The following is a 114,453-nucleotide window of genomic DNA, read 5'->3' as shown; positions in this document are numbered from 1 at the left end:
TGCCCCACGACCGGCATGAAGTTCGTGTCGCCGCCCCAGCGGGGCACGATGTGCTGGTGCAGGTGCGCCGCGATGCCGGCGCCCGCCACCGAGCCCTGGTTCATGCCGATGTTGAAGCCCTGCGCGCCGGACGCGGTGCGCAGCGCGGTCATCGCCTGCTTGGTCAGCTCGCCGAGCTCGGCGGTCTCCGGCCCGGTCAGGTCGGTGTAGTCGGCGACGTGCCGGTAGGGGACGGTCATGAGGTGGCCGCCGTTGTACGGGTACAGGTTCAGCACCGCGTACACGTGCTCACCGCGCCGGACGATCAGCCCGTCCTCGTCGGATTTCGCCGGGATCGAGCAGAAGGGGCAGCCGTCGTCGGCCCCCGGGCCGGTCGGCTTGTTCTCGCCCTGGATGTAGGCCATCCGGTGGGGCGTCCACAGGCGCTGGAACGCGTCCTGCGTCCCCACTCCGATCTGCTGCTCCGGCTCACTCGTCATGCAAGGCAGCATATGGCGTCGCCCGTTCGCGACGTGTCGCCGGGGCTGGGCGAGAAGCCCCACCGGTCAAGCTGGCCCGATGGACGACGTCAGCCGTCAGGCCCGCTGGGAGCAGCGCACCGAGGTCCCCCTCGCCTTCGTCTCCCTGGTGTTCCTCGCCATGTACGCGGTCCTGGTCCTCGCCCAGGGCCTGCCGGACGCCTGGCGGGACCTGTGCACGGCGGTGATGTGCCTCGCCTGGTCGATGTTCGTGGTCGACTACGGGGTGCGCTGGCGGCTCAGCGGACTGCGGCTGCGGTTCGTCCCCGCGCACAAGCTGGACACCGTGGTCCTCGTCCTGCCCCTGATGCGCCCCCTGCGGATGGTCAAGCTGTACGAGGCCGTCCAGCGCCGGCACGGTGAACCCCGGCTGTCCCTGTACGCGCGTGTGATCACCTATGCCGGGGTGACGACGGTCCTGCTCGGCTTCGCGTGCTCGCTCGCCGTCTACGACCAGGAACGGGGGGCGCCGGGCACCCAGATGCACAGCTTCGGGGACGCGCTGTGGTGGGCGTGCGCGACACTGACCACGGTCGGCTACGGCGATGTCGTCCCGGTCACGGCAGGTGGCCGGGCGATCGCGGTGGGCCTCATGGCGTGCGGGCTGGCGCTGCTGGGCGCGGTCACCGGCTCGTTCTCCTCCTGGCTGCTCCAGGTGTTCTCCCGCGAGGGCGACGAGGAGCCCCCGGGGAGATGACCTCCCCGGGGGCTCACGGACGCCGTGGGCGTCGGCCTGTCGGACTTGGGCCCGTCAGACCTGGGCCCGTCAGACCTGGGCCCGCTCCTCGACGACCTTCGCGATCTTGGCGATGGCCTCGTCGAACGGGATGCCGTTCTCCTGCGAGCCGTCGCGGTAGCGGAAGGACACCGAGCCGTTCGACATGTCCTCGTCGCCCGCGATGACCATGAAGGGCACCTTCTGCTTCTGGGCGTTGCGGATCTTCTTCTGCATGCGGTCGGAGGATGAGTCGACCTCGACGCGCAGCCCCTGCTTCTTCGCGGCGGCGGCGAACTTCTCCAGGTACTCCACGTGCCCGTCGCCGATCGGGATGCCGATCGCCTGGACCGGCGCCAGCCACGCCGGGAAGGCGCCCGCGTAGTGCTCCAGGAGCACCGCGAAGAACCGCTCGATCGAGCCGAAGAGGGCACGGTGGATCATCACCGGGCGCTGCTTGACGCCGTCGGGGCCGGTGTACTCCAGGTCGAAGCGCTCCGGCAGGTTGAAGTCGAGCTGGATGGTCGACATCTGCCAGGTGCGGCCGATGGCGTCCTTGGTCTGGACGGAGATCTTCGGGCCGTAGAAGGCGGCGCCGCCCGGGTCGGGCACGAGCGGCAGGCCCTGCTTCTCGGCGACCTGGCGCAGGGTCTCGGTCGCCTCCTCCCAGACCTCGTCGGAGCCGACGAACTTCTCCGGGTCCTTGGTCGACAGCTCCAGGTAGAAGTCGGTCAGACCGTAGTCGCGCAGCAGGCCGAGGACGAAGGTGAGCGTCTTGTCGAGCTCCTCCGACATCTGCTCGCGGGTGCAGTAGATGTGCGCGTCGTCCTGCGTGAAGCCGCGGGCACGGGTCAGACCGTGCACGACGCCCGACTTCTCGTACCGGTACACGGTCCCGAACTCGAAGAGGCGCAGCGGGAGTTCACGGTAGGAGCGGCCGCGCGCATCGAAGATCAGGTTGTGCATCGGGCAGTTCATGGGCTTGAGGTAGTAGTCCACGCCCTCGTCGAGCTGCATGGGCGGGTACATGCCGTCGGCGTACCAGTCCAGGTGGCCCGAGGTCTCGAAGAGCTTCCCCTTCGTCGCGTGCGGGGTGTAGACGAACTCGTAGCCCTCCTCCTCGTGGCGGCGCCGCGAGTAGTCCTCCATGACCCGCCGGACGATGCCGCCCTTGGGGTGGAAGACCGCGAGACCGGAACCGATCTGCTCCGGGATGGAGAACAGGTCGAGCTCGCTGCCCAGCTTGCGGTGGTCGCGCTTCTCGGCCTCGGCGAGGAAGTCCAGGTACGCCTTCAGCTCGTCCTTGGACGGCCAGGCGGTGCCGTAGATGCGCTGGAGCATCGGGTTCTTCTCGCTGCCGCGCCAGTAGGCGGCCGCGTTGCGCATCAGCTTGAACGCCGGGATGAGCCGGGTGGAGGGCAGGTGGGGACCGCGGCAGAGGTCCTTCCAGCACAGTTCGCCGGTCTTGGCGTCCAGGTTGTCGTAGATCGTCAGCTCGCCGGCGCCGACCTCGACGTCCGCGCCGTCGTCGGAGGACGCGGAGCCCTTGAGGCCGATCAGCTCCAGCTTGTACGGCTCGGCGGCCAGCTCCTCGCGGGCCTCCTCGTCCGTCACCACGCGGCGGGCGAACTTCTGCCCGCGCTTCTGGATCTCCTGCATCTTCTTCTCGATGGCCTTGAGGTCATCGGGGTGGAAGGGCTTCTCCACGTCGAAGTCGTAGTAGAAGCCGTCCTTGACGGGCGGGCCGATGCCCAGCTTGGCCTCGGGGAAGAGCTCCTGCACGGCCTGGGCCATGACGTGCGCGGTGGAGTGGCGCAGGATGTTGAGGCCGTCCTCGGAGGAGATCTCGACACCCTCCACGGTCTCGCCGTCCCGGAGCTCGTGGGCGAGGTCCCTGAGCTCACCGCCCACGCGCGCGGCGACGATCGAGCGCTCGCCGGCGAAGAGGTCGGCGGCCGTAGTGCCCGTCGTCACCACGCGCTCTTCCCGCTCGGAATCGCGTTGGATGATCACACGGACGTCTGACACCGGTCTCTCCTGACTGCAGGTGGGGTGCGGCGCCATACCGGGAGCGCGCGCAATAGGGGATCGTACCGACCCGCACCCGCCGACCGCGAAATCAGTCCCCTCCGCAGGCATCCTCGAAGCAGTCCAGATTCTCGTACAGCGACTTCATCAGCCGGTCCCGCTCGGACTCGTCCACCTCCACGGGGACCACTCCGCGCGCGGCCGTCAGCCTGCGGAACCCGCCCCGGCTCTCCAGCCGCCCCCGCACCCGCACCGGCAGTCCGACCAGGTGGGCCTGGACCGCGATGCGGTAGTCGTCCTCGGCGAGGGTGAGCCGGACGTGCGGCACCTCGGCCCCGGCGAGCACCCGCAGCCGTACGCTGCCCTCGCCACGCGGCCCCGACCGGCGCAGCCGGACCACCGCTCCGGTGACGCTCACGGGCACCGAGGGCTCCTCGCGCAGGTAGCGGGCGCCGGCCGCGCGCAGGGCGGTCAGGTCCCCGGGCGAGAACTCCACGGGCTCGGCGGTGGCGGCGCAGCCCTCGGGCACTCCCGCGGCGGGCGCCCAGGCGACGGCGATCCGGGCGCCCTCGGTGCCCCGGACGAGGGCGATCAGCGCCTCGGTGAGCTCCCGGCTGGCGCCCGCCTCGACGGCCCCGTCGAAGGCGTCCATGCCGCCGGTGGCGCGCTGGTAGTCGATGGCCTCGCGGACGGCGTACAGCGCCTGGTGGAGGCGTACGGCGAGGGGGCGGGCACCGGCCACCGGCGTGAACGCGGTCAGCCGGCGGCCGCCGGCCGCGGAGCCGACGAGGACGCTCTCCAGCACCGCGGCGGCCGTGCGCCGGTGCCGGGCGCCGTGGTAACCGGCCCGTGCGCGGGTGGCGAGCGCCGCGGCGAGGAGCAGCTGCCGGGCGGCGCCGCGCAGCTGCTCCTCGACGGCCCAGGAGGCGGCGCCGACGGCCGCCGCGGGCCCGGCCGGGACGTCCCGCCACCAGTGGACCTCGTCGCTGGGGACGGCGAGGGCGACCAGCACCTCCCGCGCGGCGGGCGCCTGGCTGCGCGCCAGCGCCTGGAGCGCCTCCCCGAGCAGGTCGTCGCTGTCGGGGAAGGCGCGGCTCTCGGGCACCAGCAGGCTGGTGGCGGCGCCGCCCGGTCCGGGCGGGGTCCAGCGGCCGTAGCGTCCGGCGGCGCCGCCGCGGCGCTGCCAGCCGTGCCGATGGAGCAGGGCGCCGAGGACGGCCGGGTCGACGTCGGCGGGCTCGGGGGGACGGTGCCAGGCGGGCTCGGCGGGATGGGGCCGTACCGGCCGCGGGGGTTCGCCGGAGGGGCGGTGCGTCATGGTCTGCCTCCCGTCCCGACCCGCGTCATGATCTCGCACAGGGCCCGGTCGTCGAAGACGCGTGAGGTGGGGATCCGCACGGTGGTCCGGGTCCGGCCGGTGACCGGGTGGCCGGCGAGGTTGACCCAGTAGCAGCAGTGCCTGAGGTCGAGCCGGTCGTGGCCGGCCCGCAGCCACTGGTCCCGGGACCGGGGGACGATCATCACGACGAGGATCTTGTGCACCGACACCGGGGTGCGGGCGAGCTTCCTCAGGTGGTCGTTGTCGAGCGTGAAGGAGAAGGACCGGCCGGGCGGGTTCGGCGGGATCTGGTACGTCGCCTTCAGCTGCACCTTGATGGTCACCTCGTCGTCGACGGTGTGGCCGGGCGCGCTGTGGCTGACGTGCCAGTCGATGCCGTTGTCCGGAAAGGGCTGGGACAGTGAGCAGCCGGCCGCCGCCGCGACCGCGTGGAGGTAGCCCACCTGCAGCGTCTCCATGCAGGCGGTGGTGGCGAGTGTGCCGCGCTGGGGTTCCGTCCGTTCGGGCAGCAGCCCGCCCCGCTCGGGCTGCGCTATCACCATGGCCAACAGCCTTCCAGGCAGACCCGATCCCGTGCCGGGGGTCGAGTGGGTTCCGCATCGAGCCCCTGAACTGCGGGGACCCGTACTCCTGTTGTGTCCTCCCGGCGTACGGCGCAAACAGCCCGGGTATCACCAAACAGGCAGAAGACGGGACGTCAGCTGCCGTGGCGGAACGAGGGGTTGTGCAGGTATGACGAACTGGTACGAGGGCCCTCTGGCGGCGTTCGACACGGAGACGACAGGGGTGGACGTCGAGACCGACCGGATCGTGTCGGCCGCGCTCGTCGTCCAGGACGGGCCGGGCCTCCGGCCCCGGGTGACCCGCTGGCTGGTGAACCCGGGCGTGCCGGTGCCCGCCGAGGCGACGGCGGTGCACGGGCTGACGGAGGACCATCTGCACCGCAACGGCCGCTGGCCGTCGCCGGTGATGTACGAGATAGCCGAACTGCTCGCCGAACAGGCGGCGGCGACACGGCCGTTGGTGGTGATGAACGCGCCGTTCGACCTGACGCTGCTCGACCGCGAGCTGCGCCGGCACCGCGCCTCGTCGCTGGATCACTGGCTGGAGCCGGCACCGCTTCGGGTGCTGGACCCGAGGGTGCTGGACAAGCACCTGGACCGCTACCGCAAGGGCCGCCGCACGCTCACCGACCTGTGCGAGCACTACGGCGTGGCGCTGGCCGACGCGCACGACGCCGCGGCGGACGCGGTGGCCGCGCTGGAGGTGGTGCGGGCGCTGGGCCGGCGCTTCGCGGCCCGGCTGGAGCGCCTGTCGCCCGGCGAACTGCACGCGTTGCAGACGTCCTGGCACGCGGCGCAGGCGCGCGGCCTGCAGGCGTGGTTCGCGCGCAGCGGCTCACCGGAGACGGTCGACACGTCGTGGCCGCTGCGCCCGGTGCTGCCGGCGGCGGCGTAGGAGCCGCCTGCTCCGTCCCCCCGCGGCTGCGGACTGCGACTGCGGGCAGGTCACCGGCAGGTCACCACGACCCTCCGCCACCGCCACCGCCTCCTGCCGGAGGACGGAGCCGTGCCGGAGCCCACGGCAGCGGCGACCAGGCCGACGGTCCGGCCCCGCAGCACACACGGAAGAGCCGGTCCGCTCGATGCGGACCGGCTCTTTCCCGGTGGGCGATACTGGGTTCGAACCAGTGACCTCTTCGGTGTGAACGAAGCGCTCTCCCACTGAGCTAATCGCCCGGGAACGGAGTGAACAATACAGGTCCCCGCGGGCTTCGTTCAAACCGCTTGCAGGTAGGCCGCGAGTCCGCGCCGGCCGGCGCGCATCATCAGGCGGTGGTTGGCGCGGAAGACCGGCCGCCCGGGCACGGCGAACCGCCTGAGCAACGGTTTGTCGACGTCGACGACCTGGTCGTAGCGGGCGAGCGCGCCGGCTCCCGCCGCGGTGACCGTCCAGCGTGCCCAGCCCTCGATGTCCCCGGACAGCGCGACCTCCAGCACCCCGGCCCCGGGATCGTGCCGGACCTCGCGCGCGGTGAAGGTCATGGCGTACGGCAGGAGCGAGCGGACCGTGATGACGCCGGTGGTGTCGTCGAGCCGGGTCACCTCGCGGACCTGCGGCCACCAGCGGGGGTAGTCCTCGGGGCGTTCCAGGGCGGCGTAGACGGCGGCGGGCGGCGCGGGCAGGCGCCACAGGCTGCGGAAGCGGTAGTGCGTCCAGTCCATGGGTCGAGTGTGCCCGCCGCCGGCCCCGGATCTGAGTACGCCCTGAGTAGCCGCGCCCATGCCGTCGGGCGTGACGCGGACCACACTCCGTTCCATGACGCATTTTCCGCCCCCGGCCGAGGAGCTGTGGCTCATCGACGCCGAACTGCGGCAACTGGACGCCCGTCGGGCCTGGTTGCTGACGCGCCGCGGCCAGGTGGTCGCCGCTCTGCGGCACGGCCGGCCGCCGGCGGGACCGCCGCCCCGGCCCGCGGCGCGTCCCGAGGCGAGCGCCCCGCGCGTCCAGAACGTCCTGCTGCTGCTCGGCGGGACCCTGCTGACGATCGCGGCGATCGCGTTCACCCTGGTGAGCTGGGGGCATCTGGGGATCGCCGGGCGGGCCCTGGTGCTGGGCACGGTCACGGTGGCCGTGCTCGCCGCGCCGGTGTTCCTGCTGCGGCGCGGGCTGCGCTCGACCGCGGAGTCGGTGGCGGGCCTCGGCCTGGCGCTCACGGCGCTGGACGCCTACGCGCTGCGCGAGGCGGTGCTCACCGGCACCGACGGCACCGGGTACGCGGCGGTCGCGGCGGCCGTACTGGCGGCGCTCTGGGCGGCGTACGGCCGCGCGCTGCCCGCCCTGCGGCTGCCGTCGCCCTCGGCGCTGGCCGCCGCCCAACTCCCGCTGCTGCTCGCCACGTTCGCGGTGGGCGCCGACCTGGACGCCGTCGCGGCGGCGCTGCTGGTGACGGCCGGCCTCGACACGGCCGTCGCGCTCCGGGTGACCGTCCGGTCCGCGCGGGTCACCGCCGCCGCCGGCGCCTGCGGGCTGGGCGGTGGGGGCGTCCTGGCGGCCGGATGGCTGTCGTGGACGGCCGCCGGTCCGGGCGCCGCCGCCCGTGCGGCGGCGCTCCTCGTCCTCGCGGCGGCCGTCGCGCTGGCCGCCGCCCCGCGGCTGCCGGGTCCGGGCCCGGCGGGTGCCGCGGCGGTCGCGGGCGGTCTGCTGCTGGTGGCGGCGGGCGGCGGGGCGCTGCGGGTGGCGCTGCCCGCCGGCTGGACGGTCCCCGCCCACCTGGCCGGCGGCCTCGCCCTGTTCGTGGCGGTACCGGACCGGCTCGCCGAGCCGGTGCGGGTCGGCCTCATCCGGGCCGGTGCCGCGGTTCAGGCCCTCGCGCTGCTGTGGGCCCTGCCCCTGGTCCTGGTGGTGCTGCTGGGCCCGCTCGGCCTGCTGGAGCACCCCTGGTCGGGCGCGCCCGCGAACGCCCGCGACGCGGTCACCGTCCACACCCCGTGGCCGCCGCACCCGGTGCAGGCGCTGCTCGTCCTCGCGGCCGTCGCGGGCAGCCTCGCCCTGGCCGTCCGGCACGAGACCTGGCGTCCCCGGGCCCGTACCGGGGCGCTGTTCCTGGCGTGGGCGGCGTGCACGGCCCTCCCGGCGGTCTGCGGACTGCCCTACGTCGCCACGCTGCTGGCGCTCGGCGTCATCACCGCGGCAGCGGCCTTCCTGCCCACCCCGTGGACCGCCGCGGCCCTCTCCCTGGCCACCTCGGTCACCGTCGCCCTGCTGTCCCTGGCGACGCAGAGCGCGACCCTGACCGTGCTGCCGGCGCTGACGGCGCTGTTCGTGACGGTGTCGGCGCGGCCTCGGCTCACCCCGGTCACGGCCCCGGCCGCGCTCGGGTACGCCACCGCGCTGGCCTGCGCGGCGGGCACGGCGGCGGACTGGCCGGCGGCGCACACCGCACTGCCGGTCCTCGCGGTCGCCGCGGCCGCGGCCCTGTTCGCCGCCCGGCTCGGAGGGTCCCCGGCGACCGTGCCGGTCGAGGTGACGGGCGCGGCCGCCGCGGTGCTCGCGGTGGGTCTCGCGGTGACCGATCCGCCGATGCTGGCACTGGTGCTGTCCCTGTGCGGTGTGATCACGGGCGCCTCGGCGGTCCGCGCCGGCCGCCGGCCCGCCGGCTTCGCGGCCGGTGTCCTCTTCCTGCTGGCCGCCTGGGTCCGCCTGGCCGCCTGGGACGTCTCCACGCCGGAGGCGTACACGCTGCCCGTGACCGTCTCGGCCCTGGCCGTGGGTGCCTGGCGCCGGCGCCGCGTGCCGGAGACCTCGTCCTGGACGGCGTACGGCCCAGGCCTCGCCGCCACGTTCCTGCCGAGCCTCGCCGCGGCCTGGGGCGACCCGCAGTGGACGCGTCCGCTGCTGCTGGGGGCCGCGGCGCTGCTGGTCACGCTGCTGGGCGCCCGGCACCGGCTCCAGGCACCCCTGGCGCTGGGCGCCTCGGTGCTGGCCCTGGACGCGCTGCACGAGCTGGCTCCGTACCTCGCCCAGGTCGTCGGTCTCGTCCCGAGGTGGGTGCCTCCCGCACTCGCCGGTCTGCTGCTGCTCGCGGTGGGTGCCACCTACGAGCAGCGGTTGCGCGACGCGCGGCGGGTGCGGGAGGTGCTGGGGAGGATGGACTAGCGGCCCTGTCGTCCGCGGCGTGATCCGCTCGACAGGCCCGGGAGGTGATCCGGCCGACGCGGATCACCCCCTTCGCCCCCGGCCGGCTACGACGGCATCTTGTCCCCGAGCAGCGCCAGGTTCTCGATGGCGGCGAGGCCGTACAGCGCGGTGTCGTTGGTGGACACCCAGGCCGCCTCGCTGCCCGGCACCAGGGTGACGGGACCGCTCAGCTCCTCCGTCTTCCAGGGCGCGGACTCCAGGTAGCCGTCGGAGTTGTAGAACTTCTGCCAGGCACGCGTGGCGAGCTTCTCGTCCCCGGTCTGCACGGCCGCGTACGCGTCGAGGCGCGAGTGACCCTGGAACAGCAGCAGGGTGCCGAAGTTGGAGCCGTAGCGTGCCGCCTGTTCGGTCTTGCTGGCGTTGAAGTAGCGGCAGTAGTCGTAGTAGGCCTCGTTGAACTTCGGTATGTCGACGAGGTGGATGAGTTCGGCGCACAGCTCGTTGAGGCCGAAGACGGCGGAGAGGTGGGAGACGCCGACGACCGGCGTCGTGGCGACGGCGAACTGGCCGGTGTCGAGGTCGTACAGGCCGCTGCCCTGCACGAAGCCGTTCGGCTGGGCGGCGATGCCCTCCATCGTCGACAGCACGCGCGCCTTGGCCTTCTCCCACTTCGGGCCCTTGCGCTCCCATTCCGTCAGCCAGGCCGACACCAGACCGCTCCAGTCGGTGCCGAAGCCGATCGACAGGGCGTGCCGGTCGGGCGTGTAGGTGTCGGTGCGCACCTTGCGCTGCGGGTCGAGGACGAGGAAGGTCTCGTCGGAGTCGACGTTGGCGTGCATGAGGTCGCCGACGCGTTCGTCGGCGGTGAGGAAGTAGTAGTAGCGGCGGTAGGTGGTGTTGGCGATGCGCTGCTGCTTGGCGCTGTCGGCGTAGTGCTGGACGCCGTGCCGGGTGCCCAGGCCCGCCCACTGGCCGATGTGGTAGACGTCGACCTCGCCGGTGTGCCGGGTCATCGCCTCGGCGAAGCGGAAGATGTCCGCGCGGCCGGAGCGCAGGTAGGCGAACCAGAGCCAGAGGTCCGGCGACAGCTCGGAGTTGTCCCAGGCGTAGCCGCCGATGTCGTACCGCCACTGGTGCCGGACGGTGTCGTAGGTGTGCATGATGTCGCCGTAGTCCCAGAAGCCGTACCAGCGGCGCTGCTCCACCTGGTCCTTGTAGTAGGTGAAGAGGAAGTCGAGGTGGTCCTCGATCTTGGCCTTGGCGGGGGTGGAGCGGTCGGGCTCGGAGTAGAGGCCGGGGCCGAAGACCTTGGCCTTGATGAGCTGCCCCGGCGGGGCGGCGAGCTGGGGCAGGACCCGGACGGCCTCGACCTGCTCGGCGAGCTTCTCCGGGGTCGGGGTGGCCTCGTTGGCCCAGAAGAGGAGTTCGGAGGTCCGGGCGATGCCGTAGGGGGTGCCGAAGCCGGGCTCGTAGTCCTCGTAGGTGATGTTGAGGCCTTCGAGCTGCTCGGCGTAGGTGTCCTGCTCCATGCCGTCGTGGTAGAAGCGCAGGTCCATGGGCTGCGCCTCGGGCGACCAGAGCCAGAGGGTGACCTCGGCCTCGTCGGTGTGGGCATCGCGGATGTCGAGCTGGGCGGGGAACTTCTCCCAGAAGTCCCTGAGGCCGAAGGAGAGGCCGCCGCTCACGCCGCCGACGTACCCGAACCCGGAGGCCCGCTTGCCGCCGCCGGCGCCGATCCAGCCGTAGCCCTTCTTGGTGCGCTTGCGCAGGGTGAAGCCGTCGGCGGAGAGCTGGGAGAGGGTGTAGTCGCCCCACTCGGGGATGTACTGGAGGCGGGTGGTGACCCGCTGGTCCCAGGTGGAGGGGTCGGGCAGCTTCTCGCCCGCGTACTGGGCCGCCTGGACGGCCGCGCCCGGGTCGCGGCGCAGGCCGGTGATGCCCTTGACGGCCTCGCGGAGCAGGCCGGTGCCCTCGCCGCCGATGCGGATGTGACGGTCGTAGGACTCGTCGCGCATCGGGACGGTGAAGCGGACACCGAGGCCGCGGATGAAGTCCCCGCTGGCCTTCCCGGGCTCCTGGGTGCCGTCGAAGGTGATGGTGTGCACCATGCGGAAGGAGTCGGCGCCGGCGTAGAAGTACAGGCGGATGGAGAACGGCAGCCAGCTGCGGCTGCCTTTGCGGTGCGTGCCGTCGATGCGGACGACCGCGCGGACCGGGCCCTCCTGCTCGACGGTGACGTCGGAGATGGCGCCGTCGAAGCGCTCGGTCTTGACGCTGCCCTGGTCCTCGTCCTCGATCTCGGGCTGGCGGATCAGGACCAGGCGGCCGTTCTTGGCGATCTCGGTGGAGCCGCGCTTGACCGACTTGATGAGGGTGGCGCCGTCCTTGCCGATCTTCGCGGTGATGACGCCCGTGGAGACGTCGATGGTGCCGCCGCTCTTGTCGACGGTGACCTTCTGCTCGGGGGCGGCCGGGGTGCCGGCGGCGAGGGTGAGCTTGCCGGTTCCGGAGCTGACGGCGTGGGCGGTCCACTTCAGGGACCCGTCCGGCCAATAGGCGATCGGCCAGGACTGTACGGGCACGTCCTTGCCGTCGGCGTCCGTCAGCGCGAAGGCCTGGTCCTCCTGGTAGGTGCCCATCGGCCAGGGCACGCCGAGGGTGGAGCCGGGGGCGGCGCCGAGGCCGCCGTCCTCCAGCCAGTCCAGGGTCACCGGGTCGTTGTCGGCGGCCGCGGCTGCGGGGGCGGCCTGCGCTTCCTTCGACCCGAGCGCCCAGCTGAACTGGGCGGCGGCGCCGGCGACGGCTGCCGCCTTGAGGAGGGACCTACGGGGGATGGGAGACATGGGATGCAGCCTTTCCTTCCGTGCGGGATGCAGGGGGTGGTCAGGGGCATGACAGGGTGAGGTACGGCGCCCAGGGCGCCGGACCGAGAAGGGGGCACCGCCCGTCAGCGGCGCCGGTGGCGTTCCTCGACGGCGACGGCCGCCGCCGCGACGGCCCCCAGGACGGGGACCGCCAGCGGCGCTATGAACATGCCGGACAGGGCGGCCACGGCGAGCCCGGCGGTGAGCAGAAAGGATCCGGCAGGGTCGAGCACGGTACGGCGGCCGGCCTGGGCGAGCAGCGGGCGCCAGGAATCCCCCGGCGTCCACACCGCGGCCGCGCGCATCCCGGCGACCACGAACCCGATCAGGGCGAACAGGCCCACGGCTCCGACGAGCGGTCCGCCGGGGAGCCCGGCGCGCGCGGCCTGTAAGTCGATCCAGACCGCGGCCGCCGCCACCCAGCCGGTGAGCCCGACGACCCACCCCGCGCGCACGGCCGCCCGGAAGTCCGCGACGAAGTCCCGCCAGCCGCCGCCCTCATGACGGGCCCGTCGCCGCAGATGCCGCGCGCCGGCGGCGAAGGCCGCGGGGTAGGTGACGACCCCGAGACAGGCCACGGCGATCCACACGCCGGTGAGCAGGGACTCGGCGAAGAGCGCGAAGCGCTCGCCGAACACGGACTCCTTGCGTGCCTTCACGCGTGTCTGCGCCATGGTGACCGTCTCAGCCCTTCAGTCCGGACGTCGCCATACCGTCGATGAGGTAGCGCTGGAAGGCCATGAAGAAGGCGATGACCGGCACCAGCGCCACCAGCGACATCGCGATCATGCTGCCGTAGTTGGAGATGCCCTCCTGGTCGCGGAACATCATCAGGCCGAGCGAGACGGTGTACTTGTCGGGGCTGTTGAGGTAGATCAACGGCCCCATGAAGTCGTTCCACGCGTTGATGAAGGTGAAGATGGCGCTGGTGATGATGGCGGGGCGGCACAGCGGCAGCACGATCGACCAGTAGGTCCTCAGGTGCCCGCAGCCGTCGAGCTTGGCGGCCTCGTCCAGCTCGCGCGGCAGCCCGCGCATGAACTGCACCATGAGGAAGACGAAGAACGCCTCCGTGGCCAGGAACTTGCCCGCGACGAGCGGCACCAGCGTGTCGACGAGTTCCAGGTTGCGGAACATCACGTACTGCGGGATGAGCAGCACGTGGTACGGCAGCAGCAGCGTGCCGATCATCAGCGTGAACAGCAGGTTCCGTCCGGCGAACCGGATCTTGGCGAAGGCGTACGCGGTCAGCGAGCTGGACACCACGACACCGACGACGGCGAGGACGGCGTACATCAGCGAGTTCACGAAGAAGCTGCTGATGGAGATGCCGGAGATACCGTCGGCGAGCCCGGAGAAGTTCGCCCAGACCGGCTCGGTGGGCAGCAGGTCGAGGCTGGCGATGATGTCCTTGCTCGGCTTGAACGAGGCACCGACCACCCAGACGACCGGGTACAGGACGACCGCGAGGACGAGGAGCGCGCCCACGTGCCAGGCGATCGATCCGGTGCGCCGCCGCTCGTTCGCGGTGCGCACCACAGGGCTGGTGGCAGTGGTCACTTGGCGGCCTCCTCGTAGTGCACCCACTTCTTCTGCGACCAGAACAGGACCGCCGTGACGAGCGCCACCGCGACCACCAGCGTCCAGGCCATCGCCGAGGCGAAGCCCATCTGGGCCTCCTTGAAGCCCTTCTGGTAGAGGTAGCAGGTGTAGACGAGCGTGGCGTCGGCGGGCCCGCACCGGGTGTCGGAGACGACGTACGCGGAGCCGAACACCTGGAACGCGTGGATGGACTCCAGCAGCACGTTGAAGAACAGCACCGGGGAGATCATCGGCAGCGTGACGTTCCAGAACCTGCGGAAGGGTCCGGCACCGTCCATCTCGGCGGCCTCGTACAGCTCCCGCGGGACCTGCTTGAGGCCGGCCAGGAAGATGACCATCGGCGCGCCGAACTGCCAGATGCTCAGTGCCACCAGGGCGTAGATGACGTAGTCCGGGTTGCCGATCCAGCCACCCACGTCGAGACCGAAGATCTTCTGCGTACGGTCCACGACCGCGTCGTCCGAGAACAGCGCCCGCCACACGAAACCCACGGAGACGCTGGCGCCGATGAGCGAGGGCATGTAGAACGCGGCCCGGTACAGGCCCTGCCCTCGCCGCTTCTGCGCGAGCAGCAGCGCGACGCCGAGCGCGAGGAGGAGCTTCAGCGGAGTGGCCACGACGACGTACTTCAGCGTGACCTGCACCGACTTCTGCCAGCGTGGGTCCTGGAACATCGTCGTGAAGTTGTCCAGCCCCACCCACTGGGGCGGCGTGAACAGGTTGTAGCTGGTGAACGCGTAGTACAGCGACGCGATCATCGGCCCCGCCGTGAGCAGCAGGAACCCCGCGATCCACGGCGACATGAAGAGATAACCGGCGAGGTTCTCGCGGCGCCGCCCGCGGCGCCCGGCGACGGGAGCGGCGGACCGCTTCCCGGCCGAGCGCGCGGGCGCTTCCTTGACGAGCGTCATGGTGGTACGTCCCCTCAGCCCGCGAACGCGGCCTTGGCCTCGTTGAACAGCGTCTTGGCGGCGTCGGCGGGCTTGGTCTTGCCCTGGGCGACCTCACCGCCGATGCGCAGGAAGGCCGCCTCGATGACATCGGCGCCGGACGGGTGCGGGGTGATCTTCCCGAGGACGCCGGCCGCGGCGACCTCCTCCTCGTACGCCTTGACTCCCTTGTTGTTGTCGTCGGTGGGGGTGAACGCGTCGTACTGCTCGGTCGTGGCGAGGATGCCTCGGTCGTAGCCCATGATCTTGCCGACCTCGGGGTCGTGCACCATGAAGTCGATGAACTGCGCGACCTCCTTGGGGTGCTTGGTCCCGGAGAAGGCGCTGAGCATCAGCGAGCCGAGGTACTGGCCGGTGTTCTTGCCGTCCGTGGTGGGGATCGGCGCGAGCCCGTAGTCCGACTCGCCCTCGCCCTCGTAGCGGATGGAGAAGTTGTCCCAGGTGAACTCGGACGCGGCGAGGCCTGCCGACAGACCGGACTTGGGCTTGGCCTGCTCGATCTTCTTCGGGTCGGCGACGAGCCCGGACTTCACGCGCTTGTAGCCGTCCTCCCACCACTGCGTCAGGTCGTCCTCGGTGAAGCCGAGGTCGGAGTCGGTGAAGAAGGCCTTGCCGTTCTGACGCAGGTACAGGTCGTACAGGTACATGATGCTGAAGTAGCCGGTGTCGCCGGCGATCTTGGCCTTGTCCTGAATGGTCTGGAGCGCGTCGAAGTACTCGTCCCAGGTCCAGCCGAACTTCGCCTCGACGCCCGCCTTCTTGAAGGCGTTGAGGTCGATGACGAGCGACATGGTGTTGGCGCCGACGGGGATGCCGATCTGCTTGCCGTCGACCTGACCGTTGGCCAGAACTCCGTTGCGGAAGTTCTCCAGGTCCAGATTCCCCGCGTCCGCCTGCGTCTTGAGGTCCAGCAGAACACCACGCTTGTCGTACTTGCGCAGGAATCCGACCGCGTTCTGGAAAACGTCCGGCGGATTCCCACCGGAGGCCTGGGTCTGGAACTTCTCCCAGAACGCCTCGTAGTCGGTGAATTCGGGCTTGATCTTGATCTTCGGGTACTTCTTCTCGAAGAGTGCGATCGTCTTCTTGATGGCGATGGCGCGCGGCTCACCACCCCACCATGCGTAACGGAGCGTCACCGTCCCGTCCCCGGAACCGCTGTCGCCTCCGCATCCCGTGGTAGCGGCCAGCCCCAGGGTGGCCGCCGATGCCCCGGCCACCTTCAGGATCGTTCGCCTGTCAACATTCCTGCTGGCTCCCACAGCCGGCCTCCCCGCAGCGTCGTTGCCGCTTGCATGAATCGTTTCAAGAAAGCGCTTGCTGGCACAAGGTACGAGGGGGTCGCAGGAGCGTCAATGATTCGGACAGGAATTTCTTGACGGGCGGGCGCGGGTCGGCGGCGGGGCCGACGACTGACATCCCGTCAGTGACGGAAGGAAAGCGCAGGTGAGAGGCGGACGTTCGGCTGCTCGGACAGCGGGCGGGGGGTTGGCGGGGGTGTGGGGGCGGCCGGAATTCGCCGACGGCGGGGCAGGGAGGAGAGCAGGGTGCCGGGGCGGCTGGGCGGCGGGCCGGTGCGAGCCGAGGGCGAGGGTGGCGCCCGCGTCGCGCAGGTCGCGCAGGTGCGGTGCAGGAGGCGCAGGAGGCGCAGGAGGCGCACGAGGTGCACGAGGTGCACGAGCACGAGGTGCACGAGCACGAGGTGCACGAGGTGCACGAGGAAAGGCGCACGGGAGAGGTTCCGGCAGAGCAGGAGGAGGCGGGGTCACATCGGGGCGGGCACCCCGGGCCGCGGACGCATCCAGTCAGCCGGACTCCCCCTGCCGTCACCGCACGTCCATCGACCGGGGCTCCCGCTGCGCCCAGTGCGCGTCCCGGCACCCGGGCACCCGCTACCGCCAGCGCGCGTCCAACCACCCGGGCACCCGCTGCCGCCAGTGCGCGTCCCGGCACCCCGGCCTCTTCCGCCGTCACCGCGCGTGCAGCCACCCGGTGTCCCTTCGTCTCCACCGCGCGTCCAGCCACCCGCCCCTCCCCTGCCGCCACCGCACGTATGGCCCTTCCGGCCATCGGCGACCCCCGCACAGGGCGGTGCGCCGACCGACCGTGCCGGGCAGCACCCCGTGCCGAGATGACGGCCTGCGCCAAGGTGACGGTATGTGCTTGAGCGGCAAGGATGGACCACGACGGCTCAGCCCGCCACCCTGGCAGGAGAGGAACCGGCCGGTCGACGGAGGCCGTACGGCGAGGCGGCGCGAGCCCCGAGCCGTCGGCCGGTACCCCGGTCCCACCCCGTGGCCCCGCACGGGCAGCCAGCGCTCCTCACGGCGCCGAGGAGCCGACGCCGGGGTTCCCTCCGCGCGTCGCCTCATCCGCGCTTCACCGCTCTGGCAGCCCCCTGCGCCCTCTCGGGCCCCTGCGCCCTCACGGGCCCCTGCGTCCTCTCGGGCCTCCCGACAGCCGGTTTCAGCGGCGTCCGGCCGGAGGCGCCATGCCAGGTGGAGGCGCCATACCAGGCCCGGAGGTCCGGCAGCCCGGAGGCCCGGAGGCCGGGCAGCCGGGCCTCCGGGTGGGCGGGCCTCCGGGTGGGCGGGCGGCTCGGCGGCCGGGCGAGCGGGTGGGCGGCCGGGCGAGCGGGTGGGCGGGCGGGCGAGCGGGTGGGCGGGCGGGCGGCCTGGAGGTCCGGCGCGAGTCCTCGGGTGGTTCCCGCGCCACTGACGGCACACGGCGTCGGGCCCGACGGCACGCCGGAGGAGGCGCGCGACGGGCATACGACGGCGGCCCGTCTGCTCTGTCGCAGACGGGCCGCCGTGCCGGGTGGGCGATACTGGGTTCGAACCAGTGACCTCTTCGGTGTGAACGAAGCGCTCTCCCACTGAGCTAATCGCCCGGGCGCAGGAAGAACATTACCCCATGTCAGGGGGTGCCTGTGACCGGCCCACCGGTCCGTGCGCCGCTGCCGCGGATCACTGGTCCTCGATGTTCCAGGGCATCTCGAAGCCGAACTTCCACAGGTAGATACCGACGATCACCGCGATGATCAGGAGACCGATCGAGGTCAGGATGATGTTGCGCCGCCGCACCTTCGGGTCGAGCGCGCGCTGGGCCGCCTCGGTGACCTTGCGCTTGGTCCAGCGCAGGACCAACTGTGCCCAGACGAACTCGGTCGCCCAGATCGCCATGCCGCCGAAGATCACGATCCAGCCGGGTCCGGGCAGCGGCAGCATGATGATGCCGGCCACCACGACCGCCAGGCCGACGACAAAGATCCCGACCTGCCAGCTCAGGTGCAGGACGCGGCGGGCCTTGACGAATTCCGGCGCCCGGGAGCCGAGTGCCTGCTCCTGCTCCTGCGCCGCCCCGTCGGTCCCCGCGTCCTCCGCCGCCATGGCTACCTCGCCCGGCTCGTCACTCCCCGTATTCATACAGGCCAACCCTACCCGAGAGATTCCGGTCACCGTAATGGTGGTACTCCCCGAACGATCTCTCGGCCGGAAGGGTTACATAAACGCACGCAAAACACTCAGAGGGGTTTACAACGGCACCGTAGGTGGCATGTCGATTTCGCCGACGTGCGAATCCCCGAGCGCACACTGAGCGAAAGGCCCTGGCGCTTATGAACACCACGGTCAGCTGCGAGCTGCACCTGCGCCTCGTTGTGTCGAGCGAGTCCTCCCTGCCTGTCCCCGCAGGCCTGCGGTACGACACGGCCGACCCCTACGCCGTGCACGCCACCTTCCACACCGGAGCCGAGGAGACCGTCGAGTGGGTGTTCGCCCGCGACCTCCTCGCGGAGGGCCTGCACCGGCCCACGGGCACCGGCGACGTCCGTGTCTGGCCGTCGCGCAGCCACGGTCAGGGCGTCGTGTGCATCGCCCTGAGCTCTCCGGAGGGCGAGGCTCTGCTCGAGGCCCCGGCGCGGGCCCTGGAATCCTTCCTGAAGCGAACGGACGCGGCTGTGCCCCCGGGCACGGAGCACCGCCACTTCGACCTCGATCAGGAGCTCTCGCACATCCTGGCGGAAAGCTAGGGCGAAGCTCCCACTGAGCCGCCCGGCGCCGTCCACTCGGGGAGACGGCTCGGGCCAGGACAACCGCATAGGGCATGCGCCGGCGCCGCGCCACGGGTCACCGTGGCGCGGCGCCGGCGTGTCCGGTGCGTGTCCACGGGCGTCGACGTGCCGTGGTTCGACGGCCCGGTGCGGCTACCATCGGCCAGCATCGGCGGGCGTCCGCCCGACCCCCAGGCCAGGGAGCGAAACGTGCTGATCACCCACGACACCCGGTGTGCACTCGATGCCGTGGTGGATCTGGTCAACACCGCACCGGAGGACGACACCGCGCAGGACGGGTTGCCGGACGTCGCCGCCCTCGCGGACTTCGTACGAAAGCACGAGATCAGTGACGTCGGTGTGCTATCCGACTTCGACCTCTCCGCGGTGCGCAAGATCCGAGCACGGTTCGCGAACATCTTCGCGGCGTCCGACGCCCGCGCCGCCGCCGCACTGATCAACGAGCTGGTGGCCGCCGCCGGCACCACGCCCCGGCTCACCGATCACGACGGCTACGACTGGCATGTGCACTACTTCGCGCCGGGTGCGTCGATCGCCGATCACCTGGCGGCCGACTGCGGGATGGCGCTTGCCTTCTTCGTGGTGGCCGGCGAGCAGGAACGGCTTCGGCGCTGCGAGGCCCCGGACTGCCGGCGTGCCTTCGTCGACCTCTCCCGCAACCGCTCCCGCCGGTACTGCGACAGCCGCACCTGCGGCAACCGCCTGCACGTGGCGGCGTACCGCGCACGCCGGAAGGAGGCCGCGGGCTGAGCAGCCGCTGGACCACTCCCCCGGTACGGAACCGTCGATCGCCGTCTCCCCTCTGGTCAGCCGATCCGGTCGCCGGGTCCGTCGGGCGCCGGTGCCGGGGTCTCCGATGCCGACGCGGCCCCGGCGGGTGGCGCCGGGTACCGCGGGTACGGCTCACAGCAGCAGCAGGTCGTGCAGCGCAGCCATGAGCAGCAGACTCCCGATCACCGCAAGGAAGATCATCAGCGGTGGCTGGGAAAGGGCGAAGAGGCACCCGCGCGGCTCGTCCTGAGGCGGCGCGGCATCGCTCTGTGTCGTGTCCAGCATCTCGCGGGCGATGATGACGCAGGCGGCACCGGCTATGCGATCAACACGCCCGGATTGAGCGGGTGTTCGCCGATTTAGTAAGGTCGACTTCCGGCCGTGATCATTTTCGCGCGGGTGCGGCTCGACTGTGTCGCTTCAGGTGCGGATGCTGTGCCGACCTGCGCCGGACCGCATCCCGCACACCGGGCCGGGCAGGTCCGGTGTGCCGCGCGGGGTGCCGATGCCCGGCGGCGTACGCAGCCGGTGTGGTCGGCACAGCCGGTGCTGGCGATGCTGCCGGTGCGGCACCACTTCACCCGGTGCGCCGCCGCTTCATATGCCGTGCTTCTTCAGGATGGCCTCGATGTCACTGAAGTCGTCCGCGGCGGTCTCCCTGGGCGTGGCCGCGGGACGGGACGCCGGGCGGGAGCCCTGCCCCAGGGAGGGAGCGGAGACGCCGGGGGCCACGGCGTCGGGCTGCGCGGTCCGCGCCGCCGCCTTGCGCTCCTTGCGGGTACCGCCTCGGCGGCGGCGCTCCACCGCCCGGGTGGTCGCCAAGAGCCCCCAGGCCACGCCGAGCACACCGAAGCCGGCCCAGGCAACGGGACTGAAGGCGGTGTCCGCGACCCACTCGACGGCACCGGTCATCACGAGGCCGAGCGGGACGAGTGCGTAGGCCGCGATCCGGGCAGCCGCCAGGAAGCGCTTGCGGTAGGCCGTGATCGCGGCGATGCCCAGGCCGGCCGCGGCCACGGCGGAACAGACGGTCTCGGCAATCATCCGGTCCTCCAGGCAACGGTGACGTGACGCACTCGGGCAGGGACGGCTCGGCACCGCGGCACGGCAGCGCTTCGCCCCTCCATCCTGCACCTGCGGGGTGCCCCCGGGCCATGGGTCCGAGCGGACATCAGGGACATCTCGGGGTCGACTCCTCCGCGGGTCCCGGTCGGCGTCGCGCAGTGTGCGGGCCGGCGCTCCGGTCAGGGAGAGCGGTGCGGATCGGCCCGCCCCCGGCCTCAGACGCGGCGCAGGGCGAGGGCCCGGTCCGGATGGGGGTGGGGTGGCGCAGGCGAGAGCCCGGCCCGGATGGGGGTGGGGTGGCGCGGGCGAGAGCCCGGCCCGGATGGGGGTGGGGTGGCGCGGGCGAGAGCCCGGCCCGGGTCGGGGCGGCGCAGGCGGGAGCCCCGTCCGGACAGGGGCGCCGCAGTGGGGAAACCCGTCCGGACCAGGGCGCCGCAGTGGGGAACCCCGTCCGGATCGGGGGGCACAGGCGGGAGCCCGGTCCGGATTGGGCTGGCGCAGGCGGGAGCCCCGTCCGGACAGGGGCGCCGCAGTGGGGAAACCCGTCCGGACCGGGGCGGCACAGGCGGGAGCCCGGTCCGGATCGGGGGGCACAGGCGGGAGCCCCGTCCGGATTGGGGGGCACAGGCGGGAGCCCCGTCCGGATTGGGGTGGCGTGGCGTGGGCTGGGAGACTGGTGCCATGAGTGACTCCTCCCCCGCCTCCGCCCCGGCGCCCGCGGCCGCCGGTCCCTCCGCGGTCGTCCTCGACGTCTGGTGCGAACTGCAGTGCCCGGACTGCCACCGCGCCCTCGACGACCTCCACGCTCTGCGCGAGCGCTACGGGGACCGCTTGGAGGTGCGGCTGCGGCATTTCCCGCTGGAGAAGCACCAGCACGCCTTCGCCGCCGCGCAGGCCGCCGAGGAAGCCACGGAGCAGGGCAAGGGCTGGGCGTACGTCGAGGCGGTACTGGGCCGGGTCGAGGAGCTGACCCGTGGGGGAGAACCCTTCCTGGTCGAGGTCGCCCGGGAACTGGGGCTGGACGCCGAGGAGTTCGACACCGCGCTCATCGACGGTCGGCACATCCTGATCGTGGACGCGGACCAGGCCGAGGGCAAGGCGATCGGAGTCACCGGCACCCCGACGTATGTCATCGGCGGTGAGCGCCTCGACGGCGGCAAGAGCCAGGAGGGGCTGCGCGCGAGGGTCGAGGAGATCGCCGACCGGCTGCTGACCGGACAGGGCTGACCCCCCGGGCGGGACCGGGCCCGGCAGGCCTGGCCCCTCGGGCGGGACCGGGCCCGACAGGCCTGGCCCCTCGGGCGGGACCGGGCCCGGCAAGGGTGACGCGCCGGGCGGGACCGGGGCGGTCTCAGAGCAGCTGCTTGTACAGCGAGTAGCTCACCGGGACGTAGCCGAGTGAGGCGTAGAGCCGCTCGGCGGGGGTGTTGCCGACGAAGACGTTGAGGCCGATCACGCGTTTGCCGGCGGCGGCTGCCTGTGCCTCCGCCAGCAGCATCAGGGACCGGCCGTGGCCACGGCCCCGGAAGGGCTCGGCGGTCTCGACGTCGAAGACGAAGGCCTTGTCCTCGCGGAACGACACCCACAGGCTGCCGACCGGCGTGTGTTCGTGCTCCAGGACGCTGAACAGCGTGTCCTCCGTCGCCAGGCGCCGCGGCAACAGCACCTCGTGGTCCCGTAGCGACTTGGCGAACGCCTCGTCCTCGGGCACGCCCTGGTCGAGCCAGACCCGGGCGTAGCCGGGGACGGCCCGTTCGTACCACCGCTCGAACTCGGGCTCCGTCATGGGCCTGGCCCGGCTGCCGGCGGGCAGCTCGGGCACGGACGTGCCGAGGGGCTTCTCCATGCCCCGGTTGCGCTGGACGTAGCCGAGCGCGGCCGCCAGCCGCAGTGCGGCCTCGGCGTGGGCGGGCACCCTGGTCTCGATCCGGGCGCATCCCCAGCTCCGGGCCACCTCCTCCGCGGCGAGCGCGGCCACCGTGGCCCGGCCGCGCCCGCGGTCCGGCTCCTCGATGTGCAGATCCGCGATCTGGGCGACACGGGGACCGAAGGATTCGGACGTCGAGAGGTGGATCGCTCCGACGGGACGGCTGTTCACGCACACCTGGTAGTGGCGGAACAGCGCCCCGTCCGCACCGTGCTGGAGCGGCTCGGTCGGCCGCAGGGTCGTCGTCATCACGGGTGTTCTACCCACTGTCGCGCTCCGGCTCAGCCGAATGTACGCGCACGCGGTGGACGCACACACAGCATGGGCGGACGCCTCCGCGCGAACGCCGAGGACGGCGCCCCCGTGCAACGGCCCGGCACGGACGGCACCGTGCAGCGGTCGGGCGCGAACGGCCCCGTGCAACGGCCGGGCACGGACAGCCCCGTACAACCGCCGGGCACGGACGCCTCCGTGGAACCACCGGCCGCGGACGCGTCCCGATGGCCGCCCGGCCCCGCCCGTCACGGATCGAGGTCGTCGCCCGCCCGCTCCTCGAAGACGCGCATCGCCTTGGCGGTCACCGGTCCCGCCGCGCCCGGCAGTTCGCGGCCGTCGACGCGGTGCACTGCCTGGACGTCCCGCAGGGTGGAGGTGAGGAAGACCTCCTCGGCCCGCTGGAGCACCTCCAGGGGCAGATCGGTCTCCTTGGCGCCGGTCCACTCGACGGTGAGCGCCCGGGTGATGCCCGCGAGGCAGCCGGAGGCGAGCGGCGGGGTGTGGATCTCGCCGTCCAGGACGACGAAGACGTTCGATCCGGTGCCCTCGCAGAGCCGGCCGGCCGTGTTGGCGAACAGGGCCTCGGAGGCGCCCTCTTGGTGCGCCCGGGCCAGCGCGACGACGTTCTCGGCGTACGAGGTGGTCTTCAGGCCGGTGAGCGCGCCGCGTTCGTTGCGGGTCCAGGGGACGGTGATCACGGCCGTGGAGTCGGGCCGGCGGGTGGTCTCGCCGAGGGCGACGACCAGGGTCGGGCCGTGCTCGCCCCGGTCGGAGCCGAGCGGGCCGTGGCCGCCGGTGTAGGTGATGCGCAGCCGTCCCAGCGGCATGGGGTTGGCCTCGAGGACTGCGGCGCAGGCGCGGCGGACCTCGTCGTGGTCGGGGTCGGGCAGCCCGAGGCCGCGCGCGGAGCGGGTCAGCCGGTCGAGGTGGCGGGTCAGCGCGAACGGCCGGCCGGCCACCGCCTTCACGGTCTCGAAGATGCCGTCGCCCACGGTCAGGCCGTGGTCGAAGACGGAGACGCGCGCGGACTCGCTGTCCCGCAGCCCGCCGTCGAGCCATATCTTCACGTCAGGGTCCTTCCATCCACCTCGTACGCTCCCGACGCTACCGCGAGCAGCCGGGCCGCCTTCAGCTCGGTCTCCCGCCATTCCGCCTCGGGGTCGGACCCCCAGGTGATGCCGGCGCCGGTACCGAAGCGCAGGACTCCTTCCGCGCGGTCGATCCAGAAGGTGCGGATGCCCACCGCCAGCTCGGCGGTGGCGCGGTCGGCGTCGACCCAGCCGATGCCGCCGCAGTACGGGCCGCGGGGCGCGGTCTCGAGCGCGTCGATGATCCGCAGGGCGCTGGACTTGGGGGCGCCGGTGACGGAGCCGGGCGGGAACGCGGCGTCCAGCAGCTCCGGCCAGCCCGCGCCGTCGCGCAGCTCGCCGCGGACGGTCGACACGAGGTGGACGAGACCGGGGTGCTTCTCGACCGCGCACAGGTCGGGGACGGTGACGCTGCCGGTGAGGCTGACACGGCCGAGGTCGTTGCGGACCAGGTCCACGATCATCACGTTCTCGGCGTGGTCCTTGTCGAGGAGGTCCGCCTCGGTCCGCCCGGTGCCCTTGATCGGCCCGGACTCCACGGCCCGCCCGTCCCGGCGCAGGAACAGCTCGGGCGACGCGGTGGCGATCTCGACGCCGTGCCCGGGCAGGCGGATCGTTCCCGCGTACGGCGCCGGATTGCCGCGGGACAGCAGGGCGGTCAGCGCGTCCACGTCGGCGTCGGGTGCCACCGACGCGGAGAGGACCCGGCAGAGGTTGGCCTGGTAGACGTGGCCGGCCGCGATGTGCTGCCGTATGCGGCGCACGCCGGCCGTGTACGCGGCGCGGTCCAGGGACGACGTCCAGTCGTCCGGCGCGGGTCCCCGCCACTCCCCCGGTGCGGGCGCGGGCACCGGCTCGACCCGCACGTCCGCGAAGCGCGCGCAGACCAGACGGCCCTCGAAGTCCGCGCAGACGGCCCAGAAGCCCTCGGAGTCGAGGGCCGCGGGATCGTCGGTGACGTCGAGGAGCCCGGTGGCGACGCGGTCGCCGAAGCGGGCCAGAGGAGGGAGGTCGAGCACGCTGTCGAGTCTAGGGCGGGCGTCCCGGCGACGGCCCGGGCACGTCCCGAGGGGGGCCTGAGCAGGCACTGTGGCCGGTACCCGGGGAGACGCAGCGCAGCACGCTGCACAAACGCGTTTTTGTACTGGCCGAGGAATCCGCTAGAGTTCAACACGTCGCCGGGACGCGCAAGCGGACCGAAACGACAGGCGGACGTAGCTCAGTTGGTAGAGCGCAACCTTGCCAAGGTTGAGGTCGCGAGTTCGAGCCTCGTCGTCCGCTCGAAGGAACGAGGGGATCTTCCCGAACCCCTGCACTCCTGGTGGAGTGGCCGAGAGGCGAGGCAACGGCCTGCAAAGCCGTCTACACGGGTTCAAATCCCGTCTCCACCTCCAAGGACGATTAGCTCAGCGGGAGAGCGCTTCCCTGACACGGAAGAGGTCACTGGTTCAATCCCAGTATCGTCCACTGGATCTTCGGATCCCCGCGCGATTAGCTCAGCGGGAGAGCGCTTCCCTGACACGGAAGAGGTCACTGGTTCAATCCCAGTATCGCGCACGCAGCACTCACGGCCCGCGGGTCGTGGTCCCGAGGACGATTAGCTCAGCGGGAGAGCGCTTCCCTGACACGGAAGAGGTCACTGGTTCAATCCCAGTATCGTCCACACACCGGAGCCCCCGGCCGTTCCCACGGCCGGGGGCTTCTCCGTATGCAAGTGCTACAAGAGCCACGAGAGCTGCAAGTGCTGCGGAGGTGGCGGGCCGGGTGGCCCGCCGGGCTCAGCTGGAGAAGAGCATGTGGCCGAAGCTCTTGTGGCGGTGGTGACCGTAGTGCCCGCCGTGGCCGCCGTGGCCGCCGTGCGGCGTGCCCCAGGCCGGGGCGGGCGGGGCGGCCGGCGGGTAGGCCTGCGGGGCGGCCTGGGGCGGCGGGGCCGGCTGCGACCACTGGGACTCCAGACGGGTCAGCGCCTCCAGTTCGCCGTAGTCCAGGAAGATCCCGCGGCAGTTGCTGCACTGCTCGATCTGGACGCCGTTGCGGTTGTAGGTGTGCATCGGAGCGTGACACTTCGGACACTGCATGGTTCGGCTCAACTCCTCGCCGGTCGGTCCTGCTTCGCCTATCGCCGGGACAGACTCTGTCCGGCAGCGGTCGGTTGCACCCTACTTGGCGGAGTTCGGCGCCAACTGCGGAGGGAGGGACCCCATTCGGACACAGGCGTCGACGAGACTCCGCTCGACCTCGTCCAACGACCGTCCGCCCCGCGCGAGCACCTTGGTGAGGGCACGGGCCGCGCTCTGGACGGTGAGGGCGCGGGCCGGGACGTCGAGGTCGGGCCAGGGGTCGCCGTCGGCGGGGACGGCAGGGCCGTGCGCCTGCCGGTAGGCGGTCAGGAAACGGGTCCACTCCTCGGGCGGCAGCAGACCGCAGGCGTACCAGGCGGCGGGCCGGGCGAGGTCCCAGGCCGGGACGCCGACACCGAGGTCGTCGACGTCGATGAGGCGCCAGGGGCCGTCGGGGGCCGGATGACGGACGAGCTGGCCGAGGTGGAGGTCGCCGTGGCAGACGGTGGTGCCGTCCGGCATGGGTGCCTCGGCGCGGGCCCAGGCGGGCAGGGTGTCCCAGGCGCGCAGGACGTCGGCCACAGCCGGGTGGGGGCCGGCGGCACGCAGGCGGGCCACGGCGTGGGCGGCCTTGGCGGGACCCCGCATCGGCGGCAGCGGGGTGGGCGCGGCCGAGCGGTGCAGACGGGCGAGGAGGGTCCCCGCGGCCTCCCAGGGCGCGGCGTCCGGGTCGTCCGCGTCCACCGGGGTGCCGTACGGCCAGAAGGTGACCAGGCGGCCGTGGAGAGCAGCGGGCGTCGGGGTGAGCGGCGGGAGGAGGACGTCGGGCAGGTGCGCGGCGGTGACGAGGCGGGGGGCGAGTGCGCCGGCGGCCGTGTCCGGGGCGTGGGCCTTGGCGACGGTGCCGGCGTGGCGGACGACGGTGGCGTCGGCGCGGTCGGCGAGCGTGGCGGTGCCGCAGGCGCACTCGTCGACGGACGCATGGGCGGAGCTGCGCGCGCGGGCGGCGAGCGCCGGGAGCAGGGGGACGGCTGGCATGGAACTCCCTCGGCGGCACCTGACGTCGGTTCGCTGGTGAGGGTACGTGCCCGGAGGAGGGAGTACGCCGAGGGGCGGGGACCAGGGGCGGAGGCGAGAGCCCCGACGGACGGGGAGCGGCCGGGTACCGGGAACGCCACGCCACGCGAGGGGCGCGAGGGGCGGGACACAGGCAGCGCACGGGCGGCAACCGTGCCGGAAAAGGGCAATGCCGGCGCAGCTCCCCAGCTGCGCCGGCATTTGTGCCGTCCGCCGCACCCCCGTCCCCACGGGGTTTCATGGGTGGATGTCCCCGCCCGGACCGCTCTTCCGGGCCTGGGGTCGCCGCTCAGCGCCCCAGCATCACGCCCACGGACGACGCCTGTGTGGTCACTGTCTCCCAGCCGTCGAAGACGACGAGGAGCAGGACCGCCAGAGGAAGGGCCATCAGCGTCGCCACCAAGGGGTGGCGACGGCCCTGGCCGCGGGCGCGGAGCGCGGTGCGCTCCTGGCTGCGGACGATCGTCCGCGGTGCCGTGTGGGCCATGGTCCCTCTCCTGACCGTATCGGTTGTCGTCGGCAGCGGCGGGTGTCTGACCTCGGGGGACGAGTGCTGCACCCGCCGCTTGACCTCCAATCTAGGCGCGTGGCGGAGGGCGGGCGTCATGCCCTCGTACCGATTGGCGGGCCTCCCGGAGGATGAGCCGTGACCTGGGGCGTACTCCCCTGGGTGGAGACGGTGGCCCAGGTCTCGGGGTCTTCCCGGAGGGGCCGTCCGGTACCGGGCTGCTTTCCCGAGTTGTCCTCGCGGGGGACCCCCCAGGGTGACTTCACTCACTTCCACCACCCCTCGGCGCACCGCCGTCTCCACCCGGCGGCCCGCCCTGCTCACCACCACCTCGTACGTCCGGGTCGTGTCGCCGGCGTCGACGACGATCTCCACCCGGTCACCCTTCATGGGTCCAATCCCCTTTCTGTGAGCCACCGTTGAGGCGCCGGAGGCAGCAAGGCACCAGTGGACGCGAGCCCTCTGACCGCTCTTCAAGTGGCCCACCGGGCACTGACAATCCGCCGGGCCGAGAGGGCGCGGCCTCTGCGCGCGGACGGCCGTGGAAACGTAAGCTGTGCCACGTCACACGGACCGGGCAGCGGGGATGAACATGGCGATGATGCGCCTGAGGCGCGAGGACCCGCGCGTCGTCGGCTCGTTCAAGCTCCACCGACGGCTCGGCGCGGGCGGGATGGGCGTCGTCTATCTGGGTTCCGACAAGAAGGGGCAGCGGGTCGCGCTGAAGGTGATCCGGCCCGATCTGGCGGAGGACCAGGAGTTCCGGTCGCGGTTCGCGCGGGAGGTCTCGGCGGCGCGGCGGATCAGGGGCGGGTGCACCGCACGGCTGGTCGCGGCGGACCTGGACGCCGACCGCCCGTGGTTCGCCACGCAGTACGTGCCCGGCCCCTCCCTCCACGACAAGGTCAACGACGACGGTCCCCTGGGGGCCGCCGAGCTCGCGGCGATCGGGGCCGCGCTGTCCGAGGGGCTCGTCGCCGTCCACGAGGCCGGGGTCGTGCACCGGGACCTGAAGCCGTCGAACATCCTGCTCTCCCCCAAGGGACCGCGGATCATCGACTTCGGCATCGCGTGGGCGACGGGGGCCTCGACACTGACCCACGTCGGTACGGCGGTCGGCTCGCCCGGTTTCCTGGCGCCCGAGCAGGTGCGCGGCGCGGCGGTCACCCCGGCGACCGACGTCTTCTCGCTCGGTGCCACGCTCGCGTACGCCTCGATGGCCGACTCCCCCTTCGGGCAGGGCAGTTCCGAGGTCATGCTGTACCGGGTGGTGCACGAGGAGCCCCAGCTGCACGGCGTACCGGATGCCCTGGCCCCCCTGATCCGGGCCTGTCTGGCGAAGGACCCCGAGGAGCGGCCCAGCACCCTGGAGCTGTCGCTCAGGCTGAAGGAGATCGCGGCCCGCGAGGCCCACGGGATGACCGAGGTCCGGCCGCCCGTGCCGCGGGCCAGTGAGGCGGACCGGCCGACCGGGCGGCTGACCGATCCCGGTTTTCCGCAGCCCACGCTGCGTCGGCCCGGCACTCCGGTGCCACGGGGCGGGGTGCCGTCCTCGCGCGGGGCGGTGCCGCCTCGGGGAGGCGCGCCCTCGCGGGGCGGTGGCGCCGCGCCGGGCGGGAGCGCCTCGAGGGGCGGAAGTGGCGCGCGGCGCGGCGATGTGCCGCCGTCGTCGCGGTCCGGGGCCCGCCCCACTCCGACCGGCCGCCCCGCGCGCGCCGCACGCGGCACCCGGTCCGGCAGCGGCAGCCGGCCGGCGCCCCGCGGCGCCTCGGGCCGTACGGCGCCGCGGTCCACGGGGACCGGGCTGCGGCCGGCCAATCCGCGGCTGCTGCGGCAGCGGTTGTTCGTCTTCGTCGTCGTGACGCTGCTCGTCGCGCTCGGCATCGCCGTCGTCCAGGGCTGCCAGGGTCCCGCCCGGGGACTGGGGGGCGGCGACGGCATCGTGAAGGATCAACGGCAGGGGCAGGGGCAGGGTCAGGCAGTGGATCAGGGGCAGAGGCAGGACCCGTCTCGACCGGGGGCCGGCGGGGGGTCGGCCGGGTAGGTACCGGGCCGGGGCGAGCGGCCGGCGTGTGGTCCGGGGGCCCGGGCCCCGGGTCCCGGTTCCTCGCCTCGTCGGACGCGCCTAGGCCCGCGGGCGGCCGGTCGCCACCGCGTAGAAGGCGACCGCCGCGGCCGCGCCCACGTTGAGCGAGTCGACGCCGTGGGACATGGGGATGCGGACCCATTCGTCGGCGGCGACCAGGGCCTGGGTGGACAGGCCGTCACCCTCCGCGCCCAGCATGAGGGCGACCCGGTCCATGGTGTGCGGCGCGGCCTCGTCCAGGCTGCGGGCCTTCTCGTCCGGGGTGAGGGCGAGGAGCGTGAACCCGGCCTCGCGGACCGAGTCCAGGCCCTTGGGCCAGCTGTCCAGGCGGGCGTACGGCACGGAGAAGACCGCGCCCATGGAGACCTTCACACTGCGCCGGTAGAGGGGGTCGGCGCAGTCCGGTGAGAGCAGGACGGCGTCCATGCCGAGGGCGGCGGCCGAGCGGAAGATGGCGCCGATGTTGGTGTGGTCGTTGACCGATTCCATGATCACCAGACGGCGGGCGGTGCGCAGGAGGTCGGCGGCCGTCGGGAGCGGCTTGCGCTGCATGGAGGCGAGGGCGCCGCGGTGGACGTGGTAGCCGGTGACCCGTTCGGCGAGCTCCGGGCTGACGGTGTACACCGGGGCCCGGAGCTCGTCGATGACGTCCCGCATGACGTCGACCCACTTCGCGGAGAGCAGCATCGAGCGCATCGCGTAGCCGGCCTCCCCGGCGCGCCGGATGACCTTCTCGCCCTCGGCGATGAACAGGCCCTCGGCGGGCTCGCGCCGACGGCGCAGCTCGACGTCGGTCAGGCCGGTGTAGTCGCGCAGACGCGGGTCGCCGGGGTCCTCGATGGTGATGAGATCGGCCACGGGGGGTGTTACCGCCTTCTCCTGGGTGCGGTGCGGACGGCTCGGAACGGGGCTGTCGCCCGCGGTCAGGCCGGCGTGTGCGGTGGTGCCGGGGTACGCGGGCCGACGGTGACGACCTCGCCGACGACGATGACCGCCGGGGGTTTGACCTCCTGCCTACGGACCGTCTCGGCGACCGTCGCCAGGGTGGCGTCGACGCGGCGCTGGGCGGACGTCGTGCCCTCCTGGACGAGCGCCACGGCGGTGTCGGCAGGCTTGCCGTGCGCCACCAGCGTCTCGGCGATCCGGCCGATCTTGTCGACGCCCATGAGGATCACGAGGGTGCCGGTGAGCTTCGCCAGCGACGCCCAGTCGACCAGGGAGCGCTCGTCGTCGGGGGCGACGTGGCCGCTGACCACGGTGAACTCGTGGGCGACGCCGCGGTGGGTGACCGGGATGCCGGCCGCGCCCGGCACCGAGATCGAACTGGAGATGCCGGGGACGACCGTGCAGGTGATGCCCGCGTCGGCGAGCGCCTGGAGTTCCTCCATGCCGCGGCCGAAGACGTACGGGTCGCCGCCCTTGAGCCGGACGACGGACTTGCCCTGCTTGGCGTGCTCGATCAGCGCGTTGTTGATCGCCTCCTGGGCCATGTAGCGCCCGTAGGGGATCTTCGCCGCGTCGATGACCTCGACGTGCGGCGGGAGTTCGGCGAGGAGGTCGCGCGGGCCGAGGCGGTCGGCGATGACGACGTCGGCCTCGGCGAGGAGCCGGCGGCCGCGGACCGTGATCAGGTCCGGGTCGCCGGGGCCGCCGCCGACCAGGGCCACGCCGGGGGTGCGGGTGCGGTGGTGCGGTGCCACCAGGGTGCCGTCGCGCAGGCCCTCGACCACCGCGTCGCGGATGGCGGCGGTGTGGCGGGGGTCGCGGCCGCGGGCGTTCGTGGTGAGGACGGCGACCGTGACACCCTCGCTGGTGCCGGTGGCCGGGGTCCAGGCGGTCGCCGCGTCGGCGTCGTCGGAGCGGACGCACCAGACGCGGTGCGCCTCCGCCTCGGCCGAGGCACGGGCGTTCGCCTCCGGGTCGCTCGTGGCGATCAGGGCGTACCAGGCGTCCGCGAGGTCGCCCTCGGCGTAGGGGCGCCGCGTCCAGGCGATCTCGCCCGCGTCCGCGATGGCCTCGACGGACGGGGTGGCCGTGGGGGACACGAGGACGATGTCCGCGCCCGCCGCGATGAGTGCCGGGAGGCGGCGCTGGGCGACCTGGCCGCCGCCGAGGACGACGACCCGGCGGCCGGTGAGGCGGAGGCCTACGGGGTAGGCGGGGTGTTCGGCCATGAGGTGCGGCTCCTCTTGCGGCGGTGCGATAGCCCTGACGTGCGGATTTTAAGCTGCGAGCGTTTCTGGCGGATCAGGTGTCCGGTGGCTGGGCACGGTGGCCGGGCCGGGCGCCCGGACGGGCACGCGCCCAGCCGGTGCGTCCGGCCCGTGCGGCCGGGGGTGCGGACGGGCGCCCAGCCTGTGTGCCCAGCCGGTGCGGACGGGCGCCCAGCCTGTGTGCCCAGCCGGTGCGCCCGAGGGTGCGGGCGGGCCCTGACGGTCCCGGAGCAGGGACGACGGCGGGCGCGACGCCCACCGTCCCCGGTCACCTACTGCCCGGTCACCCACTGCCCCGCAACCGCTACTTCTCGGTCACCCCGGCCGAGTCGAACGTCGCCACCTCGTGCATCGCCCGGGCTGTGCTCTGGACCATGGGGAGGGCCAGCAGGGCGCCGGTGCCCTCGCCGAGTCGGAGGTCGAGGTCGACCAGGGGGCGCAGGCCCAGCTTGTTCAGGGCGGCCACGTGACCCGGCTCCGCGCTGCGGTGGCCCGCGATGCAGGCCGCGAGGACCTCGGGAGCGATGGCGCGGGCGACCAGGGCGGCGGCGCCGGCGCTGACGCCGTCCAGGATCACGGGCGTACGGAGGGATGCGCCGCCCAGGAGGAGGCCCACCATCGCGGCGTGCTCGAAGCCGCCGATCGCGGCCAGGACTCCGATGGGGTCGGCGGGGTCCGGCTGGTGGAGTTCGAGGGCGCGGCGGACGACCTCGGTCTTGCGGGCGAGGGTCTCGTCGTTGATGCCGGTGCCGCGGCCGGTGACCTCGGCGGGGTCGGCGCCCGTGAAGACGGAGATGAGGGCGGCGGACGCCGTGGTGTTCGCGATGCCCATCTCGCCGGTGAGCAGCGCCTTGTTGCCGGCCGCGACCAGGTCGCGGGCCGTCTCGATGCCCACCTCGATGGCCTGTTTGGCTTCCTCGCGGGTCATGGCGGGGCCGGTGGTCATGTCGGACGTGCCCGCGCGGACCTTGCGGGGCAGCAGGCCGGGGGTGGCGGGGAGGTCGGCCGCCACGCCGACGTCCACCACGCAGACCTCGGCGCCCACCTGGGTCGCGAAGGCGTTGCAGACCGCTCCGCCGCCCAGGAAGTTGGCGACCATCTGGGCCGTGACCTCCTGCGGCCAGGGGGTGACGCCCTGGGCGTGCACCCCGTGGTCGCCCGCGAAGACCGCCACGGCCGCGGGCTCCGGGATCGGCGGCGGGCACTGGCGGGAGAGACCGGACAGCTGGGCGGAGATGATCTCGAGCATGCCGAGCGCCCCGGCCGGCTTGGTCATGCGCTTCTGCCGTTCCCAGGCCTCGCCGAGCGCCTTGGCGTCCAGCGGGCGGATGCCGGCGACGGTCTCCGCGAGCAGGTCGTGCGGGTCCTCGCCGGGGAGCGCGCGACGGCCGTACGTCTCCTCGTGGACGACCCACGACAGGGGGCGGCGCTTGGCCCAGCCGGCCTGCATCAGCTCGGGCTCGTCCGGGAACTCGTCGACGTAGCCGACGCAGAGGTAGGCGACCACTTCGAGGTGGTCGGGCAGACCCAGGGCGCGGACCATCTCGCGCTCGTCGAAGAAGCTGACCCAGCCGACGCCGAGGCCCTCGGCGCGGGCGGCGAGCCAGAGGTTCTCGACCGCGAGCGCGGAGGAGTACGGGGCCATCTGCGGCTGGGTGTGGCGGCCCAGTGTGTGGCGGCCGCCGCGGGTGGGGTCGGCGGTGACGACGATGTTCACCGGGGTGTCGAGGATCGCCTCGATCTTCAGTTCCTTGAACTGCTTCGCCCGTCCCTTGGGCAGCGACTTCGCGTAGGCGTCGCGCTGCCGCATCGCCAGTTCGTGCATCGCGCGCCGGGTGTCGGCGGAGCGGATGACGACGAAGTCCCAGGGCTGCGAGTGCCCGACGGAGGGCGCGGTGTGGGCGGCCTCCAGGACGCGCAGCAGCACCTCGTGCGGGATGGGGTCGCTGCGGAAGCCGTTGCGGATGTCGCGGCGTTCACGCATGACCTTCAGGACGGCCTCGCGCTCGGCGTCGTCGTACGCGGGCGCGGCGGGGCCGGTGGGCTGTGGTGCTTCTTCCACCGGGGCCGTGCTCTCCTCCTGGTCGGCGGCCCTGGTGTCCAGGTCCTCCGGGTTCTGCGCGACGTTCGGGTCGGGCTCGGGCCGCGGCTCGGCTCCCGGCTCCGTGCCGGGGGCGGCGGCCGCCGTGATCGGGGCGTCGGCTCCGCGGGGGGCGGGGACCGTGGCGAGGGGGGTCCCGGCCGCCTGGGCGGCAGCGGTCCCGGGCGCCGGGGCCACGAGCGTCTCCGCGCCCGGCTCGGCCGCCTGCGGGCCGTCCGGCAGCATGATGACGTGCGGTGCGGGTGCGGCCGGGGCGAGGTCAGGAGCGGTGGACACGGTGCCGTCCACCGGGACGGACTCGCCTGCGGGCGCCTCCGCCCCGGACTGCGCGGCGGCAGCGGCAGCGGGGTCGGCCTCGGCCGCCACCGGGGCGGCGCCGGTGTCCGGGGTCCGGGACGCCGGGTCCGCTCCGTGGTCGGGCGCCGGGGTCTCGGCCAGGGCCGGCTCCGCCGGCCGTTCGGGCTGCTGCTCCGCCTGCGGCTCGGGCTGCTGCACCGGCTCCTGTTCCGCCTGCGGTGCGGGCTGCTGCACCGGCTCCTGTTCCGCCTGCGGTGCGGGCTGCGGTGCGGACTCGTGCTCCGGCTGCGGTTCCGGGGCGGGGTGGTGCTCGGGTGCGGGCTCCACGAGGGCTTCGGCCGCGGGCTCCTGCTGGGGGGCCTGCCCGGCCTCGGCGGGCTGCTGCTGGGGCGCCGGCTCGGCGGGGGTGCCCTCGGCAAAGGCGCCCTCGGCGGGGACCGCGGAGGCGTCCGCGAGCTGGGCGCCGGGCGCGGCGGGTACGGCGACGGGTGCGGCCGGCACCTCGACGGCGGGCTCGGCGGCTGCGGGGGCGGCGGCTGCGGGAGTGGGCGCATCGGGTGCGGGGGCGGCGGCTGCGGCTGCTGCGGCGGCCGGGGAAGCCGGGGCGTCCGGCTGCTCGGCCGCAGCGGCTTGCTCCACGGGAACGGCCTGCACCACGGGAACGGCCTGCTCAGCGGGAACGGCCTGCTCCACGGGAGGGGCCTGCTCCACGGGAGGGGCGACCGGTTCCGGGACCTGCGGGGTCGCCGGGGCCGCCGCCTCGGGCGTTCCGGTGGCCTCCTGGACCGGGGCCGCGGCATCCATGGCGGGAGCTTCGGCGGCTGCGCCGGGGGCGGGCGGGGCGTCGGAAGCGACGGCCTCGGGGGCCGGTCCGGGTACGGGCACCTCGACGGCGTCGGCCTGCGCGTCGGCTGGAGCCTCCGCGTCCGCGGGGGGCGCCTCGGCCGGGGCGGGGGCGGCTGCGTCGGCTGCCGGCACCGGGGTCTCGGCGGCCGGCGCCGTCGCGTCGGCGGGTGCCTCCGCGACCGGGGCAGGAGGGGCGGGCGGGGATACCGCCGGGCCCTCGGCCGCCTGGACCGCGGGGGCCGCGTCGGCGGGCGTCTCGGCGGCGGGCGTCTCGGCAGCGGGCGTCTCGGCGACGGCCGCCTGAGGACCGTCGACCGGATCGATGGGCAGACCCGCGCCCTGATCGGCGGGCAGACCCGCGCCCGGAGTCTCCGCCCCGGGAACCAGGACGGGCCCGGACGGGACCGGCCCCGGCTCCGCCTGCGCTGCCTCCGCCGGCACGACCTCGGACGGCACCGGTCCGGACGGCACCGACTCGGCGCCCGTCCGCTCCGGCGCCTGCACACCCTCGGGGGCACCGGCGGCGGACTCCTGGGCGTACCCGCCCTGGTGGACCTGCTCGGCCTGCGGCACCTGGGGCCCGTCCACGGGCCCTCCCACGGCCGGCGCCGGGACACCGGCGGCGGCCCCGGGCACCTGTCCGGTTCCCGGCACCGGGGCGGGTACGGGCTCCGCCCCCGGCGTGTGCGGCGCGGCCCCGGCGGACACCGCGCCGGCGGTCACGGCCTGCGCGCCGGCGACGGTGCCGGGCTGCGCGGCCCCGCCGGGGTGAACGGCCTCCACGGGCTGCGGCGTCGCGGCGGCGTGCCCGTGCTCGTGCTCATGCTCCTGCTCGTGCTGCGGAACACCGGTGGCCGCGACGGCCTGCGTGGCCACGCGGGCCACGACCGCCTCGGCCGCGCCCACCGGCTCGGGCTGCTGCGGGGCCGCCGGGACAACCGTTTCGGCGGGGGCCGCCCCCGGGACGGCCGGCGCCTGGGGCGCGGCCTGGGCTCCCCAGGGAACGGCGCCCTGCGGGGCCGTCTCGCGCAGCGGCTGGGCGTCGAGGTACTCGGGGCCGGAGACGGGCGGGCCGGGGTGGCGTACCGGCGCTCCGGCGGGGCCGCGGTCGGCGAGGGAGCGCACCGGGCTGGCGGACGTGTCGGGCAGGGGCGGGCCCAGGTGCAGCGGGCGGCGGGGGGTGATCGGCGGGATCGGCGTGGTGGGGGCCGTGGGCACCGGGGGTGCCGTGGGGCCGGGCAGGCGGACGGCGCTGAGGTCGACCGATCCGCTGTCGCGGCCGGCCGTCTCGTGTGGGCCCGGTTCGTGCAGGGCCTCGACCACCGGCTCCGGTGCCGGCGGCGCCACCTCGTTGCCCCAGGCGCTCTGGGCGCCCGGCAGCAGCAACAGGTCCTCGTCCTCGGCTGTGGTCTCGGAGAGGTAGGTGTACGCGCCGGGTGCGGAGGCGCCCGGCTGATCCACCATGCCTGCGTTCTCCGGCAGTCCCTCGCCCGGAACCTGGCCGGTGTCGGTCATGCGTACCCCTCGCCCATCGGTTAGTGCTCCTACGACCAGCTCACCCGGAACGGCGCACCGACCGCCCCGTAGTGAAGAACGAGCGTCCGCGCCCAGCGGCACGAACGACCCGCCCGCAAAAGACGACAAAGCCATTCAGTGGCATTGTCCCGGCCCTCGTCGCGCCACGACAGGTTGATCCGCGACGCTCCGTTGTGGACTGCGCCACGTTGCGCGCCCTCCGGTTTCGCCCTACCACACACATCCCAAAACGGATGCGTTTTCCGGACATTGACCGACGAAGCGCCGGGCGAACGGATGCGGTACGACGATCGGCCAGCCTACCGCGCGCGGTACGACAACAGGATCACGGGGAGGGGGAGACCGGGTCAGGCGGAACGGTCGGGGAGCACCCCGCTGAGCAGGAACGCGACGCTCCGCTCCGTCTCCGTCCAGTCCCGCGTGTCGAGTTCGACGGACTGGAGGAGGGCGCACTCGACGCGGTAGCCGTGCTGGGTCAGCTCGCGGCCGACGAGTTCGGCGGCGTCCCGGGTGAGGGCGTGGGTGACGATGCGCTGCGGACGCCGGTCGGCGACCGCGGAGACCACCGCCGCTCCCCCGCCGCCGACGCGGACGACGTCCGGTTCGGGCAGGTTCTCCAGGACGTGCGGGGCGGTGCCGCGGACGATCTGGAGGTGGACGCCGTGGCGGCGCCCGGAGGCGTCGGTGCGGGCGCAGGCCTCCAGGTCGCGGTCGACGGCCAGGACGGCCGCGCCCGCCCGTGCGGCGTCGGTCGCGAAGGCGCCGCTGCCGCAGCCGATGTCCCAGACGAGGTCGCCCACGCGCGGGCCGAGACGGGCGAGTTGCGCCGCGCGGAGCAGTTCCGACTCGCCCTCGCCGAGGGCGCCGCCGTGGGCTTCGGCGGGCAGGGCCCAGCCGCGCGGGCCGGTGCCCGGGTCGCGGCCGGCGATCCAGCCGCCCTCGGCGCCGGCCGCCGGGGCGGTGGGCCCTCCGATGACGATGACGACGTTGGGGTCGCGCCAGGTGTGGTCGGCGGCCTTGTCGGAGGTGACGACGGCGACCCGTTCGCGGTCGGTGCCGAGTTCCTCGCAGACGACGAAGGTGCGGTGGACGCCCTCCAGGAGCAGGCCCAGTTCGGCGGGGCCGGCGCCGGGTGAGGTGAGGACGGCGACCTTGGGGTGGGCGCGGCACACGTTCACCGCGCGGCGCAGGGTGCGCCGGTGGGCGACGACCACCTGGGCGTCGTCCCAGGGCATGCCGGCGCGGGCGAAGGCGGCGGCGACAGAGGAGACGGCCGGGACGACCTCGACCTCCAGGCCGAACTCGGGGGCGCGCAGGGTGCGGACGACACCGAAGAAGCCGGGGTCGCCGTCGGCGAGGACGACCGCGGTGCCGCGGTGGGCGGCGATGCGGCGGGCGGCGAGGGCGACGCTGCCGAGGCGGATGCGTTCGGCGGCGGGCGGCACTTCGGGCAGCGCCAGGTGGTGGGCGGCGCCGGCCACGAGCGTGGCGGCACCCAGCGCGGAGTTGGCCGCGGCGGTCAGCGGCGAGCCGTCCCAGCCGATCACCGTGACGCGGTCGGCCATCGTCGTCAGTCTCCCGGAAGTCTACGCAGGCGGCGGGCTCCGTGAGAGTACCTGGTCGGGTGGGCCCGGGCGGCGGCGGTGGGGTGGCGGGAGGTCAGTTCCAGTCGGCGTAGGACGTGAAGCCGCCGTCGTCCGCGAGCCGCTCCCCGGCGCCGTCCAGGTCCTCGGGGAGCAGGCTCCAGACGATGAAGTCGGTGCGCACCTCGGTCCAGGTACCGTCCTCGGCGCGGGCGCGCGCTATGCAGGCGTTGCGCAGGACGCCCTCGCTGATGCAGCCGATCTTCTGCGCGACCTGCTGGGAGGCGGTGTTGTCGGCGGCCGTGCGCAGTTCGATGCGCTCGAACTTCTGGTCGGTGAACAGCCATTGCGCGGTGGCGAGCGCCGCCTCGGAGGCGTAGCCCTCGCCGCGCGCCCAGGGGGCGATGATGTAGGACAGTTCGGTGGAGCGGACGTGCCAGTTCGTTTTTCCGAGCTGGATGACGCCGACGAGCCGCTGGGTGAGGAACTCGGTGACGGCGAGGTCGAGGCCGCGTCCGGCGGTGCGTTCGGCGGGGGCGTACTCGGTGATCCAGGTGCGGGCTCCGGCCTCGGTGAAGGGCTGGGGAACCGCGGTCCAGGCCGTGACCTGTTCGTCGTTCATCATCTCGGCCAGGGCGGGCACGTCGTCCTCGTCGAGGGGACGCAGCACCAACCGCTCCGTGCTGATGGAGATGGTGGGGAAGGTGCTCGTCATGCGCCGCTCCGTAACCTTCGAAACCGTCGGGGCCCGGCCTGTCCGACCGTCAGGCCTGCTGAACTGCCCAGCATGCAGCATGAAAGCACCGGGACGCACCACGGGGTCCACTCCCTGTGAAGGGGCGGACCCCGTGAGTGCGCGCGGACGCCGTGAGCGCGCAGGGGGAGCCGGCCGGAAGCGGCCGGGTGTGGCCTCGCGGCGGTGACGGTTCCTCAGAAGGAGGCGATGACGGAGCCGGCGTACTTGTCCTCGATGAACTTCTTGACCTCGTCGGAGGTCAGGAGCTTGGCGAGCTTCTTGACGCGCGGGTCGTCCTCGTTGCCCTCCTTGACGGCGAGGAAGTTGCCGTAGGGGTTGTCCTTGGCGGACTCCAGGACGAGGGCGTCCTCGGCGGGCTTGAGGTCGGCCTCGATGGCGTAGTTGCCGTTGATGACGGCGGCGTCCACGTCGTCCAGGGAGCGCGGGGTCTGGGCCGCCTCCAGCTCCTTGAACTTCAGGCTCTTGGGGTTCTTGGTGATGTCCGCGGGAGTGGCCGAGGTGCCCGCGCCGTCCTTGAGGGTGATGATCCCGTTCGCGGCGAGCAGCTTCAGCGCGCGTGCCTCGTTGACGGTGTCGTTGGGGACGGCGACGGTCGCACCGCTCTTCAGGTCGTCGACGCTCTTGACCGTGCTGGAGTAGAGGCCGAGCGGCTCCAGGTGGACCGTGACGACGGGCACGATGTGGGTGCCGTTCTTCTTGTTGAAGTCGTCGAGGTACGGCTGGTTCTGGAAGTAGTTCGCGCCCACGGAGCCGTCCTCGGTCGCCGTGTTCGGCGTGACGTAGTCGGTGAACTCCTTGACCTCCAGGTCGAGGCCGGCCTTCTCGGCCAGGTTCTCCTTGACGTAGTCGAGGATCTCGGCGTGCGGGACCGGGCTCGCGGCGACGATCAGCGGGCCGCTGGTGTCGGAGGCGGAGTCCTTGTCCGAGCCGCAGGCGGTGAGTCCGAGGGTGAGGGCTCCGGCGGCGAGGACGGCGGTGGTGATCTTGGCGGTGTTACGCACGAAAAGTGCCTTTCCTGAGGGTGATGCGACCCCGCTGCGGGTGTGCGGGGAATCCTGGTGGACGGGTCAGGCGGCGTTGCCGATGTCGGCGGCCGCCGGCTCCTTGACCTTGAGGAGCCGCAGCTTGGGGGCGGGGCCCGAGCGGCCGCCGCGGCGGTGCAGGGAGCGGGCCGCGTAGTCGCCGGCGAACTGGATGAGCGAGATGACGACGGCGAGGATCGCGACGGTGATCCACATCAGTTCGGTCTCGAAGCGCTGGTAGCCGTAGCGGATGGCGATGTCGCCGAGGCCGCCGGCGCCGACCGTGCCGGCCATCGCGGAGTAGCCGATGAGGGCGACGATCGTGGTGGTGGTGCTGGCGATCAGCGAGGGCAGGGCCTCCGGTACGAGGACCTTGCGCACGATCGTCCAGGTGTTGCCGCCCATCGACTGCACGGCCTCGACGAGGCCGCCGTCCACCTCGCGCACGGCCGTCTCGACCAGCCGGGCGAAGAACGGGATGGCGCCGATGGCGAGCGGCACGATGGCGGCCTCGCGGCCGATGGTGGTGCCGGTGATCGAGCGGGTGAAGCCCATCAGGGCGACCATCAGGATGATGAACGGCATGGAGCGGGCGATGTTCACGACCTGCCCGATCACCTTGTTGGCGACGACGTTCTGCAACAGGCCGCCGCGGTCGGTGAGGACGAGGAGGACGCCGAGCGGGAGGCCGCCGACGACGGCGATGAGGGTGGACCAGCCCACCATGTAGAGGGTGTCCCAACACGCCTGTGCGAGCAGGGGCTGCATCTCGGACCAGGTCACTTGGCACCGTCCTTCACCAGCGGGGACTTCTCGTGCGAAGCGCCCAGTACGTCGATCTGGAGTCCCTGTTCGCGCAGGAAGCCGACCGGTACGACGTTGTCCTCGTAGCGGCCCGGCAGTTCGATGCGCATCCGGCCGACCTGGAGGCCGCCGACGGTGTCGATGGCGGCACCCAGGATCGAGATGTCGATGTTGTAGGTGCGCGCGAGCTGGGAGATGACCGGCTGGGTCGCGGACTCGCCGTGGAAGGTGACGTCGATGACGGTGCGGCCCTCGCCGGCGGCCTCGCCGCTCACCGGGAAGAGCGCGGCGGCGAGCTCCGAGCCCGGCGTCGCGAGCAGCTCGCTGACCGTGCCGGACTCCACCACGCGGCCCTGTTCCATGAGCGCGGCCGAGTCGCAGATGCTCTTGACCACGTCCATCTCGTGCGTGATGAGCAGGACGGTCAGGCCCAGCTGCCGGTTCAGGTCGCGCAGCAGCGTCAGGATCGAGCGGGTGGTCTCCGGGTCGAGGGCGCTGGTGGCCTCGTCGGAGAGGAGGACCTTGGGGTCGCCGGCCAGGGCGCGGGCGATGCCGACGCGCTGCTTCTGGCCGCCGGAGAGCTGGGCGGGGTAGGCCTTGGCCTTGTCGGCGAGGCCGACCAGGTCGAGCAGTTCGAGGGCCTTGCGGGAGCGCTCCCGGCCCGACCTGCCGAGGATCTCCAGGGGCAGCTCGACGTTGTCCTGCACGGTCCGCGTGGACAGCAGGTTGAAGTGCTGGAAGACCATGCCGATGCGGCTGCGCGCCTGGCGGAGCTCGCGGCCGGCGCGCGGTCCGCGGCCGGCGAGGGCGGTGAGGTCCTGTCCGTCGACGGTGACCGTCCCGGAGGTGGGGCGCTCGAGCAGGTTGATGCAGCGGATGAGCGAGGACTTGCCGGCGCCGGACTGGCCGATGACGCCGTAGACCTCGCCTTCGCGGACGTGCAGGTCGACGCCGTCGAGGGCGGTGACCTCACGGCCGCGTGAGCGGTAGACCTTCGTAAGGCCCGATGTGGTGATCACTGGTTTTCCGTCACTGTCGAGTGCGCGGGCGTGGGTGTGCCCGGGCACGGAGGCGATTCGGTCAGGGACGCGGCACGGTCCTCGCGGTGGCGATCGAACCGGGGGAGAACAGGTGCGCTGGGGCGCGGCTCGGGACGCGTACGGCTCACGGCGTACCGATGTGCCACGGCGGCTCGCTTCGGGGCGCGAACCCGGGGTGGTGCAGGGGCCCTCTAAAAGGCGCACATTCGACCCGTACAACGAGCACCGGGCGTCGGGGTCGCCTCGGTCGCAAGGGTGCGGCTGCTCGTGGTGGTCATGCGATCAGTAAACCAGACGTACGGTCCTGACAGGGCCCGATCGTCCGCATCATGGACGGCCGCGGACGTGCCCCGGACACCCGCGGAGATCTCCCGTCCCGCCGTTGACCAGGAAGGACAGGACTGACAGCTCTTTCACAGCGGGGCGGCGCCAGGTCGCGGGCCCAGTGGGCTGTGGCCAACGCCACGGTCCTCGCGCCGAGGGCGCGGGCGGCGCGGCGGCGGGGTCCGGGGCCGACCACGGGGGGCCGGTCACGCCGTAATAAAGTCGCTGCATGCTTGATGTCCTGACGCTGGTGACCGGTGTCGCCGCGCTGCTGCTGGCCGCCTGGTGCGGCTGGGCGGCCTACCGTGATCAGCCCACGAAGGACTGGCACTTCATCGGGATGGCCCTGGTCTCGGTCCTGGCGCTGGCGCAGCTGGTGATCGGGATCGTGCAGTTGGCGCGGGGCGAGGAACCGGCACAGGGCACGACGATCTTCGTGGCCTATCTGCTGGGGGCGTTCGCGTGCGTGCCGGCGGCGGGGTTCATGTCGCTGGCCGAGCGGACCCGGTGGGGTTCGGTGACGGTCGCGGCCGGCGCCGTCGTGCTCGCCGTGCTGGAGGTGCGGCTCTATGACATCTGGGGAGGCTGAGATGGCGGCCGTTCAGGAGAAGCCGGCGCGGCTCATCGGCGGGCCGGGGCTGGTGCTGGTGTGGTTCTACGGCGTGATGGTGGTCGGGGCCGTGTCGCGGTCGGCGTACCAGATCGCCACGGAGTTCGACCGGGCGCCGCTGGCGTACTCGCTGTCCGCGCTGGCCGGGATCGTGTACGGCTTCATCACGTACTCGCTGGTGCGGGGCGGGGAGACGGCGCGGAGGGCGGCGCAGGTGTGCTGCGCCGCCGAACTCGCGGGGGTGCTGGTGGTCGGGACGTGGACGCTGGTGGAGCCGTCGGCCTTCCCCGACTCGACCGTGTGGTCGGACTACGGGATGGGGTACGTGTTCATCCCGGTGCTGCTGCCGTTGACGGCGCTGTACTGGCTGCGCAGGTCGCGCACGGTCACGCCGTAGCCACGTACGTCCCGGCCGCCTTCTCCAGGACGATCATCGGTACGCCGTCGGTGCCCTGGGAGGTGCCGACCGTCTCGTAGCCGACGCGGCGGTAGAGGCGGAGGTTGCCCTCGCTGCGGTGGCCGGTGAAGAGGCGGAACCGGGTGGCGCCGCGCTCCTCGGCGAGGGCGGACTCGGCGGCGCGCAGCAACCGGGCGCCGATGCCGTGCCCCTGGAGGCGGGGGTGGACGCAGAGCTTGCCGATGGCGGCGGCGCCGTCCTCGGTGAGGGAGCCGCGGACCGAGCCGACGACCTCGTCGCCCAGCCGCGCCACGTAGACGCAGTCGGAGGCGAGCTCCTGGCGGACCGAGTCGAGGGTCTGGACGAGGGGGGCGATGCGGTAGTTGCCGTAGAGGGCCGCCTCGCTCTGGAAACACAGGTACTGCAACCTGAAGATCTGCTCGGCATCCTGCTCGGTCGCCACCGAGATGGTCACGCTCATGCCCATGTGCGCACGCCTCCCGCTCACCTGATCGCTCGTGGTCCTTCACTCCTATCCCCGCACTTCGCGGGCCGCAACCTCCGGTGCGAGCAGACGCCGCAGACATCCCAGACATCTGGAACGTTCCGGTCCGAGGCTGCCCTGTGAGATACCCAACTCCCCCGCGATCTCCCGGTACGTGAGGTCCCGCGGCGACAGCAGCGCCTGGAGGAGCCGGGGGCAGCGGCCGGGCAGCCGGCGCACGGCGTCGCGCAGGGCGCGGCGGCGGGCGGCGGCGAGGGCGAGGTGCTCGGGGTCGTGTGCGTGGTCGTCGGCGGGTTCGGTCGCGTAGGGCCGTTCCCGGCGGGTGGTGCGGCGGGCGCGGCGGGACTCGGCGCGGACGGCACCGCGCAGCCAGCGCTGCGGGTCGAGGGGCGGACGGCCGTCGGTGGCGAGGTGTTCCAGCAGGCGCAGCCAGACCGCCTGTTCGAGGTCGGCGGGCTCGGTTCCGGTGGCGTGCGCCTCGGCGGATGCCTCCGCGGTGAGCAGCGGGCGCAGGGCGGCGAGCAGGTCGTGCGTCATGTGCGGCACGACGCGGCCGCCCTGGCCGGGGTTGCCCGGGCGGCCGGTTCGTCACCCCAACGGGTCGGTCAGCCGTTGACGTGGTCCTCGCGGGCCAGCAGGCCGGTGTCGGGCTGGTCGGTGAAGACGCCGTCGATGCCGGTGGCGAAGTACGCCCGGTAGGCGCCGAAGACGTCGCCGTAGGCGTCCGCGTCGGTGCCCTTGCGGAACTCCGCGGGCAGGAAGGGGTTCTCGTTGCGCAGGGTGTAGGGGTGCAGGATCAGGCCGGCCGCGTGGGCGTCCTTCACCAGGGTGGTCGCGGTGGTGAGGCGGCCGTTCGCGTCCCTCGGGATCACCAGGTCGAGGGTGGGGCCGATGCCCTGGGCGTACCCGGCGATCTCGCGCAGGCCCTTGCGGGTGACGAGGTCGGCGACGGTGCGCGGGTCGCCGGTCTCGACGAAGTCCCAGGGGCGGGTGGCGGCGGTGGAGAGGAGGACGACGAGGGGGTTGTCGACCAGCTTGTTCAGGCGCTGGATGCTGGTCGGTTCGAAGGACTGGAGGACGACGGGCGCGTTCCTGTCGTCCTTGCCCTCCCGGCGCAGCAGCTTGGCGACCCGCTCCTCCAGGCCCAGGCCCAGCTTGCGGAAGTAGGTGGGGTGCTTGAGCTCGGGGTAGATCCAGACCTGCTTGCCGCGCTCCCGGGTCTGCTCGTCCTGCCAGGCCAGGACCTCCTCGAAGGTGGGGATCTCCCAGCGGCCGTCGTAGAGGGTGTTGTGCGGGCGGTTGGCCGGGATGCGTTCGGTCGCGCGCAGGGTCTTCAGCTCGGCGAGCGTGAAGTCCTCGGTGAACCAGCCGGTCGTGGAGACGCCGTCGAGGACCTTGGTGGTCTTCCGGTCGGCGAACTCGGGGTGGTCGGCGACGTCCGTGGTGCCGCCGATCTCCGGCTCGTGGCGGCAGACGAGGTGGCCGTCCTTGGTGGGGACGAGGTCGCCGGCCTCGACGATGTCGGCGCCGAGGTCGAGGGCGAGCTGGTAGGAGCCGAGGGTGTGCTCGGGCCGGTAGCCGCTGGCCCCCCGGTGCCCGATGATCGTCGGCACGGGCAGGCTCTTCAGGCCCTTGCCGCTGCCGGCGGCGCCGGCGGTGCCGGTCCGGGTCCCGGCGGCCCGGGCGGTGCCGGTCAGGCCGAGCGCCGTGCCGCCGGCCCCGAGGACGGCGGCCGCTCCGAGGAACGCCCGCCGTCCGGTTCCGCTCGCCCGGTCGTTCGACTCCGGCGCGTGCTGCGACTTCCGCGACTCCTGCGACTCGTGCGTTCCCATGGGGCCTCCCTGCCGTCGGCTCGTGTCGTGCGCGCAGATCGTAGGGGGCTCCACATGACCGAAGGGAGGCTCCGGCCCGAACGGGCGAGTGACGGGAGATGGCCGGTTTCCGACGCTGTCGTGACGGTCCGTCGGTTCGGCCCGGCGGGGCGGGGTAGCCGCTCGGTGTCGGCCGGAGCGGGCCGGGGCCGGCCGGCCCGGGCCGCGGTGGCGCTCGCCGGCGTACGGCGTCGAGCGCTTCCGCGCCGGTGGCACGGCGGGCCGCGCACGCCGGGCGGCGGGCCGCGCACGCCGGGCGGCGGGCCGCAGCGGGTGGGGCGGCCGTGGCGGGCTCCGGTGGCCGTGGCGGGCTCCGGTGGCCGTGGCGGGTTCCGGGTGACCGCACCGGATTCCCGGTGGCCGCACCGGATTCCCCCGTGGCCGCACCGGATTCCGGGTGACCGTGCCAGGTGGCGGGTGACCGTGCCAGGTGGCGGGTGACCGTGCCAGGTGGCGGGTGACCGTGCCAGGTGGCGGGTGGCCGTGCCAGGTGGCGGGTGACCGTGCCAGGTGGCGGGTGGCCGTGCCGGGTGGCGGGTGGCCGTGCCGGGCCCGGTGGAGTGAGGGCCACGACGGTCCGCGTCGCCCGGGACCGCCTCGGCCGCGACATCCGTCACACCGGTCCGACCGTGTGACGGGCCCGTGACGGGGCGTCCGTTCAGGTAAACGTACGTCAACAGTACGTAAGACCTCGGTGAACCCGATGTGCGGTTCCAGGGGCGCCGCGAGTATCGTCCTCACCTGCACAGACTCATACCGCTATCCCTTGACATCGGAGGGCTCGTTGTCCCGCTTCGCGCTCATCAAGGCAGTGCTCGGACCGATCATGCGCCTGATGTTCCGCCCCCGTGTGGAAGGCGCGGAGCACATCCCGGGGGACGGTCCCGTCATCCTGGCCGGCAACCACCTCACCTTCATCGACTCGATGATCCTGCCGCTCGTCTGCGACCGTCAGGTCTTCTTCATCGGCAAGGACGAGTACGTCACCGGCAAGGGCCTCAAGGGGCGGCTGATGGCGTGGTTCTTCACCGGCGTCGGCATGATCCCGGTGGACCGGGACGGCGGCCGCGGCGGGGTGGCCGCGCTGACGACCGGCCGACGGGTGCTGGAGGAGGGCAGGATCTTCGGCATCTACCCCGAGGGCACCCGGTCGCCCGACGGACGCCTGTACCGCGGCCGCACGGGCATCGCCCGGCTGACGCTGATGACCGGGGCGCCCGTCGTCCCCTTCGCGATGATCGGCACGGACAAGCTCCAGCCGGGCGGTGCCGGGATGCCCCGGCCGGGGCGGGTCACCGTCCGCTTCGGTGAGGCGATGGAGTTCTCCCGCTACGAGGGCATGGACCGTGACCGCTACGTGCTGCGGGCGGTGACCGACTCGGTGATGACCGAGGTCATGCGGCTGTCCGGGCAGGAGTACGTGGACATGTACGCCACCAAGGCGAAGGCGGCGTAGGCCTCCGGCGGCCGGGCGCCGCCTCGGCCCGGCCGCCTCGGGCCCGCCGCCTCCGGCGGGTGCGAGCGTTTCCGGCGGGTGCGAGCGTTTCCGGCGGGTGCGAGCGTTTCCGGCGGATGCGAGCGTTTCCGGCGGGTGCGGGTGTCTCCGGCGGGTGCGGGCGCGTGGTGTTCGTGCGTGTCCGCGCGCCGCTCGGCACGAGACCTCCGCGCCCCTTCAGGGCCGGCTCTCCAGCCGCGCGTTCCGCAGCAGGAACCATGCCGCGACCGCCGTGACCAGCAGGACCACCGCGCCCAGGCCGGCGGCGACGGAGAGTCCGTCGACGAACGCCTCGCGCGCCGAGGTCAGCATCTCCCGGGCCCCGGCCGCCGGCATCGCCGTCGCCGCCTCCACCGCGCCGCCCAGTGACTCGTGGGCCGACTCGGGGGTGCCCGCCGGTGCGGTGAAGCCCCGGTAGACGCCCGTCACGATCGAGCCGAGCGCGGCGATGCCCAGGGCGGCGCCCAGCTCGTACGCCGTCTCGGACACCGCGGAGGCCGCGCCCGCCTGTTCCTTGGGGACCGAGGACAGGATCACGTCGGCGGTCACCGTGAACGAGAAGCCGGCGCCCAGGCCGACGACCAGGAGGGCGCCTCCCAGCAGCGGGTAGCCCGTGGACCGTTCCAGGACGGTCAGCGCGGCCAGGGCCAGCCCCACGGCCGCCAGACCGCCGGAGACCACCGCGCGGACCGAGAACCGGCGCGCCGCCCGGCCCGCCACCAGACCGGCGGCCACCGCGCCGATCGCCGCGGGCAGTTCGGCCAGACCCGCCTCCAACGGGCCCCGTCCCTGGACGAGTTGGAGGTACTGGGAGAGGAAGAAGACCAGGCCGGACAGTCCGAGCACGGTCAGCAGATCGGCCAGGACGGCTCCGCTGAAGCCCCGGTTGCGGAACAGCCGCACGTCCAGCAGCGGGGCCGGCAGGGTGAGCTGGCGGCGCACGAAGCCGTACAGGGCGGCCGCGCCGAGCGCGCCGACCGCGAGGGCGTCCCAGGTGGGGCCGTGGGCGGCCGCCTCCTTGACCGCGTAGACCACGCCGATCACGCCGGCCAGCGACAGGACGACGCTGGGCAGGTCCCAGGGGCCGGGGTCGGGGTTCTTCGACTCCGGCAGGAGCTTGCTGCCGACGAGGACCAGGACGACCATCACGGGCAGGTTGATCAGGAAGACCGAGCCCCACCAGAAGTGCTCCAGCAGGAAGCCGCCCGCGATGGGGCCGACGGCCGTGCCGGCGGAGGCGGTGGCGCCCCAGATGCCGACGGCGAGGCTGCGCTCGCGCGGGTCGTGGAAGAGGTTGCGGATCAGGGCGAGGGTGGCGGGCATCAGGGTCGCGCCGGCGACCCCGAGCAGCGCCCGGGCCGCGATCATCGTCTCCGGTGTCGCGGCGTAGGCGTTCAGGACGGATATCAGGCCGAACGCCGTGGCGCCGCCGAGCAGGATGCGCTTGCGGCCGATGCGGTCGCCCAGGCTGCCCATCGAGACGAGCAGGCCCGCGATGACGAAGGAGTAGACGTCGCCGATCCAGAGGAGCTGGGTGCCGGTGGGCTGGAGGTCCTCGCTGATGTAGGGGGTCGCGAGACCGAGGACGGTCGCGTCGACGGCCACCAGCAGCACGGCGAGCACGAGGACGGAGAGCGCGAGCCAGCGGCCCGGACGCCTCACCTCCGCCGTCGTTCCGGCCGGCTGCAGGGTGCTGGTCATGGTTCCTCTCTCCGTGGTGCGGGGTGGCGCAGTGCGCCGCCGAGCAGCAGTTCGGTGATCATGTGGTGGAAGTCCTTGGCGGCGACCTTGCCGCTCAGCACGACCCAGGCGCCGGAGGCGATGAGGCCGTAGAGGGCCTCGGTGAGCCAGGCCGGGGTGAGGTCGATGCGGAACTCGCCGTTCTGCTGGCCGCGCCGGAACAGGGCGGCGATCCGCGCGTCGAGCCGGTCCCAGCCCTCGTTCTGTCCCTCACCCTCGAACAGCTGGCTCTCGGTGTAGAGGAAGGACAGCAGTCCGGCCGCGGGTTCGAGCTCGCGGACGAGGCGGCTGACGGCGTCGCGCGCCGGGCCGTCGTCGAGCCGGGCCGCGTCCAGCGCGGCCTCGCACTCCGCGATGCCCAGCGCCTCCAGCGCCCGCACGAGCGCGTCCCGCCCGGCGAAGTGGCGGTGCAGGGTGGCGCGGCTGATCCCGGCGGCCCTGGCGACCTCGTCCATGGTCGCGGTGGATCTGCGGGTCAGCAGGGCGGCTGCGCTGCGCAGCACGTGGTCTCGGTCGACAGCCATGAGACGAGAGTAGCCCATCTGAGACACGATTGTCTCACCATGGGCATGCGAGTCTCAGGAAGGGGGTGGGAGAAGGGGTGTGCCCGGGCCAGCTCAGTGCCAGGGCAGCCAGTCGGCTCAGCGCCAGGACAGCCGGCCGGCTCAGTGTCGGATCAGCCGGCCGGCTCAGTGTCGGATCAGCCGCCGGCTCAGTGTCGGATCAGCCGCCGGCTCAGTGCCAGGGCAGCCGGCCGCGGCGCTCCCAGTAGGCCTGCGGTTCCTCGGCCAGCGTGCCGAGCGCGGCCCGCTGCTCCTCGTCGAGGGCGACGACGGCCGCGTGCAGATTGGAGGCGAGCTGGGCGGTGGTCGCGGCGCCGGAGAGGACGACCCCGGCCCACGGCTGTGCGAGGACCAGGGCGAGGGCGACGGCGTCGCAGCCCAGGCCGGTCTCGGCCGCGACGGCCCGCAGGGCGTCCGGCGCGTGCGGTTCCGCGAGCCGCCCGTTGGCCATGCCCTCCTTGACGATCACCGTCAGTCCGGCCGCATGGGCCTCGGCGAGGGCGGGTCCCGCGGAGGTCTCCAGCGCGTTGTACGTCGACTGGACGGTACGGAAGAGGGGGGTGCCGTCGACCGTGATCGCGACGGCGGCGCGGATCGCGTCGGCCTGGGCGGGGCCGCTGGTGGAGAAGCCGACGGTGAGGCCCCCGGCCGCGGCCTCGGCCAGCTTCGCGTGGAGTTCCTTGTCGGTGAGGGCCGGGCTGTCGGGGGTCACCGAGTGGATCTGGTAGAGGTCGAGCCGGTCGCCGAGCAGTTCGGCCGTCTCGGCGCGCTGCCTCTCGTACGTGGCGAGGCCGTGCTCCTTGACCTCGTGCCGCTCGGCGTCGGTGGTCCAGCCGGCGGTGTAGGTGTAGCCCCACTTGCTGCCGACGACGACGTCGTCGACGTCGGGGCGGGCCCGGAGCCAGTCGGCGAGGAACTCCTCGGAACGGCCGTAGGAGCGGGCGACGTCGATGTAGCGGACGCCCTGGGCGTAGGCCGCGTCGAGGAGTTCGCCGGTGCGGGCGCGCAGCGCCTCGACGCTGCGGTCCTCTCCGAGGTCGCGGTCGCGGCCGAGGTTGATGTAGCCGGGGCGGCCGACGGCGGCGAGACCCAGTCCGAGGTGGCAGGTGGGGGTCGTCGCTGAGGCGAGGCGGGCGAAGGGCATCGCGGGCTCCGTTCGGTCGGTCCGGTACGGCTTCGACCAACGTAACCCGCGATGACCTTCGCCCGAGAGACCGGTCGCCGTGGTGATGTGGCGAGTACGGGATCGTCGTGGCTCGTCGCGCAGTTCCCCGCGCCCCTTCCGGGCGCTCGTCCCCGCGCTCCTTCAGAGCATCTGTCCCCGCGCTCCTTCAGGGCGCCGGCTTCAGCCCTTCTTCTTCGCCACTGCCCATTCGTGCTGGGCCGCCACGTTCCGCTTGACCTCCGACAGCTGGATCGCGACCGCGCTGGGCGCGGTGCCGCCGCGGCCGTCGCGGGAGGCGAGGGCGCCGGGGACGTTGAGGACGGAGCGCACCTCGGGGGTGAGGTGGGCGGAGATCTTCGCGAACTGCTCGTCGGTGAGCTCGTCGAGCTCCTTGCCCTCGGCCTCGGCGACCTTCACGCACTCGCCGGCGACCTCGTGCGCCACCCGGAACGGCACGCCCTGCTTGACCAGCCACTCGGCGATGTCGGTGGCGAGCGAGAAGCCGGCCGGGGCCAGCTCTTCCATGCGCTCGCGGTGGACGGTGAGCGTGGCGATCATGCCGGTGAAGGCGGGGAGGAGCACCTCGAGCTGGTCGCAGGAGTCGAAGACCGGCTCCTTGTCCTCCTGGAGGTCACGGTTGTACGCCAGCGGCAGCGCCTTCAGGGTGGCCAGCAGGCCCGTCAGGTTGCCGATCAGCCGGCCCGACTTGCCGCGCGCCAGCTCGGCGATGTCCGGGTTCTTCTTCTGCGGCATGATCGACGAGCCGGTGGAGAACGCGTCGTGCAGGGTGACGAAGGAGAACTCCTTCGTGTTCCAGATGATGATCTCCTCGGCGATCCGGGAGAGGTTGACGCCGATCATCGCGGTGATGAAGGCGAACTCGGCGACGAAGTCGCGGGACGCCGTACCGTCGATGGAGTTGCCGACGCTGCCGTGCTCGAAGCCGAGGTCCTCGGCGACCGCCTGGGGGTCGAGACCGAGCGACGACCCCGCGAGCGCGCCGGAGCCGTACGGCGAGACCGCCGTGCGCTCGTCCCACTGGCGCAGCCGCTCGGCGTCCCGGGACAGGGACTGCACGTGCGCGAGGACGTGGTGGGCGAAGAGGACCGGCTGGGCGTGCTGGAGGTGGGTGCGGCCGGGCATCGCCACGTCGGGGTGGGCCTCCGCCAGGCCGATCAGCGCGTCCTGGAGCTCGGCGATCAGGCCGCCGATGATCCGGGCGTGGTCCCGCAGGTACATCCGGAAGAGGGTGGCGACCTGATCGTTCCTCGACCGTCCCGCGCGGAGCTTGCCGCCGAGGTCGGGGCCGAGGCGCTCCAGGAGCCCGCGCTCCAGGGCGGTGTGCACGTCCTCGTCGGCGACGGTGCCGGTGAAGGAGCCGTCCGCCACGTCCGCCTCGAGCCGGTCCAGGCCCGCGAGCATGCCCGTCAGCTCGTCGTCCGTGAGCAGGCCCGCCTTGTGCAGCACGCGCGCGTGGGCGCGCGAACCGGCGATGTCGTAGGGCGCGAGCCGCCAGTCGAAGTGGACGGACGCGGACAGCTTGGCCAGGGCCTCGGCGGGACCGTCGGCGAAACGGCCGCCCCAGAGCCGGACGTCACCGCTGTTGCTGCTCACTTGTGCTGCTCCTCGCAAGGGGTGTGGATGATCCGCCTGGATGGTGTCCGGATCCGCTCGGACGGTGCCCCGTTCCACCTGCCGTCACTGGCATGCATGATTATGCAGAACTCTGCATGATTCGTCAATCAGGCCGGCGGCCCGGGCCTGTCCCTCCAGACCCCACCGCCCCCTGGCGAACTTCTCGCGGATCCCTTGAACACCAGCAACCGCTTACTCGTACTCACCGCTGAACCCACCGGCGCCGGTCCGTCCACCCGTCCCTGACCCAAGTGAGGCATCCGCATGTCCAGGGCTCTTCCGAAATACAACAAGCGTCGTGTGGCGGCCATCGGCGCCGCCGCCGCTCTGGCGCTGACCGGCGCCGTGGTCGTGAACTCCGCCCTCGCCGGGGAGTCGTCCGGGAAGAGCGGCACGGACGCCAGGACACTCGCCTCCCCCGGCACGATCACCTGCCCGGACGTGGCCGCACAGCTCCCCGCCGTCCCCGCCACCGCACAGGCGGAGGTCGACCGCAACCTCGCCCTGCTCGACACCCAGATCACCGAAGCCAACCAACGCCTCGCCGACACCGTCGGCCAAGGCGGCCCCAACTTCGTCCAGAACGCCATCCTCGGCCCCCTCGAAGACAAACGCATCGCCACCGTCAACCGCATCGCCACCGCCATCGGCCGCACCGCCGACCGCCCCGAAGGCCTCGACGCACTGGCGCCGTGCACCCTCGACACGGCCGGTGCCGGCGCCACGGCCACCCCGAGCGCCACGGCGACCGGGTCGACGGGGGGAGCCGACGACGCGGAGGACGGGGGGAACGCCGGGGACACGGGCGACACCGGCACCGGCGTCGGTACGATCACCTGCCCGGACGTGGCCTCACAGCTCCCCGCCGTCCCCGCCACCGCACAGGCGGAGGTCGACCGCAACCTCGCCCTGCTCGACACCCAGATCGCCGAAGCCAACCAACGCCTCGCCGACACCGTCGGCCAGGGCGGCCCCGACTTCGTCCAGAACGCCATCCTCGGCCCCCTCGAAGACAAACGCATCGCCACCGTCAACCGCATCGCCACCGCCATCGGCCGCACCGCCGACCGCCCCGAAGGCCTCGACGCACTGGCCGCCTGCACGTTGAACCAGTGACATGACAGGCGCGGCGGCCGCCCCGTGGAGCGCCGGCCGGGGCGGCCGTCGCGGTGTCCGGCCCCCACCCCGGAGATTTCCTCGGACGAACGAAGGAAAGTCCCGGATAATCACCGGACATGGGAAAGACCTATGAGCGCATAGACGGCAGGCTCCGTACGTTCATCGAGGAGCAGCCCCTGTTCTTCACCGCGACCGCGCCCCTCTCCGCCGACGGCACGGTCAACCTCTCCCCCAAGGGCCTGAAGGGGTCGTTCGCCGTCGTCGACGACCGCACCGTGGCCTACCTCGACTTCGCCGGCTCCAACGCCGAGACCGTCGCGCATCTGCGCGAGAACGGCCGGATCACCCTGATGTGGTGCGCGTTCCAGGGCCCGCCGAACATCGTGCGGGTGCACGGCCGCGGCGAGCCGGTCTTCCGCGACGACCCGCGCTTCGGCCCGCTCCTCGCCCACTTCCCCGACCTCGATCCGGCGCCGCACGGTCTGCGCGCGGTCATCCTCGTGCACGCCGAACTCGTGCGGGACACCTGCGGGTACGCGGTGCCCTTCATGACGTACGACGAGGACCGCGAGCTGCACGGGAAGCGGTTCGCCCGGGAGGACGACGCCTCGCTCAGCGCGTACTTCGAGAAGAAGGAGCACATCGCCACGAGCATCGACGGACTGCCGGGCGTCCCCCTCCCCCTCCCGCCTGCCCGTTTTACGCAGATTGACTGAATGTACAGAAATGTAGGATCACTGCGGTATTTGACGGAATTCTCCCGTCCGGCGCTCGGGTCACCTAGCGTGGGCGCCATCATGCGCGCCGACAGGAACACATGGGGGAATCATGTTCCGCTCCTCACGCGAACCGCAGAGCAAACGCCATGTCCGCTCGTCGTTCTTCGTCGTCGGTGAGGGTGTGCTCACCGACGACGGGGGCAAGGGGCCGGTGACACCGGTCATACCGTCGGCCCTCGCGGCCCTGCGCAAGTTCCAGTTCTCCCGTCTGGGGCCCCAGGCCCGGCCCGAGCACCTGCTCGAACCCGGCGACCGCGTGGCGCTCGCCCAGGCGATGACCGCCGCCGGCAGCCAGCCCGACTCCGACAACCCCGCGATCCCGGCCGGCTTCACCTATCTCGGCCAGTTCGTCGACCACGACCTGACCCTGGACGCCACCGCGGTCCACCTGGGCAAGGACGTCACCGTCGACCAGCTCCTCCAGGGCCGCTCCCCGGCACTGGACCTGGACAGCCTCTACGGGCTCGGACCGGACCACCCCGTCGACCGCCGCTTCTACGAGGACGACGGGCTGCGCCTGCGGACCGGCACCACCCAGGGCCTGCCCCGCCCCGGCGCGGACCACCTGGTCGGCCTGTCCCTCACCGGGTTCGACCTGCCCCGGGCGGGTGTCGGCTCGTTCATCTCCGAGCGGCGCCGGCCGCTGATCCCGGACCCGCGCAACGACGAGAACCTGGCCGTCGCCCAGATCCACGCCGCGTTCATCCGCTTCCACAACAGGGTCGTGGCCGACCTCGTCGACAAGGGCGTCTCGAGCGCGGTGCTGTTCGAGACCGCCCGGGAGACGGTCGTCAAGCACTACCAGTGGATGCTGCGGCACGACTTCCTCGGCCGGATCGTCGAACCGGCCATCGTGGACCAGGTGTTCACCCAAGGGCGCAGGTTCTTCGAGCCCAGGGCCGGCGAGGACGACCGCCCGACGATGCCGATCGAGTTCTCGGTGGCCGCCTACCGGCTGGGCCACAGCATGGTCCGCGGGGCCTACAACTGGAACCGGATCTTCGACGACGGCGCCGGCACCCTGGGCCTGCTGTTCCGGTTCAGCGGCACCAGCGGCATCCTCTCCCCGCCGCCGGACGACCCGGACGACCCGGACGCCGGCCGGTTCGAGCGGCTGCCCACCAACTGGATCGCCGACCTCCGGCGGCTGTTCGACTTCACGGCCGGCGGCCGGCCGGACCTGGGTGTGCCGGCGGCCAAGTTCAACGTGGCGAAGCGGATCGACACGCTGCTGGTCAACCCGCTCGCCGAGCTGCCGCTGGGCTCCTTCGGCGGCCGGCCGAACGCGCCGGAGGACACCAACGAGCTCAACCTGGCCTTCCGCAACCTCACCCGGGGCACCATGGTCCGTCTCGCCACGGGGCAGCAGATGGCCAAGGCGCTCGGCGTCAAGCCGCTGCTCGCCTCCGACTTCGCGAGCGGGTCCGGGGCCCGGCTGAGCAGCGACCTGGCGGCCAAGCTCGCCGACCACTGCCCGCTGTGGTTCTACATCCTGCGCGAGGCCGAGGTGAACGGCAGCGGGCGGCTGACCGGCGTCGGCGGGCGGATCGTCGCGGAGGTCTTCCACCGGGCGATGGAGGGCAGCCGCTACTCCATCGTGCGCGACCCCTTCTGGCGCCCCTCCCTCAGCCCCGACCCGGCGCGCAGCGCCAAGGACGTCTTCGAGATGACCGACCTGCTGCTGCACGCCTTCGAGGGGCGGGCGGACCTGCTGAACCCGCTGGGCGCCTGAGCGGAGGACACCGGGCAGCTGAACCCGCTGGGCGCCTGAGCGGAGGACACCGGGGAGGCGGCGTCACCCACCGGGACGCCACCGCCGTCACGCGGTACCGGCGGCGGCCGGGGGCAGCGGCAGGCGCACGGTGAACGCCGTCGAGCCCGGCTCGCTCTCCATGGCCACGGTCCCGCCGTGCGCCTCCAGCACCGCCGCCACGATCGACAGGCCCAGGCCCGCCCCGCCGCTCTCCGTCTTGGTGCGGCGGTCGGCCCGTGTGAAGCGCTCGAAGACGCCCGGCCGGACGTCCTCGGGGATGCCCGGGCCGTCGTCGTGGACGGTGAGCACGGCCTCCTTCGCGTCCGTGGCGAGGGTGACCGTCACCTTGGTACCGGCGGGCGTGTGCACCCGGGCGTTGGTCAGCAGGTTGGCCAGGACCTGCGGGAGGCGGTGCGCGTCGCCGGTCACCGTCACCGGAGCCTCGGGGAGGTCCAGTTCCCAGTGGTGACCGGGGCCGGTGGCCCGTGCGTCCGTGACCGCGTCGAGGACCAGGCGGGTCAGGTCGACCGGCACGGCCTCCAGCGGCCGGCCCGCGTCCAGGCGGGCCAGGAGCAGCAGGTCGTCGACCATCGCGCTCATCCGGGTCGACTCGGCGGTGATCCGTTCCAGGGCCCGGGTGACCTCCGGCGGGACCGGTCCCGGGTGCAGCAGGGCGAGTTCGGCGTGGCCGCGGACCGAGGCGACCGGGGTGCGCAGTTCGTGGCTGGCGTCGGCGGCGAAGCTGCGCAGCCGTTCCTCACTGGCGTGGCGCTTGGTGAGGGCGTCCTCGACATGGCCGAGCATGTGGTCGAAGGCGCCGGCGAGCCGGCCCACCTCGCTGCGCGGATCGGATTCCGGGACGCGCGGCGGGAGCGCCACCTCCCCGCTGGCCAGCGGGAGTTCACTCACCCGGGCGGCGGTCTCCGCGACCCGGCTCAGCGGGCGCAGGGACCAGCGCACCCACAGGGCGCCCACGACGCCGGTCACCGTCAGGGCGGCCCCGAAGACGATCCCGGCGACCAGTTCCAGGCGGTGGACGGTGGCCTCGACGGGTTCCAGGGGCAGACCCGTGACCAGGACGTCGCCGTCGATGCCCCGGGAGGCGAGCAGCCGGTAGCCGTCCAGGGCGGAGAGGTCCACGCTGTGGCCGCGGCCGTCGGGCGGGACCGCGGCGAGCCCTTCCCGGTCGGCGTCCGTGAGGCGGACGTCGAGGGTGCCGGTGGTGCGGACGACGGCCGCGTTGGTCACCGTGCCGTCCACCAGCCGGGCGCCGAAGGTGCCCGTGGCCTGCCGCCGGGTGTCGCCGTGCTCGTCGCCGTCGTGGTCGTCGCGCGCGGGCTCCTCGCCGTGCTCCAGGCTGACCGCGAACCGGTTGCCGGCCTCGGTCAGCTGCTCGTCGAGCCGGCTGGTGAGGAAGGCCCGCACACCGAGGACCGCGGCGACGCCGACGGCGGCGCAGCTGATCGCGAGCAGCACCACCAGCCCGAGGGTGAGCCGGGCGCGCAGGGTGTGCGGCCGGGGGATGCGGCGGGCCGGGCAGGTCATCGGGGCACCGGTTTGAGGACGTATCCCGTCCCGCGCACGGTGTGGATCATCGGATCGCGTCCCGCGTCGACCTTCTTGCGCAGGTAGGAGATGTACAGCTCGACGACATGGGCTCGGCCGCCGAAGTCGTAGGACCACACGCGGTCGAGGATCTGCGCCTTGCTGAGCACGCGCCGCGGGTTGCGCATCAGGAACCGCAGCAGTTCGAACTCGGTCGGGGACAGTTCGATCAGCTCGCCGGCCCGCAGCACCTCGTGGGCCTCCTCGTCCATCACCAGGTCGCCGACGGTCAGCCGCGGGCCGTCCTCCTGCTGCCGGGCCATGCCCGCGCGGCGCAGCAGGCCGCGCAGCCGCGCGACGACCTCCTCCAGGCTGAAGGGCTTGGTGACGTAGTCGTCGCCGCCCGCGGTGATGCCGGCGATGCGGTCCTCCACGGCGTCCCGCGCGGTGAGGAAGAGCACGCACACGTCGGGCCGCACGGTGTGCAGGGAGCGCAGCACGGCGAAGCCGTCGGTGTCGGGGAGCATCACGTCCAGGACGACGGCGTCGGGCAGCAGCTCCCGGGCCGCGGCGAGCGCCGCGGCCCCGTCGCCGGCGGTGCGGACCCGCCAGCCCTCGTAGCGCAGCGCACCGCTCAGCACCTCCGCGAGGTCGGGGTCGTCGTCGACGACGAGGACCCGCAGCGGGGTGCCGTCGGGGCGGGTGAGGGCGGGGCGGCCGGAGCGCGTGGTGTTCATGGCCTCTCCAGCATCGCCCCTCGCCGGGTGCGGGTACGCCCCGGGGGGCTCTGAGTTCCCTCTGAGTCTCCTCAGCGGGGCGCCTTCTCAGAGCGTGCTGAGAGGTTCGGCGCGCACAGTGGCGGGCCGGACGGGAGAAAGGACGTACCCATGACCGCCCTGGACGAGAGGACGGCGCCGGCCGTGCCGCTCGCCGCCCGGCGCTCCCCCGCGGGGCCGCTGCTCACCCTGGTGTGGGCCGGGGCGGCGGGCGCGGTGGCGCCGTGGTGGCTGAACGCCGGGTCGGTGGTCGGCACGGCCGGCTGGCTGACGAACGCCGGGCGGATCGCCGGACTGCTGTGCGGTTACGCGTGTGCCGTGCTCGTCGGGCTGATGGCCCGCGTCCCGCTGCTGGAGTGCCGCGTCGGCTCCGACCGGGTGGCGCGCTGGCACGCGATGGCGGGCCGCTACACGATCTGCCTGCTGCTCGCGCACATCGTGCTGATCCTCGCCGGCTACGCCGCCCAGGACGGCGCCTCGCTCCTGCACGAGACGACGACGGTGGTCCTGGACTACCCGGAGATGCTGAAGGCCACCGTGGGCACGCTGGTCCTCCTCGTGGTCGGCGTCACCTCGGCGCGTGCCGTGCGCCGCCGGGTCGGACACGAGTTCTGGTACCACGTCCACCTGCTCACCTACGCGGCCGTCTTCCTGGCCTTCTTCCACCAGGTCCAGCTGGGTTCCGACCTCACGGCGGGACCGGCGCGGGCCGCCTGGTACGCGCTGTACCTGGGGGTGGCGGCGCTGGTGCTGTGGTTCCGGATCCTCGCCCCGGTGCGGCTGAACCTGCGGCACCGGCTGCGGGTGGAGTCCGTGCACCCGGAGGCGCCGGGCGTGTGGTCGGTCGTCGTGCGCGGCCGGGCGCTGGACGAACTGGGGGCGCGGGCGGGGCAGTTCCTCCGCTGGCGGTTCCTCACCGGGGGCATGCGGTGGACGTCGACGCCGTACTCGCTGTCGGCGCCGCCGCGCCCGGACCGGCTGCGCATCACGGTCAAGGCGCTCGGCGACCACAGCACGGCCGTCGCGCTGCTGCGGCCGGGCACCCGGGTGTGGGCCGAGGGACCCTACGGCGCGCTGACCGCCGAGCGGCGGACGGCGCCCCGGGCGCTGCTGATCGCGGGCGGGGTGGGCGTCACCCCGCTGCGGGCGCTGTTCGAGACGCTCCCCGGCGAGGTCACCCTCCTCTACCGGGCGCGGACGGCCGAGGACCTCGCGCTGGGCGGTGAGCTCGAGGCGCTGGCGCGGTGGCGCGGGGGGCGGGTGCGGTACGCGCTGAACGGGCCGGACGGGCGGCGGCCGGACCTGAGCGCCGGGGCGCTGCACGCGAGCGTGCCCGGTCTCGCCGACCACGACGTGTACCTGTGCGGTCCGGACGGCTTCGCCCGGGACGTGTACGCGGCCCTGCGCGCCGCGGGGGTGCCGGACCGCCGTATCCACCACGAGTCCTTCGAACTGTGAGGTCCCGCCCGTGCACGCGCTGAGGAAGAACCGCCCGCTGCGGCGGATCGTGCTGGCGAGCGCCGCCACCGTCTCCGGCATGGTCCTGCTGCTGTCGCTGAAGCCGCACGACACGCCGGCCGTCGCCGTCCCCGCCGCGGCCGCCCCGTCCGGCGGCACCAGCGGCTCGACGGCCGGCGGCACGACCGTCACCGGTGACTCCGTGCAGACGCGCTGGGGCCCCGTCCAGGTCCGGGTGACGCTCGAGAACGGCAAGCTCACCGACGTCACCGCGGTGGTCTGGCCCACGGACAACCCGCGGGACCAGGAGATCAACAGCTACGCCCTGCCCCGGCTGCGGACGGAGGCGCTCCAGGCGCAGAGCGCCGACATCGACACGGTCTCCGGGGCCACCTACACGAGCGACGGTTACCGCCGGTCGCTCCAGTCCGCCCTCGACTCGGCGGGCGGCTGAACACTCCGCGGTGCCGGCACGTATTCGTGGGTCAAGGGTCCGTACCCACGGAGGAACCGTGACCACGACGATCGCCGGCGGCCGCGCCGCCCGCCGCCAGACGATGCGCCGCATCCGCCCGCGCCGCTCCCCGGCCGTCCCGCTGCTGATCGCCGTCTGGGCGGGTGCCGCGGGGGTGCTGTGGCTGTGGTGGGACAACACGCCGTCCATCGCGGACGGCACCGGCCGGGTCCTGAACGCGGGGCGCATCACCGGTCTGCTCGCCGGCTACCTGATGGCCCTGGTCGTCCTCCAGATGGCCCGGGTGCCGGCCCTGGAGCGGCGGGTGGGCTCGGACCGGGTCGCCCGCTGGCACGCGATGACCGGCCGGTACACCCTCTGCCTCACCTTCGCGCACGTGTTCCTCATCATGTGGGGCTACGCGCTCCAGGCCGGCAGGTCGCTCGGCGACATCGTCCAGCAGACCGTCGACTCGGTGAACCAGCTGCCCGACATGGGCAAGGCCGCCCTCGGCACCGGTCTGCTGCTGGTCATCGGCCTGGTCTCGATCGGCCCGGTCCGCCGCCGGATGCCCTACGACACCTGGTACCACGTCCACCTGATGACGTACGCCGCGGTGTTCCTGACGTTCTGGCACCAGATCACCACCGGCAACGACTTCGCCGTCCAGCCGGCCGCGAAGACCGCCTGGTACGCGCTGTACGGGTCGGTCACCGCGCTGGTGGTCTGGTACCGCGTCCTCACCCCGCTCCGGCTGAACCTGCGTCACCGCATGTACGTCGAGGCGGTCATCGAGGAGACGCCGGGGATCGTGTCGGTGCTGATCGGCGGGCGCCGGCTGCACCGGATGGGCGCGGAGGCCGGGCAGTTCTTCCGGTGGCGGTTCCTGGCGCCGGGGATGCGGTTCAGCTCCCACCCGTACTCGCTGTCGGCGGCGCCCCGCCCGGAGATGCTGCGGATCACCGTCAAGGCGATCGGCGACCACAGCGCGGCCCTGCGCGGGCTGAAGCCCGGCACGAAGGTGTGGGCCGAGGGCCCGTACGGCGCGATGACGGCGTCCCGCCGCAGCCGCGGCAAGGTGCTGCTGGTGGCCGGCGGGGTCGGGATCACCCCGATGCGGGCGCTGTTCGAGACGCTGCCGGGCGCGGCCGGGGACATCACCCTCCTCTACCGGGCCAACAGCACGCAGGACCTGGCCCTGTGGGACGAGCTGGCGAAGATCGCCGACGAGCGCGGGGCGCGGCTGATGTACGCGGTCAACAGCCCCGACGGGGAGCGCCCCGACATCTCGGCGGAGTCGTTGCAGCGGAAGATCCCCGACATCGACCGCCACGACGTCTTCATGTGCGGGCCGAACGGTTTCGCCCAGTCGGTGTACGAGGCCTTGCGCGGCGCCGGGGTCCCCGCCCGCCGCATCCATCACGAGTCGTTCGAGATGTGAGCGACGGGAATCAGGAGCTCAGGAAGCGATGAGGAAGAGCCACCCCTTCCGGCGCGTCGTGCTCGCCGGTGCCGCCACCGTCTCCGGGATCGTGCTGCTGCTGGCGCTGAAGCCGTCGTCGGACCCGGCCTCCGCGGCGGGCACGGCGCCCGCGCAGTCCTCGGTCCAGGGCGGTGCCCAGGCCGCGGGAACCGGCACGGTCACCGGGGACGCGGCCCAGACCCAGTACGGGGTCGTGCAGGTCCGGCTGACCGTCGCCGGCGGGAAGATCACGCAGGCGGACGCGGTGCAGGCGCCCAAGGGCGGCCAGAGCGACCAGATCACCGCGAACGCCGTGCCCCAGCTCAACCAGGCCGCGGTCGCCGCGCAGAGCGCGGACATCGACTCCGTCTCCGGGGCCACCTACACCAGCGAGGGCTACAAGAAGTCGTTGCAGTCGGCGCTGGACAAGGTGGAGGCGGGCGCGGGCGCTTCCCAGGGGTCCGGCACCGTCCAGGTCACGGGCACCTTCACCGGGGACGCGGCCCAGACCCAGTACGGGGTCGTGCAGGTCCGCATCACCGTCAGCAAAAACCAGATCACCAAGGCGGAGGCGGTACAGGCGCCCAAGGGCGGCCGGAGCGACCAGATCACCGCGGACGCCGTACCCCAGCTCAACCAGGCGACGGTCGCCGGGCAGAGCCCCGACATCGACACGGTCTCCGGGGCGACCTACACCAGCACCGGGTACAAGAAGTCCCTCCAGTCCGCGATCGACAAGGCGAACGCGAGCGCGGGGTCGTCGCAGGACTCCGGGGCGCAGGAGGGAGCGCAGGAGTCGGAGTCGGAGTCGCCGGGAGCGCAGGAGTCCGGGGCGCAGGGCTCCGGGAGTGCGCAGGCGTCCGGCACCTTCACCGGGGACGCGGCCCAGACCCAGTACGGCGCGGTGCAGGTCCGCATCACCGTGGCGGACGGGAAGATCACCAAGGCGGAGGCGGTGCAGGCGCCCAAGGGCGGCCGGAGCGACCAGGTCACCGCGGACGCCGTGCCCCAGCTCAACCAGGCGGCCGTCACGGCCGGCAGCGCGGACATCGACGCGGTGTCGGGGGCCACGTACACCAGCGCGGGCTACAAGGAGTCCCTCCAGTCGGCGCTGGACGAGGCCGGTGGCTGACGCGGTGGCCGAGTCGGCGCAGGCTCCCGCCGCGGTGCGTCATGTGGAGGAGGTCATGGGAACGGTCTTCTCCTTCGACGTCCGCGGCGGGGAACCGGAGGCGGTGCGGGCGGCGCTGCGGGCGGCGGTCGCCTCGCTGCACCGGGCCGACGACGTGTTCAGCACCTACCGCGAGGACAGCCAGGTCTCCCGGCTGGTGCGCGGGGAGCTGGGCGTCGAGGAGTGCGATCCCGAGGTGGCCGAGGTGCTGGAGCTGGGCGCCGAGGCGGAGCGGGTGAGCGGGGGCTGGTTCAGCCTGCGCTACGACGGCCCGCTCGACCCGACCGGGATCGTGAAGGGGTGGGCCGCCGAGCGGGCGGCCCGGATCGTCGCCGGGGCCGGGGTGAGCGGGGTCAGCGTCAACGGCGGCGGCGATGTGCAGTTGCTGGGGGTGCCCGGCCCGGAGCGGCCGTGGCGGGTGGGCGTCTCGGACCCCCTGCGGCCGGGTGGGCTCGCGGCCGTGGTGTCGGCGGCCGGCGCGGACGAGCTGGCCGTGGCCACGTCGGGTACGGCGGAGCGGGGCGCGCACATCGTCGACCCCCGCACGGGCCGCTCCGCGGTGACGGACCTGGTGGCCGTCACCGTCGTCGCCCCCGAACTGACCTGGGCGGACTGCTGGGCCACGGCCGCGTTCGCGATGGGGTCGCGGGAGGGGCTGGCCTGGCTGGAGTCGCTGCCCGACGTGGAGGCACTGCTGGTCACGGCCGGCGACGAGGTGCGGTGCACCGGGGGGCTGGCGAGGCGGCTGGGGTGAGCTACGGGGCAAGGCACGACCCCGCAAGGCTCAACGAACCCGAAGGGGCGCGGGGAACTGCGCGACCAGCCCCCACGCACCCGCAGCCGCAGGGCACGGGGGGACACCCACCCGAACACCGCACACGACACAACTCCCACGGCTCGGCGAGCCTGAAAGGGGCGCGGGGAACTGCGCGAAACCCCCCACGCCCCCGCAGCCGGCGCACGCCAAGGTCACCGTGCGGCTCAGTGGCCGTTCTGGGCCAGCCGGAGCAGGTGGTCGGCCAGGGCCTGCCCGCCCGTGGGCTCCCGGCTGATCAGCAGCAAGGTGTCGTCACCGGCGATCGTGCCCAGGATGTCGTGCAGCTCCGCCTGGTCGATCGCCGAGGCGAGGAACTGCGCCGCCCCCGGAGGGGTGCGCAGGACCACGAGGTTCGCCGAGGCCTCCGCCGAGATCAGCAGCTCCTGGGAGAGCCGCCGCATCCGCTCCTCCTTCGCCGACTCCCCCAGCGGTGCGCGCGGCGTACGGAAACCGCCCTCGCTGGGCACCGCGTAGATCAGGTCGCCGTCGGTGTTGCGGATCTTCACCGCGTTCAGCTCGTCCAGGTCCCGGGAGAGCGTCGCCTGGGTGACGCTCAGCCCGTCGTCGGCGAGCAGCTTCGCCAGCTGGCTCTGGGAGCGCACGGCCTGCCGGTTGAGGATGTCGACGATCCGGCGGTGGCGGGCGGTGCGCGTCTGCGGCACGGCGGGTCCGTTCGCCCCCGGCTGCTCCTCGTGGTCCTGCGCCTGGCTCATCGTCGTCTCATTCCCCGGTTCGTCCGTCCCCGCCCACTGTGTCGAGGAGGCCGGGCAGCGCTCCGAGGAAGGCGTCCACCTCGTCGTCCCGCAGGTTCAGCGGCGGCATGAGCCGGACGACGTCGGGGGCGGGCGCGTTCACGAGGAGACCGGCCTCCTGAGCCGCCTGCTGCACCTGGGGCGCGAGCGGCTCGGTGAGCACGATACCCAGCAGGAGGCCCGCGCCCCGGACGTGATCGACCAACGGGTGGCCCAGGCCCTCGATTCCGTCGCGCAGCTTCTCGCCCTGCCGCTTGACGTTCGCCAGCAGGCCGTCGTCGGCGATGGTGTCGAGGACGGCGAGACCGGCGGCGCACGCGACGGGGTTGCCGCCGAAGGTCGTGCCGTGCCGGCCGGGCCGGAGCAGCTCCGCGGCGCGGCCGAAGGCGACGGTCGCGCCGATCGGCAGCCCGCCGCCGAGGCCCTTCGCCAGCGTCACGACGTCCGGCAGGACGCCCTCGTGGGCCTGGTACTCGAACCAGTGGCCGGTGCGGCCGATCCCGGTCTGCACCTCGTCCAGCACCAGCAGGGAGCCGGTGGCCGCGGTGATCGCCCGGGCGGCCTTGAGGTAGCCGGCCGGCGGGACCACGACGCCGTTCTCGCCCTGGACCGGCTCGATGAGGACGAGGGCGGTGTCCTCGGTCACGGCGGCGGCCAGCGCCTGCGCGTCGCCGTAGGGGACGTGGGTGACGTCGCCGGGCAGCGGGTGGAAGCCGTCCTGCTTGCCGGGCTGGCCGGTGAGCGCGAGGGCGCCCATGGTGCGGCCGTGGAAGCCGCCCTGGGTGGCGACCATGTGGGTCCGCCCGGTCAGCCGTCCGATCTTGAAGGCGCCCTCGTTGGCCTCGGCGCCGGAGTTGCAGAAGTAGACCCTGCCGTCCCGGCCGAAGTGCTGGAGCAGCCGTTCGGCGAGGGCGACGGGCGGTTCGGCGACGAAGAGGTTGGAGACGTGGCCCAGCGACGCGATCTGCCGGCTCACGGCCTCGACGACGGCCGGGTGGGCGTGGCCGAGCGCGTTGACCGCGATGCCGCCGACGAAGTCGAGGTACTCCTTGCCGTCGGCGTCCCACACCCGGGTGCCCTCACCACGCACGAGCGGGAGCCTCGGGGTGCCGTAGTTGTCCATGAGCGCGCCCTGCCACCGCGCGGTCAGTTCCTGGTTGCTCATGACGGCTCCCCCTGTTCGGCCGGCTTCTCGTCGGGCACGACCATCGTGCCGATTCCTTCATCCGTGAAGATCTCCAGCAGGATCGAGTGCTGGACCCGCCCGTCGATGACGCGGGCGGTGGTGACGCCGTTGCGCACGGCGTGCAGGCAGCCCTCCATCTTCGGCACCATGCCGGAGGACAGCTCCGGCAGCAGCTTCTCCAGTTGGGAAGCGGTGAGGCGGCTGATCACCTCGTCGGAGTGCGGCCAGTCCTCGTAGAGGCCCTCGACGTCGGTGAGGACCATGAGGGTCTCGGCGCCCAGGGCGGCGGCGAGTGCCGCGGCCGCCGTGTCGGCGTTGACGTTGTAGACGTGTCCGTCGTCCTCGGAGCGGGCGATCGAGGAGACGACCGGGATGCGGCCGTCGGCGATCAGGGCCTCGATGGCGCCGGTGTCGATCGAGGTGATCTCGCCGACCCGTCCGATGTCGACCCGTTCGCCGTCGATCTCGGGCTGGTGCTTGGTGGCGGTGATGGTGTGGGCGTCCTCGCCGGTGAGGCCGACGGCGAGCGGGCCGTGCTGGTTGAGCAGCCCGACCAGTTCGCGCTGCACCTGTCCGGCGAGGACCATGCGGACGACGTCCATGGCGTCCTCGGTGGTGACGCGCAGGCCGGCCTTGAACTCGCTGACGATGCCGTGCTTGTCGAGGGCGGCGCTGATCTGCGGGCCGCCACCGTGCACGACGACGGGCTTGAGGCCGGCGTGGTGCAGGAACACGACGTCCTGCGCGAAGGCGGCCTTCAGGTCCTCGTCGACCATGGCGTTGCCGCCGAACTTGATGACGACGGTCTTGCCGTTGTGGCGGACCAGCCAGGGCAGCGCCTCGATGAGGATCTGGGCCTTGGGCAGGGCGGTGTGCTTACGGGTAGTGCTCATGACGAGTACGCGCTGTTCTCGTGGACGTATTCCGCGGTCAGGTCGTTGGTCCAGATCGTGGCGGTCTCGGAGCCCGCCGCGAGGTCGGCGACGATGTGCACCTCGCGGTAGCGCATGTCGACCTTCTCGCGGTCCTCGCCGACGCCGCCGTTCTTGCACACCCAGACGCCGTTGATGGCGACGTTGAGCCGGTCGGGCTCGAAGGCGGCGCGGGTGGTGCCGATCGCGGAGAGCACGCGGCCCCAGTTGGGGTCCTCGCCGTGGATGGCGCACTTGAGGAGGTTGTTGCGGGCGATGGAGCGGCCCACCTCGACGGCGTCGTCCTCGCTCGCGGCGTTGACGACCTCGATCCTGATGTCCTTGCTGGCGCCCTCGGCGTCGCGGATCAGCTGCTGTCCCAGGTCGTCGCAGACGGCCCGGACGGCCTCGGCGAACTCCGCCTCCTGCGGGGTGAGCCCGGAGGCGCCGGAGGCGAGGAGCAGGACGGTGTCGTTGGTGGACATGCAGCCGTCGGAGTCGACGCGGTCGAAGGTGACCTTCGTGGCGGCGCGCAGCGCCCGGTCCAGGGTCACGGCGTCCAGGTCGGCGTCGGTGGTGAGGACGACGAGCATGGTGGCGAGGCCGGGGGCGAGCATGCCCGCGCCCTTGGCCATGCCGCCGACGGTCCAGCCGTCCCGGGTGACGACGGACGTCTTGTGGACGGTGTCGGTGGTCTTGATGGCGATGGCGGCCTTCTCGCCGCCGTGCTCGGACAGCTGGGCGGCGGCGGTCTCCACGCCCGGCAGGAGCTTGTCCATCGGGAGCAGGACGCCGATCAGGCCGGTGGAGCAGACCGCGACCTCGCCCGCGCCCACGCCGAGCACGTCCGCGGCCTTCTCGGCGGTGGCGTGCGTGTCCTGGAAGCCCTTCGGGCCGGTACAGGCGTTGGCGCCACCGGAGTTGAGGACGACGGCGGCGAGCTCGCCGCTCTTGAGGACCTGCTCGGACCACAGCACCGGGGCGGCCTTGACGCGGTTGGAGGTGAAGACGCCCGCGGCGGCGCGGCGGGGCCCGGTGTTGACCACGAGGGCCAGGTCCGGGTTGCCGTTCTCCTTGATCCCGGCGGCGATGCCCGCCGCCGTGAACCCCTTGGCTGCCGTGACACTCACGGTGCGACTCCGATCGTGGAAAGGCCGGTGGTCTCGTCGAGACCCAGGGCGATGTTCATGCTCTGGACGGCACCGCCCGCGGTGCCCTTGGTCAGGTTGTCGATGGCGCTGATCGCGATGATCCGGCCCGCGGCAGGGTCGAGGGCGACCTGCACCTGAACGGCGTTCGAGCCGTACACGGACGCGGTGGTGGGCCACTGGCCGGCGGGCAGCAGGTGGACGAAGGGCTCGTCGGCGAAGGCCTTCTCGTAGGCGGCGCGGACGGAGTCGGCGGTGACGCCGGCCTTCGCCTTGGCGCTGCACGTGGCGAGGATGCCGCGGGGCATCGGCGCGAGGGTCGGTGTGAAGGAGACGGAGACGCGCTCCCCTGCCGCCGCGCTGAGGTTCTGGATCATCTCCGGCGTGTGCCGGTGGCCGCCGCCGACGCCGTACGGCGACATGGAGCCCATGACCTCGCTGCCCAGCAGGTGCGGCTTGGGCGCCTTGCCCGCGCCGGAGGTGCCGGAGGCGGCGACGATCACGGCCTCGGACTCGGCCAGTCCCGCCGCGTACGCCGGGAAGAGGGCGAGGGAGACGGCCGTGGGGTAGCAACCGGGGACCGCGATGCGCTTGGACCCCTCCAGCGCGCTGCGGCCGCCCGGCAGTTCGGGGAGGCCGTAGGGCCAGGTGCCGGCGTGGGCGGAGCCGTAGAACCGCTCCCAGTCGGCCGGGTCCTTCAGCCGGAAGTCCGCGCCCATGTCGACGACGAGGACGTCCGGGCCGAGCTGTTCGGCGACGGCGGCGGACTGTCCGTGCGGGAGCGCGAGGAAGACGACGTCGTGTCCGGCGAGGACCTCGGCGGTCGTCGCCTCCAGCACCCGGTCGGCCAGGGGCAGCAGGTGCGGCTGGAGCGCGCCCAGCTTCTGGCCCGCGTTGGAGGCGCCGGTCAGGGCGCCGATCTCGACCTCGGGGTGGGCGAGGAGCAGGCGCAGCACTTCGCCGCCCGCGTATCCGCTCGCTCCGGCCACTGCCGCACGTACCGCCATGGACTCCTCCTCTTGGATGGCATGACTATACGTTTCGCTGCACGTTTATGCAATCCATTCAGGCGCCGGTGCGTTCCGGGCGTGTGACCGAGAGTTTTAGTTGGACACGGAGCGCGCTAGTTGGCAAATCTTGGATCCGTAACGCTGCGTTGCGGTCAGTACCGAAGAAGCGCCCCCATCGTCGGCCGAGCGGTGCTGCTCTGAGTGAGTGGGCGAGGCAGCGTTTGCGAAGATCCCGTCGGATTCAAGTCATCTGGACCAGCTTGTCACTGCGTACGACGGGGACGCCGGGCTGCGGGATCGCTTGCGGCTTGGCGATGACTGGGTACGTCGGTGGAGCTCGACATGGCAGGTGGGCGACGGCAAGGTCTGCTGGCCGATCCGCGATATGGCTCACGTACCTGTGCTGTCGTCCCGGCCGATGCGGGGGTTCACGTGGCGGGCGAAGCAGCGGCACCGCCCCGGCCTGGAGGTGATGACCTCAACAGGCAGGAAGCACGGCTTCGAGTCGCTGGAAGAGATGCGCCTGCTGGTCGCGCTGGACTTCTTGAGGGCATCGGAGGTGCTGTCGCAGCCGTTTCGGATGGACTTCGAGCATGCGAGCGGACAGGCCTGGCACATACCAGACTTCCTGGCCGTGATCGGCGGCGGGATGTGGCTGCTGGACGTCCGCCCGATGGAGCTGATCAAGGAAGAGGATGCACTGAAGTTTGCGGCAGCCAGGGAAGTGGCGGCCGCCTGCGGCTGGCGGTACTCGGTGGTCGCGGGCTGGCGCCCGCATGTCTGGAGCGTCCTTGATCACCTGTCCTCGCGCCGCCGGCCGACGAGGGACCTGCTCGGCATGCGCGACCAGTTGCTCACCATTATCGACGGGCAGCGGGGGCGGGTGATGACGTTCTCCGACCTGGCGGACGCGACCAGCGTGCCTGCCGTTGGCCGGGCAAACATCGTCCGGCTGCTCTGGCAACGCGAACTCGGCGTTGACCTGGGCAGTCCTCTGCGGGACAGCTCGCTTATCTGGGCGGTGTGATGGCAGCGAGGGGGTTCTTGAAGATCGCGCCGGGCAGGCGGGTCGCGCTCAATGGCGTCGAGTGGACGGTTGAAGACGTCCACGGCCAACTCGGCCGACTCAGCCTCGTGGATGATGACGGGCGCGCGGAGACCCGCTCGTTCCGCTGGCTCATCAACCATGCTGACCTGCGACTTCTTCCGACGGTCGAAGCGTCGGGACGCCCGTCTCCGGTCGCCCGGCAGCCGAGGACGCTGGCCGACCTGACCAAGGACCAGTTGGATCGCGCGCGGCTGCGGGCTGCACACGTGCTGGAAGCTGAGACGGGGTTCCGGGAGGGCCACCCGGCTCGGGCCCTGCCGGGTGAGCCCCGGCCGGTCTACGACCCGGACCGCACGACGCTGACCCAGCGTCGGTACGCGAAGGCTGCGGAGATGGAGGCGATGCCCCGTCCGGAAGCGGTCCGGTGCGGTCTGCAGCACCTCAGCTACCGGACGCTGGTGCGTCTGTCGGGACTGGCGGGCGACAGTCTCCTGCTGGCCTGCGCGGACGGCCGCTGGACACGGCGACGCAGTGGCCGCCGTTGCATCACCGAGGAGGTCCGGGAGGCGATCTTCGCAGTCAAGGCCGAGTGCGGCGAACGCGCCCGCGTGAGCCTGGCCGCCAGACACCGGTTGATGCACCAGTACATGCGTGAGCGGTTCCCTACGTTTCCCACCAAGAAGATCCCTTCCCGCTGGACGTTCGCGGACGTCTGGGAGGAGTGGTTCGGGCCCGGCGGAGCCCGGCCGCGTTACGGGCGGACGGCCGAGGCCGCCGCGGAGGCCGGGGTCTCCGGCCGGGTGGTGGTCCACCGGCCGGGGCAAGTTCTGGTGCTGGACTCGACCCCGATGCCGGTGAAGCTGCGCGAGACCGTGTTCGGCGACGCGGTCACCGCGACGTTGACCCTCGCGCTCGATCTCTACACGCACGGGCTGCCGGCCTTCCGGCTGACGCTGCAGTCCGACACCTCGGTCGACGTCGCGATGCTGCTGCGGGATGTGATGCTGCCGCTTCCGATGCGGGAGGGCTGGGGCGAGGACATGCAGTGGCCCTACGCCGGGGTCCCGGCCGACGTGATTGCCGAGTTCACCGGGCACCGGGTCGCCGCTCTGCCGTTCTTCGCCCCGGAGACGGTGACTACCGACCACGGCGGCCCCTACAAGAACCATGACCTGGTGGAGGCCGAGCGGGAGATCGGTTGCCGGATCCTTCCTGCCCGCGTCCTGCGGCAGACCGACAAGTTCGCGGTCGAGCGCCAGTTTCTCACCGTCCAGACCATGCTATTCGAGCACCTGCTGGGTTTCACGGGCGGTGACGTCGCGGACCGCGGGGCCGACCCGGGAACGCGACGCGAGCCTTACGCTCGCGCAGGCCGAGCACATCATCGCGACCTGGATTGTCCAGATCTGACAGAACCGCAAACTAGGTGAATACGCCCCGAGTTGGGCGCCGGGTGAGGACCACAGCCCCAGCACGCTGTTCGCTGCGGCGATGGAGCAGGGCGGCTTCGACCTGGACTTCCCCGAGCCGAGCTTCTACTACAAGGTCCTGCGCAAGCACCACGTGAAGATCCATCCGCGTCGCGGAGTGAAGATCCTCGGGCTTTGGTATCACCACCCGGTCCTCGACGAACCGCGCTTCCAGCAACCCTCCGCCCGAGGCGGCAAACACACGCGCCAGTGGGTGGTCCGGAGTGACCGAAGGGACCGTCGGCAGGTGTTCTTCCAGGACGATGCCGATCATGAGACCTGGCATGTCCTGCGCTGGCGGGGGCTGCCGCCCGAGGGCGAGATCCCCGCCTTCTCGGACAAGACCGCTGGCTCCCTCCTGGCACACGTGAAGGCAAACAACATCAGGATCCACTCCGAGAGCGAGCTCTTGGAACATCTGCTGGGGATCCTCGGCTCGGTCACCCCCGTCGACCAGTGGCCCAGCCAGGCCAAGAAGAAGGCCGGGAAGAAGCGGCGCCGCGCCAAGGCCCGCGAGATCACCCGAGCACAGGCCGCGGCGGCCGACCGCCCCGCCGCACCAGCTGCCGCAGACGAGCAGGTTCCGGCCCAGATGCCCGTGGCCTGGGCCGAGCACGCTCGCACGATCGACCGCGCGGTCGATGCCGACCGCCGACGACGACGCGAAGAGGCACTCGCCGACGCCAAGCCCGTCGCCCCGGCGACGCTGCACGAAGCCCTGAACCGGCGCCCCATGTTCCGGCTTCCGCCCCCTGATGGCTCGGAAGCCGATACAACTGCCCGAGAGGACGACACGTGACCCGAGCCCGCTCTCACGGTGATCCGCTGGTGGGCCTGCCTTCCCGAGCCAGGATCGCCGAGTCGATCCTGAGCAGCCGCCCGCCCCTCGACACCTACATCGGCTGGCAGCACTACCGCACCCACTGCGGCCTGCTCGTCCCCGCTCGGGCGATCTCGCCTCGGCGGTGGTCGATGCTCCCCGAGAGCCGCCAGTACGACTACGACCTCTATCGAGAGTTGACGAACGCGAACCTCCCACTTCAGGACACCCCCATGCACGACAAGGTCGGGAAACTGATCCGGCGCCGGTTGAGCAACAATACGAGGAAGAAGGACGACCCGACGCGTGCCGGTGTCATGATCAGCGCCTGGGGCAACTACGGAAAGACCGCGTCTGTCTGCTCAGCCGGGGCCGTCTTCGAAGAGCAATGGCTGGCACTGCACAGATGCCTCAACCCGGCAGCTCTTCCAGGCGCGCGGGATCTTCACGCGCCGGTTGTCTACGTCTCGACCCCGGTAACAGCGACCCCGAAGAGCCTTTGCTCGTCGATCCTGGGGTTCTTCCGTGCTCCGACCCGCAAGTCGGCCACACTGCCGGAACTGGTCCGGCTGGTCGCCGACTCCCTTCACGACCACGGAGTCAAAGCGCTGATCCTGGACGACATCAGCCGCCTACGGATGCACCGAGCTGACGACCAGGACGTCCTCGACCTGATGCGGGCCTTCATGAGTCTGGACCTCACCCTGATCCTGACCGGTGTCAACATTCCCGGCATCGGGCTGCTGCGCGAGGCCAAGTGGAACAAGACGACACGGCAGTGGGAACTGCCGTCGCTCGAGTCGACTCGCATCCACGGTTTGGAGATCACACAGACCGAGCACCGCTTCGAGCTCATCGAGATCGACCGCTTCCGCTACGTCACTCCGAAGCAGATCGGGGCCTTCGTCGACCACCTGACGGGAATCGAGCAGCACCTGCGATTGCTGAACGCGAAGGCGGGCATGCTCACCGGCGGCACCATGCCGGAGTACCTGATGCGTCGCACCGGCGGCGTCATCGGCCTGCTGGGACGCCTCCTCGAGGACGGAGCCCACGAGGCTATAGGCGGGAAGGAACTGATCGACGAGAGCCTGCTGGACGAGATCGTGCTCCGGCGGGACGGGCCTGAACACGCGCCGGACGAGCCCGTAATCCCGGCCGACCCAGGGAGCGCCGACAAACCGTCCCCGCGGACGGAATCGGCACGGCCCCGGAACACCACTTTCGATGACCACGGCCCTGCCGGCGCAACCGGAAGTTGAAACAAGCTATGCACCCCTTGCCCCGAAGCTTGGATCCGATCGCCGGTGAGTCTCTCGTCAGTTACCTTCAGCGCCTGGCCTACAGGATCGACGTTTCGCCGCTGCGCCTAGCCCGAATGGCCGGATTGCACGGCTGGTCGAATAACTCTCCACCCGCGCGAGCTATCTCACTGGAACTCGGCAGGGAGCAGCTTTCCAACCTTGCAAGACTTGCTCGAATCACCCTGAAGGAAGCCGAAGAGCTAACTTTTTCATCCTGGAAGAGTCACTATCCGCCAATCATGAATATTATTTCAGATAACGGATCACGGTCCGACTCATGGCTATTTGCCGGCACCCCCAGGTTCTGTCCGCGATGCCTCGATCGGGGCGCATGGAAAAAGGAGTGGAGTCTTCCTGTCGTTTTCGCATGCATTGAGCATCAGATTTTCCTCCACGCAGTCTGTCCACAGTGCGCTCGCCTGAGCGAGCGCCCTTGGCAGTTACTGCAGCGTCCGAATGATCACACACTCCACCCCGCTCAATGCAGATAAACGACACCCGACCTCGCCGACCACAAGAGGAAGTCGACAGCTTGCGGCTATCGACTCGACAGAGCAGACATTTCAGGACTGGAAATTGAGCCCGCTCTTCTCGATTTCCAAATCGCAATCACGCGTCGATTAAATCCGCAGAGTACACCAGAGGAATCAGGCGCCTATTTTACCGATCTCCGACTTATCATGGCCTTGATCAACTCCACCTGGCCGCATACCAGCACCCTAATTCATGCCGAGCTCGTCAAAGATGTGGATACCTACATTCAGTCGGAAACGAAAACACGAAACGGGCCGCTCGGCAGCCCCCAACGCTATCGCATACTATCTGACCCACCACGAGAGGCACGCACATGTGCTGCCCTCATGCAGGCCGCGGACGCCCTCTTGCTATCCGACGACCTCCCCGAATCCCTCCCTCGCTTCATTGACTCACCCTCGACAGAAAGATTTCCACGGAAAGCCTGGGCTAATGTATTCGAGAAACACAGAGACTCTTGCTCCGAGAAACTGCGCGCAGCGGCTACCCCCGCCGCTCACAGATACCGAAGAGTCAGAATAAGCGGCCCGCGGGCTCCTCTGCGCGACGACTATCAACCACAGCACATTCCGGCATACCTGGAGCAGAAATGGTTCGACTCGCACTTCGACCACATCACTGGAATCCGCATCAGGGCTCTACGTCGGACTGCCGCAGTCCAACTAGTCCAGTGGGTGAATGGTGGATCAATGGGTGATGCCGCCCAGTTCTTGGGCCTCAACCACGCCGGGGTTCAGTACGCCCCCATCACCGACCTTCGATATTGGGCGGGAACCCGACGCAATATCGCAGAGTTCGAGACGGCTCTTCACGAATTGGCCGCAGAACTTCGAACATCTTCGGTTCCCCCGATCGACTACCGGCGGCGTAGGGCCGTACTCCAGGATTGGGTGCTCCCACCTGAAACCTGGAGACGCATCGCCAATGAGCTGCCACCCAATAGGGGTGGAGCCCCGGTCATGGACGACCGGAAGCGTCAGGTTGCATCCGTCTTCGTCTGGACTCACGTCACACAAGGCGAGCACCTTTTCGCTCCCCGCCCGCTCGAACGCGAGCAGCCACCGGACACCCAACGGATCTGGGCACTTCGCCGAAACACAACCTGGTTCCAGATGACCAGGCACGACGCTTATCCCCACTTTGCCGACCTACGGAAGGCCCTTGCCGAGTGCGCAGCCCAGCTGGCCCTGAGTATCGACAACAGGGAATCAATTACCTAACTTCGATCGTTCATGAGGTTCGTCAGATTGCTGACGGACCCTTTATCGGCGAATCTGCTGTTGTGTGCCTGCGCCGCGTTCCACCACCGCCTCTTGCGCCCCGGCTGTAGCCGGTACCGAGCCTGCGTGGGCGATGCCCGCCGCGCTCAGCCATCATGGGGGTCGGGAACACCCCCGACGCGGCCGGCCTATCCCTCACTGGCCTTACGGATCAGGTCCCGCAGGGCTCGAGCACTGCTGATGGCATGGGCGTCGGCATCGGAGCCCATGGCGACGAACTCATCAAGATCAGGCCAATCGACCACGCGCTCCAACAGGCGCAGAGCGCCGACGTCGCCTTCATTGAGCGCCGCGGCGCAAGCAACGCAGACGTTCCGGATCAGGTCCACGATGGCGTGCCGAAAGAGCCGTGGAGCCGTGGCGTCCTGCTGCCAGTGAGTAACCTCTCCGATCGCCTCGTCCCACTCTGCCTGCCCGGCCAGGGCTTCGACGAGGCGGCGGCGGGTTTCCACTTCGACTGGCCCGGACACTCCCGACTCCAGCAGCCCTCGACAGTGCGCTTCTGCTTCGGCGTAACGATGGTTCTGCAAGCAGGCTTCTGCCCTTTCCAGTACTGCGTAATTGTCGGCGTACGAAGTCGGCTCGATGCGCGACTCGACGTCCCTGAAGGCATCGGCGAGCATCGCGAGCCTTTTCGAGATGTCCCCCGAGAGGCTCGTTCCGTGGATCAGCAGGCGCGAATCGATGGCCAATTTCATAGCAGCCTTGGGGTAGTCGAACAGCCATGCACGCGCCTGCTGGAGTACGAACTCCAGATGGCCGACCGCGTCGTCCAGTGTGGTCTCGAGCATCGGCCGTCTGTCACGGCCGAGCTCGTGCACCTGGATGGGCATCGCCGCCAGAGCAAATCGTGTCTGTACGACGAGTGCGTCGTTGTCCGAGCCGGCTCTCGCCAGGTAGTCGAGCTCCTGCAGATAGAGTTCCTCGGCCCGCACAACGTCTCCCTGACTGTAGTAGGAGCCGGCGAGATTTCCGCAGATGAGGGCTGCGCGTTCGGTCGGCAGGCCGAGGCGGTCGATGTGGGTCAGGAGCATCTCGGCGTGCGACTGCATGACCCGCACCCGCTCCAACTCGCCCAGCTGTGTGGGCCCGGTGAGCCAGCGCTCCACATGGCCGGCCAGTTGATCGATCGCTGTCGACTGTGCCGGGTGCCTAGCCAGGCGTTCGCGCATCAGCTCCTGACTGACCGTGTTGATGGCCAGGGAGCGGTCGGCCCCGGGCATGGTCTCCCCGTACGAGGGCGGCAGAGGGAGATCGTTCTTGATGAGTGAGAAGCGGGCGAGCTCACGCAGCGATTCGCCGATGTTGACCGTCTCCGGGGGAACGAGTACAGGGCCGCGGTGCTCGGCGTCGAAGTCCTCGACCCTGGTGATCGCCGCGGCCAGCAGAAGGTGCGCGGGTATCCGCTGGGACGCGAGATAGCCAGCCGCGTAGAACATCTGCAGCGCAACGGCGGCGGCATCGAGGACCGTGTCCGGCTGGATCCGTGCCTCGATCTGTTCGATGCACATAGCGTGGGCGGCGGCGAGCGTACGGGGATAGCCGACGGGCACCACCTCCTCGTCCGCGTAGGAGCGGAGCTTGAGGGCCTTGAGGTAGTGGTCAACCTGGTCGAGCCCCAGCCCGCACGTATAGAGGTAACTGGCGCCGAGCTCCAAGGCCAGGGGCCAGTCGCCCAGTTCGCGTGCCAGCCGGTCCAGCGCGCCCTGCCACTGGACTTGTTCCAACTCGCCCAGGTGCAGGCGCCGGGTCAACAGCCGGACGGATTCGGGACGTTCCATGGCGGAGACCTGCACCACCTCACCCGTGCCCAGATGCGTGGCGGCGTTCAGCGTGGTGACGATGACGTCACCCCGGCTCGCCGTGGGTACCCAAGCCTCGGTCTGCCGCATTGCGGCCACGTTATCGAGAACCAGCAGCCAGCGGCCGGGCAGCCGGCCGAGGGCTCGCTGCACCGCCTGTTGCGTTTCATCGGGCCGGGCTTCTGGGCTGGCTACGCTCGGTTCCAGGACGTCCAGTACCCGTTGGAACGAGTTATGGGTCGAGTACGTGGTCTCGCAGTCGATCCAGCCGATGAAGTCGTAGGCATCGGCCCTCTCCGCGATGTAGAGGGCAGCGGCGCTGGACTTGCCGATTCCTGACGGTCCCACGAGGGTGGCTCGGCGCGTCGGGTGCGTCCGGGTCGTGGGGAAGGCGGCGAGCAGCGGATCGATAAGACTGGGCCGGCGCACATCGGGGATGGTCGGGATCTTCCCCGCTATGGCGCCCCAGTCGCGTGAACCGATCGACTGCGCCAAGGTCTCCGCGTCGACCAGCAGCAGCGAGCGCAGCTCGGCTACGGAGAAGGTGGCCCGCGCGCCGGTCACATCGGCGGCGCGGCCGAATACTTCGGCGATGAGGTACCCGGTGAGCAGCCCGGCAGACTCCTCTCCCAGACCTTGATGTGCACGATTGCGGATGCAACGCAGGGAGTTGCGCAGCTCTTCGAGGATCTCACTGTCATCGCGCGGGTCGAATTCGAGGCGGCAGCGGGCCAGCCGGGAAAGGCCGTCGGCGTCCAGCCGTGCCAGCTGGTCTTGGCGTTGCGGTGCGTCGTGGAAGAGTTCCATCAAGGTGTCCCGCAGGACGTGCGGCTCGAACTCCGCGGACAGGGCTTCTTCGAGCCGGTCCCCCTTGGCGCCCGGGCGGGCATTGGTCAGCAGGCAGTAACTCCCCGCCGACTGGCTGCCGTTAAGCATCTGCAGGATGATGCCCAGCGCCAGGGCACCGCTCATGGAACCGCCTGCGACCCGGCTCTTGACCTGAACCGCCGTGCGCACGGCTCCGTCCGCGTCCACCACGTCAAAATCGACCTTGTCCACCGCTTGGTCGCCGGGCGGCGGGCCTTCCACCCGGACGCCGGCAACCTGCGGCTCGTCGATCACCGCAACCAGCTGTTCCAGTGTTCGCAGATACTGGTAGAGAAACCCTCGTGCCGCGACGCGTCCCCCGTCCATGCCCACATGCTCCTTCCGGATCGGCGCGCCGGGTGCGACCTCCCGACGACGGCGTGATGATCAACAGCCAAGCCTATGGGAGAGCCGGGCAGGACCGGACACTCCTGCCGATTCCGTCCCGATCACGTTTCCGGCCAACCCGCGAACGCGGCCGTGCCTCCTGGGTCGCCTGACGAGGTCAGGTCCAGCACCTCGGTGGCGCATGGGACGAGCGGGGCAGCCAGGAGATCTGCCTCACGGGGCTTCCACCCACTCGCCGGGGTCAGCGACGAGATCCGCCGATGCTTCACCCGCGGACGCCCGCACGTTCAGGCCGTCCGCACTCTGCGGAGGTTCCGGGACAGTAGCGGCATGGGGAATGGCGGCGGCACAGGCCGTACAAGCGTCTGCAAGGTGCCAAGTACGGCCTCGATCAGCCCGGATGAGCAGCAGGCGCAGCGGCCCCGAGCAGGGCCCCTGCCGCCGGTGCCATGCGCAGACCTTCTCCCGACATTGGCAGGTGCGCAGATGCGCAGGGAGTCGGGACTCCATGAGGTGACCTGCAAGGTGCCGGCGAATCTCCACAACCCCGGCGACAGCCAAGGCCACGGGCTGCGTGCACGCACTGCACATCAGCACACGCCGTCCAGCCGGACTGCTGATCGTGACGGTCCAGGCGCGTGAAGACAGGGCCACGGACATCGGTCCCTCCAAGCCGTGATCGGTCAGTCGCCGGCCCTCATTCCGGGCGACTTCGGGCGCGCACACCGTAGTGCAGACCCCTGCCCTTCCGGGGACCCTTCCGTTTCGACACAAATAGGGCAGAGGTCTGCACTGTCAGGGCAGGGGTCTGCACCGTCGGATGGACGAGTGACGATCTTCCCGCCGCCGGAGCCCGACCCGACGGCACTGAGGCTTTCCCTCGCGCAGCTGCGCGCGCAACACGGGTGGAGCTACGACGAGCTCGCCGCCCGCAGCGGCCTGTCCCGGCGCACTCTGATCGAGATCGAACAGGGCCGCACGATCGGCACATTGGCCACCTGGCATGCCCTCGCCCACGCCTTCACCATGCCACTGGGAGAGCTCCTCGGTCCGCTATGCACGGGACACGAACCCCCAGCGTCCGCCACCTGAGTCGAGCCGTCCAACGGCCACCCGAACGGGACAGCGCCCTCGTACATCCTTCCTGGATTCGGATTCTTGTCGCCGCCCTGTCACCTCATCGAGGGGACCGGGCGGCGGGTGCTTAGGTGGCGGGCGCGTCCGTTGGCACTTTTCACTCTGGCACCTTCCCCAAGGTGCGGCCCTTTCCTGCGCCCACGTACCGATGGCGTGGGCCTTCGAGCCTGCGGAGAGATCTGTCCCATGCCCTTTTCCCCGACCGACGAACAGGCCGCCGCCCTCGAGGCGTTCCGCAGCGGCTGCCATCTCGCCATCCAGGCCGGCGCAGGCACAGGAAAGACGTCCACGCTCGTCTTTCTCGCGGAGCAGATGCCGCAGCGGCGTGGGCGCTACCTCGCCTTCAATCGCGCCATCGCTCTGGACGCCGCCGCCCGTTTTCCATCGACGGTCCAGTGCAAGACGGCCCACTCACTGGCCTACGCCGCCCTCGGTCACCGCTACCGCGGCCGCCTCAACGGCCCTCGGCGGCCCGGCTGGCGGATCGGGCAGGACCTGGGCCTGCACGCCCCTGCCGATATCGGCCGGGCGGGGCTGATGCCGGCAACGCTCTCCAACGCCACCCTGCGGACGGTGACCCGCTTCTGCCAGTCGGCCGATGCAGAACTGGCCCACCATCACGTTCCACGCCTGCGGGGCCTCGACGACGAGGACCATGCTGAACTGGCCGACCTGATCCTGCCGTACGCGGCGAAGGCCTGGGCCGACCTGCAGGACCCCTTCGGCGGAGTGGTCCGTTTCGAGCACGATCATTACCTGAAGATGTGGGCGCTGACCGAGCCTGTCCTGCACGGCGACTTCCTCCTCCTGGACGAGGCCCAGGACACCAACCCCGTCCTTGAGCAGATCGTCCTGGCCCAGCAGGAACGCGCACAGATCGTCATGGTCGGCGACTCCGCACAAGCCATCTACGGCTGGCGCGGCGCACGCGACGTGATGGCAAGGTTCACCGGCCATCATCTGACGCTCACCCAGTCCTTCCGATTCGGCCCCGCGCTCGCCAGCGAGGCCAACCGCTGGCTCACCCTCAGCAACGCCCCCATCCGCCTGACCGGGACACCCGGCATCGCCACCACGGTCGGATCCCGTGCAAGCCGCCCGGATGCGGTGCTATGCCGGACCAACATCGGCGCGATGACCGAGATCCTCTCTCTCATCGCGGCCGGCACCAGAACGGCCCTGGTGGGCGGCGGCGATTCCCTTCGCACCCTGGCATGGGCCGCCCGCAACCTTATCCAGGGGCGTCGCGCCCACCATCCCGAGCTCGTGCTCTTCCCTACCTGGATGGCCCTGCGCGACTACGCGGAGCACGACCCCGCCGGCAGCGACCTGCAGCCCTTCGCCAACCTCATCGACGAGCACGGCCCAGACGCCATCCTCCAAGCCGTCGACCGACTCGTTCGCGAAGACGACGCCGAGGTCACCGTTTCCACCGCCCACAAAGCCAAAGGCCGGGAATGGGCCCGGGTGCGCATCGCACCCGACTTCACGCCGCCGCCCGACACCGACGAGGTCGACTCCCAGGGTCATCCCGTTCCCCAGCCCGTCGACGAGGCAGAAGCCCGCCTGGCATACGTCGCCGTCACCCGAGCCCGCCACCACCTGGACCCCACCGGCCTCGCCTGGATCCACCAACACCCCGACAATCCCGCCTGAACTGCCACCTACGAAGGCGTCGCGGGACGCGCCATACGCTGTCTCATGAGACAGGTCGCATTTTGGAGAACAGCGACCACCACAGGAAATTGGGCTGATGGGCGTCGCCGCGGCGTGAAGCCACCCAATGATGCTCACACACAGTGAATTCCACCATCATGATCTGCCGACTTCCCCTCGCAAGATCCGCCAACAGGACACCTCCACACGCTCCTGACGGAACATCTCAGACCATGATTCGCCAACGAAAACTCTCAGTCACATAATTGAGACCGGCCAGAATTTCACGCGGGTCCCGGACCGAGTACCGCAGGGTCCAGATCCGTCAGCGAACATCCGCGTACCAATCTGTATTTCGTTGCAGGTAGCGATATCCGACCCATTCCTGAGCGAGTCGTTTGCCTTCCATGAGAAGTCCCACGGTGTCCGCGCGGTGTTGTGCGGGAAGCCAGCTCGCCAGTTGTGTGGCCTCCGCCGCATTGGCCGGAGCCTCCTTGGCGTTACGGGGCCGCCCCAGGTCCAATAGCACTTCGTACAGCTTTCCGGTGGGCTGCACGGCGGGCAGACCGAGTTGCGATGCCGTGTGGGAGGCCTTCAGCGGGATGCGTACACCGCTGAGGTCCAGGTCGCCGACGTAGCGGATCTCCGAGATGCGGTGCTCCGCGGTGATGGCCCGGACTGAGGCTCGGAAGGTGCCGCCCAGTCCCCACGCGACATATCCAAGGCGGTGCTGTTCGGGAAGGCACTTGACGAGGGACCACCAAGTGGTCGAGTTCTCGACAACGAGCAGGACGTCACCGGTGCCGACCCGCCAGTACCGGCCATCCGTTTCCTCCAGGGGGAAGGTTTCCGTGAGCAGCGGTGGGGGCGGCCGGAAGGTTCGGATGACCTCGTCGAGCCGGTCCGGATCGGAGAAAAGGGGCCCGGACTTCAGCTCGTCGAAGGTCTTCTCGGGCATGGGGAAGTCTGCCTCGGAACCGAAGGTGCCGAAGATCTCCAGGGCGCGCTCGCGGATCGGTACGGCGAACAGGTCCGGGTCACTCTTGCGCCACAGGTTGAGGGCTGTGTAGGCGGTCCGCTGCTTGGGAGTGGCTCGCTGCCATTCTCGGGCGAGCCAGCTCAGTTCGTGATGCCAGCGTGGCATCGGTTCTTCGGTACGGACGGGACGGTCCTCGGGCAGGAGCCAAATACTGACCGGCAGGGATACCGTCTCGGGAGTCCTGTCCTGGAAAGCCTTGATCAGACCATTCTGTTCGAGGACTTTCAGACAGCCGTCGAGCACCGCCGGCTCGAACTCTCCTTCGGGATTGCGGTTGCGGATGGCCCGGAAGGCCTTCAGTACGGCGTCCAGCGGTATCTGCGTCTTGGTGTCGGCTCTGCGCTTGTTGTCCTTGGCCCACTGTCGCAGGAGCGCGAGGAGTTCACGTTCCCGTCGGCGCAGTGCGGTCGCGTCAGTCGGTGTCTCCCGCGTCATTCTCCGGCACCTTCCGCGTCGCGGGTGAAGACCCTGGCGGCGGACAGACGTCCGGTGCCGTCCGTGGGAGGGAGACGGTCGAGGTGGTTGCGGATTAGTTCGTCCACGACCAGATACTTGCGCGCGGCCCTCAGGTCGGCGTCGTTCCGCAGCCGGATGATCAGGGGGAACTGTCCCAGTGCGTTCTCGTCGAAGAGTCCTGTGGTGTAGACGAGTTGGACTCCGAGCGCCTCCGCCACCGATCGTTGCAGGTCGAGCAGGTAGTCGGCGTTGGCCCGTCCGATGGGGTTGTCGAGGAAGAGGACGCCTGCGTGGCGGTCGCGTCTGCGGCCCTTGGTGTTGGCTCGCAAGGCCGCCATCGTGCAGTACAGGAGGATGGCGGCAGTGAGTTCCTGGCCGCCGGAGAAGATCTCCTTGACCTTGGACACCCGTACGCGCTCCGTTCGCAGGACCTTGTCGGGCTTGAGTATGTACACCCGGAATCCCTTGGGGACGGCTGTGTGCACGCCACGCAGCAGCAGGGAGAGACCGTCGCGCCGCGTCTTGCGTCCGTCGCTGGTGACGCCGGCGGCAGCCTCGTCGACCACCTGTCCCAAGTGGGCCGTGAGTAGTTCGTCGCTGAGCCTGTCGAAGTTGAACTGGATGAATTCCTGCCCGGCCCATTCAGCGAGGGAGCGCGGTAGCGCGGACAGGCGCTGTGCCGACCGCAGGACGGCCAAGGCCTTGTCGACCTCGCCCTTGAGGTGATCGATGATCACTTGCCGGTGTCTGCTGATCTGGTTCAGGTCGTCGGTGAGGCTCCGCAGCCGCGAGGTGAGGGGGATGTTCCAGCCGCGTGCCTGGGCGGTCAGTTCCTCGGGCGGGAGGATCAGGATCTGGCGACGGACGGGGATGTTCAGGGAGTCGTACTTGTCGGCGCCCGCGTGCTTCTTCAGCCTCTCGATTGCCTTGCGCAGATTCCGCTCATGTCTGGCCAGATCGTCCCGGGCTGTGTTCCTGGCATGGTCGAGTCGGCGGTGCTCGTGGCGTGCCGCAGCGGCGTCATCCGTGAACGGCTCGTCGGCGGCTTCCTCGGGAGTGAGAGCCGCGAGGGTTTCCGCCAGGATGGTGAACTCCTTGGCGGTGTCCTTCGCCGCCTCCCATGCCAGGACGGCCGCTGTGTGCAGGGAGGTCACCGAAGCCTCCGCGTCCGCGGCGGCCGACTGCTTCGACCGGGCTTCCTCGACCGCTTCCTGACATGCGGTGATGTCGCGGGGCTGCCGCTCCAGGGGCATGGGGGCAACGCTCTCCGAAACGAACACCCGGAATTCGCTCTCGCGTTCTTTCAGGGCGTTCTCCTGCTGTCCTTGGGCGAGTTGGGCCTTCCCGACCGCCTCTTCGGCCGCCTTCTGCCTACGGCCCGCGCGCCGTAGGGCTTGTGCGCGGGTGGTCGCGTCGGAGGCCTCCGGAGTCAGCAGGAGTCGGTGGGCCTGGTCACGAGGAGCATCGTCCAGCGTGGAGTACTCGTCGCTGGCCTCCGTCTCCTCCGCCTCCGCCCGGATGAGACTTCGGCGCAACTCGTCCGGCACATTGGCTTTCTCGTAGTTGTCGGATGCGGTCTTGTAGGTGTTACGCAGCAGAGCAATGGGCTCGTGTGGAGCATCCGCCTCCTCAGGGACACCCTGCGCGCCGGGCAGTGCCGCCCGTTCCTTGAGCGCGTCTTCCTTGATTCGGAGTTGTTCACCGGCTGTGTTCCTGTGTTCTTTCGCCAGACGGCGGTGTTCGTCCGCGGCAATCAGGGCTTGGTCAGCCGCTTCGTTCTGCTGATCTCGTCGTACTTCGGCGGCACGGGCCAGGTCTGACCATCCCGGGATCTGGGCCAGTCGTTGGGCGATGTCGTCGAGTCTGCCGCTCACCGCCGTCAGACGGTCCCGCTCGCTCGCGGCCGTGCGTTGCGCTGTCCGGTTTTGTGTCTGCCGCTTGACCAGGTCGGTGACGCCGCGCCGTCGGTCGGCTGTGAGTTTCTCCGCCGTGGCGAGATCCTCGGCGGCCACAGCAGCCCTTTCGGATAGGGCTGCGACGGCACCAGGCGGGTAGCTCTCCCGCCATGTGGCGATCCGGTGCCTGAGTTCCTCGTCCCTGCGTTTGGAGGCCACGACCTCGGCGAGGCGCTGTATCCGTTGGGAGCACCGCTCCTCAACGGCCCGGTGTTCGGTTTCGGCTGCGTCGTGGTCGTACAGCGCGGGATGGAAGGGGAGCGTGAACGCAACGCCGTCCGGTTGCCCGGCCTGTAGGGATTCGAGTGCCTCGCTGGTGCCCACGGCCACGTAAGCGGTGGGCTGGGGTGTCAGCGCGGCGAGGATGTCACGGGCCTCACTCACATCACCACCGGAGTTCAGCAGGACGCCACTGACGAGATGGGGAGCCCTGGCTATGAACTCCTCGCGCTTGTGCTGGGGGTAGTCCGCAAGATGTTCCCAGCCCGGCCAGGCGTCGATCTGCCGGTCCCTCAGGATCCGGCAGGCTTCGGTCACGACGGCCGGCGGAGGCAGCAGCCGCCCATCGGCCAGGGCCAGCCGGTCTTGCTCGTCGCGGGCGTCCTCGATCCGCAGCGCAACGTGTTCCCGTTCGGCTTCGGCGATCGCTCCGGCAAGACGCTCGACCAGGAGGTGCGCGTCCTGGTCGAGGTCGACTCGTTCGCCGTCGAGGAGCTCGGTCAGCCGTGGCTCGGATTCCAGTGCCGTCTTGGGACCCGTGGCCTGTTCCAGCCTGTCCTGGAGGCGTTCGGCAGACTGACGTGCCTTCCCCTCGTTCTCCTTCGCGTCGTCCAGGAGCCGCTGGACCTCGAGGTGTTCTTCGGCGAGCGCTTCCGCCTCCTCTGCCAGCGCGTCGACCTTTTTGCGTGCGGCTTCGAGAGCGTGCTGTGCGTCCTGGGCGGCCTGCGGCAGCGCCTCCGTGTCGGCTGCCAGTCCGTCGGCCACGGCCTGCTGGGCGTCTGCACGGACCGCCTCCATACGCTGGACGAGGCTCTGCCGCTCGGCCTCCGCTGCGGTCGAAGCCTTGAGCGACTCCTCTCGCTCGCCGCGGACTTTCGCCTCGGCCTCGTCACGTTGACGCGCCGCCTCCTCTTCATCGCGTGCCCGGGTTCCGGCTTTGCGGACGAGGGCCGAGAGCCCGGCGGCAAATGCCCTGGCGGCCTGCTCACGCGCCTCGAAGGCAGGGCGGGCCTGTTCCTCGCCTGCGTTGACCAGCTCACGCAGCCGGGTCGCCTCGCCGGTCTTCTCCTGGTGGCGCAGTACGACGGCTGTCGCCTGCCATCCTGCTGTCAGGGCGTTGGCATCGTCCCGCTCAGTGGACGCCCGCGCGACAAGAGCCCTGGCCTCCTCCAGACGCATCGCGGCAAGGCTGAGTCGCTGCTCGGCCACGGTCGCGCTCCACCGCTTGGCCAAGCGCGCGGCGTCGTCCCGTTCCCGTGCGAGACGGGTCGCCTCCTGCTCCAGTTTCCCCAGGCGGGTGTCGTCGTCCTGGACGCGACGCTTGAGCTGCCCGGCGAACTTCACCAGGCCCTCCTCGGCCTGCTGGACGTGCTTCCGTGCTTCGGCCTCCGCGCGTGACGTCTCGATTAGCGGTCCGTGGAGTTCGACTGTGTGCTCCACGAACTCCTGCTCCAGCAACAGGCTCCGCCTCCGGGCGAGCTTGTCCAGGTGCTGGGACACCAGCTTGGCCAACTCGGTCAGGCTGTCCTGCTTGATCACGGCTTTGAGCAGGAAGTCGACGAAGCTCGCGTCCGAGTCGAGGTCGAACGCGCGTACCGCCTCACCCTCGCCCTTGTTCATCACCCGCTGGTAGCGGAAGAGTTCGGAATCGATGCCGACCTTCGCCAGACGCTCCGTCCAGTCGGTTTGGGACTTCGGCCAGTCGAGCCCCAGACGGGGGTCCGCGTCACTGAGTTCGAGCAGTTCATTGCGGTAGGAGTCGAAGGACAAATAGCGGCGTCCGCCGTCGGTGATCGGCAGAGTGTCCAGGGCCAGCGTCTCGGTGGGGTAGAAGTAGTACCACCCCTCCTGGAGGTTGTCCGCGGCCTTGGAGACTGTCTGGTTCTTCCACGCCATCGCCTTGCCGGTGACAAGGGACCGGCCGTTCACCGCGTGCGTCCATTCGAGAGCGACGTGTGAGACGTCCTGGGCCAGCACGTAGTTGTCGAGGAGGCGGGGGTCGTCGGCCCCCTTCACGAGGCCCCGCCCCGGGAGCAGCACCGAGAACACCAGCTTGAGAAGCACGGACTTGCCGCCGCCGTTCTCGAGGAAGAGCACGCTGGCGGGCGACGGACGCAGTGTTTGCGTCACGGAATCGAACAGATCTGCCTGCTCCTGGGCGACCGGACGGCCGGCACCGCTGAGGTCCAGAGTCACATCCTGGAACCGTGCGCCCACGGGGCCGACCGAGCAGAGGCGGATCCGGGAGAGCTCGTAGTTCATCGTGTTTTCCATGCCCGAGCCCGTCAGTACAGCGTGCCGGAATCGGAGACCCGCACGATGCCTGCGGCAGCCGGTCCTACGGGGGCACCTAGGCGCAGCAACTCGTCGTACGCCTGGACGCCTGCCAGTTCGCGGACCTGAAGTTGGTAGCGGCTGGTCGTGCGGTAGACCTTGACCGAGCGCTCGTCGTCCTCGGTCTCGGTCAACATGCCCTGGTCGACCAGGTAGCGAAGGGCCTTGCCCACGATGGCCTCGGTGGACGGCGGGGCGACGCGGCCGTCGCTGGTCGAGCCGGCCTCGGGTCTGCGCAAGTACACGCGCCAGGCACGCTCCAGTTCGAGGGCGTCGGTCATGGGGTCGCTGTTCTCCTCCGATCCGGCCACACGCTCGGATAGTTCCTGGCATGCGTGACGTACCAGTTGGTCCACCGTCGGAACCGTGGCCTGGCCGACATAGCCGTCGTCGGCGAGGTCCTCGGGCCGCGGGAAACAGCAGGCGGCGATGGCCAGGTGGGCGATGCCGTGCAGCACCCGCTCTGCCTCTCGCTGATGGGCCTGGCGCGCCTGCCGTGCGTAGTGATCGAGTTTGGTCTCGAACACCGAGCCCGGCAGAGCCCCGAAGACGGCACCGGCACGCTGGGTGATTCCGATGACCCGCAGCCCGAGGCCTGCCGCGCTCCTTCTCACGAGTTGCTCGAACGCCGGTTCCTCGTCATAGCGGCGGACGAGAGCCGCGTAGTCGGCGTCCCGGTGCGGACGCAGCCTGGGGCGAAGGCCGTATCCGACGAGCCGTGCCGCCTCCTCCGCGTCGTGCTCGCTGTAGGTGCCGAGGACCCCGCTCATCGGTTGTCGCCTCCGGTGTTCTTCGTGGTCGGTTCCGGGCCGTCGGCCGTGGCCGGGTCCACGAGCCGTGCCGTGGTGAGGAGCAGGTCGTCTCCTTCGAAGCCCTGGCTGTCCAGGTCGGCGCCGGCGTGCACGGCCACCAAGACCCGGGGATCTCCGCGGCGCAGGACTGTTCCGGTTTGCGGACCGTACGCGTGCAACGCCAGGAGTGCTACGAGTTCGGGAAGCTCGGGGTCGAGTGCTGCCGCTTCGTCTAGAAGACCGGACAGCGTGCGTACTTCGTCCGGCAGGTCGAGGAGCGCGTTGGCCTGTTCCCACTGGCGGTTAGTGAAGCGCTTCTGCTCTTCCAACGTCTCCAGGTCGGGTTCGAGGACTTCTCCCGCGAACCGCGTGCGCTCCGGTGCCGGGCGCAGCAGCAGGGGAACGAGGGTGGCCAGGTCCGGAAGATCGCGGACGACCGGGCCCGAGGAATCCGTGAAGTATCGGTCGGCTAATCCGGAGACATCAGTGACCGGCAGGTCGAGAGCAGGCGTGAGGAGGTGGCCGTACAGGTCGAGGGTCTGGCGCTGGGGAGTGTCGGCGAACTGCTGGCGATCCTGCTGCTCCCGGAAGAGGTCCCGGGCTCCCATGAGGTGGGTGTGGAGCTTGATGTGGCGTCGTACGCAGTCCTCGACGATTTCGACGAGTTCCGCTGCCCGACTCTTGCGCACGGGCTCCTCCGCCTCGTCGCGTGCCTCGGCCATGTACTTCGCGATCGCCCGCTCGGCCTTGACCCGTTCCTCGACGTGGGCGAGCGCGTCGTCGAGCAGTTTCGGGACTTTCTCCTGCCAGTCCACCGCCTGCACGTTGCGCTTGGTGGCGTCCAACTGGACCCGGATCATCTCCCCGTACTGGATCGTACGGATACGCGCCTGCTCGGCGATCTGCTTGGCGTCTGCCAGCTGGCCCCGCCTGATCAGGTTGTCGAGTTTCACCTCGGCGGCGACCTGGGCGGACTCGACGTCGGTGTCCAGGGCGCCGACCAGGACGTTCAGAGCCTCGTGCGAGGCACGCAGGTACAGCTTGCCCGTGGCGTCCCTGCGCTCCTCGATGAGCTTGAAGTCGAACGTGTGCATACGGTAGACGCCGTCGGCGTCCACTGCCCCGTACGGGCGGCGGAACGCGCGATCCACGTCCCCGACATTGATCAGACTCTCCAGCACCCAAGCCGTGACCCTCGCGTGCTCCTTGGCGGGACGCTCCGGCGCCTGCCGCGCGACGAACCGCTGGACCCGGTCCACGATGTGCTGGTGGCTGGCGCCCGTGTCGAAATCCATGGTGATCGCGACCTGGTCGATGGTGTACAGAGCGATCTCCGCCATCAGATAGGTCTTCGCCTCGGCCCACTCGATCATGCCCTTACGGGCGTCGAGCTCGTGCAACGGGGCGGTACATGCCAACGCCTTCGCTCTGCGGCTGAGCCCTTCGTCAACCGTGACAGCAGGCTCCCAGGTCTCGTCTCGCACAGTTGACACACTAGCCATGTACGACTACTCCGAACTCGGGTTTTCTCAGCCTATGTCGCCCCCGCCTCAGATTCGCCACACGACTGAGCCGTCTCGCTGTCCCGATGTGGGTCCGGTACCTCCTGGTCTCCGGCTGGACGGATGACCTGGAAGCTGTGGCAGGACTGGCGGACTTCGTGACACGGCTCGCCACGGGCGGCCAAGAGGACATCCTGCCGTTCCGCGAGTTCAGTGGCGCGATACACGAGGCCCTCGGCATCCCGTTCCCGCTGCGCAACGCCCAAGTTCTACGCGGGAGTCGATACAGCCGATACGGGAGATCGGCCTGAAGGCCTACTGAACCGGAGTGAAGCGGTCGATCAGGTAGCGGGCTACACCGGTCAGAGCCTGTAGGCGGAAGCGTGCCTCGCCGGCGTGCGAGGCGCCCGGATGCGGTCCGTTGGTGTGCGTGATCTGCCACAGGCCGCGTACGAAGGAGCCACCGTCGTTGTCGGGCAGCAGGCCCTGGTCGACGAGGTACCGAATGGCCGCTCCCCCCGCGCCCTGCATCGTGGTGGTAAATCCGTGGGCAGTGGCCACGTATACGGCGACAGCCTCGAACATCGCTCTCAACTGGCCGTTCGCCGCCTCGAAACGCTGCTCCACCAGGTTGTCCACGGCCTGGCGGTAGCAGTTCCTGGCGACGGTCAACCCGAGCCGGTCGAATTCGTGCTCCAGCGCTGTGATCTCGTCACTAAGCGGCGCGCGCGGCTCGTCGAGAGGCAGGAGACGCGCACCAAGCAGCCGCGACCTGGACCTGCCCCACATCTCCTCGGTGGTCTCGTACTCCGCGACGAGGTCCAAGCCATCCGACCTGAGTGCCTCCCGCAGCTGCCAGAACGGGGTACCGGCAGGAACATCCCCGTCCTCGGCGGGCGCCGTCCGCTCCGCGACCAGGCGGACGAACTCGTAGAGCGCCTTACGGGCCGCCAGATCGGCGTCGGCGGCCTGTCGCTGTGCGCCTCGAACCGTCCGGACCACCAGTTCGGCCTTACCGTACGAGTCGGACGGCATGAAGCCGTCCAGGCCGGCCTTCATGAAGAGGAGTTCCAGCTCGGCCTTGGAGAAGACATCCTTCGCGATGTCCGCCGCGCACCCGATCACGGGCGACGAAATCAGTTTCACCCCGGCATCGTCCCAGCCCGGCGGGAAGCGTGTCGTGCCGTTTTCATCTCGATCACCGGAATCGGTGCTCGCGACGCGGTCTGTTTGGACAGCGCCCCCGTCCGCCGCCTCCAGCAACGAAAGGCACCACTTCGTCCGCTACGGCGAGGACAGCGACACCTGGGTCCTCGGCTGTATCGACGACGTCATGAATGTCTCTGGGCACCGCAGCTCCACCGCCGAGGTGGAGTCCGCGCTCCTCTCGCACCCCGATGCCGCCGAAGCCGCCGTGGTGGGCGTCCCGGACGCCACCACGGGCCAGGCCATCGTCGCCTTCGTCATCCTGCACGGCGCCACGGAGGGCACCGACGCGTCCACGGCCGGGCTGCACGAGCACGTGACCCAGGAGATCGTCTTGATCGCCAAACCTCGCCGGGGCCTGCTCCGCCTCATTGATCCTCGACGAGGAAGCAGGCCCGCTCGTAAAGTTCGTCGAACGTGATTACCTCGACGTCCTGGACAACTTTCCCGCCCCGATTCGCGGGCCAACTCATGGCCGACAGGACTCTCCTGGGTTGGCCCTGAACATGCCGGCCCAAGAAGTCCACTCCCCTCCGCCCGCAGGGCCCCACCTCAAGCCACCGCCCGCAGGCCGCCCCTCTTACGCGCACCCCACCTCATGGGGGGCAAGTGGCACGACCACAACGGATGCCCCCGGTGCCCGTACCGTGGGTGGCGCTACATCCATCAGACAGGCGCACTCCATGCCTGACGAGGAACTCTCACGAACCCAGGCGCGTCCTCGCTCGTATAGTGCTGGGATCACCATCGGACGGAGGCAGGGCGTGACGGCAGGGAGCAACCCGGAGGTGGCCACGCCCTTGCAAGTGCGGCAGGTCCGGCAGGCCCTCGCGAGCGAGTTCGACGGGCTGATCGAGCTGGGGGACGGCGAGTTCACCCGAAACCGCGAGACCGTGTTCTTCTCCCGCGCCCTGGCGGCGAAGGCCGTGCGGATCACAACCGACTGCACCGCGCAGGAGGCGGCCGCCGCTGTCACTGACGGAGCCGATGACTTCGGCATCGATGCCGTGGCCACGTCACCGGCAACCGGCGAGTTGTGGCTGATCCAGGCCAAGTGGAGTGACCAGGGCACTGCCCGATTCACGTCCGCCGACGCCTCCAAGCTCCTCCATGCCTTCCGGATGCTGGACAACTTGGACTTCGATCGCTTCAACGCCCGGTTTCAGGCGTTCGCTGACCGGATCCGCCACGTGCTCGCCCAGCCATCGCCCCAGGTCCACCTCGTCGCTGCCGTTATGGGGCCGGCAGCACCAGCGACTCGTGCCCTGCATTTGATCCACGGGGAATCGGCCGACCTGGACACTCGCACCGATCTGAGGGTGCTGGCGAGCAGCGACCTGCACGCCGCTATCCGCCAGGACGTGGCGCCGCAGCCGCTGACCGTGACCGCTACCTTCACCGACGGCTGGTTCGGGCAAGACCTGCCCTATCCCTCCCACGTCGGTACGGTCACCGCAGACGAGATCGCCCATTGGTATGAGCTGCACGGCGCAGAACTGTTCAACGTGAACGTACGCCGCCCGCTGGGGCACACATCCGTCAACGCCACACTTGACGACAGCCTGGCCAAAAACCCTGAGCACTTCTGGTATTTCAACAACGGCATCACGGTGCTGTGCGAGTCGACCACCGCTGAGTACTTCGGCCGCCGCGCGCAGGGCGCGCCGGTGCGCCTCACCATGACCGACGCGCAGATCGTCAACGGCGCACAGACCGTGGCAGCGCTGTACCGCGCCTTCGCGGACGATCCGCAGACGCTCGCGGAGGCCAAGGTGATGGTGCGGATCATCACCATCGGACAGACCCCGCCAGGGTTCGCCAACTCGGTCACGGTGGCCACCAATACCCAAAACCATGTAGAGCGGCGCGACTTCATTGCGCTGGACCAGGCGCAGGCGTACATTCGCGACGACTTCCGAATCACCCTGGACAAGGACTACGTCATCAAGCGCGGAGAACTTGAGCCCGCGCCCGATGCAGGCTGCACCGTGCTGGAAGCAGCCACTGCGCTGGCCTGCGCCCATCCCGACGCGCGGATGGCCGCAGGGGCTCGCGCCTCCACTGATTTCCTGTGGCAATCTGCCCCGGAGGGCGGCTATACGCAGCTGTTTGCGGAGCCGCCCAACGCCGTGCAGATTTGGCGCTCGGTGCAGCTGCTGCGTACCGTGCAGCAGACCGTCCACGACCTCTCGGCGACCTTGCCCGGCCGCGCCGCCGCGATCGCAGAGAGCGGCGTACTCCTGGTGGCCCATCTGGTGTTCCAGCGCGCGGACACCGAGGCGATCGACGACCTAGACGCAGACTGGCAGCCCACACTGAACGCGGCTCCGGAACTCACCGCGCAGACCCTGGCCCACCTCATCTCGGAAGTCGACCGGCGGTCCGGGCCGCACAGCTTCGTCTCGCGCACCTTCACACAGGCGGCGGCCTCCCGGGAACTGGCGGCAGCAGTCTTGGCCTCGTTCGACGGCCAGGGGCACTACCCCGAACTTGCCTCCTACCAGCGTTCCACCGAGCCACGTCGCGAGCGGCGTCCCAACCCGACGCGACTCCTGGTCGATCAGCACCGGCTGCAGGACGGCACCCAGCTCATGTATCACCCCAGGCCCCGGGAGGACGAGGCAATCGGGGAGTGGCTGAACGCCGACCCGAACCGATTCATGGCGACATGGACTAACGACAAGGCCAAGCCCCTGCTGTGGGCGGCTGACGGGGCGCGCTATTCCCCGGCCGGCCTGATCCTGCACATGTGGCGGCAGGCCGGCTGGGACGACGCCCCGCTCGCGGTGCAGGCCAGCACGCAGTGGGCCCTGCCCGGCGGCCCCACATTGAGCGACCTTGCGCAGGAGCTGTGGCACGAGGCCCGGAGCACCGAGCCGCACTCAGGCGAAACCGGCGGAGACGTGAGGCGGGGGGACGGCACGAACGGTGCCTGAGCCACGGATCATCGCCAAGCGCTACGCACTGCGTGAGTCAATCGAGGAAGGCGGGATGGGCCAGGTCTGGCGCGCCAACGACCTGACCCTGGGGCGCGATGTCGCCGTCAAACTCATCCTGGACGACCTCGCTGCCCACCGTGATGGCGACGCCGTCGTGGAGCGCTTCCGCCGAGAGGTGCGCGTGACCGCACAGCTGCATCACCCAGGCATCCCCCAGGTGTACGACGCCTTCTTGGACGGCACCGCGGACCGCATGTTCATGGTCATGGAACTCGTGCAGGGCGTTTCCCTGAAACAAGTGATCGACACTTCCGGGAGTGTGCCTACGGTGTGGGCCGTGTGTCTGGCACTGCACCTATGTGCCGCTCTGCACCACGCGCACGATGTCCACGTGATCCACCGTGACATCAAGCCAGCCAACATCATGATCGCGGTCGACGGCACCGTGAAGATCCTGGACTTCGGCATCGCCATGGCCCTAGGCCTGGATGCGCCCAGCCGCCTGACGAAGCCCCAACAGATCATCGGCAGCCCGCACTACATGGCCCCCGAGCAGTTCGATGCGGGTCACATCACGCCCCAGACCGACCTCTACGCCCTGGGCGTAGTGCTGTACGAGCTCCTGACGGGTGAGCGGCCGTTCGACGGGGGCAACGTCGTCAACCTGATGTGTGCGCATGTGCTCCAGCAGCCTGCACCACTACGCAGCCACCGTGCGAACGTCGACCCTCGACTCGAACGGCTCGTCCTCGACCTGTTGGCCAAGCCCGCCGATGCGCGCCCCAACAGCGCCCGCCACGTGATAGGCGAGCTCCTGGGCCACCTACCGCACCAGCATCACGGGTACCTCTCGTTCCCCGGACTGCCGACCTTGACGGTGCCCCCAGTCCTTATGCCCGGCCCCGACGTACCTCGAGTCCCGGCAGTCGCGTCGAGGGGCGTTCGCCATATGCTCCCCGAGCCGGTCAGTACGGAAGGGCACACCGACCGCCTGGGAACAGCCCGGGCTCTGTTCGAGGCAGGTCGGCTGAGCGAGGCGCTGTCGGTCTACGAGGCCCTAGCTCATGAGTTCGACCTCCTCGGCGTGCAGGGTGCTGAGGATGCCCTGACCTGCCGCATCCTGGCCGCCCGTTGCCGGATCGGACTCGGCCAACATCAACGCGCGCTGGGCGATCTGCAACGCGAACTGGCCCAGTTGCGCGCCCATCACGCACCCACGGACACCGTCGTTCTTGAGGTGCGCCTACAGGCAGGGCTGTTGCTGCGCGATGTGCACCGCTTCGCAGAGTCGGTACAGGAGTTGAGCAGCCTGTACAACGACTTGGTAGGCAAGCATGGTCCGGATTCTGCCCTGGCAAATCAGGCGCGCGAGGCTCTCATCGCGATTCGTCGGCGGCCGCCTGGCGGCCGCTCCAGCTGATGAGGCCGAGGCAACCCGCGCTTAGGTGTCGTCATCGTCCTCGGGGACATCGACGCTGATGCTCACAATGTTCGCCTCGCGGTGCTTCGCACGAAGCCGTCCTCGGGGATCAGGTACTTGTCCGGTGGGAAGTCCCAGGGCAGGCACCAGGTCATGGCCTTGCCTCGCATCCCGTTGTCGCGCGTGATGACGGTGATCTGGCGCGGTGCGATGGCCTGCTGCAGGTGGGGCCGCGCGGGCCACGGCTTCGTCGTCGTTGTTCGGCAGGCGTCGGTGCCCAGGCTCGTCGCGTAGGACCTGGACCTCGGTGCCGTCGTGCAGTTCGAAGCGGCCGTCGGTGGACAGGCTCTTGAGGACGTCGCCCAGCAGCTCGTAGACCCCGCGCGCTCGTTTCCTGATCTTCTCGCTGCCCTCGGAGTAGGACTTGGTGTCGATCTCCTCCACCACCACGTGCGGGATCACCAGCGTCGCTGGGCCCTTCTCGCACACCCGAGACCACGGAATCTTGTCGAAGCGCTGACAGTGCAGCAGGGTGTTCGCGTCCACGACCAGCACACGCTGCCGGTAGCTGCGGTAGTCCTCCACGGTCTGCCGCATCCGGTTCTGCAGTTCCATGAAGTACGTCGCCAGCTCGTCCAACTCCCAGTGCAGCAGCAGCGCGGTTCGGTAGGGCGTCAGGGGGCTGTGCACGATGTGGCTGTAGTGCTCGCCGCGCAGCCGCGCCGGCACCGCCGGGTCGGCGAAGACACTCGCCAGTTGCCGAGCTGTCGTCGCGGTCACTGGGCGTACTGCCGCAGCGTCACCACCAGGTCGGGCCCGGCCAGCTTCGAGGGCTCCACGCCCGCCAGCGTCGGCTGGGCGAAGTGCGGGACGGAGTTGCGGACGTCGTTGAGCCCGCCTGGACCAGGTCGTCGAGGAACCTGATCGCCTTCTCGCAAGTGACCCCGGGCCTCAGCAGCATGGACGACTCCCTCGCCTCTCGGGCTGCCGCACCGTTGCGGGCGACTTCGCCAGCCACATCGTGGCAGCCGATCCCAGCAGGCGGCCACCGAGATCCGCGGGTCTGCCGCGCCCTGACGCTCGTTGAACCAGCAGAGACCATCCTCCATGGTCGATTCCCGGGGCGAGGGCTCATGACACGGTCGTTAGCCGTACCCCGGGTTGTGAGAACCGTGCGGCATAGGTCCGCAAGTCGGCGCCCCACAGTTGAGGAATCAAGAGAGTAAGTCTGGGGAACCCGTGAGCACCGGGTGGGGAAGATAAAATCAACGAGTCTCATCAACGACCGAGGCGAGCATCGCGCTGTTCGGGTAGATGGGCGACTTTTACAACTCCCGGCACGGCCAGAAACGGCTCGGCTACCTCAGCCCACCGAGTTCGAAGGGAAGCACCACACCGACCAGGCAACGGCCGAATGCACCCGAGAACCGACAATCCGCTCTGACCATCCGATAAAAGTACCCACCGCACGCCGGAAGAACCTCAGCCAGCACCCTCGGCCACATGCTGGTTCGCTTGGACGGCGCCCCCTCGATCCCATACATAGTGTCCAGATCAAGAGCGGCGTCGCCCATTGCCTCGCTTACCCCGAACGAGCTCTGCGGCGACCCACTGCTCGAATTCGCCGATAGGGACTACTGGCACGCTGGAGGCAAGCACTCGGGGAGCCATGAGATCCCTGCTGGTGACGATGGCGGATGTAACAGTCCAGCTGGTGGTATCGCGATCCCCAAGGAAGTGAGTCAACGTTACCGCAAGGTTTTGGCGTACCCACTCTGTGCGGCGACCAAGTTTGAAGAGAGCACTTTTGTCGCCGCGCAATAGAGCATCGGCTTCGTTGGCCATTTCGGTCGGATTACGTGACATCTCGAAGTCCTTGGCTTCGATAACGATGATCACGCGTCTAGCCGCGTTGATACCAAGCGCATCGATGTCGCCCAGATCGTGACCCTCAGCTGACGTGAGTCTACGTCCCGCGATTTTGGAGACACCCCTGACAGCGAGGGAACAGCCTCCAGCCTTGAGTGTGTCGACGACATGCGCTTCGAAGGCCTTGTTCTCGTCCTGCCGAATCACTCCCAGCAGTTTCTTCATCGCTGATGACGTGCTGCGCAACCGTCCGGAGTAGATGAGATTGACCCAATACGAGCCACTGCTCCAAGTGTGTCTGGCTCCCCAGACGAGTTGAGAGCCGTCCCCTGTGCCCACACGGATAAGCGGGCGTCGAACGTACGACCATTCCCGGTTGTAGCGCCACGGCCACGCATCGGAGTTGACAGAAAGGAACTTGGCGCGGGGACGCAGTGTGAGCCGATCGAGGAAGGTCTGCGCTTTCTCATGTTCCCAGTGCAGCGTCCTGGACAAGTGATCGGCAACAACCGACTCTGCAAGGGTGTAGGGCTCTGACTGGCAGCGCTCATCCCCCAGAGCGATGACCTCGCCGACACCCTGGGACAAGTCGGTGAGAGAGAAGCCGAACTCGGCGACCATTGCTTCTTCTACCTGTGCAGTGGGCCCTTGGGGCTCGGATCCCCGGCGGGAATGACGAGTCGGTGCTGCAAGCAGGAGTGCCTCTGCTCGGGCTGTAGCAAGGGCGTTGGAGCCTGATTCGTATTGGTCGCCGCGGGAGACACCGAGTCGACCGGAGGCCAACAAGGCAAGTTGAGCCTCTGAGAAGTCGTGGTGAATGGCTTCCGAGAGAGTGGCACGAGAGATGAGTTCTGCAGACAACGCCATGAGGTGGTCGTACGTGTCCAGGGTGGTGACGAGTCTCCACTGGGAGGTTGGGCAGCGACGTATTCGATGAGGAATCGGCTGGCCTGAGCAGCTTCCACTTGGCGCTTGGTGGTCCTGACAAGGTTCTCGGCCGGCTGGCTTGCCTCTCCGAAGCAGGCGATGCGCGATGGGAGGATCTGGTCATTGAAGGCCTCGTCGTACAGGAGCGCTTCGTGCCGCGAAATCAGCGACTCGACGAGCCCCTCGGCCGCCAGACCGGCCACCATATCCTCGATGAGTGTGAAGTAGTGCCCCACGACCTTCTGCAGAACCTGGGTACGCTTCTCCGAGGGGATGGTCCCCACTGGCGTACCGGCGCTATCGAGGTACCGGCCCAGTTCGTCAAGAACCATGGCGGAAGCAGCAGGTTGTACCAGTCGAGCCGTAGGGAGCGGACCGGGGCGCAGCGGAAGGCGTGGGTTCAGTTCGACGTGCAACATCTGTTTGGGACCCTCGGGCGCCAGTTGATCGACGAGCGCGTCAAGATCCTCGTCCACCAATCCGGCGGTTTGCGTGATGCCTTCAAGCAGGGCTCGTAGCACGATGCGGTCGGCTCCATTTGCGTCTGCGAGAAGGCTGGCCAAGCCCTCCGCGTAGAGGCGCAGATCGACGAGCCCAGGTTCGGCGCCACGGACGCCGACCCAGGGACGTGCACTTTCTGTACCAGGATTGCCGTCCAACGCAGCCTGCCACGCTGAGGGATCGTCGAAGGAAAGGCTCACGTACAGCTCGCCCGTAGACGCGGCTAGCGGCAAGAGCTCGGGACGGGCGGTAGAAATCTGCCAGGTCCAGAAGGCTGCTGCTTCTACCGTCAGGTGATGGAAATCCTTCAGCCCGTCAGCAACTTCATGGTCGCCAGCACCCAACCACACATTTACGTCTGGGACTTCGACGAGTCTCCCCACCTCGGGTACGTCTGGAAGAGGTCGATAGATCGGCGCCGTAGACGTGCCGTATACGGAGACCACCGGCACGTAGACAGGCCTGTGGGGGCTGGGAACGTCATGACGGTCGTAGCGTTGCTGAACTTCAACGCGCAGCGCTCGAGAGTGGTCCTGTTCGACGAGAAGCATCGTAGGTCTCGTGTCGTCTGACACGTAGTAGCTGTACTCGCAGTTCCGGTAGAGCCCGTAGTTGTCCAGCGCGCTCCACGACTGCACATGGGTCGTCTCGTGCAGCTCCGTTTCCGCTTGCGCAAACCGCCATAGGAACAGGGGGTGTGAGCCGTCCAGCTCTGCCATGACCTGAAGGTCGCTGAGAGAGGTCACGACGACCGGGCCGGGGCGACGCTGGTCCGCGAGTCCCAAGAACGAGGATCGGCCCACGCCTTCGTTGATTATGAGGCGAAGAGTGCGGGCGTCCTCGGGAAGAGGCGGGCCGACAGGGTCAATGACGTTCTGTACCCGCAGACCAAGATCCCGGATGGGCCAGTGACCTGCCGGATTGGTGTCGTCGTAGTCGGACAGGTCATCCATGACCACGGCAAGGTCGAGGATCTTGTCCTCAGCGAACGTGAAGGTGCGGCGGGTGATCAGGTCATCACCCGTCTGTTGAGCCGGCCCTGTCGGGACCGCACCACACAGCGTCAAAAGGCGGCCGGTGTCCCTCATCGTCTGATCGCGCAGTAGGCGCGCAAGCTGGGGTCGGCATTCGTGCAACCCGGCTTGAACGATGAGTTCATGGCGCAGCGCCGTAACCAGTTCGGCTGGATTTGCGACGATCAAGCCGTCTTCCATGAGGAGAAGAGGTTTGACTACGAGTCCATCGTCCGGCCCTGGTCCCGTGGTGAGCATGTGCTCGCCGGGCCGGATACCCCATCCAGCGAGGAGATCGACGGAACTGGCCGGCAGCAGGTGAGACAGATCGGTGAAGCGATAGCGGACGGCTTCCCGCAGGGCGGTGAGAGTCTTCTCTCCCGGAACGAACACCTCGTCGCCGTGTCGCTGAGGCGGAGCGACACCCCGGTGAAGCCCGGCCCGACGCAGCATGGCGTCGCTCAACCTCAATGCCGTGTGCGCCCACAGCTGCGTCTCCTTGACGAACTGCGTCGGCAATACGGCCTGTCCATCAGGCCCGAGGATGCTACGCAGCATGAGATCGAGGGTGTGAGCACACCGTGATGTCAGTCCTTGCGCGACGAGACATGGCCCGCCGTGGAAGGAAACCTCGGCGGTGTACAGGTCGTCGTACAAATCTTCTTGGGCACGGATCTGAGAGCCGCTGACCAGGGGATCCTTGAGCAGCGCCCGGAGCTTGCTGGGTGACAGCCGAGGTGCATCCGGACGGCTGGGGAGGCACGCGCCGATGGAAGCAAGGCGCTGAAGCCTCACAAGGCGCGGAATGTTCTGAGGAATCAACTGCAGAGCGGCTGCCGACGCGACAAGCGACGGGCCGTCTACATCGTGCCAAGGGCGGCCGGTCAAGCGGGCAGCGGTCATGCGCGTCTCCTAGGGCTGGCGGACGATTCTTGATGCAGCCGAAGAATTCACTGCGACCAGCAACAAGCGCCTCCGTGCGTCACGGTAGCGCCCAGGACTGACAACGGACGCCACTTCCCAACCCCGAACGTCCGACTCCTACGGGATCGAGTTCACCAGGCGCTCGGCATCGCCGACGAGGAACCGGCTCACCCCATCACTCACTCACAGTGAGCATCCAAGCTCATGATTCGCCAACTATGCCTCTCATGATTTGCCAACAAGGATTCTCCACGTGCTCCCGACCTGCGCGTCTCAGTCCATGATTCGCCAACTACAGTTCTCGGTCACAGGGCGATCCGTGCCCAGGCCGCCCGTCTGCGTAACCTTCCCGCATGGGGAACGTGTTCCAGGCTGGTGCCGACAGCATGTATCTGTCCAACGGCGGGACCGCGGTGTTCACCGAGGTCCTGACCCTCGCCGTCGCGGAGCTCGCGGAGCGGCCCTGGGAGCTGCGGTTCGCGGCGCTGCTGTCCTGGCAGGACCAGAACGTGCTGGGGCGCGGGGCGGTCGGGTTCGACCTGGCCGGACTGGACTGGGGCGCCACGGCCGGGGAACGGGCCGCGGCCAGGGACTTCGTCCTGCGGGTGATCCGCCTGGCCGCGCGCCGCCACCGCTGGGACGAGCTCGGCTACGAGCCGCCGTACGCGCCGGCGTACCTGCGCCGCTTCCTGGAGCTGGTCGAGGGGTTCGAGCCCCCGGCCGCCGTCCCGCCCGGCGACGCCCTGCCGCCGCCGGCCGTCGCCTGCTGCACCCGCCACCGGGTGCTGAGCGGGCTGCCGGACTGGGAGGGCTGCGTGTTCTGCCACCGCGACGGACCCGGCCCGATGACCGCCACGGCGGACCTGGCCCGATGACCGCCACGCCGGACCCGGCATGATGATCGCCATGACACCGATCACCGGCCTGGACCTCACCGGCTTCACCGAGCGCGAGCCGGGGGTGTGGACGGACACGGCGGGCGTCGTCCTGTCGGTCCACTTCTTCCCGCTCGTTCCGGACCTGCCGGCGCCGCCGCACGAGACGGACCGGCTCCGCGCGGGCCTCGCGCGGAACGTGGCCGCGGCCGGCGGCGGGCTGATCGAGGCGGTGCCCGGTGCCGTGGACGGCGTTCCGGCGGTCCGTCAGCTGGTGAAGGTGCCGCTGCCCGGCCGGCGCGGGCAGGCCTTCCTGGCCAGCTGGACGGTGCCGAGGGCGGGGTGCAGCACGGTGGTGAAGGTGCAGGCCGCCGAGGGCGCGACGACCGGGATGCGGGAGGCCGTGGTGATGGCCGAGGTGGGGCCGGCCGACTACTTCCGGCCCCACCCGTACGCGGGCGGCGGGCAGTTGGGCGGGCTGCCGTACCACGTGGGCGACGACGAGCGGTGGGACGCGCGGTTCCCCGGCCATCCGCTCACCCTGGTCCGCGCGGCCCTGCACCGGATCACGCCCACGGTGACGCTCGACGAGCGTTTCAAGGCGCTGCCGCCGTTCGGCGGGCAGGCCCCCGCCCCACAGGCCCCCACCCCGCAGGCGCCGCCCCGGCGGGGTTGGTTCCGCCGGGGCGGCGCCTGACGGGGCTCACCTCTGCTTGAGCCGCAGGAAGGTGATCGAGTTCGCCGGGAAGGTGTACGTGAACTCGTCGGCGACCCCGGTGAAGGTGGAGGTCACCGGCGTGACCGGGGTCTCCGCCTCCGTGTTGACCGCGTCCGGCGCGGCGGCCAGCGTGGTCACCCGGGCCGTGCCGGCGACCTTGGCGCCGCCCAGGTCGATCGCGGTGCGGGCGTCCGCGGACTGGGCGTTGACGACCTTGACGATCAGGTCGCCGGTCTTCTTGTCCTTGGTGACGACCTGGCGGAACGGCTCGGCCGGCTTGTCGTCGGTGAAGCTGCCCCACTCCTGGCCGTCGAGGTAGAGGGTGACCTGGCGGCCCCGCACCTTGATGTCGATGTCGTAGGCCCGGCCGGTCTCGATCGTCCCGGCCTTGGAGATCAGCGTCGACTTGCCGCCGTCGACGGCCTGCTCGACGGCGCTGGTGGTGTTGTTCCAGCCGCCGAGGTTCCACCAGTAGTAATTGCCGGTGTCCTGCACGCCGAAGGCGACGAGGAAGCCCTCCTTGCCGGCCGTCTTGGTGGCCTTCACATGCAGGTCGTAGTTCTGCCAGCCGGTGTCTCCGGCGGAGACCATGGTGTTCTCGGCGGCCACGTCGGTCTGGACGTACTGCCCGTCCTGGAGCGACCAGCTGCCGCCGCCGGTGTGCGTCCACTGCGAGGCGTCACCGGAGAAGTCGTCGGACAGCAGGGTGGTGCCGTCGGCGTCCGTCACCGTCACGTCGTCGTACGCCGCCGTGGTCGCCCAGGTCGACAGGCCCACGGCACCGGTGATGGGACCGCTGACGGAGGGGGTGGTGGTGGCCGTCGAGGGGACGACGCGGTCGCCGACGTTGTTCATGAACAGCTTCTGGACCTCGTAGTTGGCCGAGTTCCAGGAGGCGTGGTTGTTGAACCAGATCAGGTCCGGGTTCCACTGCACGTAGTCCTCGTTGGCCAGCAGCGGTGCGTAGGACGCCAGCTTCACCACGTCGGCGTTGCGTTCCAGGCCGGTCATGAAGGCCGCTTCGGCGAGGCCGTTCTTGAAGGTGTTGCCCAGGGAGGCGTACTCGCCGAGGAAGACCTTCGGGCCGCTGCGGTCGTAGGAGTCGTAGCGGTCGTTGTTCTGCAGGAACCACTGCGGGCTGTTGTAGTAGTGCTCGTCGACCATGTCGACGTCAGCGTCGCGGTTGAGCTGCCAGGCGGTGTCGAAGGTCGTACCGGAGTCGTCGGGGCCGGAGTTGGAGACGACGGTGATGTCCGGGTACTCGGCCTCGATGGCGGCGCGGAACTGCTGGAAGCGCTCGAAGAACGCCGCGGGCAGGTTCTCCTCGTTGCCGACCTCGAGGTGGGTGAGGCCGAAGGGCTTCGGGTGGCCCATCTGGGCGCGCTTCTTGCCCCAGGTCGAGGTGACGGGGCCGTTGGCGAACTCGATGAGGTCGAGGGTGTCCTGGATGTGCCGCTTCAGCAGCGCGTCGTCGACGACGGCCTGGTTCTGTCCGCAGCCGGTCACCAGGGCCGGCACGACGGGCAACGGCATCGCGCCGATGTCCTCGGCGAAGCGGAAGTACTCGTAGTAGCCGAGGCCGTAACTCTGGTTGTAGCCCCAGAAGTTGGCGTTGGTGGCGCGCTCCTCGACGGGGCCGATGGTGTCCTTCCACTGGTAGGAGCGGGCGCGCTGCCAGTCGGAGGCCTCGCTGTAGTCCTGCATGGAGCCGGTGTTGACCAGGCAGCCGCCGGGGAAGCGCACGAAGCCCGGCTTCAGGGCGGCGATCTTCTCGGCGAGGTCCTTGCGCAGGCCGTTGGACTGGTGCTTGTAGGTGTCGCGCGGGAACAGCGACACCATGTCGAGGGCCGCCGCGCCGGAGGAGGCGACGGTCAGGCGGCCGGCGCTGCTGGTGCGGGTGGCGGTGAGGGTGGCCTTGTACTGGGCCCAGCCACCCTTCGCGGCCACCTTGCGGGCGGTGGCCAGGGTGCCGTCGGCGTCCTGGAGGGAGACGGTGAGCGTGGTGCCGGCCTCGGCGCGGGCCCATACCGAGAAGTCGTACTTCTCGCCCTGCTCCAGAGGGATGCCGGTGTTGTAGCCGGCGTTGGTGACCGACGTGCCGGCGGCCAGGGAGAGGTAGGTGCGGTTGCGCTCGTTGAGGCGGCCGTCGTCGTCCAGGGTCTGCGCGGTGCCGTCGACGGTCCAGGAGGTCAGCGGGGTGTAGGAGCGGTTGTCGACGGTGGAGTACTCGAAGGACCGGTTCTGCACGAGTTCGGCGTACAGCCCGCCGTCGGCGGCCCGGTTGATGTCCTCGAAGAAGACGCCGTACATCGTGTCGTCGATCGTCGCGCCCTGGGCGGTGGGGTCGACGGTGATCGCGTAGTCGGTGACGTCCTCGGCGTGCGCGGGGGCGGGCAGGAGGGCGCCGGCCGTCAGCAGGGCGGTGACGGCGAGACCGGCTCTCCAGCGGGTGCGGGCGGTGCTGCGTGACATGGATACTCCGCGGCTCGGGTGGGGCATCGTCGCAGTTTGTTCGAAATTTCGGACATTGGTCAGCACTTCGAACGGCAAGATAGGGAGGGGGCGCGAGCGCGTCAATGGTTCGCGCAGCAACGGACGTGACGGAGGACGGAATCCATGGGCGAGTTCTGGCCAGTGCCCGACGTCCTGGCCTACCTGGCCGGCCGGTGGCGGGTCGAGCGGTCCGTACGGGATCTCGCGGGGGGTGACGAGGGCGCGTTCACCGGCGTCACCGGCTTCGGCCCGCTCGACGGGGGCGGGCTGCTGCACCACGAGTCGGGCACCTTCACCTGGCGGGGCGTCCCCCGGCCCGCCGAGCGGACCCTGCGCTTCCTGCCCGGTCCCGGCCCCGGCACGGCGGACGTGCGGTTCGCCGACGGCCGGCCCTTCCACGACCTGGACCTGACGAGCGGACGGCACGTCACCGACCACCCGTGCGCGGCCGATCTCTACCGGGGCGAGTTCACCGTCCGGGACGCGGACCACTGGCGCACGGTCTGGCGCGTGGGCGGCCCGGCCAAGGACCTGCTGCTCACCACCGACTACCTGCGCGAGGCCTGAGCCGGCGTCCCGTCGAGGCGCAGGTGCCAGCGCCCGCCCCGGCCACTGACGGTGGTCGTCGACAGCGGCCTGACATCGATGTTCCAGTACGACGACGGCGGCGCCTTGAGCGCGTACACCAGGGCGGCCCGGATCACGCTCGGCTCGGCCACGGCGACGATCCGGCAGCGGTCCTCCACCGGCCGGGTGTCGAGCCAGCCGCCCACCCGGGAGATGAACGACAGCAGCGACTCCCCGCCGTGCGGAGTGGCCCGGGGATCGGCCAGCCAGGCGTCCACGGCCTGAGGTTCCCGGGCCATCGCCTCGCCGAGGGTCAGGCCCCGCCAGCGCCCCATGTCGCAGTCGCGCAGGGCGAGCTGGACGAGCGGGGCGTACCCGAGCGCGTCCCCGGTGGCGCGGCTGCGCGGGGTCGGCGAGCAGTACCGCAGTTCGGCCGCCGCGAGCGGCAGCAGGTCGCCGACCACCCGTTGCACCGCGTCCCAGCCGGCCCGGTCCAGCGGCCGGTCGTCCTCGAAGCGGTCCGCGAGCAGCGGGGAACTGCGCGCGGTGGCGACGAACGTGACCCGGACTGCCATGCGGCGATGGTCCGGCGACCGCGCGGGCAGGGCAAGGGGTGTTCTCGGATTACTTCTCGTTACTTCGTGTCACTTCTCGTCACTTCTCGAAAAACAGCGCCATGTACTGATCGGACTCCGGAAGGTTGGCGAAACCGGCCTTCTCGTACACTCCGTGCGCGTCGTGCGTGGCGAGCAGGATGCGGCGCAGGCCGTGCGGCCGGAGGTGCTCGCGGACGGCCGCGACGAGCGCGGTCCCGATGCCCTTCCCGCGCACGGCCGGATCCACGTACACGTCGCACAGCCACGCGAAGGTCGCCAGGTCCGTCACGATGCGCGCATAGGCGACCTGCTCCCCCGACGCGGTGTCGTACACCCCGAAGTTGAGGGATCCGGCGATCGCCCGGTCCTGCTTCTCCCGGGCACGTCCGAGGGCCCAGTACGCGTCCGTGGACAGCCAGCGGTGGACCTTCCCGGCGTCGATGCGGGCGGGGTCGGTGGAGATCTCGTAGCCCTCGGCGAGGGGCGTGACGTCGGTCATGGGGGGACCCTCACAGACCGCGCGCCCCCTGTCGAACGGATTCCGCGCGCACCTCGTCCCACGCCTGCCGCAGCCGCCGCACGCCCTCGCCGATCTCCGCCGTCCCCGCGACCGCCGCGAAGCTCAGGCGCACGTGCGCCGCCGGGGGTTCGGCGCTGAAGTACGGGCGGCCCGGAGCGAGGGCGACGCCGGCGCGCAGGGCCGCCGCCGTGAACGCCGGCTCCGCCCCGGAGCCGAATGCCGGGGAGCTGCCGCCGGTGCCGTCGGGCAGGCGCAGCCAGAGGTGGTAGCCGCCGGACGGGACGTGCGGCAGGGCGAGTTCGGGGAGGCGGAGCGCGAGCTCCCGGGTCATGGCGTCGCGCCGCGCCTTCAACTCGGTCGCGATCGCCCGCAGATGGCGCGGCCAGGCGGGCGAGCCGACGAGTTCGAGGGCGGCCTCCTGGAGCGGGCGCGGCACGAAGAAGGTGTCGACGACCTGGATGGCGCGCAGCCGCTCCAGCACCGGGCCGCGGGCGGCGAGGGCGCTGACCCGGAAGCTGGGCGAGGTCGCCTTGGTGAGGGAGCCGACGTGGACGACGACGCCGTCGGGGTCGTCGGCGGCGAGCGGGCGCGGCAGCGGACCGGCGTCCTCGTGCGCGAGCCGCCGGACGAAGTCGTCCTCGACGACGAAGGCGCCCGCCTCGCGCGCGATGCGCAGCACCTCGCCGCGCCGGTCCGGGGCGAGGACGGCGCCCGTCGGGTTCTGGAACAGCGGCTGGCAGACGAAGACGCGGGCCCCGGTCGCCCGGAAGGCGTCCGCGAGCAGTTCCGGCTTCACCCCGTCCGGGTCGACCGGCACGGGGACGGGCCGCAGCCCCGCCGACCGGGCGATCGCCAGCATGCCGGGGTAGGTCGGCGACTCCACGAGCACCGGCGCGCCGGGCGGGGCCAGGGCGCGCAGGGCGGTGGTGAGGGCCGTCTGGCCGCCCGCGGCGACCAGCACCTCGGCCGCGGTGACGGCCCCTCCGATGGAGCGCGCGAACCACTCGCGCAGCTCCGGCAGCCCCTCGATCGGCGGCCGTCCCCAGGCACCGGGGCGCCGTCCGGCCCGGGCCAGCGCCGCGGACATCGCCCGCTCCGGTTGCAGGGTGGGGTGCAGATAGCCGCCGTTGAACTCGATCACGCCGGGCGGCGGGGCGGCCAGCGAGACGGTGACGCCCGAGGCGTCCACCGAGCGCGGGACGAGGTCGGCGGCGCCGTCGGCACTCAGCGCGACCTCCTGCCAGGAGGTGTCGCCGGCCGGCCCGGTGGGCGTGCGGGGCCGGGCGCGGAAGGCGCCGGCGCCCGGCCGGGTGACCACCAGCCCCTCGGCGGCCAGTTGGGCCAGGGCGCGCGAGACGGTCACCGGGCTCACCCGGAACCGTTCGACGAGGGCACGGCTCGACGGGAGCTTTCCACCCGGCGAGTAGCGGTCCAGCTCACTTCGCAGCCGTTCCGCCAGTTCACCCACACTGCTACGCTCGTGCATGAAGACACAGAGTAGCGCTACTGCACCGCCCCCGGTAGCAGTCACCGCATCCCCGACCGCCTCCTCGACCCGGCCCGGACCCGCCGGCACCCTCCAGGCCGCTCTCGGTGTCGTCGCCTTCTCCCTGACCTTCCCGGCCACCGCCTGGGGACTGGAGGGATTCGGCCCCTGGTCGCTGGTCGCCGTGCGCAGCGTGCTGGCCGCGCTGATCGCGGGCGGCTGCCTGCTGGCCGTGCGGACGCCGGTACCCGGGCGGAGCCGGGCGCGGGGCGTGCCGCTGCCCGCCCGGCGGCACTGGCCGGGGATCGCCGTGGTGGCCGCCGGGGTCGTCGTCGGCTTCCCGCTCCTCACCACGCTCGCCCTGCGGACGTCCACCACCGCGCACGCCGCGGTCGTGGTCGGCCTGCTGCCCCTGACCACCGCCCTGTTCTCCGCCCTGCGCATCGGCTCCCGCCCCTCCCGCACCTTCTGGATCGCGGCGCTGGCGGGTGCCGGCGCGGTGGTGGCGTTCACGGTGCAGCAGAGCGGTGGGGCCCTGACCAGCGCCGACCTGTACCTCTTCGGGGCACTGGTGGTGTGTGCGGCCGGCTACACCGAGGGCGGCCGACTGGCCCGGATCATGCCGGGCTGGCAGGTCATCGCCTGGGCGCTGGTGCTGTGCCTCCCGCTGTCCGTGCCGGCCACCGTGCTGGCCCTCGCCCACGAACCGGTCGCGCTCACCGGGCACAGTGTGGCGGGGGTGCTGTGGGTCGCGGCGGGCTCGCAGTTCCTGGGCCTGGTCGTCTGGTACCGGGGCATGGCGGCCATCGGCATCCCCAAGGCCAGCCAGTTGCAGTTGGCCCAGCCCCTGCTCACACTGGTGTGGTCGGTGCTGCTGCTGGGCGAGCACCTGACAGTGGCCGCCCCGCTGACGGCCGCGGCGGTGCTCGTCTGCATCGCCGTCACCCAGCGGGCGCGTGGCTGAGCGGGCCGTACGGCCGGCTCTCCGCCACGCTCCGCTCCGCAGAACCCGCGCAGAACCAAGGCCACGGACCGCTGCTCCCGCTCTCGCTGAGGAGGCCCCAAAGATGCGTGCAACCGTGGGCGACCAGCTTGTCCAGCACGGCAGGGTGGTCGGCCAACACGACAAGGTCGGCGAGATCGTCGAAGTCCTGGGCCACGAGGGCACTCCCCCGTACCGCGTCCGTTTCGAGGACGGACACGAGGGCCTGTGCTCGCCCGGCCCCGACACCGAGATCCGCCACCGGGAGACCGGCCCGTCGATCGGCCGGTAGCCCACCACAAGACCCCGGCCGCAGACCGAGCGGCCGGTGGGCCCACAGGGGACCGGCCGTCGACCGAGCGGCCGGTAGGCCCACAACAGATCCCGTCCGCCGACCGCGCCGACCCGCGCTGGCCCTGCCCGCGCAGGACCCCCACGCGCAGGCCCCCGGCCGCGTGCCGGGCGGCCGATGGGCCCACCAGCAGGCGGCACCTCGGACAGACCGGCCGGTGGGCCCGCAGGAGAGCCGGCCGAGGCGGACCGGCCGGCGGCCCGCAGCAGGCCGAACGGCCTGCGATTCCCTGGACGGCCGGCCGTCGAGCGGGGGCCGCCGTCGACCGGGCGGCCGGTGCGTCGGCGCGGCGAGTGCGGCAGCGCGGTGGCTGCATCAGCGCGGTGGTTGCGCCGGCTGGCGGTAGTGGTCGGCGAGTACCCGGGCCATGGCGCCGATCCGGTCCGTCGCCACGTCCTTGGCGGCGAAGAAGACGTGTCCGCGCACCTCCGGGTGGCCCTTGGCCAGGGTGAGGTGCCGGGACAGCTCGGCCGGCTCCTGCCAGGCGGCGTCCTGCGCGGGATCTCCCGCGCGGTAGAGCCCCTCCCCGATGTACAGCTTGGTCCGGCTCCCCCGCGCCACCTCCGCCCACCAGGGCACGAGCTTGGCGTAGTCGGCGGCGGAGAGGCCGATGTGCCAGTACAGCTGCGGGACGACGTAGTCGATCCAGCCCTCGCGCACCCACGTACGGGTGTCGGCGTGGATGGCGTCGTACGACTGGAGGGCGCGGGTGTCCGAGCCGCGCGGGTCGGTGGAGGCGTTGCGCCACACCCCGAACGGGCTGATGCCGAACTGCGTGGCGGGCCGGGTCGCCTTGATCCTGGCCGCCGTCTCGCGGACCAGCCGGTCGATGTTGTCGCGCCGCCAGGCCGCCCGGTTGGGGAAGCTCCCGCCGTGGCGGTCGTAGGACGCGTCGTCGTCGAAGTTCTGGCCGGCCACGGGGTACGGGTAGAAGTAGTCGTCGAAGTGGACGGCGTCCACCGGATACTTCTCGACCGCGTCGAGGATGGCGTCCTGCACGAACGCGCGGACCTCCGGCAGCCCGGGGTCGTAGTGGAGCTTGCCGCCGTAGGGCACCACCCAGTCGGGGTGGCGGCGCGCGGGGTGGGAGGCGACGAGCCGCCCGGGATCGGCGTGGGTGGCGACCCGGTACGGGTTGAACCAGGCGTGCAGCTGGAGGCCGCGGGCGTGCGCCTCCCGCACGGCCGTGTCCAGCGGGTCCCAGCCCGGCTCCTTGCCCTGGGTGCCGGTGAGCACCTCCGACCAGGGCTCGTACGCCGAGGGCCACAGCGCGTCGGCCGTGGGCCGCACCTGGAGCATCACCGTGTTGAGCCGGTTGCGGACGGCGAGATCCAGCCAGGCGAGCAGCTCGGAGCGCTGCTGGGCGGCGGTCAGACCGGACCGCGACGGCCAGTCGCGGTTGTGGACCGTCGCCAGCCACACCCCCCGCATCGAGGCGTCGGCCCGGCGGCCGCCGGGCCGCCCCGCGGGCCCGCGGCCGGCTGCCGCCGCTCCCGTCGTCGTGCACGCCGCCAGCGCGGCCAGCGCGAACGCCCGCCGGGTCAGTCGTCCCATCGCACACACCACCAGGCACAGTGCGGATCCGCTCGGTCACGGACCGTCTCCGCGCCCAGGATGCCCCCACCCAGCCGATCGATCATCGATACTTGCTAGTAACGTGCACGATCGGAGCAGGCGGACCGGGATCCGGCGGACCTGTCCCAGCCATCAGCGTCAGGAGCAGCGCAGTGAAGGGGACGATGTGACGTACATCCCAGCGGGAGACATCGCACGCGTCGGAGTGGTGGGCTGCGGCCAGATGGGGGCCGGCATCGCCGAGGTCTGCGCCCGCGCCGGTCTCGACGTCAAGGTCGCCGAGACCACCGGCGAGGCCCTGGAGATCGGCCGTACCCGGCTGCTGAACTCCCTGGCCAAGGCCGCCGAGCGCGGCAAGATCACCGAGGCGGAGCGGGACGCGACACAGGCCCGCCTCGGCTTCACCACCGACCTCGGCGAGTTCGCCGACCGCGACCTGGTCATCGAGGCCGTCGTCGAGAACGAGCAGGTCAAGACCGAGATCTTCCAGGTGCTGGACCAGGTGGTGACCCGCCCGGACGCCATCCTGGCCTCCAACACCTCCTCCATCCCGCTGGTGCGGCTGGCGGTCGCCACCTCGCGGCCCGACCAGGTCGTCGGCATCCACTTCTTCAACCCGGCCCCCGTGCAGAAGCTCGTCGAGCTGATCCCGGCGCTGACGACCTCCGAGGGCACGCTGAGCCGGGCCCAGCTGTTCGCCGAGAAGCTGCTGGGCAAGCACGCCATCCGCGCCCAGGACCGCTCCGGCTTCGTGGTCAACGCGCTGCTGATCCCCTACCTGCTCTCCGCGATCCGGATGTTCGAGACGGGCATCGCCAGCCGCGAGGACATCGACAACGGCATGGAGCTGGGCTGCGCCCACCCGATGGGCCCGCTGAAGCTGTCCGACCTGATCGGCCTGGACACGGTCGCCTCGGTGGCGCAGAGCATGTACGACGAGTTCAAGGAACCGCTGTACGCCGCTCCCCCGCTGCTCCAGCGCATGGTGGACGCGGGCCGGCTGGGCCGCAAGACCGGCTCCGGCTTCTACACCTACGGCTGATCGTCTCCACGGCTGATCCACGGCGGATCGTCTCCACAGCTGATCCACGGCTGATCGTCGTCCACGGCCGCCCGCCCCTCCCGGCGGCCGTCGGGGGCCCGGCACCTCGGTGCGCGCCGGGCCCGCGGCGTTCACACGGCGTGTGCGCGCCGGGTCCGCATATGCCGTGCGCACACTCTCCCCCTCGGCCCGCCGGACGGGTTGACTCATCATGCGCATGCAAGGTATGCGAGACAACCAGGGAAGGGAGTGGAGACGTGACCGCCGATAGCGAGCATCCCGTCGTCCACGGAGAACTCGCCGAGTTACGCCGTCGGCTCGACGTGGCCTACGCACGCGTCGAGGGTGGTCTGGCGCTGCTGACGCACCGCACCGAGGAGACCGCCAAGGAGATCGACGAACTGAACACCCGGATCGTCACACTGGAGCACGCCCGCTGGCCGCTGCCGTCGATCGCGGCGGTCACGGCCGTCGGCGCCCTCGTCATGACGATCTGGCAGGCCCTCGGGCGCTAGGTGTACCGACCCGCAGCCCTCAGGGCGCGGCGTCCTGTCCGTGCCTCAGATGGTGCAGCAGCAGTAACGCGGCCGCCATGGTGGTGGCCGGGACCTCCCCCCGGGCGACCATGTCGGGGACGATCTTGAGCGGGACCCACTCCCTGCGGTCCGACTCGAAGTCGTCCACCGGGTGCCCGACGTACTCGCCCTCGTCCGACCAGAAGACGTGGTGGACGGCGTCGGTGAGGCCGTTGGACGGCTCCACGCTCATCAGGTGGCGCAGGCGTCCCGGCCGCCAGCCGGTCTCCTCCTCCAGTTCCCGGGCGGCCGCGTGGGTGACGTCCTCGCCGTCCTCGACGACGCCCGCCGCGAGTTCCCAGCCCCAGCTGTCGGTGATGAAGCGATGGCGCCACAGCAGGAGGACCTCGTTGGCCTCGTTCACCACGGTGGCCACGGCGACCGGCCTGAGCCGTATGAGGAAGTGGTCCAGGTGCCGGCCGTCGGGCAGTTCGACATCCGCGAGGTTGACCCGGAACCAGCGGTTCTCATACACAGTTTGTTCGTTCTGGTTCGTCCACTGCACGGTTCTGCCACCTTCCGTCGAGTAAGTGGCAATATCGCAGCAGGAACTGTGTCGCGCCGGTGCTCGGTCCCCGGCCCGCGGCGGTCACCGCGGGCCTGTCTACAGCGGTACGCGCAGGGCCCCGTCGATCAGTTCGGCCGCCGCGGCGGTGCCCGCGCAGCCGCTGCGCACCAGGTGTTCGCGCACCGCGCGAAGTCTGTCGCGCAGCCGCTGCGACTCCATGCCGCGGGCCTGTTCGGCCATCCGCACGGCGGTGGCGACCGCCCTGTCGGCGTTTCCCTGGCGCAGTTCGATGGTGCTGAGCATGGCTAGCCGGTGCACCCGGCCGCGGTCGTGGGCGGGGGTGTCGACGGCGGCCTCGGCGTGCTCGGCCGCGGCGGTCAGATCGCCGAGACTCAGCAGGGCCTCCGCCACCTGGACGTTGACCAGGCCCGGCTGGACGTAGCCGGTCTCGTCGGGTTCGCGTCCGCGCCGGATGCGGTCGGCGGCGGTCTCGGCCCGCCGGATGCACGCCAGGGCGCTCGTGCCGTCGCCGAGGTGGGCGTACGCCTTCGCCTGCATCGCGTACAGGTCGGAGGCGAGGGCGGGGGTGATGTGCCGGCCCGCGGCGCGCAGCGCGGCCTCCGCGAAGGCGACGGCCTGCCGGAACTCCCGCATGAACAGCGCCTGGTTCACGAGCAGCGCGATCACGTAGGCGCCGAGGCCCCGGTCCCCGCTGGCCTTCGCCAGCCGCAGCGCCTGGTGGAAGTAGCGCTGGGCGAGTCCGTGCGCGTCGGAGTCGTACGCGCAGATGCCGGCGATCGCCACCAGTCCGCCGGTGGCGCGGTGCAGTTGACGGCCGGTGGCGTCGGTGTAGCCGCCGCGCAGCAGCGGGGCCGCCTCGGCGTTGAGGAAGCCGACGATCCGGCTGCGGGTCGCCACCCCGCCGGCCTTGCGGTACATCTGCTCGTAGTGGGTGCGGGCGGCGCGCAGGGTGTCGATGTCGGCGGGGGTGACCCGGTGCCGTCCGCCGCGGGAGACGTCGACGTCCTCGGGCGGGTTCTCCCACTCCCAGACCGGCATCACGGCGGGCGTGCCGGTGACGGCGGCGGCGCCGAGGACGTGCGGGCGCTGCTGTTCGTCGGAGCGCCACAGGGCGGTGGCCCGCTCGACGAAGCCGGACAGCGAGGTGGCGTGCCCGGTGGCGGGCTCGCCCGGCACGCCGAGGCCGATGTCGTCGAGGGTGACGGGCCGTCGCAGCCGGCCGGCGAGCACCTCGCAGATCAGGTCGGGCACCTGGCCGCGCGGCCGCTGCCCCTTCAGCCACCGGGCGACGGCCGTGTGCTCGTACCGCAGCGCGAGTCCGCGGGCGCGTCCGGCCTGGTTGACGTGGGCGGCGAGGCCGGCGTGGGAGATGCCCGCCTCGTCCAGGATCGCGTCGAGCAGCGTGTTGGGCTGCATGGTTCCCCCCGGTGGCCAGGTGCCGTCGGTGTCGCCAGAGTAGAGGGTCCGTCTTCACACGGGGTGTGAAAGGAGTACGCGCATCCGTAGCGTGTGCGCGCTGTCGCGGAGTGTGCCGGGACCGGTTGACTGGACTGCCTCGCAAGAGGACCGCCGGGCCGTCGGCTCCCCCTCGTCAAGCGACGGCCCGGCGACCCGCTCCGCGGGTTCGGTCACGCTCACCGGTGGTCGGACGGGTTCGGCTGGAGGGCGGCCGGTCGCGCGGTTCCCCGCGCCCCTGGCCGGCGCAGCGGCCGTCCGATGACCGACATGGCGATGCCCCCCTCCAGGCCTGACAACGCAGACGGACCGGCCCCGAGAGGCCGGTCCGATTCTGTCGAGCGTCATGGCCGGGAGGGCCGGGTCCCCGGGAGATCTCACCCGAACGAGTGCGGTGACCGCTAGGGGCCGGTGTGGGGGCGAAGGCCCCCACACCAGGGGCGCGGGGAACTGTGCGACCGGCCACGGCGACGCCGCGGCCGGCACACCACGCGGTCCCCACGGCGGCTAGCCGCGCAGTACGGCTCCCGTCCGCTCGCCCGCGAGGGCGACCGCGGCGTCCCGCGCGGCGGACGCCTCGTCGACCGTCAGTGTCCGGTCCGCCGCGCGGAAGCGCAGCGCGTAGGCGAGGGACTTCTTGCCGTCGCCGAGCTGCTCGGCGTTCTCGTACACGTCGAACAGCCGGATCGCCTCCAGCAGCTCGCCCGCGCCCTCACGCAGCGCGGACTCGACCTCGGCGTGTGGCACGAACGCGTCGACGACGAGGGCGACGTCCTGCGTGGCGACCGGGAACGTGGAGATGCCCGGGGCCTGGGGCGTGCCGTCACCGACCCGCTCCAGGGCGTCCAGATCCAGCTCCATCGCGGACGTCCGCGCCGGCAGGCCCAGGACCTTCA

General features: G+C 71.0%; 93 protein-coding genes, 7 tRNA genes and 2 pseudogenes (2 of these 102 cut by a window edge). 40 read left to right on the top strand and 62 right to left on the bottom strand.

What is annotated here, in order from left to right; genetic code table 11:
• Positions 1-491, bottom strand: the 5' portion of a protein-coding gene (locus ACIP67_RS11805) for an HIT family protein (protein ID WP_401690856.1). 73 nt of this gene lie to the left of the window's left edge; 491 of the gene's 564 nt are visible here — the first part of the coding sequence; it begins with the start codon at positions 489-491; its stop codon lies beyond the left edge, outside the window.
• 67 nt (positions 492-558) lie between these two features.
• Here ACIP67_RS11805 and ACIP67_RS11800 point away from each other — a divergent pair, with 67 nt between their 5' ends.
• Positions 559-1,215, top strand: a complete 657-nt coding sequence (locus ACIP67_RS11800; protein WP_401690854.1) for a potassium channel family protein — start codon at positions 559-561, stop codon at positions 1,213-1,215.
• Between the two features lie 69 nt (positions 1,216-1,284).
• Here the strand turns inward: ACIP67_RS11800 and thrS are convergent, their stop codons facing one another.
• The 3 genes from thrS to ACIP67_RS11785 all read right to left on the bottom strand — a co-directional run bounded on the left by thrS (position 1,285) and on the right by ACIP67_RS11785 (position 5,142).
• On the bottom strand, positions 1,285-3,261 hold the full coding sequence (gene thrS / locus ACIP67_RS11795) for a threonine--tRNA ligase (RefSeq protein ID WP_401690853.1): 1,977 nt from the start codon (positions 3,259-3,261) through the stop codon (positions 1,285-1,287).
• Between the two features lie 91 nt (positions 3,262-3,352).
• Positions 3,353-4,579, bottom strand: a complete 1,227-nt coding sequence (locus ACIP67_RS11790; RefSeq protein WP_401690851.1) for a hypothetical protein — start codon at positions 4,577-4,579, stop codon at positions 3,353-3,355.
• Positions 4,576-5,142: a DUF4365 domain-containing protein gene (locus ACIP67_RS11785; RefSeq protein WP_385072037.1), complete on the bottom strand. Its 567-nt coding sequence runs from the start codon at positions 5,140-5,142 to the stop codon at positions 4,576-4,578. The genes ACIP67_RS11790 and ACIP67_RS11785 overlap by 4 nt, the downstream gene beginning before the upstream one ends.
• 190 nt (positions 5,143-5,332) lie before the next feature.
• On the opposite strand from ACIP67_RS11785, the gene ACIP67_RS11780 reads away from it, so the two are divergent.
• The gene (locus tag ACIP67_RS11780; protein WP_401690849.1) at positions 5,333-6,058 is read left to right on the top strand and encodes an exonuclease domain-containing protein; all 726 of its coding nucleotides are present in this window, start codon (positions 5,333-5,335) and stop codon (positions 6,056-6,058) included.
• A 209-nt stretch (positions 6,059-6,267) separates the two neighbouring features.
• Here the strand turns inward: ACIP67_RS11780 and ACIP67_RS11775 are convergent.
• Together ACIP67_RS11775 and ACIP67_RS11770 are read right to left on the bottom strand one after the other, a co-directional pair.
• Positions 6,268-6,339: transfer RNA gene (locus tag ACIP67_RS11775), tRNA-Val, on the bottom strand.
• 39 nt (positions 6,340-6,378) lie between these two features.
• Positions 6,379-6,825 (bottom strand): SRPBCC family protein, encoded by a 447-nt coding sequence (locus ACIP67_RS11770; RefSeq protein ID WP_401690847.1) that lies wholly within the window; start codon positions 6,823-6,825, stop codon positions 6,379-6,381.
• A 94-nt stretch (positions 6,826-6,919) separates the two neighbouring features.
• Here ACIP67_RS11770 and ACIP67_RS11765 point away from each other — a divergent pair, with 94 nt between their 5' ends.
• A complete protein-coding gene (locus tag ACIP67_RS11765) occupies positions 6,920-9,259 on the top strand; it encodes an SCO7613 C-terminal domain-containing membrane protein (RefSeq protein WP_401690845.1) in 2,340 nt (779 codons plus the stop codon).
• An 86-nt stretch (positions 9,260-9,345) separates the two neighbouring features.
• Here ACIP67_RS11765 and ACIP67_RS11760 read toward each other — a convergent pair whose 3' ends face one another.
• The 7 genes from ACIP67_RS11760 to ACIP67_RS11730 form a co-directional block, all read right to left on the bottom strand.
• Positions 9,346-12,084, bottom strand: a complete 2,739-nt coding sequence (locus tag ACIP67_RS11760) for a Tat pathway signal sequence domain protein (protein ID WP_401690843.1) — start codon at positions 12,082-12,084, stop codon at positions 9,346-9,348.
• Between the two features lie 104 nt (positions 12,085-12,188).
• Positions 12,189-12,779: a hypothetical protein gene (locus tag ACIP67_RS11755; protein ID WP_401690841.1), complete on the bottom strand. Its 591-nt coding sequence runs from the start codon at positions 12,777-12,779 to the stop codon at positions 12,189-12,191.
• 10 nt (positions 12,780-12,789) lie between these two features.
• Positions 12,790-13,665, bottom strand: a complete 876-nt coding sequence (locus tag ACIP67_RS11750) for a carbohydrate ABC transporter permease (RefSeq protein WP_401690839.1) — start codon at positions 13,663-13,665, stop codon at positions 12,790-12,792.
• The gene (locus ACIP67_RS11745; RefSeq protein WP_401690837.1) at positions 13,662-14,618 is read right to left on the bottom strand and encodes a carbohydrate ABC transporter permease; all 957 of its coding nucleotides are present in this window, start codon (positions 14,616-14,618) and stop codon (positions 13,662-13,664) included. Before ACIP67_RS11745 ends, ACIP67_RS11750 begins: the two co-directional genes overlap by 4 nt.
• Positions 14,619-14,632: 14 nt before the next feature.
• Entirely contained in the window at positions 14,633-15,919 is a 1,287-nt protein-coding gene (locus ACIP67_RS11740; protein ID WP_401690835.1) for an ABC transporter substrate-binding protein, read from the bottom strand.
• Positions 15,920-17,475: 1,556 nt separating this feature from the next.
• Positions 17,476-17,547 (bottom strand) — tRNA-Val (locus tag ACIP67_RS11735).
• Positions 17,548-17,623: 76 nt separating this feature from the next.
• Positions 17,624-18,082: a TIGR02611 family protein gene (locus tag ACIP67_RS11730; RefSeq protein ID WP_401690833.1), complete on the bottom strand. Its 459-nt coding sequence runs from the start codon at positions 18,080-18,082 to the stop codon at positions 17,624-17,626.
• A 191-nt stretch (positions 18,083-18,273) separates the two neighbouring features.
• On the opposite strand from ACIP67_RS11730, the gene ACIP67_RS11725 reads away from it, so the two are divergent.
• A complete protein-coding gene (locus tag ACIP67_RS11725) occupies positions 18,274-18,687 on the top strand; it encodes an SsgA family sporulation/cell division regulator (RefSeq protein ID WP_004002642.1) in 414 nt (137 codons plus the stop codon).
• 231 nt (positions 18,688-18,918) lie between these two features.
• A complete protein-coding gene (locus tag ACIP67_RS11720; protein WP_401691000.1) occupies positions 18,919-19,479 on the top strand; it encodes a CGNR zinc finger domain-containing protein in 561 nt (186 codons plus the stop codon).
• 153 nt (positions 19,480-19,632) lie between these two features.
• Here the strand turns inward: ACIP67_RS11720 and ACIP67_RS11715 are convergent, their stop codons facing one another.
• The gene (locus ACIP67_RS11715; protein ID WP_187750717.1) at positions 19,633-19,785 is read right to left on the bottom strand and encodes a hypothetical protein; all 153 of its coding nucleotides are present in this window, start codon (positions 19,783-19,785) and stop codon (positions 19,633-19,635) included.
• A 312-nt stretch (positions 19,786-20,097) separates the two neighbouring features.
• Positions 20,098-20,544: a hypothetical protein gene (locus tag ACIP67_RS11710; RefSeq protein WP_401690831.1), complete on the bottom strand. Its 447-nt coding sequence runs from the start codon at positions 20,542-20,544 to the stop codon at positions 20,098-20,100.
• 702 nt (positions 20,545-21,246) lie between these two features.
• On the opposite strand from ACIP67_RS11710, the gene ACIP67_RS11705 reads away from it, so the two are divergent.
• The gene (locus ACIP67_RS11705) at positions 21,247-21,792 is read left to right on the top strand and encodes a DsbA family protein (protein WP_401690830.1); all 546 of its coding nucleotides are present in this window, start codon (positions 21,247-21,249) and stop codon (positions 21,790-21,792) included.
• 124 nt (positions 21,793-21,916) lie between these two features.
• Here the strand turns inward: ACIP67_RS11705 and ACIP67_RS11700 are convergent, their stop codons facing one another.
• The 3 genes from ACIP67_RS11700 to ACIP67_RS11690 all read right to left on the bottom strand — a co-directional run bounded on the left by ACIP67_RS11700 (position 21,917) and on the right by ACIP67_RS11690 (position 24,875).
• Positions 21,917-22,741 carry a GNAT family N-acetyltransferase gene (locus tag ACIP67_RS11700; protein WP_401690828.1) on the bottom strand — a complete coding sequence of 275 codons (825 nt, stop codon included), beginning with the start codon at positions 22,739-22,741 and terminating at the stop codon, positions 21,917-21,919.
• A gap of 272 nt (positions 22,742-23,013) precedes the next feature.
• Positions 23,014-23,835: an aminotransferase class IV gene (locus tag ACIP67_RS11695; protein WP_401690826.1), complete on the bottom strand. Its 822-nt coding sequence runs from the start codon at positions 23,833-23,835 to the stop codon at positions 23,014-23,016.
• Positions 23,832-24,875: a chorismate-binding protein gene (locus ACIP67_RS11690; RefSeq protein WP_401690824.1), complete on the bottom strand. Its 1,044-nt coding sequence runs from the start codon at positions 24,873-24,875 to the stop codon at positions 23,832-23,834. The genes ACIP67_RS11695 and ACIP67_RS11690 overlap by 4 nt, the downstream gene beginning before the upstream one ends.
• Positions 24,876-25,064: 189 nt before the next feature.
• Here ACIP67_RS11690 and ACIP67_RS11685 point away from each other — a divergent pair.
• The 5 genes from ACIP67_RS11685 (at position 25,065) to ACIP67_RS11665 (ending at position 25,519) form a co-directional block, all read left to right on the top strand.
• Positions 25,065-25,137, top strand: a tRNA-Gly gene (locus tag ACIP67_RS11685).
• Positions 25,138-25,176: 39 nt separating this feature from the next.
• Positions 25,177-25,250 (top strand) — tRNA-Cys (locus tag ACIP67_RS11680).
• Position 25,251: 1 nt separating this feature from the next.
• A tRNA-Val gene (locus ACIP67_RS11675) sits at positions 25,252-25,323 on the top strand.
• 18 nt (positions 25,324-25,341) lie between these two features.
• A tRNA-Val gene (locus tag ACIP67_RS11670) sits at positions 25,342-25,413 on the top strand.
• A 34-nt stretch (positions 25,414-25,447) separates the two neighbouring features.
• Positions 25,448-25,519: transfer RNA gene (locus ACIP67_RS11665), tRNA-Val, on the top strand.
• Positions 25,520-25,634: 115 nt separating this feature from the next.
• Here the strand turns inward: ACIP67_RS11665 and ACIP67_RS11660 are convergent.
• The 4 genes and pseudogenes from ACIP67_RS11660 to ACIP67_RS11645 all read right to left on the bottom strand — a co-directional run.
• A complete protein-coding gene (locus tag ACIP67_RS11660; RefSeq protein WP_401690822.1) occupies positions 25,635-25,934 on the bottom strand; it encodes a zf-TFIIB domain-containing protein in 300 nt (99 codons plus the stop codon).
• A gap of 81 nt (positions 25,935-26,015) precedes the next feature.
• Entirely contained in the window at positions 26,016-26,954 is a 939-nt protein-coding gene (locus ACIP67_RS11655) for a phosphotransferase enzyme family protein (RefSeq protein WP_401690820.1), read from the bottom strand.
• 328 nt (positions 26,955-27,282) lie between these two features.
• Positions 27,283-27,480 (bottom strand): hypothetical protein, encoded by a 198-nt coding sequence (locus ACIP67_RS11650; protein WP_401690818.1) that lies wholly within the window; start codon positions 27,478-27,480, stop codon positions 27,283-27,285.
• A gap of 200 nt (positions 27,481-27,680) precedes the next feature.
• A pseudogene (locus ACIP67_RS11645) lies at positions 27,681-27,891 on the bottom strand (hypothetical protein); the annotation flags it as partial.
• 196 nt (positions 27,892-28,087) lie between these two features.
• Between ACIP67_RS11645 and ACIP67_RS11640 the strand changes: the two are divergent.
• Entirely contained in the window at positions 28,088-29,545 is a 1,458-nt protein-coding gene (locus tag ACIP67_RS11640; RefSeq protein ID WP_401690998.1) for a protein kinase, read from the top strand.
• Between the two features lie 81 nt (positions 29,546-29,626).
• On the opposite strand, the gene ACIP67_RS11635 is transcribed toward ACIP67_RS11640, so the two are convergent.
• The 8 genes from ACIP67_RS11635 to ACIP67_RS11600 form a co-directional block, all read right to left on the bottom strand.
• The gene (locus tag ACIP67_RS11635) at positions 29,627-30,445 is read right to left on the bottom strand and encodes a TrmH family RNA methyltransferase (RefSeq protein WP_401690816.1); all 819 of its coding nucleotides are present in this window, start codon (positions 30,443-30,445) and stop codon (positions 29,627-29,629) included.
• Between the two features lie 65 nt (positions 30,446-30,510).
• A complete protein-coding gene (cobA, locus tag ACIP67_RS11630) occupies positions 30,511-31,761 on the bottom strand; it encodes a uroporphyrinogen-III C-methyltransferase (RefSeq protein WP_401690814.1) in 1,251 nt (416 codons plus the stop codon).
• 343 nt (positions 31,762-32,104) lie between these two features.
• Positions 32,105-36,559, bottom strand: coding sequence for a nicotinate-nucleotide--dimethylbenzimidazole phosphoribosyltransferase (cobT, locus tag ACIP67_RS11625; RefSeq protein WP_401690812.1), 4,455 nt, complete (start codon positions 36,557-36,559; stop codon positions 32,105-32,107).
• 368 nt (positions 36,560-36,927) lie between these two features.
• Entirely contained in the window at positions 36,928-38,145 is a 1,218-nt protein-coding gene (cbiE, locus tag ACIP67_RS11620; RefSeq protein WP_401690811.1) for a precorrin-6y C5,15-methyltransferase (decarboxylating) subunit CbiE, read from the bottom strand.
• 94 nt (positions 38,146-38,239) lie between these two features.
• Complete coding sequence (locus ACIP67_RS11615) at positions 38,240-38,878, bottom strand: GNAT family N-acetyltransferase (protein ID WP_401690809.1); 639 nt, start codon at positions 38,876-38,878, stop codon at positions 38,240-38,242.
• Positions 38,879-39,093: 215 nt separating this feature from the next.
• Complete coding sequence (locus ACIP67_RS11610; protein ID WP_401690807.1) at positions 39,094-39,921, bottom strand: MetQ/NlpA family ABC transporter substrate-binding protein; 828 nt, start codon at positions 39,919-39,921, stop codon at positions 39,094-39,096.
• A 66-nt stretch (positions 39,922-39,987) separates the two neighbouring features.
• Complete coding sequence (locus ACIP67_RS11605; RefSeq protein WP_401690805.1) at positions 39,988-40,725, bottom strand: methionine ABC transporter permease; 738 nt, start codon at positions 40,723-40,725, stop codon at positions 39,988-39,990.
• Entirely contained in the window at positions 40,722-41,765 is a 1,044-nt protein-coding gene (locus ACIP67_RS11600; RefSeq protein ID WP_401690803.1) for a methionine ABC transporter ATP-binding protein, read from the bottom strand. Before ACIP67_RS11600 ends, ACIP67_RS11605 begins: the two co-directional genes overlap by 4 nt.
• Before the next feature lie 574 nt (positions 41,766-42,339).
• Here ACIP67_RS11600 and ACIP67_RS11595 point away from each other — a divergent pair.
• Both ACIP67_RS11595 and ACIP67_RS11590 read left to right on the top strand, forming a co-directional pair.
• On the top strand, positions 42,340-42,699 hold the full coding sequence (locus ACIP67_RS11595; RefSeq protein ID WP_401690801.1) for a hypothetical protein: 360 nt from the start codon (positions 42,340-42,342) through the stop codon (positions 42,697-42,699).
• Position 42,700: 1 nt separating this feature from the next.
• A complete protein-coding gene (locus ACIP67_RS11590; protein ID WP_401690799.1) occupies positions 42,701-43,117 on the top strand; it encodes a hypothetical protein in 417 nt (138 codons plus the stop codon).
• Here the strand turns inward: ACIP67_RS11590 and ACIP67_RS11585 are convergent.
• The 3 genes from ACIP67_RS11585 to ACIP67_RS11575 all read right to left on the bottom strand — a co-directional run bounded on the left by ACIP67_RS11585 (position 43,107) and on the right by ACIP67_RS11575 (position 45,454).
• A complete protein-coding gene (locus ACIP67_RS11585) occupies positions 43,107-43,604 on the bottom strand; it encodes a GNAT family N-acetyltransferase (RefSeq protein WP_401690797.1) in 498 nt (165 codons plus the stop codon). The genes ACIP67_RS11590 and ACIP67_RS11585 overlap by 11 nt on opposite strands.
• Positions 43,605-43,649: 45 nt before the next feature.
• The gene (locus tag ACIP67_RS11580) at positions 43,650-44,159 is read right to left on the bottom strand and encodes a sigma-70 family RNA polymerase sigma factor (RefSeq protein ID WP_401690795.1); all 510 of its coding nucleotides are present in this window, start codon (positions 44,157-44,159) and stop codon (positions 43,650-43,652) included.
• A 68-nt stretch (positions 44,160-44,227) separates the two neighbouring features.
• Entirely contained in the window at positions 44,228-45,454 is a 1,227-nt protein-coding gene (locus ACIP67_RS11575) for a glycerophosphodiester phosphodiesterase (protein ID WP_401690793.1), read from the bottom strand.
• 823 nt (positions 45,455-46,277) lie between these two features.
• Between ACIP67_RS11575 and ACIP67_RS11570 the strand changes: the two genes are divergently transcribed.
• Positions 46,278-46,949 carry a lysophospholipid acyltransferase family protein gene (locus tag ACIP67_RS11570; RefSeq protein ID WP_401690996.1) on the top strand — a complete coding sequence of 224 codons (672 nt, stop codon included), beginning with the start codon at positions 46,278-46,280 and terminating at the stop codon, positions 46,947-46,949.
• Positions 46,950-47,165: 216 nt separating this feature from the next.
• Here the strand turns inward: ACIP67_RS11570 and ACIP67_RS11565 are convergent, their stop codons facing one another.
• From ACIP67_RS11565 to argH, 4 genes are all read right to left on the bottom strand, one after another.
• Entirely contained in the window at positions 47,166-48,689 is a 1,524-nt protein-coding gene (locus tag ACIP67_RS11565) for an MFS transporter (protein WP_401690791.1), read from the bottom strand.
• Positions 48,686-49,252, bottom strand: coding sequence for a TetR/AcrR family transcriptional regulator (locus ACIP67_RS11560; RefSeq protein ID WP_401690789.1), 567 nt, complete (start codon positions 49,250-49,252; stop codon positions 48,686-48,688). The genes ACIP67_RS11565 and ACIP67_RS11560 overlap by 4 nt, the downstream gene beginning before the upstream one ends.
• A gap of 211 nt (positions 49,253-49,463) precedes the next feature.
• A complete protein-coding gene (locus ACIP67_RS11555) occupies positions 49,464-50,435 on the bottom strand; it encodes an aldo/keto reductase (protein ID WP_401690788.1) in 972 nt (323 codons plus the stop codon).
• A gap of 201 nt (positions 50,436-50,636) precedes the next feature.
• Positions 50,637-52,070 (bottom strand): argininosuccinate lyase, encoded by a 1,434-nt coding sequence (gene argH, locus ACIP67_RS11550; RefSeq protein ID WP_401690786.1) that lies wholly within the window; start codon positions 52,068-52,070, stop codon positions 50,637-50,639.
• A 285-nt stretch (positions 52,071-52,355) separates the two neighbouring features.
• Here argH and ACIP67_RS11545 point away from each other — a divergent pair, with 285 nt between their 5' ends.
• From ACIP67_RS11545 to ACIP67_RS11535, 3 genes are all read left to right on the top strand, one after another.
• Complete coding sequence (locus tag ACIP67_RS11545) at positions 52,356-53,207, top strand: hypothetical protein (RefSeq protein ID WP_401690784.1); 852 nt, start codon at positions 52,356-52,358, stop codon at positions 53,205-53,207.
• A gap of 119 nt (positions 53,208-53,326) precedes the next feature.
• The gene (locus ACIP67_RS11540) at positions 53,327-53,926 is read left to right on the top strand and encodes a pyridoxamine 5'-phosphate oxidase family protein (protein ID WP_401690782.1); all 600 of its coding nucleotides are present in this window, start codon (positions 53,327-53,329) and stop codon (positions 53,924-53,926) included.
• A gap of 112 nt (positions 53,927-54,038) precedes the next feature.
• Complete coding sequence (locus ACIP67_RS11535; RefSeq protein WP_401690780.1) at positions 54,039-55,721, top strand: heme peroxidase family protein; 1,683 nt, start codon at positions 54,039-54,041, stop codon at positions 55,719-55,721.
• A gap of 87 nt (positions 55,722-55,808) precedes the next feature.
• Here the strand turns inward: ACIP67_RS11535 and ACIP67_RS11530 are convergent, their stop codons facing one another.
• Complete coding sequence (locus tag ACIP67_RS11530; protein WP_401690778.1) at positions 55,809-57,287, bottom strand: sensor histidine kinase; 1,479 nt, start codon at positions 57,285-57,287, stop codon at positions 55,809-55,811.
• Complete coding sequence (locus ACIP67_RS11525) at positions 57,284-58,024, bottom strand: response regulator transcription factor (RefSeq protein WP_401690776.1); 741 nt, start codon at positions 58,022-58,024, stop codon at positions 57,284-57,286. Before ACIP67_RS11525 ends, ACIP67_RS11530 begins: the two co-directional genes overlap by 4 nt.
• 150 nt (positions 58,025-58,174) lie before the next feature.
• Between ACIP67_RS11525 and ACIP67_RS11520 the strand changes: the two genes are divergently transcribed.
• From ACIP67_RS11520 to ACIP67_RS11500, 5 genes are read left to right on the top strand one after another with little or no spacing between them, the layout of a single operon-like run.
• Positions 58,175-59,521: a ferric reductase-like transmembrane domain-containing protein gene (locus tag ACIP67_RS11520; RefSeq protein WP_401690774.1), complete on the top strand. Its 1,347-nt coding sequence runs from the start codon at positions 58,175-58,177 to the stop codon at positions 59,519-59,521.
• Positions 59,522-59,531: 10 nt separating this feature from the next.
• Positions 59,532-59,975, top strand: a complete 444-nt coding sequence (locus ACIP67_RS11515) for an FMN-binding protein (RefSeq protein ID WP_401690772.1) — start codon at positions 59,532-59,534, stop codon at positions 59,973-59,975.
• 58 nt (positions 59,976-60,033) lie between these two features.
• On the top strand, positions 60,034-61,416 hold the full coding sequence (locus ACIP67_RS11510) for a ferric reductase-like transmembrane domain-containing protein (RefSeq protein ID WP_401690770.1): 1,383 nt from the start codon (positions 60,034-60,036) through the stop codon (positions 61,414-61,416).
• Between the two features lie 28 nt (positions 61,417-61,444).
• Positions 61,445-62,569, top strand: coding sequence for an FMN-binding protein (locus ACIP67_RS11505; protein WP_401690768.1), 1,125 nt, complete (start codon positions 61,445-61,447; stop codon positions 62,567-62,569).
• Between the two features lie 55 nt (positions 62,570-62,624).
• Positions 62,625-63,362: an FAD:protein FMN transferase gene (locus ACIP67_RS11500; RefSeq protein ID WP_401690994.1), complete on the top strand. Its 738-nt coding sequence runs from the start codon at positions 62,625-62,627 to the stop codon at positions 63,360-63,362.
• A 227-nt stretch (positions 63,363-63,589) separates the two neighbouring features.
• On the opposite strand, the gene ACIP67_RS11495 is transcribed toward ACIP67_RS11500, so the two are convergent.
• The 5 genes from ACIP67_RS11495 to argC are packed head-to-tail and all read right to left on the bottom strand — an operon-like array spanning position 63,590 to position 68,429.
• On the bottom strand, positions 63,590-64,138 hold the full coding sequence (locus tag ACIP67_RS11495; protein WP_401690766.1) for an arginine repressor: 549 nt from the start codon (positions 64,136-64,138) through the stop codon (positions 63,590-63,592).
• Between the two features lie 7 nt (positions 64,139-64,145).
• Positions 64,146-65,342, bottom strand: coding sequence for an acetylornithine transaminase (locus tag ACIP67_RS11490; RefSeq protein WP_401690764.1), 1,197 nt, complete (start codon positions 65,340-65,342; stop codon positions 64,146-64,148).
• A complete protein-coding gene (gene argB / locus ACIP67_RS11485) occupies positions 65,339-66,256 on the bottom strand; it encodes an acetylglutamate kinase (protein WP_401690762.1) in 918 nt (305 codons plus the stop codon). Before argB ends, ACIP67_RS11490 begins: the two co-directional genes overlap by 4 nt.
• Entirely contained in the window at positions 66,253-67,404 is a 1,152-nt protein-coding gene (argJ, locus tag ACIP67_RS11480) for a bifunctional glutamate N-acetyltransferase/amino-acid acetyltransferase ArgJ (protein ID WP_401690761.1), read from the bottom strand. The genes argB and argJ overlap by 4 nt, the downstream gene beginning before the upstream one ends.
• Positions 67,401-68,429 (bottom strand): N-acetyl-gamma-glutamyl-phosphate reductase, encoded by a 1,029-nt coding sequence (gene argC, locus ACIP67_RS11475; RefSeq protein ID WP_401690759.1) that lies wholly within the window; start codon positions 68,427-68,429, stop codon positions 67,401-67,403. Before argC ends, argJ begins: the two co-directional genes overlap by 4 nt.
• A 352-nt stretch (positions 68,430-68,781) precedes the next feature.
• On the opposite strand from argC, the gene ACIP67_RS11470 reads away from it, so the two are divergent.
• The 5 genes from ACIP67_RS11470 (at position 68,782) to ACIP67_RS11450 (ending at position 73,564) form a co-directional block, all read left to right on the top strand.
• The gene (locus ACIP67_RS11470; RefSeq protein ID WP_401690757.1) at positions 68,782-69,459 is read left to right on the top strand and encodes a TnsA-like heteromeric transposase endonuclease subunit; all 678 of its coding nucleotides are present in this window, start codon (positions 68,782-68,784) and stop codon (positions 69,457-69,459) included.
• A gap of 17 nt (positions 69,460-69,476) precedes the next feature.
• On the top strand, positions 69,477-70,910 hold the full coding sequence (locus tag ACIP67_RS11465; protein WP_401690755.1) for a hypothetical protein: 1,434 nt from the start codon (positions 69,477-69,479) through the stop codon (positions 70,908-70,910).
• A gap of 61 nt (positions 70,911-70,971) precedes the next feature.
• Positions 70,972-71,748 carry a hypothetical protein gene (locus ACIP67_RS11460; protein WP_401690753.1) on the top strand — a complete coding sequence of 259 codons (777 nt, stop codon included), beginning with the start codon at positions 70,972-70,974 and terminating at the stop codon, positions 71,746-71,748.
• A complete protein-coding gene (locus ACIP67_RS11455) occupies positions 71,745-73,031 on the top strand; it encodes a TniB family NTP-binding protein (RefSeq protein WP_401690752.1) in 1,287 nt (428 codons plus the stop codon). Before ACIP67_RS11460 ends, ACIP67_RS11455 begins: the two co-directional genes overlap by 4 nt.
• A gap of 8 nt (positions 73,032-73,039) precedes the next feature.
• The gene (locus ACIP67_RS11450) at positions 73,040-73,564 is read left to right on the top strand and encodes a TniQ family protein (RefSeq protein ID WP_401690750.1); all 525 of its coding nucleotides are present in this window, start codon (positions 73,040-73,042) and stop codon (positions 73,562-73,564) included.
• 1,451 nt (positions 73,565-75,015) lie between these two features.
• Here ACIP67_RS11450 and ACIP67_RS11445 read toward each other — a convergent pair.
• Positions 75,016-77,883 carry an NB-ARC domain-containing protein gene (locus ACIP67_RS11445; RefSeq protein ID WP_401690749.1) on the bottom strand — a complete coding sequence of 956 codons (2,868 nt, stop codon included), beginning with the start codon at positions 77,881-77,883 and terminating at the stop codon, positions 75,016-75,018.
• An 849-nt stretch (positions 77,884-78,732) separates the two neighbouring features.
• Here ACIP67_RS11445 and ACIP67_RS11440 point away from each other — a divergent pair.
• Together ACIP67_RS11440 and ACIP67_RS11435 are read left to right on the top strand one after the other, a co-directional pair.
• Entirely contained in the window at positions 78,733-78,996 is a 264-nt protein-coding gene (locus ACIP67_RS11440) for a helix-turn-helix transcriptional regulator (protein WP_362722826.1), read from the top strand.
• Positions 78,997-79,227: 231 nt separating this feature from the next.
• On the top strand, positions 79,228-80,697 hold the full coding sequence (locus ACIP67_RS11435; RefSeq protein WP_401690747.1) for a UvrD-helicase domain-containing protein: 1,470 nt from the start codon (positions 79,228-79,230) through the stop codon (positions 80,695-80,697).
• 325 nt (positions 80,698-81,022) lie between these two features.
• Here ACIP67_RS11435 and ACIP67_RS11430 read toward each other — a convergent pair whose 3' ends face one another.
• The 5 genes from ACIP67_RS11430 to ACIP67_RS11410 all read right to left on the bottom strand — a co-directional run bounded on the left by ACIP67_RS11430 (position 81,023) and on the right by ACIP67_RS11410 (position 90,256).
• On the bottom strand, positions 81,023-82,171 hold the full coding sequence (locus tag ACIP67_RS11430; RefSeq protein WP_401690745.1) for a hypothetical protein: 1,149 nt from the start codon (positions 82,169-82,171) through the stop codon (positions 81,023-81,025).
• Positions 82,168-86,628, bottom strand: coding sequence for a hypothetical protein (locus ACIP67_RS11425; protein ID WP_401690743.1), 4,461 nt, complete (start codon positions 86,626-86,628; stop codon positions 82,168-82,170). The genes ACIP67_RS11430 and ACIP67_RS11425 overlap by 4 nt, the downstream gene beginning before the upstream one ends.
• 23 nt (positions 86,629-86,651) lie before the next feature.
• The gene (locus tag ACIP67_RS11420; protein WP_392226018.1) at positions 86,652-87,470 is read right to left on the bottom strand and encodes a hypothetical protein; all 819 of its coding nucleotides are present in this window, start codon (positions 87,468-87,470) and stop codon (positions 86,652-86,654) included.
• The gene (locus ACIP67_RS11415; protein WP_401690741.1) at positions 87,467-88,891 is read right to left on the bottom strand and encodes a hypothetical protein; all 1,425 of its coding nucleotides are present in this window, start codon (positions 88,889-88,891) and stop codon (positions 87,467-87,469) included. The genes ACIP67_RS11420 and ACIP67_RS11415 overlap by 4 nt, the downstream gene beginning before the upstream one ends.
• A 417-nt stretch (positions 88,892-89,308) precedes the next feature.
• A complete protein-coding gene (locus tag ACIP67_RS11410) occupies positions 89,309-90,256 on the bottom strand; it encodes a hypothetical protein (RefSeq protein ID WP_401691007.1) in 948 nt (315 codons plus the stop codon).
• Between the two features lie 28 nt (positions 90,257-90,284).
• Here ACIP67_RS11410 and ACIP67_RS11405 point away from each other — a divergent pair.
• The 3 genes and pseudogenes from ACIP67_RS11405 to ACIP67_RS11395 all read left to right on the top strand — a co-directional run.
• Positions 90,285-90,554, top strand: a pseudogene (locus tag ACIP67_RS11405) (acetyl-coenzyme A synthetase); the annotation flags it as partial.
• Positions 90,555-90,987: 433 nt separating this feature from the next.
• The gene (locus tag ACIP67_RS11400; protein WP_401690739.1) at positions 90,988-93,135 is read left to right on the top strand and encodes an AIPR family protein; all 2,148 of its coding nucleotides are present in this window, start codon (positions 90,988-90,990) and stop codon (positions 93,133-93,135) included.
• On the top strand, positions 93,128-94,558 hold the full coding sequence (locus ACIP67_RS11395) for a protein kinase (RefSeq protein ID WP_401690737.1): 1,431 nt from the start codon (positions 93,128-93,130) through the stop codon (positions 94,556-94,558). Before ACIP67_RS11400 ends, ACIP67_RS11395 begins: the two co-directional genes overlap by 8 nt.
• 21 nt (positions 94,559-94,579) lie before the next feature.
• Here the strand turns inward: ACIP67_RS11395 and ACIP67_RS11390 are convergent, their stop codons facing one another.
• The 4 genes from ACIP67_RS11390 to ACIP67_RS11375 all read right to left on the bottom strand — a co-directional run bounded on the left by ACIP67_RS11390 (position 94,580) and on the right by ACIP67_RS11375 (position 99,771).
• Entirely contained in the window at positions 94,580-95,338 is a 759-nt protein-coding gene (locus tag ACIP67_RS11390; RefSeq protein WP_401690735.1) for a PIN domain-containing protein, read from the bottom strand.
• Positions 95,335-95,496, bottom strand: a complete 162-nt coding sequence (locus ACIP67_RS11385; protein ID WP_401690733.1) for a hypothetical protein — start codon at positions 95,494-95,496, stop codon at positions 95,335-95,337. The genes ACIP67_RS11390 and ACIP67_RS11385 overlap by 4 nt, the downstream gene beginning before the upstream one ends.
• Positions 95,497-96,112: 616 nt before the next feature.
• A complete protein-coding gene (locus tag ACIP67_RS11380) occupies positions 96,113-97,048 on the bottom strand; it encodes a hypothetical protein (protein WP_401690731.1) in 936 nt (311 codons plus the stop codon).
• Positions 97,049-97,056: 8 nt separating this feature from the next.
• A complete protein-coding gene (locus ACIP67_RS11375; RefSeq protein WP_401690729.1) occupies positions 97,057-99,771 on the bottom strand; it encodes a hypothetical protein in 2,715 nt (904 codons plus the stop codon).
• A 374-nt stretch (positions 99,772-100,145) separates the two neighbouring features.
• Here ACIP67_RS11375 and ACIP67_RS11370 point away from each other — a divergent pair, with 374 nt between their 5' ends.
• Positions 100,146-100,667, top strand: coding sequence for a hypothetical protein (locus ACIP67_RS11370; protein ID WP_401690728.1), 522 nt, complete (start codon positions 100,146-100,148; stop codon positions 100,665-100,667).
• 31 nt (positions 100,668-100,698) lie between these two features.
• Positions 100,699-101,364 carry a hypothetical protein gene (locus tag ACIP67_RS11365; protein ID WP_401690726.1) on the top strand — a complete coding sequence of 222 codons (666 nt, stop codon included), beginning with the start codon at positions 100,699-100,701 and terminating at the stop codon, positions 101,362-101,364.
• 6 nt (positions 101,365-101,370) lie between these two features.
• Here ACIP67_RS11365 and ACIP67_RS11360 read toward each other — a convergent pair whose 3' ends face one another.
• The gene (locus ACIP67_RS11360; RefSeq protein WP_401690724.1) at positions 101,371-103,857 is read right to left on the bottom strand and encodes an alpha-L-arabinofuranosidase C-terminal domain-containing protein; all 2,487 of its coding nucleotides are present in this window, start codon (positions 103,855-103,857) and stop codon (positions 101,371-101,373) included.
• Between the two features lie 144 nt (positions 103,858-104,001).
• On the opposite strand from ACIP67_RS11360, the gene ACIP67_RS11355 reads away from it, so the two are divergent.
• The gene (locus ACIP67_RS11355) at positions 104,002-104,445 is read left to right on the top strand and encodes a DUF6314 family protein (RefSeq protein WP_401690722.1); all 444 of its coding nucleotides are present in this window, start codon (positions 104,002-104,004) and stop codon (positions 104,443-104,445) included.
• On the opposite strand, the gene ACIP67_RS11350 is transcribed toward ACIP67_RS11355, so the two are convergent.
• The 3 genes from ACIP67_RS11350 to ACIP67_RS11340 form a co-directional block, all read right to left on the bottom strand.
• The gene (locus ACIP67_RS11350; RefSeq protein WP_401690720.1) at positions 104,427-105,020 is read right to left on the bottom strand and encodes a histidine phosphatase family protein; all 594 of its coding nucleotides are present in this window, start codon (positions 105,018-105,020) and stop codon (positions 104,427-104,429) included. The two genes, ACIP67_RS11355 and ACIP67_RS11350, sit on opposite strands and share 19 nt — an antisense overlap.
• 79 nt (positions 105,021-105,099) lie before the next feature.
• Entirely contained in the window at positions 105,100-105,540 is a 441-nt protein-coding gene (locus ACIP67_RS11345) for a GNAT family N-acetyltransferase (RefSeq protein WP_401690718.1), read from the bottom strand.
• Positions 105,541-105,550: 10 nt separating this feature from the next.
• On the bottom strand, positions 105,551-107,137 hold the full coding sequence (locus ACIP67_RS11340; RefSeq protein WP_401690716.1) for a PLP-dependent aminotransferase family protein: 1,587 nt from the start codon (positions 107,135-107,137) through the stop codon (positions 105,551-105,553).
• Here ACIP67_RS11340 and ACIP67_RS11335 point away from each other — a divergent pair.
• Together ACIP67_RS11335 and ACIP67_RS11330 are read left to right on the top strand one after the other, a co-directional pair.
• Positions 107,046-108,011 carry a DMT family transporter gene (locus tag ACIP67_RS11335; protein ID WP_401690714.1) on the top strand — a complete coding sequence of 322 codons (966 nt, stop codon included), beginning with the start codon at positions 107,046-107,048 and terminating at the stop codon, positions 108,009-108,011. The genes ACIP67_RS11340 and ACIP67_RS11335 overlap by 92 nt on opposite strands.
• 103 nt (positions 108,012-108,114) lie before the next feature.
• Complete coding sequence (locus ACIP67_RS11330) at positions 108,115-108,321, top strand: DUF1918 domain-containing protein (protein ID WP_401690713.1); 207 nt, start codon at positions 108,115-108,117, stop codon at positions 108,319-108,321.
• A 375-nt stretch (positions 108,322-108,696) separates the two neighbouring features.
• Here the strand turns inward: ACIP67_RS11330 and ACIP67_RS11325 are convergent, their stop codons facing one another.
• A complete protein-coding gene (locus ACIP67_RS11325; protein WP_401690711.1) occupies positions 108,697-109,935 on the bottom strand; it encodes a glycoside hydrolase family 10 protein in 1,239 nt (412 codons plus the stop codon).
• 187 nt (positions 109,936-110,122) lie between these two features.
• Between ACIP67_RS11325 and ACIP67_RS11320 the strand changes: the two genes are divergently transcribed.
• Together ACIP67_RS11320 and ACIP67_RS11315 are read left to right on the top strand one after the other, a co-directional pair.
• Complete coding sequence (locus ACIP67_RS11320) at positions 110,123-110,998, top strand: 3-hydroxybutyryl-CoA dehydrogenase (protein ID WP_401690709.1); 876 nt, start codon at positions 110,123-110,125, stop codon at positions 110,996-110,998.
• Positions 110,999-111,255: 257 nt separating this feature from the next.
• Positions 111,256-111,513: a hypothetical protein gene (locus ACIP67_RS11315; RefSeq protein WP_401690707.1), complete on the top strand. Its 258-nt coding sequence runs from the start codon at positions 111,256-111,258 to the stop codon at positions 111,511-111,513.
• Between the two features lie 19 nt (positions 111,514-111,532).
• Here the strand turns inward: ACIP67_RS11315 and ACIP67_RS11310 are convergent, their stop codons facing one another.
• From ACIP67_RS11310 to pheT, 3 genes are all read right to left on the bottom strand, one after another.
• Positions 111,533-112,078 (bottom strand): NUDIX hydrolase, encoded by a 546-nt coding sequence (locus ACIP67_RS11310; RefSeq protein WP_401690705.1) that lies wholly within the window; start codon positions 112,076-112,078, stop codon positions 111,533-111,535.
• Positions 112,079-112,177: 99 nt separating this feature from the next.
• The gene (locus tag ACIP67_RS11305; RefSeq protein WP_401690704.1) at positions 112,178-113,518 is read right to left on the bottom strand and encodes a transcriptional regulator; all 1,341 of its coding nucleotides are present in this window, start codon (positions 113,516-113,518) and stop codon (positions 112,178-112,180) included.
• Positions 113,519-114,064: 546 nt separating this feature from the next.
• Positions 114,065-114,453 carry the 3' end of a phenylalanine--tRNA ligase subunit beta gene (pheT, locus tag ACIP67_RS11300; RefSeq protein ID WP_401690702.1) on the bottom strand. It continues 2,122 nt past the right edge of the window, so the window shows 389 of its 2,511 coding nt (coding positions 2,123-2,511); its start codon lies off the right edge, out of view — the gene reads right to left on this strand; the stop codon is at positions 114,065-114,067.

This window comes from Streptomyces sp. NPDC088812 (assembly GCF_044750285.1).
In the GTDB taxonomy this organism is placed as follows: Bacteria; Actinomycetota; Actinomycetes; order Streptomycetales; family Streptomycetaceae; genus Streptomyces.
Note: the sequence above shows the minus strand (reverse complement) of the source record. Positions and strands in the feature narration are given on the sequence as shown.

What these genes read in the sequence shown, in the direction of transcription:
- ACIP67_RS11800 (WP_401690854.1), top strand. Translation starts at nt 559, where the DNA reads ATGGACGACGTCAGCCGTCAGGCCCGCTGGGAGCAGCGCACCGAGGTC.
- ACIP67_RS11790 (WP_401690851.1), bottom strand. Translation starts at nt 4,579, where the DNA reads ATGACGCACCGCCCCTCCGGCGAACCCCCGCGGCCGGTACGGCCCCAT.
- ACIP67_RS11785 (WP_385072037.1), bottom strand. Translation starts at nt 5,142, where the DNA reads ATGGTGATAGCGCAGCCCGAGCGGGGCGGGCTGCTGCCCGAACGGACG.
- ACIP67_RS11780 (WP_401690849.1), top strand. Translation starts at nt 5,333, where the DNA reads ATGACGAACTGGTACGAGGGCCCTCTGGCGGCGTTCGACACGGAGACG.
- ACIP67_RS11770 (WP_401690847.1), bottom strand. Translation starts at nt 6,825, where the DNA reads ATGGACTGGACGCACTACCGCTTCCGCAGCCTGTGGCGCCTGCCCGCG.
- ACIP67_RS11765 (WP_401690845.1), top strand. Translation starts at nt 6,920, where the DNA reads ATGACGCATTTTCCGCCCCCGGCCGAGGAGCTGTGGCTCATCGACGCC.
- ACIP67_RS11760 (WP_401690843.1), bottom strand. Translation starts at nt 12,084, where the DNA reads ATGTCTCCCATCCCCCGTAGGTCCCTCCTCAAGGCGGCAGCCGTCGCC.
- ACIP67_RS11755 (WP_401690841.1), bottom strand. Translation starts at nt 12,779, where the DNA reads ATGGCGCAGACACGCGTGAAGGCACGCAAGGAGTCCGTGTTCGGCGAG.
- ACIP67_RS11745 (WP_401690837.1), bottom strand. Translation starts at nt 14,618, where the DNA reads ATGACGCTCGTCAAGGAAGCGCCCGCGCGCTCGGCCGGGAAGCGGTCC.
- ACIP67_RS11730 (WP_401690833.1), bottom strand. Translation starts at nt 18,082, where the DNA reads ATGAATACGGGGAGTGACGAGCCGGGCGAGGTAGCCATGGCGGCGGAG.
- ACIP67_RS11725 (WP_004002642.1), top strand. Translation starts at nt 18,274, where the DNA reads ATGAACACCACGGTCAGCTGCGAGCTGCACCTGCGCCTCGTTGTGTCG.
- ACIP67_RS11715 (WP_187750717.1), bottom strand. Translation starts at nt 19,785, where the DNA reads ATGCTGGACACGACACAGAGCGATGCCGCGCCGCCTCAGGACGAGCCG.
- ACIP67_RS11710 (WP_401690831.1), bottom strand. Translation starts at nt 20,544, where the DNA reads ATGATTGCCGAGACCGTCTGTTCCGCCGTGGCCGCGGCCGGCCTGGGC.
- ACIP67_RS11705 (WP_401690830.1), top strand. Translation starts at nt 21,247, where the DNA reads ATGAGTGACTCCTCCCCCGCCTCCGCCCCGGCGCCCGCGGCCGCCGGT.
- ACIP67_RS11700 (WP_401690828.1), bottom strand. Translation starts at nt 22,741, where the DNA reads ATGACGACGACCCTGCGGCCGACCGAGCCGCTCCAGCACGGTGCGGAC.
- ACIP67_RS11660 (WP_401690822.1), bottom strand. Translation starts at nt 25,934, where the DNA reads ATGCAGTGTCCGAAGTGTCACGCTCCGATGCACACCTACAACCGCAAC.
- ACIP67_RS11655 (WP_401690820.1), bottom strand. Translation starts at nt 26,954, where the DNA reads ATGCCAGCCGTCCCCCTGCTCCCGGCGCTCGCCGCCCGCGCGCGCAGC.
- ACIP67_RS11650 (WP_401690818.1), bottom strand. Translation starts at nt 27,480, where the DNA reads ATGGCCCACACGGCACCGCGGACGATCGTCCGCAGCCAGGAGCGCACC.
- ACIP67_RS11640 (WP_401690998.1), top strand. Translation starts at nt 28,088, where the DNA reads ATGAACATGGCGATGATGCGCCTGAGGCGCGAGGACCCGCGCGTCGTC.
- cobA (WP_401690814.1), bottom strand. Translation starts at nt 31,761, where the DNA reads ATGGCCGAACACCCCGCCTACCCCGTAGGCCTCCGCCTCACCGGCCGC.
- cobT (WP_401690812.1), bottom strand. Translation starts at nt 36,559, where the DNA reads ATGACCGACACCGGCCAGGTTCCGGGCGAGGGACTGCCGGAGAACGCA.
- cbiE (WP_401690811.1), bottom strand. Translation starts at nt 38,145, where the DNA reads ATGGCCGACCGCGTCACGGTGATCGGCTGGGACGGCTCGCCGCTGACC.
- ACIP67_RS11615 (WP_401690809.1), bottom strand. Translation starts at nt 38,878, where the DNA reads ATGACGAGCACCTTCCCCACCATCTCCATCAGCACGGAGCGGTTGGTG.
- ACIP67_RS11595 (WP_401690801.1), top strand. Translation starts at nt 42,340, where the DNA reads ATGCTTGATGTCCTGACGCTGGTGACCGGTGTCGCCGCGCTGCTGCTG.
- ACIP67_RS11590 (WP_401690799.1), top strand. Translation starts at nt 42,701, where the DNA reads ATGGCGGCCGTTCAGGAGAAGCCGGCGCGGCTCATCGGCGGGCCGGGG.
- ACIP67_RS11585 (WP_401690797.1), bottom strand. Translation starts at nt 43,604, where the DNA reads ATGGGCATGAGCGTGACCATCTCGGTGGCGACCGAGCAGGATGCCGAG.
- ACIP67_RS11580 (WP_401690795.1), bottom strand. Translation starts at nt 44,159, where the DNA reads ATGACGCACGACCTGCTCGCCGCCCTGCGCCCGCTGCTCACCGCGGAG.
- ACIP67_RS11575 (WP_401690793.1), bottom strand. Translation starts at nt 45,454, where the DNA reads ATGGGAACGCACGAGTCGCAGGAGTCGCGGAAGTCGCAGCACGCGCCG.
- ACIP67_RS11565 (WP_401690791.1), bottom strand. Translation starts at nt 48,689, where the DNA reads ATGACCAGCACCCTGCAGCCGGCCGGAACGACGGCGGAGGTGAGGCGT.
- ACIP67_RS11560 (WP_401690789.1), bottom strand. Translation starts at nt 49,252, where the DNA reads ATGGCTGTCGACCGAGACCACGTGCTGCGCAGCGCAGCCGCCCTGCTG.
- ACIP67_RS11555 (WP_401690788.1), bottom strand. Translation starts at nt 50,435, where the DNA reads ATGCCCTTCGCCCGCCTCGCCTCAGCGACGACCCCCACCTGCCACCTC.
- ACIP67_RS11545 (WP_401690784.1), top strand. Translation starts at nt 52,356, where the DNA reads ATGTCCAGGGCTCTTCCGAAATACAACAAGCGTCGTGTGGCGGCCATC.
- ACIP67_RS11540 (WP_401690782.1), top strand. Translation starts at nt 53,327, where the DNA reads ATGGGAAAGACCTATGAGCGCATAGACGGCAGGCTCCGTACGTTCATC.
- ACIP67_RS11535 (WP_401690780.1), top strand. Translation starts at nt 54,039, where the DNA reads ATGTTCCGCTCCTCACGCGAACCGCAGAGCAAACGCCATGTCCGCTCG.
- ACIP67_RS11530 (WP_401690778.1), bottom strand. Translation starts at nt 57,287, where the DNA reads ATGACCTGCCCGGCCCGCCGCATCCCCCGGCCGCACACCCTGCGCGCC.
- ACIP67_RS11525 (WP_401690776.1), bottom strand. Translation starts at nt 58,024, where the DNA reads ATGAACACCACGCGCTCCGGCCGCCCCGCCCTCACCCGCCCCGACGGC.
- ACIP67_RS11520 (WP_401690774.1), top strand. Translation starts at nt 58,175, where the DNA reads ATGACCGCCCTGGACGAGAGGACGGCGCCGGCCGTGCCGCTCGCCGCC.
- ACIP67_RS11505 (WP_401690768.1), top strand. Translation starts at nt 61,445, where the DNA reads ATGAGGAAGAGCCACCCCTTCCGGCGCGTCGTGCTCGCCGGTGCCGCC.
- ACIP67_RS11500 (WP_401690994.1), top strand. Translation starts at nt 62,625, where the DNA reads ATGGGAACGGTCTTCTCCTTCGACGTCCGCGGCGGGGAACCGGAGGCG.
- ACIP67_RS11495 (WP_401690766.1), bottom strand. Translation starts at nt 64,138, where the DNA reads ATGAGCCAGGCGCAGGACCACGAGGAGCAGCCGGGGGCGAACGGACCC.
- ACIP67_RS11490 (WP_401690764.1), bottom strand. Translation starts at nt 65,342, where the DNA reads ATGAGCAACCAGGAACTGACCGCGCGGTGGCAGGGCGCGCTCATGGAC.
- argB (WP_401690762.1), bottom strand. Translation starts at nt 66,256, where the DNA reads ATGAGCACTACCCGTAAGCACACCGCCCTGCCCAAGGCCCAGATCCTC.
- argC (WP_401690759.1), bottom strand. Translation starts at nt 68,429, where the DNA reads ATGGCGGTACGTGCGGCAGTGGCCGGAGCGAGCGGATACGCGGGCGGC.
- ACIP67_RS11460 (WP_401690753.1), top strand. Translation starts at nt 70,972, where the DNA reads ATGGAGCAGGGCGGCTTCGACCTGGACTTCCCCGAGCCGAGCTTCTAC.
- ACIP67_RS11450 (WP_401690750.1), top strand. Translation starts at nt 73,040, where the DNA reads ATGCACCCCTTGCCCCGAAGCTTGGATCCGATCGCCGGTGAGTCTCTC.
- ACIP67_RS11445 (WP_401690749.1), bottom strand. Translation starts at nt 77,883, where the DNA reads ATGGACGGGGGACGCGTCGCGGCACGAGGGTTTCTCTACCAGTATCTG.
- ACIP67_RS11435 (WP_401690747.1), top strand. Translation starts at nt 79,228, where the DNA reads ATGCCCTTTTCCCCGACCGACGAACAGGCCGCCGCCCTCGAGGCGTTC.
- ACIP67_RS11430 (WP_401690745.1), bottom strand. Translation starts at nt 82,171, where the DNA reads ATGACGCGGGAGACACCGACTGACGCGACCGCACTGCGCCGACGGGAA.
- ACIP67_RS11425 (WP_401690743.1), bottom strand. Translation starts at nt 86,628, where the DNA reads ATGAACTACGAGCTCTCCCGGATCCGCCTCTGCTCGGTCGGCCCCGTG.
- ACIP67_RS11420 (WP_392226018.1), bottom strand. Translation starts at nt 87,470, where the DNA reads ATGAGCGGGGTCCTCGGCACCTACAGCGAGCACGACGCGGAGGAGGCG.
- ACIP67_RS11380 (WP_401690731.1), bottom strand. Translation starts at nt 97,048, where the DNA reads ATGGTCGCCGAGTTCGGCTTCTCTCTCACCGACTTGTCCCAGGGTGTC.
- ACIP67_RS11375 (WP_401690729.1), bottom strand. Translation starts at nt 99,771, where the DNA reads ATGACCGCTGCCCGCTTGACCGGCCGCCCTTGGCACGATGTAGACGGC.
- ACIP67_RS11370 (WP_401690728.1), top strand. Translation starts at nt 100,146, where the DNA reads ATGGGGAACGTGTTCCAGGCTGGTGCCGACAGCATGTATCTGTCCAAC.
- ACIP67_RS11365 (WP_401690726.1), top strand. Translation starts at nt 100,699, where the DNA reads ATGACACCGATCACCGGCCTGGACCTCACCGGCTTCACCGAGCGCGAG.
- ACIP67_RS11360 (WP_401690724.1), bottom strand. Translation starts at nt 103,857, where the DNA reads ATGTCACGCAGCACCGCCCGCACCCGCTGGAGAGCCGGTCTCGCCGTC.
- ACIP67_RS11355 (WP_401690722.1), top strand. Translation starts at nt 104,002, where the DNA reads ATGGGCGAGTTCTGGCCAGTGCCCGACGTCCTGGCCTACCTGGCCGGC.
- ACIP67_RS11350 (WP_401690720.1), bottom strand. Translation starts at nt 105,020, where the DNA reads ATGGCAGTCCGGGTCACGTTCGTCGCCACCGCGCGCAGTTCCCCGCTG.
- ACIP67_RS11345 (WP_401690718.1), bottom strand. Translation starts at nt 105,540, where the DNA reads ATGACCGACGTCACGCCCCTCGCCGAGGGCTACGAGATCTCCACCGAC.
- ACIP67_RS11335 (WP_401690714.1), top strand. Translation starts at nt 107,046, where the DNA reads ATGAAGACACAGAGTAGCGCTACTGCACCGCCCCCGGTAGCAGTCACC.
- ACIP67_RS11330 (WP_401690713.1), top strand. Translation starts at nt 108,115, where the DNA reads ATGCGTGCAACCGTGGGCGACCAGCTTGTCCAGCACGGCAGGGTGGTC.
- ACIP67_RS11325 (WP_401690711.1), bottom strand. Translation starts at nt 109,935, where the DNA reads ATGGGACGACTGACCCGGCGGGCGTTCGCGCTGGCCGCGCTGGCGGCG.
- ACIP67_RS11305 (WP_401690704.1), bottom strand. Translation starts at nt 113,518, where the DNA reads ATGCAGCCCAACACGCTGCTCGACGCGATCCTGGACGAGGCGGGCATC.